This is a genomic window from Bacillus cereus group sp. BfR-BA-01383, assembly GCF_022663495.1.
Lineage (GTDB): Bacteria > Bacillota > Bacilli > Bacillales > Bacillaceae_G > Bacillus_A > Bacillus_A cereus_AU.
In genome coordinates this window covers 1-115,343 of record NZ_JAKUFP010000006.1, presented here as the reverse complement: position 1 = coordinate 115,343, position 115,343 = coordinate 1, and the positions used below count along the sequence as shown (strand labels likewise).

Sequence of the window (115,343 nt, the reverse complement as noted above, 5' to 3'; positions counted from 1 at the left end):
AAGTGATATTTTCAATAGTTGATTTTGATTTTTCATTATTATTGGTTCCATTTGTATTTGATTTTAATTCAAATTGAAGGTCATATGTACTTCCAGTTACTTCTTTGGCTATTTGCGAAATTAAATCTTTATAAGACTGTTCAACCCACTTTTGTTGGAATTCGTTTTCAAAATAAATGATCAATGAATCTTCATTTATTCTGGCTGTCGTTTCTTTGACCCATGTTTCAAATGAAGGTCTTGAAATGATTACTTGGATTTTATCTTTTATTTTATTCCAAATTGTTTTTGATTCCTCTTGTCCGGAAGTGAGTTGGTTATTTTGCATGTGATGAATCTGTGCTATAGAAGTAGCATTTGATTCTATTTCGAACCAAATTTGATATTCTTCATTTGTAATTTTCTGTACGGTACTTGAAATTAAACTCTTATACTCCCCTTCAAGCAAATCACGATGAAACACATCTTCACAAAAGATTATTAATTTATTATCTTCAATAATAGCATTTGTATTTCTAATCCATGTCATAAATGTTTTCTCTGCTACTTTTGGCCTTAATACTTTCTTTACTTCATCCCAGCTATTAAGCCTTTCTTTTTGAACATCTTTCAACTTAGATGGTTCGCCATTACATAGATCAAACTGAATTTCAAACGTCGTATTATACATTTCTCTTAATGTATTAAATACTAATTCTTTGTAATGAGATTCTAACCAGTCACGCGCAAATTCATTCGGACAATAAATTGTTAATATATCCTCCTCTAAATAAACAGTAGTATTAGTAAACCAAGTTTCATATGATGGTTTTGAAATTTGTGGTCGAATTTTTTCCTTTACTTCAGTCCAATTCATTTTCATAATAACTCCCCTCTTTTTACAGTTCTCTTTCATATAGCTTAATAATATTACGCCTTTCCAATAAATAAAGTCAATCCGTATCGTTAATAAAATGAAAGCCGCCCTATTATATACAGGGCGGCTTCTTTATACAACTACATTTCCTTCTCAAATAATCTCCCTTGTTTGAAATAAGTCCGGAGTGTGGATCGATTAGCCAAAAATACACCACCCAAAATGAAACAAGCACCTATTCCCATTGTAGGGTTTAAAGGTTCTCTTAATATGATATATCCTACAATAATAGCAATTAGTGGTGATACATATAGCCACGTTGCTGGGAATACAGGATTCGTTTTCGATAAGAGCCAGTAATATAATCCGTGCCCACCAATTGATCCGATAAAGATGAGATATAAAATAGGCCACTGTACACTCCATGAAGCGAATAAAGTTACATTCGGTTGTTCTACTATGATGGATACAATTAGTAATAAAACTCCTCCGTAAAACATTTGAATACCATTAATGAGAAATGGTGATACATTTTGTAAATCCGAAAGTATTTCTTTTGATCGAATAGAGCCTATTCCGTAAAATAACTCTCCTATAATTAAAACAAAACAAGCGATACTCCATATGAGACTTACTTCTTGGTGCATTCCAGGTAAAGAAACAAAAACAACACCTATTAGTGCAATAATTAAAGCGAAAAGTTGCTCTTTTTGTAATTTTGTCTTATTCCTCTTTGCCTGTAATAACAAAATCATCATCGGTCCTGTAGCAGATAGAACAGCAGCTAACCCTGAAGAAATATATTGTTCCGCCCAGTACAGTGATGCGAATGTCATGAACGTTAAACAAAAACCAGCATACATAATGCGTTTTGAAAATACATGTGGCATAATCTCTTTTCTTTTTAACTTAAATATAATCATCAGAATTACTCCTGCTAAAAAGAAACGAATTCCTGCTGAAAATAATGGAGGCGCTCCTGCTTCAATTCCGATTTTTATCGTTAAAAATGTTGTTCCAAAAATAATACATACTAAAATATAATTGAAAATGACCATCTTTCTTCCTCCTTTTTACTCTTAACATGAGTATAGAAGGTATGGTGTATAACAGTGTATCTATGTATATAACAGTTACCTAAAATCGTAGTTGATTCTATATATATTTTTCGCTTTAATTAAATAAAAACGAAAAAGGTGAAACCATGAAGATTGTCCTTCGTAAAGAATCCAACATCCCGTATTACAAGCAAATATATATGCAAATCGTTGAAAGAGTACAAAGTGGCATACTTTCGCATGGTGACTCACTTCCATCTTTACGCTCTATGGCCGAAGATTTACAGATTAGCCTATTAACTGTTCGTAAGGCGTATAAGCAGCTAGAAAAGAAAGAATATATACGCATTGAACAAGGTAAAGGTGCCTATATACATAAACATGTAAAGAAAGATTTCAAACCAATTCCGTATAAATGGCAACAAACGAAAACGATTAATGTTATGCGATCTCAATATGCAATGAATCAGCACCGGAAATATTACGATTTTTCACAAGCGATTTTATATCCTCGTTTATTGCCAAATCCATTCTTGGCAGACGAAATGCATAAAATACTTAATAAAGACCAGATGATTCTAGCAACTTATGGGCCAGTTCAAGGCGATTATGAACTGCGAGTTGAAATAGTAAATTACTTAAATGAACACCAGAAATTAGTGACAGACCCATCTCAATTATTAATTACAAGCGGAGCACAACAAGGAATTGATTTAATTGCTCAAACATTATTAAAACCTGGTGATATTGTATTAGTGGAAAGTCCCTGTTACAGTGCTGCGCTTGATATTTTCATCAATAAAGGTGCTCAAATTATACCTGTTTCTCTTGATAATCATGGAGTTCGCTCCGACTTAATCGATGATATTTGTCAAAGTAAAAATCCCGTTTTATTGTATACGAATCCAACTTTTCAGAACCCAACAGGTACTGTAATGAGTAAAGAACGGAGAATGGAACTTATAGAACTAGCAGCGCTATATGAGTTTTTTATAATTGAAGATGATTCTTTCGGAGAAATATATTTTGAGGGTGCGACTGTTCCCCCTCCTATCAAAAATTTTGATACAAACGGCCACGTAATATATATAAAAGGATTTAGTAAAACGTTAGCACCAGGACTGCGTATCGCATCGCTTATTGCCGATGGCCCTATTTTCGAATGGTTATATGCTGTAAAAGGTTCAATGGATATCGGTAGTCCTTTATTAACACAAAAAGCACTTCTACCGTTTTTACGTGCAGAACGTATGAAAAATCATTTAGAAAAATTACGTACGGCTTTACAAATTAGACGTGATATAACTACTGATGTTTTATCACCACTTAAAGAAATACGCTTTGAAATACCAAATGGTGGCTTTAATTTATGGATTACTCTTCCTGATTCGATAGATCCCTTTAACTTATTACAAAAAGCAAATGAAGTAGAGGTGTCTTTTTTACCAGGAACAGCTTGTCTATTACATAACGATATAAATAATAACCAATTCAGGATTAGCTATTCTATGTTAAATGAAAAAGATATGTTGATTGGTTTAGAGAAATTACATGATACAATAAGAAACTATAAACTTTAATAACATATGCACAATCCTTGTAAGCTAACAAGTAAATACCCCAAAATATTTTTGTTTTGGGGTATAATGAAATTTTGAAGTATCCTAAATCATTTTTATTCAAATCAATTTACAATTATTTTTTTATTCCACTTTCATTACAATCTTACCTCTAACATGTTTACCTTCACTCAAGATATGAGCTTCTCTAACGCCTTCTTCATTAAACGGCACAACCTTACTTATAATTGGTTTTATTTTTCCTTGTACAATTATATCTGATAGTGCTTCTAATTGCTTTCCGTTTGGTTTTAGCCATAAAAAGCCTGATTTTATCCCTTTTACTTTTTGAATTGGTTCATAGACAATCGAAACTAAAACACCACCAGATTTTATAATTTGAAAACTTTTTTCTTGTACTTCCCCACCTATTGTATCTAATACAATATCAAAATCTGATAGTAATTCTTCAAATTTATCTTTTTTATAATCAATAACGAGATCTGCCCCTAAAGAATTTAAAAACTCTTCATTCTTACTACTCGCAGTTGTCGCAACAAAAGCTCCAAATGATTTTGCGATTTGGATTGCTAAACTTCCAACTCCACCAGCCCCAGCATGAATGAGCACTCGGTCATGTTCTTTTATTTTTGCGTAATCTACAAGGCTTTGCCACGCTGTAAGTCCTGCAAGAGGAATCGAAGCTGCCTCTTCGAAACTTAGGTTAGTAGGCATATAGGATACTAAATCTGATTTTACTGTAATGAATTCAGCATAAGAGCCCTTCCCTATATTTTCAGGTTTCGTAAACACTTTATCTCCTATTTTGAAACAATCTACATCTACCCCAACCTCTTCAATAACGCCAGCTACATCTAATCCTAAAATGATTGGAAATGAAAAGTGCAGTTGTTCTTGTAAGTCTCCTTTTCTTATTTTCCAATCAACAGGATTAACAGATGTTGCGAAAATACGTATTAATACCTCGTTATTCTTAACAACCGGTTTTAAAACTTGTCTTTCTTTTAATTCTTCAACACTACCATATTGATCTATAACAATCGCTTTCATTTCCTCTCCTCCTTGCTGTTTATTTTAATAACATACAAATATTTCTCAAATTTTTTTGCCTTGAATTATCATAAACTTATTTTTGGGGGTAATTATGCAAGAAACTAAGCAAATCTTACACACACCTTAGAGTTATTCAAAATTGTATTTTTAATTAAATTCAAAAGAAACGGAGAGAATTCTATGACTGAAAAGATATTTAAAATAAACGGGATTGATATATGTACAGAAAGCTTTGGTAATCCTAATAATCCTGCTATTTTATTAATTATGGGAGCTACTTGTTCCATGGTTTACTGGGATGAAGAGTTTTGTGAACAGTTGGCTAACACAGAGAAATTTGTTATTCGCTTTGATAACCGTGATGTAGGACGCTCTGTTACATACGAACCTGGAGCTTCAAATTATACAGTAACAGACATGGCTGAAGATGCAATTGGGGTACTAGATGCGTATCATATTGATAAGGCTCACCTATTTGGTATGTCATTAGGTGGTATGATTGCTCAAATTGCTGCTGTAAAACATCCTGAAAGAATTTTGACACTAACTTTATTAGCGACTAGTGTTATAGGATCTGATAACAACACTCGCGATTTACCTCCAATGGATGAAAGAATTTTAACGCATCACGCAAATGGCGCGCATTTAGATTGGACAAATAAAAATGCTGTCACAGAGTATTTAGTTTCAGGATCTCGTCTATTATGTGGATCAAAACGAACATTTGATGAAAACAGGGTCTATAAACAAGTAAAACAAGAAATAGAACGAGCTAACAATCTATTAAGTATGTTTAATCACGCTTTACTTCAAGGTGATGATGCTTATGAAGGTGTACTTCATTCGATAAAAACTCCTACGTTAGTAATTCATGGAACAGACGATACAGCACTCCCATTTGAACATGGTCTTGCACTGATTGATGAAATTCCAGATTCAGAATTATTAACTCTTGAGGGAGCAGGACATGAAAATCATCCTGATGACTGGGAAGACATAATTCAAGCAGTTACAGAACATACATCCAAAATGTAAATGAAATCAATAAATAGAAGGGGCACAATATAATTTGTGCCCCTTCTATTTATTGAAATGGCTTCACACAAACAAAAGCCCATCACTGTATCCGTATGTATAGTGATGGGTGTTACCTATATTTTTCTATGTCTAAAAAAACGGACAATCTAATTGATCGACAGATTCCCATGATCTTTTTTTTACGCTCTCGGTGGGTTTATTTGCTTCTAGTGGTACGTTTTTAAAAGGATTTACTTCGATCTTTAATAAGGACGATGGCTCCACATATAATGAGAAAACATGGCTACTGGGTAAAGCTTTTGACACATCAATATCTCCTACTTGTTTAAATAGTTGCTGTGCAGCAAAGAAAAAGAAATTAGTTGGGTTTGATTGTTTATTAAGCCATGCAAGCATTTCAGGTGATACTGATTTATGAATATTGATTTTTACTCGATCACCACGTTTATATCGCCTAGATCGCATACTTCCACCAACTAACTTATCGTTAAGTTTGTAAATCCTAACTCTTTTTGTTTATGCTCTCTATACTTTGGTGAACAAGTGTAGACTAATAATCCTTTTGCATTTGTAAATAATGGATTATCTACAAAGATTACATTTTTCAGGCGTCCTTTTTGTTTTAAAATCATTTTTAAACTGTTTTTAATAATTATTGCGCCCCCGCCATAAATAAATACGTATGGATCGTCTTTCATGTCGTCGATTTTATTTATAATATCTGTTGCAACACGTGCGGCTAAACCTAATAATGCTGGTTGCGATTCCTCAACTAATAATGCATTCCTTGGATGCTTTTCACTTAAATAAATTTGGTTAAATTCTGTAATACTATCAATTGTCTTTGTAGGATATTTCCGATTCCATCTCGTAATAATTTGTAGTAACGTTTCTTTTACACCGTACGATAATCCTTTACTTAACTGCGGACGGAAATTTACCCCTAATGAAACAACCTCTTCTGTCGTCCCCGCGCCAATATCAAAAGACAATAGAGTTTTATCTACAAAATCGATTTCTGAAACTTGATTTTGTTCACATTCTATTTTATGTTTTACAACATTTCCTTCTTCATCATATACAATACCCCACGTCCCAGAAGCGCCCTCAGGCAGGCATTTACAATACTCGATAGAAACATTAATCGTAACATCGTGTCCGTTCGGATAATGGAAAACAACCTTATGATTTCCCATATAACGTTTCGCATTTTCCGCAGCAATTTCTTGTGTAATAAGTTGCATAGGAAGAGCGACCGATAAATCGTATCGAATATTAATATGGCTAGAAGTTGGACTTTGACGCATAGCACTTATCGCTAATCCTGAAAGTATTGTAATAACCATTAACTCATCCGTCGACTTATTCGATTTCTTCTCCACCTCAGTACCTTTTAATTGATCCTGAATTACTTTTTCTCCAACGATGTATCGTACATTATTTAACATTAGTGATGGAGAACTAATGGTCACATCAATGTGATTTTCTAATTCCGATAATGAAACATCAGCCTCATCTAACAATCCTGTAGGTTCTCCTATATATAAAGAATAAATACTTGGAATAAAAATAGGGTCTTGCCCTTTTACCATTAACTTCAAACCGTTATTCCCTGCATCTGCACCAGCTTTTAAAAGAATAGACATAACTACCCCCTAAATTAATCTGACCTCCCTTCCAAATATATGCGAGCCCATTCTTTTACATTCAAATGTAATGTAACTTTTTATTCATCATAAAAACAAAATATTATATACCTACATTTCGAATGTAAAAAGTATTTGACATAATATTTTTCCAATTTTATACTACAATTGTGGAGGTGCAATCATATAATGAATACTAAAAAAACTATTTTTATAATCATTGTTTTAGCGTTACTTGCAATACTTATACATGGCACATATAAATACATTACTGAAGGTTCGATTTTGGGTGGGACGATCTTCGCTGCCTCTTTAATACTTAGCAATTTAATTAATCATATTACATGGGGAGATCCAAACGGCGTATCGAAAGAAAGTCAAGATGAGATGGGACAACAAATTACATATAAGAGCTTTAAAATTTCCTATTTTGTGCTTGTAGTTGTAATGTTTCTTATATTACTCTTCTCAGAAGGATTTTCTATGGGCGCTAATTTAGATGGGGTAAAAAACCTTCCTCTTTTTATCGCACTTTGTTCTTCATTCTTTATTTTTCCTATCGTTGAACTCATTGTTGCCAAACAATATAAATAAAAAGATGAGGTTTTCTATATACAGAAAACCTCATCTTTTTATATTTACAAACCTTCTGCTATCACTTTTACCTTATTCACAGTCCGCCAATTCCTTACTGTAGCTGGTGTATGTAACTTCTGAAACTGGTTCATTAATTTAGAATTCCGAATGCTATTTTTGAAAAACAAATACACAACATTCTCATCTATATAACAATCTTCAGTCTCATTTTTTAGCATAAGCAGCTGATTCTTTTCTTTTTCAGAGAGTACATTTGCTAAAAAGGCAACATGTATACTTTCTCCTTCTAACAATGAATTGGCATCATAAGGGCATTTTTTTATAATATTTATAAATTCCTCATTTGTTCTTAACATGACTGGAACATCAAAATCAAATACGTTTTTAATTTCAGATTGTATGCTTCCCTTTATAAAGCTTATATCTTCCTCTGATTCGAACACGATATTGCCGCTTTGAATATATGTTTTCACTTGTGTTAATCCTATTGATTCAAACATTTGTTTCAATTCAACCATTTTGATTATTTTATGTCCACCAACATTGATTCCCCTTAGTAACGCAATATAAATTGTCATATAATTACTCCTCACATATTCATTGACCTTTCAACTATATTTGTTGACACCTTTATCTTTCTGGATGTTTGCTTTCGTTTTTACTAACATATCATATAATAAAAAAAACTTACTACATGAAAATTCAAGAGTAAGTTTTCAATCTCATTATTTCATTATAGGTAAATGCATTATTATTTGTTGACCAATTGGTCCCATCCTTCTAAACCCTCTATCTTGGAAGCCAACTTTTTCATATAATTTTTGTGCGGGAATATTCTTTTCATTTACAGCAAGTACAACTTCATTTTTTATTGGAAAATAACGTTTTACAAACTCTTGTAATAATGCTAGTGACTTTTCAGCATATCCTTTTCTTTGTTTATTGTAATTTATAGAAAATGATGTTAAAAGTAAAGCGTCTTCATTTTCTGTGAACTCCTGTACTCTATCACCTGTTTGTAATGCGAAAAGACCAACAGGTACACCGTTATAATCTAAAATAACGATTACATTTTTTGTACGATCACTTTTTACTTTTTCCAGTAATTCGCCTGGATCTGATGTGAATTGAACTTGTTCACTTGGTAAAGTAAATGATTGTATAATTTCTTTATACGTCTCCTTATACGGAACTAATTGAATTTCCCCAGTATGTATGTTCATGATCAACTCTCCCATTTTTCAACTAATTAACTTAAACCTTGCTGTACTTTAGAATACACTTTCCCATCTAAAAATATAATTTCAGCAAATGAATTTGGGTCGGTTCCCTTCCAAGCAAAAATTTGTTTAATTTGTGTAGAATGTTCTACCCCTTCTTCTATAAGTAAATTCCCTTCAAAACCGATTAAATCTTTCACTTCAGCATAAGTCATTCCTTCATCTATTTTCGAGAAATGATTTATATTGATAGATTCTTTCTTCTGACTTTCCATCACAGTAGAAGACATCGCTGTTTGTTTTTTCACTTCTTTCTTCTGTTCACACGCTGTCATACTGAAACTTAGGCATAAACTACATACTATAAATGCGCTTTTTTTCATCATAACAGTTGTCCCTCCCAACATAATTAAACCATATATTCCCTTAAAAATAAACTGAATATTTAATGTTATATTAAAAAAGCCCCGTACAATTTAGTACGAGGCTCATTTTACTTATTCAAATGATTATTAGATTGGTCATCCTGTTCTTTTCTTAGTTCTTGTTCTTCATCTTTTGGTAATTGCTTGTCATTATCTTTAATTGGATTCGTTTCTCGATTTTCAATCATATCATTTGGAACTTGCGGCATTACTCGGCCAACAATTGCTGCTAATTCTTCTAGTATACCTTCTCCCGTGTTACCTTTTTTGATTTGTTTTCCAATTTGCTTAAGACGTTCGTACGTATCAATATCTGCTACAACTACTGCGTTTGCACCATCAGGATCATTTTTTAAACTTTCTGCAACAGAGTATTTAATTGATTCTACACGAGTTCTATCTAGTTTTGCTTTTACATCAATACCGACAACAGCATATTTCCCAACTACTACTGCTGTTGCATCATTTACTCCGGGTACACTTGCAGCTAAAGATGCTAAATGATCCGCTGCTTTTTCATTTGGCTTATTTGATTTGTTCGTATAATTAACATTTTTTGTTGAAACATTTTTTTGTTCTGGCTTTTCGTTTGGATTGTCTTTTTTGCCAATGCTACATCCAGTTATAATGAAGCAAAGCATCAACATATATATAATGATTTTCATTATTTTCACCACTTTACTATTAAAGTTTAATCATAAATTTTTTCAACGGATTGCATTTTCTTCACTTTTTCCTCTGCTCCATTGTTTGCGTTAATAAAAATTTGGTACGTATCTTTCCCTAAAGTACCAACAAATTCATAGCAAAGTACTTCATTATGCAAGTCATTTACTACTATAGCTTTTCGCTCCTCCATTACTTTTACATCAGGGTTTATTTTCTTTCTCGCATCCGAAACAGATAGCTTTGCACTAGGGATTGTACGTTTTTGATGTGATGCTAAATATTCTTTCGCGGAAAAACCAACGATTGATCCATCATCTAAAGCAATTTTCATTTGGATTGCTTCTGGGTAAATACGTACACCATTCTCATTTACTACATACGTAAATACACCGATATTGTCGTACTGAGAACTATCATAAAGCTCCATATTGTTAAACTTATTATCCTTTAAAAAAGTCAGTCCTTTACTTCCTGCATCATTTAAACTAATTTTCTGCTCTTTAATTTCTCGATTATTCATCACCCAAATTGGATATCCACCTTTTCCTGTAATATCCATATAATACTCATTATTCGTTGCTGGGTCTTTAATTTTCACACTGTAGAAAGACTCTTTTGCACCTTTTCCACTTTTCTCAACATCTACTTTTTCATTTCCTTTTAAATTCAAAAACGATTTTGCAATTTTCGCTGCTTCATCTTCAGAAATTGCTTTTCCTTCTGCTTCAAATCCACCTTTTTTATTTTTTTGCGCACTTGTAAAGGTCGGTCCAAAATTTGTAGATGAATAGGATGTTACATTCTTTTCAACTGTTTTTAATCCGTCAATAATTGTGTTATCTGCTGGATCGCGATTTGAAGCAAGGGCCAGTTCTACATCCATCCATCGTAAATTATTTTTCAAAACAAGATGCTGTACTTTTCTTAGCTCATCTTGAATATCACCTGCGTTCGAATATAAAGTTTGTAAAGTTTTATACTCTTGATCATTTAACGGTTCTTTTTCTAAATCACGAATGGCTGCACGGTAACTAAAATCACCGATATTCGCTAAAAATTCTTCTGTTTTATTAAACGGCATTAATGTTAATGGTAGTTGACCTACATCAGAACGAGCTTCAGATGTTAAACGCCACACATCCGCTAATGCTGGTGATAAAGATGCACGCGAATTCATTGCAAGCGTTGTCCCAATTTTATCGTGTAACAAATCAACCTCGTATGCTAAATCATGAAATGCACGTTGATAACTGTTTTCCGCTCGAATTAAAACCGCATTTTTCTCTTGATGCTCTTTATAGCCCCAATATCCTGTTCCAACTACACCGACTGTTAATAATACAATGATAATACCTCGTAACATGTTTCCACCTCCGCTCTATTTACAGAAAATATGTTTACCAATCTTTTTAATTTGGGGTCGACTCCAAATCCATTTACTTGTTGCCGTATCTGGGTTGAAATAATATAAAGCATTACCTGTTGGATCCCATCCATTAATCGCATCGAGTACAGCTTTTTTCGCTGTTTCATTTGGTGTTAAATATATTTGTCCATCCGCTACCGCTGTAAAAGCTCTTGGCTCAAAGATTACACCTGATACAGTATTGGGGAATGATGCACTTGTAACACGATTTAATATAACCGCTGCTACTGCAACTTGTCCTAGATACGGTTCACCACGCGATTCTCCATATACTGCGTTTGCCATAAGCTGTATGTCATTTTGAGAATAACCGTTTGGAACATTTATCCCTTTACTTTGTGGCGGTTTATTTTCTTGTGCAGTACCACCGCTACTCCCTTTATTTGTTGTAGTACCTTTATTAGCAGTCGACTTATCATACTTCGTTGCCTTAACAAGCTTCTGCTTCGTTGTAGCACCTGCTAAACCATCTACAGGTAGTCCAAATTTCTCCTGAAAATTCCGAAGTGCCCAGTATGTACCCCATCCGAAAACACCATCTACTTTTCCCGTATAAAATCCGTTATATTTCAAACGAGATTGTAGTTCAATGACATCTTCACCAGATGCCCCTCTTTGAATGACTTGATTCGAAAAGGCTTCTACATTTTTTAATTGTATACTACTGACCATCAAAGATAGTCCTATGAATACAAGCAAAATTGCTATTTTAAAAACTGCTTTTTGACGCATAGATTTCCCTCCTTAATTGCAGAAATTATTTCTTGGTTATGTTTTGTAAAAGCCTCGCTTTTATGTAAAGAAGACAAAAAAATCCAAGCTTATATCGTTGAACGAATATGTAAACAATATACAAAAAGAATAAAAGGAGTTTATTATGAAGCAATTCTTAAAGCGTATCGCACTCGTCATTTTTTTATTAATAACATGTTCAAATATATATACGGAGTCATCAATTGTTCATGCACAGCCGCCTTATGCGAAATGGGGGAAACTCGCTGTAGAAAAGACGAAAGAACAATACCCAAAAGCGGAGATTGTTGATTATCTTCATATAGGTAGAAAGCCAAAAACAGTTCAAGTAACAGTTGAAAAGTTTAAATTGTGGCTACGTGAAAATGGAAAAGAATATGGTGTTTTTGTTGATGTAGAATTTGATACGAAGACGGAGAAATTTATAAAGATGTCGTTTCAGAAGACCAATCGGTAGAATAAAACTTAAAACAATGTGGGCTTCCATACCAGATGATTATGAACCTACACCAATCGGATTTTCGCAAGTTAAATTAAAGAAACCTCTGTCTTTACTTACAGACAGAGGTTTCTTTATATACACATTCAAGACATGCTAGTATTTCATTTTCTTGTATGCTAGCAATTTCACTAAAAGTTTTTCCCTTTTTTAACAAAATCCGAACAATCTCCTAGCTAGCAAAGTATACTTCTCTAGAATAATTTATTGTACCTTTTCTGAAAATGAATTTCATATAGTATTCTGTAGAAAACTTGTGTAAATACGGATAAATTTCTGTTTAAATTTTATACTTTACGTTTTTGTATCTTTGAAAGAAAGATTGATCATTTTAGTCTTCGATTTTCAGGAAATTCTCATGGTTATATTGTATAAAATTACTTATTCTCTTAATAGTAAGACGAGCTATTTCATTAAATTTGATGTGCAAAGGATTAATTGATTCAGAGAGTTCCCTAGTACTGTCAAGATCCTCACGTGTAACAGCAAATTTCTCTAAAGTATTGGGACAATTATATTTTTTAAGAACTAATTCAGTTTCTTCTAGGAGCAGATACATGGGCTCTTCTTTAAAATACCGTAATCCAGTTTTGATTGCTGACCAAATTTTAGGTTGGGCCATAAAATAGGTACTCCACCAATAGAACTCACACTTCGATTCAATTGCATGATCATAATATACATGAAATACAAACAACGCTTTCTGTCCAGCGGTTAGTTCTTTATAAAAAAGTTCTTTTGAAATGGAACTATTTTCTGGTTGTTTAGCCATTCTTTTTTTATACTCCAGAATCAACGGTTTAAAACAAGCATTAAGCAAGGCTTCATCAGCTAAGATTTCGAACTCCTGTCTTTTCATCTGTACTATCATTCAATCACTCCCTATTGATTATATTCCGTTCTATATTTTTTATTTTAAACGACCTGTTTCCTAGAATTTTTACCAGTCCACAAATAGCCCCAATAACAACAGCTATTCCTATACTATATAAAAACACTCTATCATACCCACCTATTCGCGGATCTAAAAACGGATATGGGTACCAATTCACGAATGGACCGCGTACTAAGCTATAGACTACATATAAAAGCGGGAAAATGAGGCAACTCGCAGCCTGTTTCCATGTAATGGTCTTCGTAGGTGGATTTATAACCCAATCTAATATCATTGCAATTGGCATGATGTAGTGCAGCACTGTGTTTACCCAAGGAATCGGTGTTTGAAGTGATTCCTCTAAACCCCTTAACAACAAAAAATAAATAAGACCTGTCGTTAGTATGTATACTGTAGCTGCACCGCGAAGAACTCCAAACTGCTCTGATCGACCAAATGTAGCTGTTCCAATGCTGCTTAAAAGTAGGATGAATGCAACTAAGATGTTACTTTCGATAGTGAAGAAACTAAAAAAATTAGTTGGATTAAACGGTTTTACTTGTGCCCTCGTAACAAATTGAGTAATCAGTGCACTAAACGCTAAAAGGCTTAAACAAAGTCTAAATGCCGCTATCATTTTAGCACTGTTCATAACATATTTCCCTCCTCCCCTTATATATAATGGGAATTTTGTTGCACATGCTCAATAAATAATTTTAATGGAACGAGCCCACGTTTTGGCATATGACTGCTCATTACAGCGACAAGTTCTAACTGCGGAATGATAACAATGTATTGTCCTCCATATCCCATAGCAAAATACATACAATACGGTATGTGAAATCTTTCGTTATTTAATATCCACCAGTGAAATCCATATGCCCCAACGTGCTCATACGTTTTAAATAGAGCTTTACTCGATTCTTTTACCCATTTCGATGATACTATTTCATTCCCCTGCCAATTTCCATTCTGTAAACATAATATGCCTAACTTTAATAAATCTTTAGATTTCATTTTCATACCGAATCCGCCGACATATATACCTTGTGGGTCTTGTTGCCATTCATATTCGCTAATAGCTAATGACTCAAATAAATATCTTTTCGCAAATTGCTTCGTAGACATTCCAGTAGCTTGTTGAATGATGTAACTAAGTAAGTGAGAAGAACCTGAATTATAATTCATTCTCGTACCTATTTCTTCAATAAGCGGCTTTTCTAAAATGTACCTTACCCAGTTATCTGATTCAACAAAATCATTAGGGAATACTACTCCATTTCCGAACTCTTTCCAATCCTCACCCGTAGTCATCGTTAATAAGTGATAAAGCGTCAAATCACTCTTTTCCTCCGGTACATTTTCAATCCACTCTGTAATCGATGTATGTACACTATTTATATATCCTTTATCAATTGATATACCAATTAATATAGATACAATACTTTTTGTAATCGAATTTATTTTATATAAGTTACTTTCACATTCTAACGTTTTATAATACTCAGTAGTTAACTCACCTTTTTGATAAACAAGAAATGTATTCACTTTTTTCTTTTCGAATTTATTTTCTAGTTGTTTGAAATCCAAAAACTTTACCTCCAATTAAATAGTTATTTGATTTATTATATCTTTTTCATTCACTGAGTACATAATTGTGCTCGAATAAAAAAATAAACCTGTCAGCCAAACTGACAGGTTTATTTCTATAATTTCGTACGAACATTCCAAAGCTCTGGGAAGAACTGTTGATCAAGTACTCGTTTTAAATATGATACACCAGAAGAGCCACCTGTTCCTATTTTATGTCCGATAATTCGTTCTACCGTTTTCATATGACGGAAACGCCATTGTTGTAGCCAGTCTTCAATATCGATTAATTTTTCAGCAAGCTGATATAAATCCCAATATTTCTTCACGTCCGCATACACTTCTATCCAAGCTGCTTCTACCGTTGCATCTTCTTCGTAAGGCTGAGTAATATCACGGTTTAACACATCTTTATGAATTGGGAATCCTTCTTTTACAAGTGCTTGAATTGCCACATCATACAAACTTGGTGCATGTAGCGCTTTATGAAGACGAGCGTGTAATTCTGGATCCTTTTCATAAATTTTTAATGCATGTGGCGTTTTATAGCCAAGTGCATACTCAATCATACGATATTGATACGATTGAAAACCTGAAGCTTGACCGAGTGAATCACGAAACTCAATATACTCTGATGGTGTTAACGTCGCAAGAATATCCCAAGATTGAATAATTTGAGACTGAATTTTTGATACACGTGCTAACATTTTAAAAGCTGGTTGTAATTTATCTTGCTTAATTGATTCAATTGCCGCATTCAGTTCATGTAAAATTAGTTTCATCCAAAGCTCGCTTGCTTGGTGAATAACGATAAATAACATTTCATCATGGTGGTCTGATAATCTCTTTTGAGAAGATAGTAAGCTATCTAATTGTAAATACTCCCCATATGTCATGTTTTCCTTAAAGTCCGTATGAATTCCTTTTTCCATTATTACCTTTTCATTTTCTTTCATATTAGCCAAACGCCCCTTTTTTTATGTTTCTACTTATATTGGTCTAATCACTGCTCGAACTGGACTACCATCTGCATCTGTTAATGCAAGTGGTAATGCTATTAGTTCATAATCACCGTCTGCTACATGATCTAGTACGACATTTTCTAAAATGTGAATTCCGTGTTTAAATAATTGATGGTGTGCTGCTAATTCTTTATCATCTAATGGATCAACTGATGGTACGTCCACCCCGATTAAACGAATACCCTTATCTGAAAGAAACGGTGCAATATCAGCGCGTAAATACGGAATTACATCTGGGAATTCATTTGCTTTACCATGTGAAGATGTGCGTAACAACAATCGTTCTACACCTTCTAAATTAAAGTTTTCTAATTCTTTTTTTCCGATGCTCTCAAGATTAGAAACGTCAATGATCCGCGCTGGCCCGACATAAACTTGAACATCTAAATCTATTACTTTCTTACCCTCATTATCAAAGTGAAAAGGTGCATCAATATGAGTACCTGTATGAATACTCATCGTTAACTTTCCGACATTTACTGAGCCACTCTCTTCTTTGGACCATGAAACTTCATACGAGAATGGTGTATCACCTGGCCAAGTGGCAATATCATTATTTAGCGGTTGCGAAATATCAATCCACTGTGATGGTTTCATGCTTACGCCACAACCTCTCGCTTATTTTCAAACTGCTTATATTCTTCATCTTTCATAATTCCCTTTAAAATTTGTACAGAATTCCACACTTCTTCGTATGTGTTATATAAAGCGATTGGAGCAAGTCTTACTCCATTTGGTGCCCTGAAATCAGGGATAACTCCATTCGCTTTTAACGCTTTACATATGCGAGCTGCTTCCGCATGTTCTAAATAAATATGCCCGCCTCGTTTTTCATCCTCTAACGGATTTCCAATTGTAAATCCGAAATCTTTTAATTCATGATCAATTAAATCTAGCATGTATCTCGTAATATGAAGTGATTTTTTACGTAACTTCTCGATACCAGCATCTTTAAAAATTTCAAGAGAACCGATTAATGGCGCAGTACTTAATACGTGAGGTGTACCAATTTGATATGCACCTGCATGATCAGCAGCAGTTAATATATGCTCCATATCAAATTGCTTATCTTTTCTAGAACTAAACCAACCAGACAATCCTGGGAGTCTATTAAAGTGTTTTTTATTTACATATAATCCCGCAACACCACCAGGGCCAGCATTTAAATATTTATAATTACACCATACAGCGAAATCAACATCCCACTCATTAAAATGGTGCGGAAGAGAACCAATTGAATGACATAAATCAAAGCCAATATGAATACCGCGTTTATGTGCTTCTTCTGTTAAACGTTTCATATCAAGAATTTGTCCACTTCTATATAAAACAGAAGGTAATAAAATTAAAGCGATATCATCTGTCATTGCCTGAATAATATCATCTTCAGAAAGTGTTCTACCATCTCGGCTTTTCACTCGTACTAAATGCTCATCTGGATCTAAGCCTTTTAAACGAATTTGGCTCTGAAGTGCATATATATCTGACGGGAATGTTAACTCATCCGCAAGAATTTTTGTACGTATACCTTTCGGCTCATAAAAAGTTGCAATAACTTGGTGTATATTTGCAGTTGTAGAACCGGTTACAATTGTTTCTTCTGGTAAAGCCCCAATAAGAGGTGCTGTTAATTCACCTAATTTCTCTGAAAGGAAAAACCACGGATGCTCTCCTTCTGTCCAGCCATCAATACCAAACTCTTTCCATGAATCTAGCAACGTAAGCAACGATTTCTCTGCTCTTTTCGAAAGCAACCCTAATGAGTTTCCATCTAAATATATTGTTCCTTCTTTTTTATAAAATTCAGTTTGAAAATCTTTCAGTTCATCATGTTTATCACATTCAAGCGCATACTCATAAGTTGGTTGAAATGGTTCTTTATACATGGTGTCACCTTCTTTTAATTTTCTTTTTATTCTAACTAATTGAAATATATCATCTTAGTTGATATAACGTCAATGATATTATGTCAGTTGACTTTATATACGAACTTCTTTTACAATACAGTTATATTTTCAGACATTTCAGTATAAAGAGGTGATTCTTTGGAAAATTCTACTCTTTCAACAAGAAAACACCGCTCCTTAGAAACAAAAAAGAAGCTATTACACTCCGGTTACACTATTTTTATTAAAAATGGATTTCAGAAAACGACAATCACGCAAATTATTAAACATGCAGAAACTGGGTATGGAACGGCATATGTATACTTTAAAAACAAAGATGCTCTCCTTATCGTTTTAATGGAAGATGTTATGAATCGCTTTTATGATATTGCCGAGCGTTCTTTTTTCCCTAAAACAAAGTTAGAAGCATGTGATATGATTCAAAGTCAAGTGAGGGCATTTCTACAATTAGCTGAAGAAGAACGGGCTATTTTGCAAGTTGTCGAAGAAGCAATAGGAGTATCAGGAGAGATACATCAAAAATGGAATGAGATTCGTGAACGCTTTATAAAAAGTATTACGCAGGATATTACTCACTCTCAAGAAAGTGGATTAGCGCAGCCTGAATTAAATAAAGAGATTGTAGCACGTGGTTGGTTCGCGATGAATGAAACGTTTCTTTGGACAATTGTGCAAAATAATAAGGAAATAGAACTAGAAGAAATAGTGTATACACTAACGGAAATGTATACGACAGGATTATATAAATAGCACACTCATTTACATAAGTGTGCTATTGTATCGTCTATAAAAATATTTTATCTGGGTATGGTAATGCTAAAGGCGGCTTTTCAGATAAAGGGAAATATTTTAGTTTTAAAGATTCACCATCTATCGATTTTAACTCGCCACCGATAACTTCACACTCAAATACTACAACAATATATTCTACTTGATCTCCATTCGAATATGTATGGCGGAACTCTTTTCCTCCAAATGCTCCTTTTTCTTTTTTTATTAGTACTTTTAATCCTGTTTCTTCCCAAACTTCTCTAACTATTGCTTCTTCTGGAGTCTCTCCAAGTTCAATTGCTCCAGCTGGTAAACTCCAATATTCTCCTCCAGGATATTGAAATAAAATATCCCCTTGCTCATTTTTTATAATAGCAGCTACACTCGGCATGAAAATAAGTTCATGTCCTAATTTCTCACGGATTTTTGCATAGTATAACGACATTTGCATAGCATCCATCCTCCCATTATGATTCGAATTTTCGGTTATATTGACGGTGTTCCAACTTCTATTAAGGGAAATGTTTTAAAACTGTATTTCGAAGATAAGAAAAGAGAACATTTCCTTATCCCTTCTCAACTTAATTATTGGATAACAGAAAAATTTTGTATTGATAAGGAAATATACCAAACAGCTCCAGAAATTTTCAATCAGACAACTTCAAAAAAAAACCGTTACTCAATATTTTACAGTAACGGTTTTTTTAAAATATTTTATGAGTGATATAATGATGCAAAATAGTGATGTAAGTAAAAACAAAAGTCCCATATTCTTATTTTCTTTTTCATTCTTCTTAACGCTTTGTATCCCCATACCAGCAAGCATAAACCCTAAAAGTACTTGTAAAATAAGCATGCTTTGCTTCGAATCATCATTCCAACTATAAATAGAATAGCCCATTACAATAATTGCGAGTATATATGTGGTAATTCTAATCATAAGCCCCCCTTTTTTATTCTATTGTTTTAACCTACTCACAATTCCAACAATAAACTTATACTCATCTCTACTTTTCCTTACTTTCTTAAAACCCTCTTTCGTATCAAAAATAAAGCACGTTTTTCGAAACCAAACTCGTACATATAAAGACTCAAAATAAATAGGTTTTATAATTCCTTTTTCCTCAAATTCAGTCCCATCTTTATTTTCCGTTTCCGTTCGAACGAACCACCGATTTCCAATACCAATTTCAATATACTTCACTTTCAACTCTCCTTCAGGAAATCTTTTTTCTAATTATTCTATTATTTCCCTGGCAACCGCACATTCCGACAGAACTTGAGCACAAAAAGAAAAAGTAGATTACAAAAATCTACTTTTATAGCTTAAATTTTTGCATTCGCTTATAAAGTTCAACTAATCGGGCTTTTATGGGCAGTTGATCTCCCAGCTAATTCCTTCGCATTCGCCGCATTTTAAGGTGGGAATCTTACTGCCCGTTAATGCGGGATAAAATGTACTACTGGGTACAATTTTCTGTTTGTAACTTGAGTTATTTCTCATTTCCCATCATCGCTTGTAATATTTGTTTTCCGCTTATTTCCCGTCCTTGCGACAAAATGTAAATACGTTCTAATACATTTAATAATTCTCGAATATTTCCTGGCCATTTATACGGTGCGAATTCGTTACAAATACTCTTTGGAAATTACACATTCCATTTCTTTTGCTCACAAAAATGTTGTATGAAATACGGAATACCTTCTATTCTTTCTGATAATGCCGAAACATATAGTAGATAAACATGTAAACGATAAAACGGTATAAAAGCGTTTACAATTATAACTAGAAAGACGACACAAATATGTTAATAATTTGAATATCTTAATAAAACTCTTTACTCTTTTTTAGTAGAACTATATTTTGTATAATGGCTCCAAAGAGAATACATAACCAAAACCACTTTTGTGGATTGTCATTTATAAAGAAAACTATCACTGCTATTGCAAATAAAATAGTGGATGCTAAACTAATATATAATTTCGTTCTGATCTCCATCGAGCTTCACTCCCTATCATTTTACAGTACATAATAACTCTTCATTTTTCATCTCCACTATGTACTCTCGTAAAACATATTCTTTCCCACCATATTTTTCATACCAATCATGTATTCTTCTAACATGCATCTCGTCACTTCTAATTTTCAATTCAATTTCTTCATACTCTTCATAACTATCATATTCCCATATAGCAAATACTTCAGACGTACCATTATTATTATCTTTCATCCAACGTCCTATTAACCGAGAACCATATTTTAATTGATTAGGTAAATTCGTATTATTGAAATGATCATTAAATATTTCTATAAATTCATTTTTTACTACATAGTACTTCCTTCTGTAAAACATTCCACTTCACCTCTTTTATGAAATGTATTAGTAAACCTTCCCATTACTACCGTATTATAATACTTACCATCCAACAGTCTTTTATCATTTTTTAGAACACCTTCTACTTCAAAACCTAATTTTTTATACAGATTAATAGCTTTCTCATTTGTCTCTAACACTTGTAGTGATATCTTTTTCACTTTATTTTTGTCAGCCTAATTAATAGATTGTTGTAATAAGTTCTTACCCATTCCGTATCCCCAAAACTCTCTTAATATACAAACACCAAACTCGACTTTATGAGATAATCTCTTCAAATTAGACCCTTCGCATCTTGAAAATCCAACGATTCGATTCTGTACTTCTATAACTAAAAAGAGATTCTTCATTTCTTCACTATCTGTTTTTATTATTTCCTGAAATCCCTTCGTATCAATAAATCCTTCCCCAGCTTCCCTATCCATATTTTCAGTTTCTCCATCAATCTGTATTCGTATTTTCGACAACTGATTTGCATCTGTCTCAGCCGCTGAACGAATGGTATAAATTAATCCATTTATATGAAACTCTTGCTCTTTTATAATCATTGTAAACTCCTTTCAAATTGAGTAGACTCCGCTATTATTACTTTCTTACCCTGTTTCTCAAACTCTTGAATTAATTCCTTGTTTGCCTCTTCATCCGTTATAATAAGATTAATTTCATTTAATGACTCCCCTTTTATAAAGCAGTCCACACCAAATTTGTTATGAGGAGCTAAGCAAATATTTCTACGTGCAATTTCACTTACTTTTTTGCTGAAATAGGCAACTTCCGGTGTTGTAGTACTTATACCTTTCAATGAAATACCACCACCTGTAGAAAAATAAAGATCAATAGAAAAACTACTAATTACTTCCGAGGCAAGTGTATCCGTAATATTCCCTGAAGATTTTACCTTGCCACCTATTAAATACGTATCAATGTTCTTACATTCCCGTAACTTACTAGCTATTTCTATAGAATTAGTGATAACTGTAAATGATATTTCCGGTAAATATTTTAACATTGCATAATGAATAGAAGTCCCGCCAATAAAAATTGAATCACCTTCTTGTATATAAGATGCAGCAATTTTGGCGATTGCGTCCTCATATACTGAACTATGACTATAACGTTTAGCTGGTTCCACAGCTAAGTTTCTCACTCGCGCAAGTTCAATGGCACCACCATGCGTTCTTTTTAATAACCGGTCTTTCTCCATTATTGACAGGTCTCTTCTTATAGAATCAATAGACATATCGAATCTTTCCGCAAGGTCCTTTGCGATTACTCTTCCTTCTATTTTAAGTAATTCCAAAATTTTCTCTCTACGTTCTTCAGTGAACATATTATCACCACCGTTATTGAAAATTCAGAAACTTAATTTCTAGTTCAATTATATGCACGTTTTTTCCGTTTTACAATGTATACCATCAGATAAAATTCTTTTTATGCACGGTTCACAAATTGTTATTTTATGGAAAAGTAGTATAATTTAAATAACCATCATATTTAAAAATTCAACAGCTATACTATTCATAAAAAGGGGTGCGATTAAAAAATGGTTTTCCGTGCAAATGTTAATGTTCCCTTAATATTTCTTATATTTTTAGTCACTTTCATAATGAGCTCTATACCACTTTTCTCTTTATTTATGTATGAAACATTATCTATTGTAATCATTTTTCCAGTCATCTTTCTTACTACAGCAGGTTTTATATTATGGTACGCAAATTCTATTACATATATTTTCTATGAAGATTACTTATTAATTAAAGGCGGAAAATTCAAAAGTAAAATCTCATATGAAGACATAACAGAGGTTTCTTCAACAGAAGAACCATTCACGGGTTACCGAATTACATCATCTGAAAAGGGTATTGAATTATTTTACAAATCTGCTATCGGTGGAAGTATAAAGGTTTTACCAATGAACAAAATAGAGTTCATTACGGAGTTAAGAAATCGATGTCCTAATGTACAAATTCCTAAATTCGATTAAAGTATAGTTTAAAAAGGCTACAACTCGTCTTCACATGAGTTGTAGCCTTTTATTTATAATCAAACCCGTTTTTTCACCATATTAATTTTCTATATATATAACGAATTCCAAAGTTACTACATCAATGTATACAATATCGTTATTTCGTCTCAATTAATACATCTTTTGCATAAATCGTAACCTCAACAAATGGACAATCAAATAAGACGCCAAGTTCAAAGCCGTCTTCAGTAAGGGCCATTTCATGATAAAGCCACCAAGCACCTTCAAAATTTTCTGGCATAGAACATTTCGTCACTCCTGTAAAAGTTACTTGAAGTTTTTCGAAATCACTAAAAGTACCACTACAATCTAAAGTTATAGATAAAATATCTTCTGACTTTCTCTCTACAGTTAAAATTTCACTATCATGTAGTGGTGCTTCATGTAATTGAACAACATTTGGCGAAAGTTTTTTCTTAATGGAATTAAAATATTCTAAGTATGATTGATCTAATTGCGCCATTCTTTTCTCATAATCTGCTGTCCACTCTAACAAAAGTTCCTTTAATCCATTAGGGGGGTATTCTGAATCAATAGTGTTGTTATGAAAGTATGGATGTAGTATTTCAGGAAGATAATTTAATAAATCTTCTTTCCTTTCTTCTACTTCATCTTTCAAATTTTGTATATGATCGGGATCTATTTCTTTCTATTCTTCTATTGATTCTATGAAATGTACAAATCCTGAAATTTGCATTTCTTTATACCAATCTCTTGTAAAATATTTCAATGACACCTCTCCTAATACATTCTATCATCCAAGAAAAGCAATGTATTCGCTTATTATATCATTCCAATAACCATTTTTTCTAAAGAAAAAATGTAAAACTGTAAATATTCTGCCTATTATTTCTAAAACTTCAGAATATTTACAAAACTATAGAATTGGAATACATTTTAACTTGTACAAGATTCATCTGTACAAAAATCTAAACAAAAAGGGATGGTTATATGTTGAAGAAATTAGTAGCAGGGACATTGGTAGCGGGTTTTGCATTAACAGGAGGATTAGGAGTCGTAAGTGCTGCAGAAAAGGAGAATACAATTAAATCATTTGATTATTTAAAAGTGGATGAAAAGAATGTTAGTACATTTGCAAAATTAAGTGATCAAGCAAAAAAAGACATCCAAATTACAATGGTTTTACCTAAGCAAAATGAAAATGGAGATTGGTTAGCTTATGGTTTTACTAGCAGAGAAACAATGGAGGCTTTTATTGAAAAGGATAAAAAAATACTTAAAAATCAAATTAACCCTTTAGGTAGTGGTGCTGGTAGTACTGATTTTTATGAACATCAAAATAAAGGCGGACAATATATTTACTGGAGCAGCGGGTTTAAAAACTTACCATCTAGCTGGAACGACAGAATTTCCTCTGTAAGTACAGCATCACCTTCTGCAAGTTATTCAACGACGCTTTGGGAACATACTTCAACACAAGGATATGGAAAGGGTGTCTTCTTTAGACATTCTGAATGGTATGGTAAAACTGCTAATTTAGCTGCGGATTGGAATGATATAACTTCAGCAATTGAAATCAAGTAGTGACAGGGCATTTCAATTGAACTAATGAAGATGTCTCAAAACCACTATTCTCCCTTAGATTTAAAGAGAGAATAGTAGTTTTTCTAAAGTTCTTTTGCTAATATTGCTTTAGCCGCTAGAAAGACCAGTCATTTTAAGACTGGTCTTTTCACATTCAAGTATGCCCAGCATGTCCTACTTCCTAAAGTAATGCTTCATGAATTGCTTCAGATAATGTAATAATCTCTCATTATATCAGCAGTTACTTCTGTATGAATCATTACCGTTCCTTGTCCAATTAGTTCTGTTGCGCGAGGACCGATAATAGATATTCCTACAATTTCTTGATATTTAGGCTCCACAATGACTTTTACTTTCCCTGCTTGTTCTCCTAAAATAAGGGCTTTCCCATTCGCTGTAAACGGGCATTCTCCAATGAGAATATCTCATATTGTTCCCTTAATAAGAGAATCATTTCTTTATTCATTATCAAAACTCTTCTGTAATTTCCGAATGTAAATAATTTGTCCAATATGATATGCATTATGGGTTGTTACATTAGCTAGCACTTCCCACCACTTTGCAGAAACAGGAAATCCCACTACATCACTTTCAATCTTTTCTTCATTTATGAGATTTTGCCATTGTAACAGTTTCTCTAATAACTTTTCTCTTAACTCTTCAAATGTTTGATTATTTGATAACATAAAACTTTTGTTATTATCTCCAATAGCGGGCACAGCATTAACATTTGATTCTTTGTACCTTTTTTGCCACGTCGAGTTCCAATACAGTAAATGTTGTACAATTTCAGCTATACAATTACTCTCTTCATTAGGTTTCCAGAAAGCTTCTCTCTCAGATAAATCCTTAACTGCATCTGAAAATGGAATATACCAACTCGGATCATTCGCATTTGCTAATAACTGATCTGCTAATACATCTTTCGCATGGACCATTTTTCTTCCTCCATTTCATCAACTTTTATATTATACTCTCTACTCTATATACGGTGATGCGTTACAATTCCCTTCTTTCAAAACCATTCCATACATATGTAAATTAAGAATCAATAAGCACTTTAATAATAAATAAGTTCCTGAAATATGGAAATGAAACGAATATATATAAACAATATATAAGATTAATAGATTTTCTCTTTACAACTCGTTATGATAAAAGAAAAAGAAAGCGAGCGACAAATGAATAAAAAAATCGCGGTTATTACAGGGGCATCAAGTGGATTCGGACTATTAACTACATTTGAACTTGCGAAAAAAGACTATATAGTCATTGCTACAATGCGAAACCTTGAAAAACAAGCAAACTTACTATCTCAAGCTACTAAACTCAATTTACAACAAAATATAAAAGTTCAACAATTAGATGTCACAGATCAAAGCTCTATACATAACTTTCAATTATTTTTAAAGGAAATAAATAGAGTAGACCTTCTCATTAATAATGCAGGATATGCAACTGGAGGCTTTGTAGAAGAAATCCCAGTAGAAGAATACCGTAAGCAATTTGAAACGAATCTTTTTGGAGCTATATCAATCACTCAGCTCGTTTTACCTTATATGCGTAAGCAAAAAAGCGGGAAAATCATTAATATAAGCAGCATTAGCGGTCAAGTCGGATTCCCTGGTTTATCCCCTTATGTATCTTCAAAATATGCATTAGAAGGCTGGAGTGAATCGCTTCGCTTAGAAGTAAAACCTTTTGGAGTAGATGTTGCTTTAATCGAACCAGGTTCTTATAACACGAACATTTGGGAAGTTGGTAAACAACTAGCTGAAAACCAATCTGATACGACCTCTCCTTATAAGGAATATATGGATAAAATACAGAAACATATTAATAGTGGCAGCGATACATTTGGTAATCCGATAGATGTTGCCAATAAAATCGTTGAAATTGCAGAATCTAAGCGTACTAATCTACGATATCCAATTGGAAAAGGTGTAAAGTTTATGATTTTTGCGAAGAAGATTCTTCCGTGGAGATTGTGGGAATTTCTTGTTTTGAGGAGTTTTAAGAAAATGTAACTAATTTTATTAGGAAATTATGTACCGGGGGTGCTAATCAAATGCTAGGTTTACCATATGGTAAAGTGTTTTTAGTTCCATGGACCGAAGAATGGGAAAGTGAGTTTATAAAAGAGAAACAATTAATCGAGGAACATATTGGCGAATGTATTTTAGCAATACACCATATTGGCAGTACCTCCATCCCATATTTAAGTGCAAAACCTATTATTGATATAGCTATAGAATTAAAAGATTTCAAAAATGGTCTAAATTGTATTCCAAGATTAGAACAATTACATTATACATATAGAAAAGATGTATTGCCCGAAAGGTATTATTTCAATAAAGGTGAACCAAGAACTCATCAAATTCATATGTATGAACAAGGGAATAAATATTTAATGGAACAATTAAAATTCAGAGATTACTTAATAGATAATAAAACTTCTCGTATACAGTATGAACAGTTAAAGATCCAACTTTCACAAGCTAATCCTAATGATAAACATAAGTACGCAGAGGATAAAACAAATTTCGTTAAATGCATATTAAATAAAGTTAAGGAGTAATAACATAGTAATTTTTCACACGAAAAGTAACCATTTATCACCTAGCAGATAAATGGTTACTTTTTATTTTATTGGCTAGCGCACTTTTTCCAGCCACAGCCATCAATGCCTATTATTATAAGTGATTGCTCTTTATATTTTTCATGAATCCGTTTTAAAATCACATCTAAATCCAACCTAATTCATCCCCTTATATCCCTTTCATTCCATTAATAATGTTTTATGTAGCAGGTGGAACGAAGTAAAATAGCATCGAAGTCATAAAAACAAATGTAAATACTCCAATTAGTGAAAATATATAATCTTTCGATTCTCTGTCATACTTCCATTCCATCCATGCTCTTAAGATCAACGTACCCCCTAAATAAGTGAAAATGACATAAGCAATATTAACACTTTCGAATTTAAAGATAAAAATAAAGCTAGTTATTAAATAAATAAAAAGTAGTCCTATTTCCAATTTTTTATGTAAACTATTTACATGTTTTTTATATCCCCAAAAACCTATCTTTGGCATATTCAATTTTTTTCTTAAAAACTTATCAAAAAAATAGACAGCTATACAAAAAACAATACTTATAATCCAAAAAGTAGAAGTTCCCATTAACATTCCTCCTATTACCCCATTGAATTATCTAAAATAAAGTGGACTATATTACGGTTATTCTCTTCTAAATAACTTAAGATTCCTTCAGGGTATGTTGGCTTTGCCTTTAATTCCTCTATACTTTTCCAGATTAAAATAATATCCTCATGCTCTTTGTGCCTTATTTCATTTGTAACTACTTCTCGAACAGTTCCCCAATGTATTAATGTACAGTGATGTCCCTTTTCTCCGTTCCATTCAAAAATATTCTCATTTACAACTGCTAATTCTTGAACAAAAACTTTTAAATTATATTCTTCCCATAGTTCTCGTGCTATTGCTTCTTTTGCCGTTTCACCAAATTCGATGGAGCCACCTGGAAAACGGTAAAATGATTCATTCTCATCACATTGTACTAGTATTTTTGTGTGTTCTTCGTTTACAATCATTACTTCTGCCCGTAAACGCGGTATAATCATTTTCTCCTCCTTTACCTTTTCTCCGGCTGATCACTCGGATACGTAGCATTCCCTTTGTTTTCAACATCCCAACTAATAATTGTCGCACTATCTCGCCCTAACTGATGATGAACATGTTCTAAAACATTGTGAATATTTTCTTTAAGCGTGTTATTATTTCTATTCATATCACTATACAGATTTACATGAGTTTCATATCGTCGTTCTCCGCATTCTAATACCCCATCTGTCACCATTACAATTCGATTGTTACCAGTACGTAATTCACGAATCCCTGATGAATAGCACGGAATAGGTAAATCAAATGTATTAACATTACCAATCCATTCGTAAAAATGACGTTGATTTAATGTATATTGTCCTAATTTATGTAATTCTTCATGAAATACATACACTAGACAATCGCCAATAGATAGCCACCATATAAAATTATCTTTTCTTACACAGATTAAACAAGCTGTCTCACCTTTAATTTTTTCACATTCTTCTTTAAATGACTGTGATTGAAAAATTGTAAGTATATGATTTTCAACAGATCGAAATACTGTTTCAATTGATTCTTTCATAATCACTTTTATATTTTCATATTCTTTTTCGATTGTATGTACTACTAATTCAACACTTTCTGCGCTATTGTGTCCGTCTAATATAACAGCGAATTCCCAGTCACCATTTGACCAAACTAACGCACCATCTTCATTCTTTTTTGCTCCGGCACTTATATTACCACCGTATTTACCGAGCACGATATCACCATAATGTTTAACTGAGATTTCTCCTAAACACATTTCTGTATTTCCAACCCATGAATATTGTGTATTATTTGTTGTATGCATACTCATTTACCATATACTTTCGTATTCTTTCGCATAGTTTTTTAATTTCATTTGAATTTCCATATGGTGCCCCAGTCCAATTTGCTACCTCAGTCGGTGACCAAAACTCTTTTGGTGTATTCGGATAACGCGGTATAATGTGCATATGCATATGTGGTACACCATTTCCTGAAACAAAAGTGTAAATATGTTCTGCACCTTCGCTTTCTTTTAGCGCTTTACTTACTCTGCTTGTTATGAGTCCGAATGCTTTTGCCTCATCTTCAGTTAATTCAGCTAGACCAGGTACATGTCTTTTTATATCAATCATTACGTAACCAAGATATGTTTCTTCCTTTTCCCAATGGACATGTCCAACGTATATGAGATCGTCTTCATAAATAGCACCACCTGGAACTGGAATATTTCCTTTGTGTTTTTCGCAAATGAAACAGTTTTTATCTGCTGGATTATTAATTGACATATCCATCACCATCCTTTCCATTTATAATATCATAAAAAAAGGAAAAACAGGTTTTATATTCCGAAAATTCACTCTCTTTAGTTAGCAATTTCCTCATTAAAATCATATACGATCCAATCAAATTTCATATTTCAAATTTACAATTGATTATTTCTTCAACACAATAATCCCTATACAAATTCCAATGACAATTCCGATTACTAAATTATCAGTAAATAAACTAGGTACTACACCGATTACAATACCTATAGCGATACCAATTGTCATTGCGTCATTTCTTTTTGTATTATTAGCCAAAATTGCATCTCCTCTCATAATTTCTCCTCATATAATATCCATTTACATGAACGTTACTATCTCCTAATATATTTGCTTTCCTGCTTAAAAATTTCCAAAATATGTACTTTATTACTTTTCCATTCCCCCTACATAATCCTCTTCATTTGAAAGGATTTTTAAGTCACCATTACATATACATAGGCATTTACTATAAGAAAGAACAGTAATTCATTGAAGGAGGAACGATTCAAATGCATCCTCATTGGAATCCAAATCTAAATCAACAATATGTTTACTCGCCCCACGCCGCAAGGAATACACTGCATTATGATTCTCAGTATATGATGAAGCGCATTGCAAGCCTTGAAAGCCAATTAGCGAAATTAATCTCATTAATCGAAGAGAATAATCATTTAATAAAATCAATGGAACAACAGCAAAATCAAGTTTGTGTACCAGCTGGCGGTTCTGTTATTGTTCGTATGTAATTTTTTCGAACAAAAAAACACACTTTGTATAATAAAGTGTGTTTTCTTTTTATCTTCTTTTTTGATGAAATCCTTGTGTAATGCGGTCTAATATAATCGCAATCACGACGATGGCTAGTCCCGCTTCAAATCCCATTCCGATATTTACTTGTGTAACAGAACGGTACACATCGACTCCAAGTCCTGGTGCTCCTACAAGTGATGCTGTTACGACCATTGATAATGAAAGCATAATACTTTGATTTATACCTGCCATAATTGTTCCGGTTGCGAGCGGTAATTGCACTTTAAATAGTTTTTGCGATGCGGTTGAACCAAATGCATTCGCTGCTTCAATTAAATCCTCTGGAACTTGTCTAATTCCTAGGTCAGTAAAACGAATTGTCGGCGGCATTGCAAAAATAACTGAAGCAATAATACCAGGAACAACACCGACACCAAAAAACGTAATGGCTGGTATTAAATAAACAAAAGCCGGCATTGTTTGCATAAAATCTAATGTCGGTTTTAAAAATTTTGAGAAACGTTCATTTTGAGATGCTAATATCCCAATTGGAATTCCGACAATAATGGAAATAATAACGGAAGTAAGTACGAGTGCTAATGTTTGCATCGTTTGTGCCCAGTAGTTAATATTTAAAATAAATAATAATCCGATGAGCGTAAAAATGACTAAAGATAATTTCCTCGTTGTGTACCAAATGAGGAAACACAAGATAATAATCATCAATATGGCTGGTATTATTGTTAAAAAATTAGTGAGTAAATCAACGAATCCACCGATAATATAAGAGAATCCTCGGAACAAGCCTTCAAAGTTCTCATATAAACTCGCAACAAATGAATCAACCCATTCGCCTAATGGAATACGCGGAATCTTATTCATCGTCCTTCACCTCTTCCTCAATGTTTCCTGCAAGAGCTTGAATGACACTTTCACGTTTAATAATTCCTCTTAACCTTTTCTTCTCATCAATTACGGGTAACGGATATTTCATTTCCGCCATTTTTGCATACGTTTCCTCAAGTAAAGTATCTAAATAAACATGCGGAATATCGTTAAGTAATAAATCAGCAATTGGCCACTGTTTTTGTACTGCTTTACTCGCATCATCTGCGGTTAATATACCTAAGAACTCATACTTTTTATTTACAACATATACTGTAGAAACACCAGCGTTCCTCATAATTTGAAGTGCTACACGCGGCCCACGGTCAATTAATAAAGTCTCCGGTCGTTTTAATATAGATTCCGCGGTAATTACTTTTCCTAAATTAACGTCCGCAACGAACTTCTCTACAAACTCATTAGCAGGGCTCATCATAATTTCTTCCGGCGTTCCAATTTGAACGATTTCGCCATCCTTCATTAATGCAATACGATCCCCAATTCGCAGCGCTTCATCTAAATCGTGTGTAATAAATATAATTGTTTTTTCCATTTTATCTTGTAACTCTAACAATTCATCTTGCATTTCTTTTCGAATTAGTGGATCTAATGCACTAAATGACTCGTCCATTAGTAATACATCTGGATTATTCGTTAGGGCCCTTGCGATTCCAACACGCTGCTGCATACCGCCACTAAGCTGACTTGGGTAATTATCTTTATGATGATCTAGTCCTACTAACTGTAGCGATTCTAACGCCTTATTTTCTCGTTCCTCTACTGGAACTCCTTGAATTTCTAACCCGTAGGCAACGTTTTGTATCACTGTACGGTGCGGAAATAAAGCGAACTTTTGAAACACCATGCTCATCTTCGTTCTTCTCACTCTTCGTAATTCTTCTTTCCCCATCGTTGCGATGTCTTCACCATCTATGTATATATGACCTGCGGTTGGTTTAATTAATTGGTTTAGCATACGAACTAACGTAGATTTCCCGCTACCTGACAACCCCATAATAACGAAAATTTCTCCAGAGTACACTTCAAACGTCGCCTTTTTCACACCAACGTTCATTCCTGTCTCTTTCAAAATTTCTGATTTGCTTTTTCCTTCTTTTAATAAGGTAAGCGCTCTTTGCGGGTGTTTCCCAAATACTTTTGTTACATTTTCAACACGCACCTTTGTATTATCCATGTCACTACTCCTTTTCTACCCATCTATTCACATAGTGTTGCGATTTTACAAAGAAATATTACATAAAAATAACATTCATAAGCTTTCTTTAAAATTCTCGTTTCCGTTCATAATAAGAATGCTTACTTATACATTTATTTAAAAAGGCAAAAGTTTTTTGGGAGGTTTTCAATGAGAAAGAAAATATGGCTTATATGCCTTGCATTATTTATTACCATGATTTTCACTTCATGTAATGCAACAAATGCAAATTCGAAAGGGAAAATTAAACTTGGTGTAACAAGTTGGAAAGAAAATATTGCAACTGCAAACATGTGGAAGGTTTTATTAGAACAAAAAGGCTATAAAGTTGAACTCATGTATTTAGAAAAAGCTGCGATTTGGACTGGTGTTGCTCGTGGTGATGTTGATGCTAATTTAGAAGTATGGCTACCAGTTACGGATAAACCGCTAAATGATCGTTATAAAGATGATATTGTCTTAAAATCAAAATGGTATGAAGGTACTGGACTAGGTTTAGTCGTTCCTTCCTATATGAAAAACATTAACAGTATTGAAGATTTAAACGCTCATAAAGATGAGCTAGATAATAAAATCGTTGGGATTGAACCTGGTAGTAGCCTTATGAATTTAACGGATAAAGCAATGAAGGCATATGATATAAAATTAAAACTTGTCCAATCTTCAGAAGCTGCGATGATGAGTGAACTAAAGAAGGCATATACGAAAAAGAAACCAATCGCAGTTACGCTTTGGAATCCGCATTGGGGCTTTTCAGAATTTGACTTAAAATATTTAAAAGACCCTAAGAAAGTATATGGTGAAAAAGACGACATTTATTACTCTGTTCGTAAAGGTTTCGAAAAAGATCATCCCGATATTGTAAAATACTTTGATAAATGGAAAATGAACGATGAGCAGCTTGGTACGTTAATGGTCATGTTAAATAAAACGAAAGATCCGGAAGAAGCTGCACGAAAATGGATTGAAAAGAATCAAACGTTAGTTGATGAATGGGTAAAAGACTAATAAAACAGGCTAGAGAATTAGCATATCCTCTAGCCTGTTTTATCTTATTTTTTCGTAACAACATCATCTACAATCCCATATTCCTTCGCTTCTTCTGCAGTCATAAAATAATCTCTTTCTGTATCATGTGCTACTCTTTCAACCGGCTGGCCTGTTTTTTCTGCAATCATTTGATTAATATCATGCTTCAACTTTAATATTCTTTTTGCTGTTATTTCGATTTCAGTTGCCTGCCCTTGCGCACCACCAAGCGGTTGATGAATCATAATTTCACTGTTAGGCAGCGCAAACCGTTTTCCTTTTGCACCTGATAATAATAGCAATGCACCAAATGACGCCGCAAATCCCATACAAAGTGTTTGCACATCCGGTTTAATTAGATTCATCGTATCTAATATCGCAAAACCTGCTGTCGTTGAACCGCCAGGACTATTAATATACAGGAATATGTCTTTCTCCGCGTCTTCTGCTTCTAAAAATAATAATTGAGCCACTACACTACTCGCTACTTGATCGTTAATTTCTGAACCGATCATTATAATGCGGTCTTTTAATAACCTTGAATATATATCATAGGAACGTTCTCCTAATTTCGTTTGTTCTACGACGTATGGAATTGTATTCATTTTTAATCCCTCCAATAATTGTTATGCCGCGCAAAGCATACAACTGTAGGAAGAAGGCTTTTTCGCACCAAATAGTAAGACTGGCTGCTTAGATGGTAACTTAGTAAAATCTATTGTTGGAAGAAGCTTTGTTAACAATTCCGGCCTTTCTTCACGAATAGATGTTACTACAATTTCAATATCATCTGTGTATTCGACTATCTCAATTCCTTCTTCACTTACAGTTTTCAATCTATTTCTACTCCTAAATAAAGAAGCTTTCACTGCTCCTTCTGATACAGAACATACTTTAGCAATATCAGCGATACTATATTGAAAAACATCCTTTAATAATAAAATTGCGGATTGTTGTACATTTAATGAAGATAATACTTTCCCTACCATTTCATGCAAATCTGCAATTTTTTGGTGTGGTTCTTCAAAAGTAATTTGTTCCTTTATTTTTTCATGAACTGATTTCGACTTCATCTGGTCTAACCAACGATTTCTGGCTATTTTATATAGAAGCGTCATACAAATATCTTTATTATCGTATTTTTGAAGAACTTTACAAACTGTTTCTTGGGCGAGATCTTCACCGTCCCATTTGTTTTTCGTTAAAAACATACAGTATCTTTTTAACTCTGCATGATTTTCAATTAAAAAATTTATATTTGAATGATTCATATCGATATGATTATTTAAAACCTGAGTTATTTTTGTGCACAAAATAACCACTCCTTTTCAGCGCTTACTTAATAAACGATTGATTAAACGAAAAAGTTACGGGGCTTATAAAAAAATAATGTTTATGTTCGATAATTCGCGGTCATAAATATGTTATGTACAATTTTACGTGAGGAGGAACAAATTTGCCAAAATTAACAATTGAAGGTGCTGGAACTTTTGATGTGACAGAAGGAACAAAGTTAGTATTAGCTATTGAAGATAACGGTGTACATATTCTCCATCGTTGCGGCGGAAAAGCACGTTGCACAACTTGTAGAGTAGAAATTATAGCGGGTGATTTCTTGGAAGCGAGCGCAAATGAAAAAAATGCGATTACGGAAAAAGGAATTGAAGATCATTTACGCTTATCGTGTCAAATGCGCGTACATAAAGATATAGTCGTTCGTCCGGTACTTACCGTTGAAAATTCAGGTCTTGATGCTGGACCACGTCCGGCGGAGTAAAGTGATGAATTTAAAACAGCTCGCTGGCGAATACGCCGCTGACTTTGTGCAAGACAATATGAAAATTGGACTTGGCACAGGCTCTACCGTATACTGGATGATACAAAGGTTAGGAAAACTTGTACAAGAAGGTTTATCCATTCAAGCTGTACCTACATCAAAAGAAACCGAAGTATTAGCACAGCAACTAAACATCCCGCTAATTTCCTTAAATGACATACAAACTCTGGACCTTACAATCGATGGAGCTGATGAAATTGATTCGAATTTACAGTTAATAAAAGGCGGCGGTGGTGCATTACTTCGCGAAAAAATCGTTGCCTCCTCCTCTAAAGAACTAATAATTATAGCTGATGAATCGAAAATCGTTACACATTTAGGTGCATTTCCGCTACCTGTTGAAATCACACCTTTTTCATGGAAACAAACTGAAAATAAAATTCAATCTTTAGGGTGTCAAACAACATTACGTTTAAAAAATAATGAAACCTTTATAACCGATAACAATAACATCATTATTGATTGTGTATTCCCTAATCATATATCTAATCCTGCCAATTTACACGATCAATTAAAAATGATTACTGGTGTAGTTGAAACAGGATTGTTTATAGATATGACGAGTAAAGCGATTATTGGAACAGAAAACGGCATAAAAGAGTTAAAAGGCTGACTAATAAAAGTCAGCCTTTTTCTACTATTACGTTACAATATGATATACTATGAAAACACATTCATATCGCACTAGAAAGGACTGAACATTTTGCAATCCAAACTCATAACAGAACTTACAGATTTAGAAACTGCCTTTCATATTCGAAAAGAAGTATTTGTAAAAGAACAAGGTGTTCCTCTTACAGATGAATTCGATATATTCGATGAAATCGGCGAGGAATGTAAACATATTTTAGTTTATTATAATGAGATTCCTGTAGGTACAGGCCGTATACGATTTGTTGAAGGCACTGGAAAATTAGAGCGAATTTGTATTTTAAAAGACTACCGTAAATATGGACTAGGTAAAGTAATTATTCAAGCATTAGAAGAGATTGCCCGAAACAAAGATGCAACAAAAGTGAAATTACATGGTCAAACACAAGCGGAAGGATTTTATGGGAAATTAGGCTATCAAACTTCTTCTGATATGTTTATGGAAGATGGTATTCCTCATATTCTTATGACAAAAGTATTGACGTAATAAAAAGGGTATTATATGCATCTACATTATGGATTCATATAATACCCTTTCTGTACCCTATTCGTCTCTTTCATAAAACCTATCATATTCTTCACTGTAATGGATTATTAATTTCCCTTTTAAACCTGCATTGATTTGAAAATTATTGTCTTTCGAATTGCTGTTTGATAACTTTTTGATAATACTCATGATTACTTAATAACTCATCATGAGTTCCAAAACCTGTAATTCTACCATCCTCTAATACAATAATTTGATCAGCATCTACTATAGTAGACAATCTATGTGCTATTACAAAAGTTGTTTGTTTATGAATTAATGTATTTATAGCCTTTTGTACTTGTTTTTCTGAATCAGAATCTAGATTTGCTGTAGCCTCATCTAATAACAGGAAATCAGCATCACGCATTAAAGCTCTAGCTATTGCAATACGTTGTTTTTGTCCACCCGAAAGTTGATTACCTCTTTCTCCTACCGCCGTATTATAACCATCCGATAAACCAGCAATAAATTCATGTGCATTTGCAAATGCTGCGATCTCTATCAATTTATCATCTGTAACCTTATCATTTTTTCCATATAAAATGTTATTTCTAATTGTACCTGAAAAAATTGGAGTATCTTGCGAAACATAACTAAATTTCTGTCTCCATTCTTCTACATCTATATTTTTATAGGATACATCATCTAATAAAATATCTCCATTAGTTGGATCATAAAACCTTTCTATTAACGAAAATATCGTACTTTTTCCAGAACCACTTGGTCCAACTAGTGCTGTTAAAGATCCTTTCTTAATTTTAAAAGAAATGTCTTCAATAACATTTTCTTTTTCATCATAACCAAAAGAAACATCTTTAAACTCTAATTGTGCTGGAGATCCAATACATGCTTTAGTAACAACTTGAACTTCCTCTTCTTCTTCTAAAATGTCAAATAATCTTTTCATAGATCCTTTTGCCTCTTGAAAACTCGTTAAGAAATGATTCATTTGTATAAAGGGAGACATAATTTGAAACAAATACAATAAAAACGCTACTAACTCACCAGAACTAATAAGACCTTGATCTACTCTCCAGGCACCAAAACCTATTACACCAATTAAAACTATAGTAGTAAATGTCCCTAAAACTGGAGTTAATATAGAATTAAGTTTAGCCCTCTTTATTCCATTCTTATAAAGAAATTCAAAATGTTTTTTTCCATTTTCCGTTTCTTTCAATTCAGTATTATAAGATTTCACAAGCTTTATTTCAGAAAGGGTCTGTGATAAATAAGCCGTCAACTGAGACATTTTATTTTGTTCTTGAAAAGAAAGGTCATATACCTTCTCTCCCAAAGGAATTACAATAAAAAGGGTTATCGGTACTACTAAAATCAAAACCAATGTCATTGGAACATCTAACGTAAATAAAATAATTAAAGAAAGTATTAACGTTATACAACTCGTGATTAAATCAACAATTTCAGATGAAATAATATTCACTATTGCAGTAGTATCACTAGTTATTCTACTTACCATCTCACCAGATTTATTATCATTGTAATATTTTACAGGTAATTTTAAAAACTTCTCCCAAAGTTTTTCACGCAAGTTTTTCACTATTTCCTCCCCTACTTTAGATAGTAGATAAAGAGAAAATGCTGAAAAAATTATTTCTAAAATTAACAAAATAGAAATTTGACTTATTAAACCAAAAGATATACCATTTGAAAGTTCATCCATTATATCCTTTATTAATAAAGGTATGATCAATGAAATTACACTTGAAACAATAGATAATATTAATCCTGAGATAAAATGAATTTTAGAAGGATTAGTTATCTTCCACATTTTCTTTATTGAAAAATTATTTTCCTCTTCCATATTCTTATTACTCCTTTACATCGCTTAATTTAAATAGTATTTCAATATGATAATACAATTTTATGACCACAAAATACCATTTTATCATTATAAAGCGAAATACGGAATGATTACAGGAATTCAACTTTTCGTCTTACTATTAAGAATTTTTGTTTTATATTCAAAAAAGTGGTGATTTAAATGGCTAACACCACCCATCCATTAACTTAAATGAGTGTAATTCTCCACTTTATATAACACGAAACTGTTAATATATTTATAAAAAAATGCCTATACCATGTAGTATAGACACTTGTTTTTATATAAAATTAAGCTTTGAATTAAATATCATATTTACTTTTAAACTTTAAAATCTCATCAACAGCTTGCTTATAACCACCTGATTTTCGGAAAGACTCCTTCATATTTAAAGCAGCTTCTGTAAATGAAGGAGTCTTTAATACTAGCTCTACACTTTCACGTAGTTGCTCCTCGGTTAATTCTTTCATATGTAATTTAACTCCTGCTCCAAGATCTGCTACTTGCTTTGCAATTACTGGCTGATCTGCACTTTGCGGAATTACAACTAGTGGAACCCCGTTATATAATCCTTCATGCGTACTATTCATCCCACCATGTGTAATAAATAATTTCGTATATGTTAGAAGTTCAGTTTGTGGTACATAATTTTTCACAATGAAGTTTTTCGGAATATCACCTAAATTACTTATTTTCGTTTTATTGCCAACGGACATAACTATTGTATGCCCACTATTTTCAAACGTCTTAATACAAAGTTTATAAAAATCAAGCGCTTCATTAAAAACAGTACCTAGAGAAATATAAATCAGGCTTTTTTCTTCAATTGAAGTAAAATCAAAGTCTTCATTTTTTACTTGTGCAGAAATAGATGGGCCTACAAATTTATATGTTTCATCAAACGTATCACCAAAAGGTTGGAACTCCTTAATTGTATACACAATAGTGAGTGGTGCTGGATTACAAAAAACTTCATATGGTGATTTTATTTCAACACCATATTTCTCTGCAATTCCTTTTGTTAAGTTTTGAAAATCATTATGTATTCTATCCTGAATTTCCAGCGGGATATTTTTAGAAAGATGGTCTAACATTTGTTTAAATGATTTTTCACCCTGTGCAAAAGATGTGCATGAATTAATTGCTGGAAGTTTAAGAATTTGAGCAATTAGATGGCCCGATCCAAACATAGAATCATGAATCATATAATCAAAATGTTCCCCTTCAATTTGTTCCAGAACGCTTGGTATTACAATATCCGCTGTATGTAGAAGGCCATTAATTCTTTCTTGTAAATAATTTCGGCCACCGGAAAGAAACGCTTTTAAAAATTTTTGATCATCAATCGTTTGTACAGTAGCACCTGTCTTCTCAATACGCTCCCTGAAAGCTTCTATTGAAAAATAAACGACCTCTTCACCACGGGAAATCAGTTCCTCTACAACTTGTAATGTTGGATTTATATGTCCTTCTGATCCAGCGTTAATGAATAAAACACGTGCCATTAAAAACACTCCTTAAATTTAAAAATTTCTATGTTATAAAGAGTATGGATACTTTCCATACTCTTTACGTTGTTATATGTATCATTTTCCTGCTAAATTGACCTAGCAAGTCTAAAACCGAGATCATCTATATGAAATGTAGGATGGCTACGACGGCGACAAGTAGCTCCGCAACCTCTAGCAGCTTCAGCCCAACTGCCTCCACGAAAAATCCGGTACGATCCATACACTTTTTCATCATACAAATCATAGCACCATTCCCAAACGTTCCCTAACATATCATAAAGTCCCCATGCATTCGGTTCTTTTTTACCGATCTCATGAATCTGTCCTTCTGAATTTTCATTATACCATGCTATTTTCTGAAGTTCCCCATACGTATATCCCGTTGTCCCTGCTTTACATGCATATTGCCACTCAGCTTCAGAAGGTAATCGGTAGCCTTTGGACTCTACATTACAACTAACCTTTTGGTCGTCATCACTAATGGAATAATACTCTGTTAATCCCGCTTTTTTAGAAAGTAAATTACAAAAGGCAACTGCATCATTCCATGAAATATTTACAACTGGTTTATGATTATCTTTATTATTATTTGCTGTACTATTCGTAATAGCATAATATGTTTCCATCGTTACAACATACTTTGCAAGAAGAAATGGTTTAATTTGAACTTGCCATTCTTTTTTTATTCGATCATCTCTTAATACTACCTCTCCTGCTGGAATATTAATCATTAATGAATCGATCATTTGAATTAAATCGTTAGCCATTTTCTATTCCTCCAAACATTCATTTTACATAGATTAATAAGGATGTACTCATAACAATATGCAATTTGTAGAAAATATTAAATTTATCATAATAAAAAACGATTAGTTTTATTAAACTAATCGGTAATATCCACAAAGGTTTGTTACGTCACAATCTATTATTGTATGTGATTTAAAAACTTCCGAACCTCATTTGGAGATTTTAAAACAATTACCTTTTTCTCTTCCGACAATTTCTCCAATCCTTTTAAAATTGTAGGTCGTTTTGCATTAGGATATTCCCATATCCATTTGAAAAATTGCAAATCAAACCTTTCTTCACATCCCGCGCCCATATCTGGTCTTGTTTTATTTCGATACTGGATCATCCTTTTAAAAGCGCGATAAATACAAATTGTTCTATGAATATCAAGGAAGATAATTGTGTCCGCTGCATTCAGTCTTATATCCATCGTCCTGCCGTAATTCCCATCAATAATCCACTTCTCATCTTTAATTAAGTTTTTTTGAACTGTTATTTGTTCTTCTCTCGGAACACCTTCCCAATTCGGTTTCCAAAATAGTGCATCAAGATGATGCACCTTAATATTTAGTTTATTTCCTAACTGCTTTGCCAATGTAGATTTTCCTGAACCACCAGAACCAATTAATATGATTTTTTTCATAAAGGGCTCCTTTTTAAAATCAATTATTTCTTCCGTAACATACACTCACAAAACATTCCCACTCCAACACCAATTGTATAAGCCACTAAATCACTCCACAAAAACCCGTAACCTAATACGAGTCCACCTAAAGTCGTTGCACGAATGCTATCTATCCATTCCGCATGGTACAACTGGCTAATTTCAATCCCGTAGCAAAATATTAAACTAATAATAGCTAATTTCTTCGTTTCTATTTTAGGAAACAAAAATCCAAATCCAGTAAAAATCATTAATGCCCATAAAGCATCACCTAAATAATCATTTAACAAATCAGGTAACGCAAAAGCAAACTTTCTTGAACTAAGACCTAAAATAATAACAACGACAGTAAACACTGCATATAGTGATCTATTTCGATTCGTATTCATTTCAAAATCTCCTAATATATAATGTAAAACTATAAATAGCTAGTAAAATATAATCATTTTACTAGCTATTTATGTCCGACTTCACTTTGTATTTAATCCAATAACTCTTGCTGCTTTTTCCTTGAAAATGATTGTAGTACTAATTCATACGACCAATCAATCATTTTATTAATTTGCTCTTGTTCTACATCCTTATGTATATACACGGTATTCCAATGTTTTTTATTCATATGATACCCCGGAATAATTGTTTCTGGATAATCTTCTCTTATTCTTAATGCGAGTTCTGGATCACATTTTAATGTAATCGCAGCTTTTTCACCTTCTTCATGATTCAATATCGCAAATATTTTATTATTGAGCCTCATACAAGTGGCACTCCAGCCATCTGGAGAATCTTCTGTCGCTTTTCTTTTTGATAAACAATACTCTCTCGTTGCATTCATTCTTACTGGCACCTCTTATTCTTTCACAATTTGATTACGATGCATCACAATTTGCTTCGTCGCTTTAAACTGCTGTTCACCATAAAACTTTATGAGTTTTTCTCCGCAAAATAGACTAACAATATCAATATGAGATACCTCTCGAAGTAACATTGTAAGCATATTCTCTCCAATGCCTTTATTTCTTACACTTTCATGTACGACAACATCTTCTATGTATGCTCTAAAAATACCATCAGAAACAACTCTAGCAAATCCAATTAATTCATTTTCTTCCCATACTCCAATTGCTATACTATTCTTTAACATCTTTTCAATATCGACTTCTTCTCTTTCTGGCCACCAACCGACAGAATCATAAAGCTGCTTAATTTTCCCTGCACAAATCGGTTGTTCATGTTGAAACTTATATGTGTACATTTTTCTTCTCCTATTAATTAGTATACATAATATTATTATAATCTCTTTTCTAAGAAGTGTTGACTATGCCCCTTCGGATGATCTTCAACAACACCATATTCTCGGTAGCCATGCTTTTTATAAAACTCTGGTGCTTGGAAACTAAATGAATCTAATAATATTAATCTACATCCTTTTTCCTTCGCAATTTCTTCGATTTTATGTAGCAATTGACTGCCGTATCCGTCATGACGAACTGATTCATCAACCCATAAAAAATCGATATGTAGATGATAAAAATACATTGTACCTGTTACACCACTAAAGATTTCCCCTTCTTCATCCTTCACTACAAAACTTACTTGTTCCATCGGCTGTTTTACTTCATCTGTTAAGATAGACATGTTATATTGGATTACTTTATTTTTTATGTATTCTCCTTCGTTGCGAGTACCACCCTCTATATGTTTCATATATATCGTCCTTTCCTCTTAGTAAGCTACATTTAATTTTTCTTTCTTTTCTTTAAAATACTAATAAATACAAATCCACCATATGTAATAAAGCATGAGAAACCAATTATCCCTGGTACAGAGACATAGCCTATTCTTACATAACTTATAACTGCAAAACTAGCAATTAATAATAAAATAGATGGCCAAAATATAAGAGCTGTTTGTCTTCGTCTCTGTTTCGATGTACTTTCTCTCTCTTCAGAAACACGAGTGCCAAAAAGCAATACAATACAAATAAGAATCGCGGCAAAGTAAATTGTATCTAATGATAAAGTACGATCATATAGTGCGATTCCAGCTTCCAAAGCAATAATTATTAAAATTAAAATGATGATTGTTGAAGTTTTTAAGTTTCTTTTCAATCGTTCACCCCTAACATGCTTTCACTATATTCTTTGTATATGTATTTCAAAGCTGTTGTAATAGTTTCATCAACATCTTTATTTTCAAGTCGATTAGGTAAATCTTCCCCCCCAATAACATAAAGGAACGGGAATTCATGAAACATTCCCATTATACCAATATTTATTGTAGCTGTGAGCAATCCACCTGTCATATGAGCTAAATGATATGAAGGTATTCCTTCATATTCGCCTTGCTGTCTTACCATTCCGTTAATAATTGGCTCCCATACTACTGGTTCTGATTTGTAACCTTGAAATATATGTACTAAAAGTGAAAGAACTTGATTTAACTCTCCTACATTTTGCTCATCTCTAGGATTTTCCTGTATATGAATCTTCGAAAAGTATGTTGAAATATATTCTCTGACAGTATCCCATCCTCCGCAATACATAACAATTGACTTAGCAATATAACTGTCGTGACAAGCTATCATCACTTCAACCGCTTTATTAAGTGTTAATGTATTTCTTCCCTGTAAATGAGGATATAACTGCTCACTATCCTCATTTGGATTAAACTTAATGTGATGAAGTGTATCATTCCAACTAATTTGTTTGTCCTTTACCATTTTTGCTACTACAAATCCAATTGCTACTTTTGCTGCTGATGCTAACGGAACATATAGCTCATTGTTATGGGAAGCAACTATATTTCCATTCTTTGTTGAATAAACGAGTATTCCGACTTGGCCAGTTTGTATTTCTTTTATTTTTCGTATGACAATTTCCATATTCATTCCTCTTTCTATATCATTTTATCACCCTCTGAAAATTCGATATAGAATGTAAAAACCCTTTATTTGTTAAATGATATTCTTGAACACAAAAAGAAAAAGATAGTATGAAAGTTCTTCACACTATCTTTTTAAAAAATTATTTCGCATAACTGATATATCTATTTCTCATTAGGATTTTCAGGTCCATTAAGCTCCAATTGATAAAAGGCTAAGTCTAGCCATTTATTAAACTTATAACCTGCCTTTTTAATTGTGCCTGCATAAACAAATCCATAGTTTTCATGCAAGGCAATACTTTTCTCATTTTCTGCATCAATCCCAGCAATTAAAGTCATATATTCTCTTTCCTGTGCAATTGTTATTAGTTCTTTCACTAAAGAAGTCCCAATCCCATTTTTTCTATATTCTTTATCAACATACACAGAATGCTCAATTGAATATTTATAAGCAGGCCAAGCTCTAAATGGACCGAATGTCGCAAATCCTACTACTTTATTATCTAGTTCGTATACGAAAATTGGATAACCGTCAGCCTTTTTTTGTTCATACCAATCTATTCTATTTTCAAGGGTTACAGGTTTATATGCATACACAGCTGTTGAGTAAAGTATCGCATCATTATAAATATCTAAAATATATGCTAAATCTCTTTTAGTTGCTTCCCTTATCATTGTTTTCTTCCTTTCATTATGCTTATCTTCTAAATGATTTTATTTTACCGAATTTTCCGATTTATTTCCACGTACGAATTCTAGCTTTTCGGAAACCATCAAATATATTTATCGCAGCAGACAACGTGTAAAAGAAAATTCCACCGCCGATTAACCACGTTTTAAATTCCTCTGGGGAAATAGTAAACACATTTGCCACATACGTAATAAACCCTTCGTTAAATAAATGCGGATTTACTACAATTACAATGAATACTATTGTTCCAGCTACCTGAAGAATAGCATTCCCAATTGCCACTCTTTGCGTCCATTGTCCTTGCACTAACTTATAAAGAGATATACCGATTTCGAAAACGATCATTATTACAACGATCGGCCAGTACTGAAGTAAAACATCTTGATTAAAAGTTGGTGCGACAAACTTCAGTCCATTTGCCGTATCATTATATACGCCTACAAGATGATTCGCATAAAAGTAAAGTGTAGCCCATATTGCCGTCCACATTAAACCTCCAAAAACTTCAAACTTTGAGATCGCCTTTTTCTTCGGGATATACGAAATATTTTTTAAATCATCTGGCGTCCATTTTTTAAAATTTTTTGTTAATGGGTGTGGATCCTTTTCTTTATCAGTTCTTTCTATAACAGCAAATACAAGTGTCAACCAGAAAAATACATGGATGCCTACTTCGACAATTTCCCCAATGCCTTTACCTATCAATTTTAAAATAACATTTAATACCGCTTGATCACCATTATAGCCTATAAAATTTTCTGCAACCATTGAAATAAGTGCAATAACAGCTGCAATTGGTATAATCATTTTTAATAACGTCGTATATACATCAAAATAACGTGGTCCAATTAAATGCATCGGTTTATCCAAATAGCCATTAGCTAATGAAACTGGACTTCCCAATTTTTCGAGTACGCCCTTCACATCATCCTCATTATAATCGTCTGGTAACATATCCTCTATCGTTGACCGTAGTTCAAGTGTAATATCTTCACGATTTTTTTCGGGTAATCTCTTCGCAACTTCATGGACGTAAATATCAATTAAACTCATTTTCGTCCTCCTCCTTTAATAGATTATAAAGTTCTTTCGAATCCTTTATCCATTCCTTTTTCAACTGCAAGAATATCTCTAATCCATATTCACTTAAAACATAATATTTACGAGGTCTACTCTCTGTTTTATCCCAACTACTCGTCACTAGCTCTTGTTTTTCTAAACGGCGAAGTAGTGGATATAAAGTACTTTGATCAATTATAATCCCCGATTGCTCCAATAATTGGACCAGTGAATATCCATACTGCGGTGTTCTTAATTGGCTTAAAACCGCTAATGTTAATGTCCCTCTTCTTAGCTCAGTAATTAACGAATTTAATAAAGCATCCATTTATTCACCTCATTTCCATTACTATATGTCATACAGTATATGTTTTATACTATGTATCGTACAGTATTAGTGTGACAAAAACAATGATTATTTACCAAAAAAATACATAATTAAAAGCACAAACTATATGATTTGTGCTTTTCTAGCTAACTTAAATACCTATAACATTCTTAACTTTGTACCTTTGGTAATATATATTCTCCTTTTTCTTTAGGAAATGGGACAACCTCTACAATCGCCTCAACATTGATTACTCCATATACATGCGGGTATTCTTGACCGTTTGAAGCAAGTTCATATTTTATTTCTGCTTTTACAAGAGATGGATCTATTGTAAGTAATAAAACCTCTTCTTCATGATTAAAATGTTTTTGAACAACTTTTAAAGTTTGGTCTAATAATGAACAATGAATAAATCCCTCTTCATTAAGTGATGCCTCATTAATTTCTCCAGTTGTTTTTGCGACTTCCCAATTTCTTTTGGTTATTACTTTTGTAATCATACTCATTCTCTCCCCTATCTTTATATAGAAAAACAAGAGGATTTTCTTTTCATTACTAGAAAGTCCTCTTGAATTTTTTATTTATTTTAATCCCTTAATTAAAGGTGATGCTTCCCCGCCATGGAAAATCCATAAATCATGAAGAGATCTCGTACATCCAACATATAATAACTTTGCATCATGTTTTGTATTTTTGTAATGTTCATCATCAACATCAATTAGAAGTACAGCATCAAATTCTAGCCCTTTTGCTAAGTAGACAGGCACTACCGAAATACCACCCTCGTATTTACTTTGATCTGCTTCAATGACGTTAACAGTCAATCCTGCATTTGTTAATTTTTCATACATTTGTCGACACTCTTCATCCGTTCTTCCAATTACTGCAATTGTTTTCACATCTTCATTTTGCAAATGCTGTAATGTCTTCAAAATTTCAGTAAATTGATCCTCTGCATGAATTACCTTTACTTCTTCACCACTACGGAAAACAGGTGTAGCAAGTCCTACTGGTATTTCCGCATTCTTTATTATTTCATTCGCAAATTCAATAATTTCTTTTGTCGAACGATAACTTCTCGTCAGTTCATAATAACCTGTTTCTTGGAAGACTTCCTTAAAAGCGTTCCAATCTTCAATTCCTTGATAATCATAAATCGCTTGCGATAAATCACCTAATATAGTGAAAGAATTACCTAGTGTAATTTCTTTTAGTACATAAACTTGGAATGGTGAGAAGTCTTGCGCTTCATCAATAACGACGTGATGAAACTTCTGTCCGATTTCAATACCTGTTATGCGATGATGTATATAAATTAAAGCAGGCAAATCTTCTACATACACTTCTTTTTTACGACAATTCTTTTCTGTTTCTTGCACTAATTCTTCAGGTAATACGTCGAGTATTTCTTTACTTTTCAACATTGAACTGTATAGTGAAAGCGGGCTCATCTTTGGCCAAAAATTCATATATGTGTTCAATCTCTTTGTCGCTTCTTTTTTTAGTAACTTTTTCTCGTTTGTTTCTCCAAACTTTTTAAGTTCAATTTCAATCCAGCGCTTCATACGGCCGACTAAACGTTCTCTTCTTTTCTTTAATGGATAATGTTTATATTCAACTTGCATCCATTTTTTAACGTCTTCCACTGGAATAACTGCTTTATCCCATGCCTCAAAATCTTTCGTCGGTACTAATTCTTTTTCAAATTGAACCATTCTCTCTTCAATGAATGACTTAAATTCAAGCGTGCCTTTAAACTTACCTAGCATAACCTTTTTTTCATCACGATTAATTGAAAAGGCTTCTTTCAATTTTTCTTCTGTCTGCTTTAGTTTCACCGAACCCTCTAACGTACGTAACGCCCAATCTGGAAACGTCGTTTGACTAATGTTTCCTACCCCCAATTCAGGAAGTACGCTCGAAATATAGTCTAAAAACAAACTGTTTGGAGCGAATACGATCATTCTCTCCGCTTCTAGTTGTTCACGGTATTCATAAATTAAAAAAGCAAGGCGATGTAAAGCGATCGTTGTTTTTCCGCTCCCTGCAACCCCTTGAATTAATAATGGTAAGTTTCTTTCCGCACGAATAATATCATTTTGCTCTGATTGTATAGTCGAAACGATATCTTTTAATTTATTATCTTTATTCTCACCTAATCGATATAGAAGAAAATCATCAGCATGCGATACATCTTCATTCCCTTTCACATATGTATCAACAACACGTTCAAGCTCTCTTTTTCGAATGGAAATATTTCTTTTTAAATAAACATCGCCTTCTACTAATCCGTCTGGTGAATGATAAAACGCTAATTCTTCTCCACCGGTAAATGAATAAAACATACTTGCAACAGGTGCTCGCCAATCAATAACCATCGGTTTCATCGTATCTTTATCTGAAACACCTACTTTACCGATGTAAATCGGCATAACATCTTCTTTGCCATCCTCCTGGAAGTCTAATCTTCCAAAGTACGGCTCTTGCACACCGATACGTAAGTTTTGTCTATTAGACTCCCTCATACTTTCAAGAATTTGCTCTTTAAAATCTTCTCCATAATAAACCGGGATTTTTTCAAGCTGCTCTAATTGCTCATCCATCGTACATAAAATATCTTTCATTATCTGTAATTCTTCTTCAAATATGTTACTCATTTGATGATTCCCTCCTGTCCGTTCCAATTTTTTCAGTCGAGATATAATTCTATAAAAAACACAATCATAAAGTCAATAGTTTAAGTGAGAATTTTCCAAAATAAAGAAAAGGTAGGGATAAGCCCATACCCATCAGCTAAGATTTTGAAGTATCCTCAAAGCAAATTTTTTCTCTATATTTATTTATGAGAATCACATTCATTTTTTTTGGGGGACCAATCAATTTTTCACTTACATGCAGGAATTACATACTTACCGAATAAGTCTAAAGATGAAAGCACTTTATGATGTTCTAGTCCACCAAAATTCATTACTGCCATCAAATTCGTAACACCTATTTCTCTGTAGGACTGAATTTGTTTAATAATTTCATCAGGACTTCCTATTACTGGGTTAAATTTACATTTGAAGTCTTCATATGAAATATTCGTCCCACGCGGAGTATTCATAAATAGTTGATAAGGACCTTTTGCATTGGATTCAGCCTCTGCATATGTTTCACCAACATGGACATGAAATGCAACAGGGATTTCCAGCTCCTCTGGATTACCGTGTCCTGACTTTACATACGTATTCTTGTAAGTATCAATCAGCTTTGCTAATTCATCTCGTGATTTACTAAACCCAAGCCCCATGAAATTGTTTCCCACACTAGCAACATGACTAACACCTGTTTCACTAGAGGTTGCAATCCAATGAGGCGGAAAAGGAGTTTGTATGGGCTGAACATTAAGTTTAAGGTCTTTGTATTGATAAAAGTTCCCTTGATGAGAAAAAATCTTGCCTGACCATGCCTTACGTAGCACTTCTAGAGACTCGTTAAAACGTTCAGTTTTGTCCTCCAATGAAATATTATAGCCATCAAATTCCTTCTGTGCATATCCACTGCCTAGCCCTAAATCTAATCTTCCGTTTGATAAAAGATCAACCATCGCATAATCTTCAGCAACTCGTATAGGGTTGTGTAATGGAAGTACTGAAACACCCACGCCGAGGCGAATTCTATTCGTTCTTTGAGATACCGCAGCGAGCAAAACTGCTGGAGAAGGATTAATACCAAAATCTGAGAAATGATGTTCTGCAAACCATACCCCATCAAAATTCACTTCTTCAGCCCGAACGGCTTGCTCTAATACCTCATTATAGAATTGTCTAGGTGTTCGAGATAATTGATCGGGGTAATTATCAAATATAGTTAATGTACTGAATTTCATTTACTATCGCTCCTGATACTTTATTTTCATTTCTATATTTCATAAACCTTTTACATAAAAACTAAATGGTATTATTAATATTCTAGTTATCCGAATCATTCCACTTACGACTTATTTCTAGGCCATAATCCATATCGTAAACTTCTTTTATAGCTTTAACTTTTTCAAGACTTTCATCGCTAAACACAGGTTTGTTTTCAAAAGAATGTAGAACGATCCTTTCAAGAAGAACGCCAAGTGAAATATCATGATATTCTGCCATTGCTTTCAAAACTTTTACCATTCTTTTTTCCATCCTAATTCCAGTTTGCACACGTTCAACTTTAATTTTTGTATTCTTTTCATTTATTTGTTCATTATTTTGTTTCATAATTTCACATCCTTATCGTAAAAAACGCTATTTTGTTACCTAGATAACAATGTATCATTATAACACTGATGTATGTTTTGTCAATTGTGTCATTATATTATTGATTAAACATAATAGATTCTCTCCCTATTATTATTATCAAGATAATGTAAATTTGTATCCATATAGCAAAAAAACGCTATTCTTTTTATAGGAATATAAAAATGAGAAATTCAACTGAAAACACAATAAAAAGCAGTTAATGAATGATTCCATTATCTGCTTTCCAATTTTTATCGCTAGCTGCTTTAATTATACTTTTGATACATGAGCCAATCCCCAGAATCAATAATTTTCTTTAACATCTCTTTATCCCGGGCAATATACACATACGCGTGTATTTCTCTATCAGCAACATACACTGTTTGCGTGATTCTATCATATAAATCCGTTTCTGTATTGCCTGTGTATTCTTCAAGTTCATCTAACTTTTGCAAAACATCATCATTTACTTCGTAAACTTCCCCATATACCTTTTCCTCGTTTGAGCAAATCATTGCAGGATATCCTTCATTTGTATCGAAAAGCTTACCGTACACCCAAGCCTCTTCTGCGATACAGGTTGCACCTTGCATATAATGAGCATTCGTTTGCCCTTTTCTTAACGTGCCATAAACGAAAACATGATGCATATATCCAAATCCCCTTTATATGTATTTACTTTCTTATTTGTAAATATGCACGAATCATAAAGTAACTCACTTCATTTGGAAGTTGTTCTTTAATAGATTTCAAACCACCTTCTGCATTTTGTACAGCAGTTTCAATAAGAGATTCATACTCTGCTGGAACAAAGCTTTGCCAATTCACTTCCATACCATCTTCAAAAGAGCGAATTAAATGGTTTTCAATCGTTTGTCTTGATAGACCTCTATCTTTCGCAATTTCACTTAAATCAATGCCCTGTTTATACATTTCATACGTTTCTAAATGAGAATTTGCTGAAGCTTTTCCAGACTTTTTACGCTCTGTAACAACTTCTGTCTTAATCGTTTCAGCATAATCTGGATTTTCTTCAATAAAGTGCTGAACTGCTTGTAAGAAGTGAGAACCGTACTTCACAAGTTTATGTTCCCCAATTCCTTTTACAGTAAGAAGCTCGGAATCATTTCGTGGCATTTTTGCACACATATCTTTTAATGTTTGGTCAGAGAAAATAACGAACGGAGGAACACCTTCTCCTTGTGCAATTTCTTTACGCACATCACGAAGCACTTCAAATAAAGGATGATCTTGAACAATTTGTCTCGTTTCTACTCGTTCTTTTCGTAAAACGTTCTCTTTCCCAAGTAATATTTCTTTCCCTTTTTCTGTTACTTTTAATGTCGGATAAGTTCCGTGCTCAACTGCAATTAACTCTTCTGAAATTAAAAACTCAATAAACTCACTGACTTCTTTTACACTACGGTTTGATAAAAGACCATACGTTGGCAAAGTATGAAAATTAAATTCAATGACTTTCTTATTTTTCGACCCAGTTAATACTTGTGCAATCATTTGCTTTCCGAATCGTTGGTTCGTTCTAATCATACAAGATAGTACCATTTGTGACTCTCTCGTCACATCTATACTTTCACGGTCATCTGTACAATTACCGCAGCGCCCACAATCTTCCTTCGGCTCTTCTCCAAAGTATTGCAAAATAAATGATTGTAAACATTGTTCTGTATGACAGTAATCGGTCATATTTTGCAATTTTTCTAGTTCATTTGAAAAACGCGATTCTCCTGTTGATTGATCAATTAAAAAGCGCTGTACTTGCACATCTTGAGAAGAATATAACAATATACATGTACTATCTAATCCGTCACGACCAGCACGTCCTGCTTCTTGATAGTAACTTTCCATATTTTTGGGCAACTGATAATGAATAACGTAACGAATATTCGATTTATCAATACCCATTCCGAATGCAGATGTCGCTATCATGACACTCACTTCATCTCGTAAAAAGAGTTCTTGTTGCTCATTTCGATCATGATCACTCATACCAGCGTGATATTTCGATACCGAAACTCCTGCTCTTCTTAAATCTTCATATAATTGATCGACTACTTTTCTTGTAGCCGCATAAATAATCCCAGATTCCTTTTGATTTTGGCGAATATAATCTGCTAAATATGCATTTCGATCTTGTCCTTTAATTACTGAAAACGATAAGTTCTCACGCTCAAACGTTGTCATAATTGTATTTTCTTGATTAATTTCAAGCGTATTGCAAATATCATCCCGCACTTGTGGTGTTGCTGTTGCTGTTAATGCTAAAACAAGTGGTTTTTCTGGAAGATAATCTAATATGCGATGTATATGTAAATAACTTGGACGGAAATCATGACCCCACTGCGAAATACAGTGCGCCTCATCAATCGCAATCATTGGGATTTTCATATCGATAAGTTGATCAACAAATTCCATAGAATCAAGGCGCTCAGGCGCCACATAAAGCAACTTGTAATGTCCTTGTTTCGCCAATTGGATTCGTTGATTCGCTTCTGTAATAGAAATAGAACTATTAATATATGTAGCGGAAATACCATTTTGTATTAATGTATCTACTTGATCTTTCATAAGTGATATCAAAGGCGATATTACTAACGTCGTTCCTTCAAATACTAATGCGGGAATTTGATAACAAATTGACTTACCACCGCCCGTAGGCATAATACAAACGGTATCTTTCCCGTCTAAAACATTTTTAATAGTTTCATCTTGTCCTCTTCGGAATGACGAATAACCGAAATAAGACGCTAAAAGTTCTTGTGCTTTTGTAAACAAAAAAGATTCACCTGCTTTTCTTTATCTTTCATCTATTTATATTATATATCATAAAAGTGATGAATGTGGAGAACATGAATTATTCAAAACGTTCTAAGGAGAGATTTTATATAGCCTTATCAAATATATAAATGATGTACATATAATTTGAGGAGGTTATGGAAATGAAAAATCATTCTAGCAAAATTAAAACTAAAAGTGAACAACTTGAATTTCCAAATAATGACGCATGGAAATATGAATCTTATTACAAATATCAGCCATTATTTTCTTACAAAACGCTATTTAATTTCCTGTTTCGCCTTTTTAAACGATAATATTATCACTTAAAATATGACTATCACAAAACTTTCTCAATATTATCCTCTATATGTCCTACAACCTAACTCAGCAAGTATAATTATTTTAGAGCCTCTTTTCAGCCAAAGCAAATAATTAGAATCGAAAAAAGTATCATACAAATTTGTTATATTCACGAAAGCAATTCATATTTCTCAATACACAAATCGAATTTTACTTGTTACTATAAAAGTACTCCAGATGAGTTTTTGCTCATCAACATTATCTAGTGAAAGGGGGCTGCCGCGGGAAGCAGCTCCCTTTCACTTTATTAAAGTGTTAAATCATCCATTTGGACAGATTTACCAGCTTTATTCAAAATAATTTTATGGTAATATTACGTAGTCGAGTCCGACATCTCGGCAATACCCTTTTGAGGCTCTGCAACTTCCCTTGCAGAGCCTCTTTTACTTTGCATTCAATTTATTTATATATACCACAACACCATTCATTAAATTTCTCCATATCAATTTCCTAAAAATAATCTAGGACACGTAACTAAAAATAAATCTTTATCATACTTTGAGTTATACATGTTCAAAGGAGTGTTACTATTTATGTATTCTTATTGGCAATCGTATTACTCCCCCTATCATAACCCTTATGTAAACTTTGATATATCCGCACGTAATTATCGAATTAGTAAAAACGAAAACTTTTTAAAAGGTTATATGCGTTCTTTATGGGAACAACACGTCGCTTGGACGAGATTAGCTATTATAAGCATCGTCTTTAATTTACCAGATGTTAACGTTACAGTTGGACGGCTTCTACAAAACGCAACACATATGGGACTATCACTTGAACCATTCTATGGTGAGAATGCAGTGAAAAAATATAGTGCCTTAATTAAAGACCACTTAGTCATCGCAGCTGATCTTGTTAAAGCCGCAAAAGCTGGTGATCAAAATGCAGCTGCCGCTATAGAGAAAAAATGGTACGCTAATGGTGATGAAATTGTTGAGTTTCTTAACAGCATCAACCCATATATAGAAAAAGAAGAATTTAGAAAAATGTTTTATGAGCATTTAGCACTAACGAAAGCAGAGGCACTTGCCTTTCTAAATAAAGATTTTGATGCAAGTGTAAAACTGTACGATAAAATTGAAAAAGAAGCATTAGAAATGGCCGACATGATAACAGACGCAATCGTAAAACAATTCCCACAAGTATTTCAATAAAAATAAGCCGATTTGAAAAAACAAATCGGCTTATAAAACTTTCTAGCAATGATATTTCACCTCTCCTCTTTACATTTAGTTTATATCGATATATTTTATTAATATCCGTTTTTTATAGGAGGAAATAGTTTGATTAACGCCATTGGTCTCGTATTTATCCTCACAAATAAACACGAGAAAAAGAAGAAAGTTTATCTGAATGAAAAATTTGCATTAATAGACATTATTGATTCTAAGGAAGTATTTGATGATGAAGGCAATCCATTAGTAGAACTAACATGTAAATACAGTATATATTTAGATGAAAAATACTATTGTAAATCTCTCGATGATTATACTGGACAAGTATTCCCCTTCTTAAGCGCAAAAATAGGGAAAGGTCTTCTTAGGAACTTAAATTATTACTTTTCCTACGTTGATGCCTATGATAAAAAACCACCTGTTAAAGAAATAAGACCGCTTATGAAACAAGTAACTAACAGGTAATGGAAACTAAAAAAAGAAAGCATCTACTTCAGATGCTTTCTTTTTTTAATCAATAGCTCGTTAACTTTCCCCCTCTTCTAAATATATGTACCCAAGCATACTTTAAATTAAAAACATTGGAGGATTAGACTGAATGAAATACTCAGAAACAATTGTAAGTAAACGGATCCGAAGACTTAAAATATCTGGTATGTTTTTCATGGTAGTTTTAATCGCATGGCTTGGATACACAAAATTCCTTTATGAAAATGGATTTCTTCAAGAAAAGAAAAATTCAGTTGAAGTAATGAATACTAGCATTACAGGAGAAATTGAACAGAACTTTCATGTAAACTTACAAGGTTACCGTAAAACGAGCCTTGATACCGTTATAGATGCGAGTAAAACCGATCCAAGTGAACTATCATTAATCGAGCTTATTAATACAGCTTGTTCGCGAGATTGCATTGGTGAACCATTAACATATGTGAAATCAAACAATGGTTATATCTTTTATCAAGCATCAAACGGAACTTATGTATCTATAAAAATTAAAAAGAAAGATACATGGGAAATTGAAACAAAATCAATTCAAGATGGAATATAAATTAGTAATAAAAAAGAGTACTTTGAAGTACTCTTTTTTATTAGATTTTATACATATAGAAGGATAAATTTCGAAGGAAATTCTATTATATTTTCTGTGTGGAACATGCTCTATAGATGCAAACTCTAATCACTACACTTCCTTATACCACCATTTTTTACGTTCAAGATAATCTTTCATTGCATTAAGTTGCGTGTCTGAAGTTGGATCAGAAATGAAATATGTTAATCCATCCGATTGTAAAATGAACTTAGCTGTCATTTTTAAAGACGTTAACGCTCCCATAACATCAGGAGTTTCATAAGGTGAAAAAGCGCCAGATTGGATGATATTTTGTTTATTTACTTGTACTTGCACTGGTTGTTGTACTGTTCCAGTAAACCACGATAAAGGTTTATTTTCTATGAGTGAATTGAGATTACATTTACCGATGCCAGGAACATTCCCTGTATCCGTGTACTGCCAAATATCACACGGATATGCCGGCTTATTGCCTCCATATCGCGGAATCCATACAAAGTCACATTTCACATTTGCCATGCCGAAAGGCTCATACATATGATGACCAACATATAAACCGATTTTCTTAGCACCCAACCGGCGTAATTCGTCGATAAAAGCTTGCGTACCTGTTCGCATATCATCCATTGTTTTAACTTCAACATCTGCAGCCCAAACTGTAGCATTCTTATCTCCACGGTTCCAAAAATCACGAGCTTCTACTTTTGCATCTTCTACTGAAACGAAGCGACAGAATGCATAGTTACCAAATGGAATATTTCTCGCTTTCATCGCTTGTACATAATTTTTATATAGAGGGTCTACATAATTTGAACCATCTTGCACACGTGCAATTACGAAATCTAATTGTGGTGCTGCTACATCCCAGTTAATATCGCCATTCCATTTCGAAATATCTACAATGTAACCCATTATTCAAAATCTCCCTTTTTTTATTATCATATTCATAGCTTGTCTTTTTGCTCTTACCGTTTAAAATTTTGCCTACATTCTTTTAATGGCTGTAGAAATCGGATTACAATATTTCCTACATTTTCTAGGGTTGAAAACAATTCAATTCCCACGAAGAAGAGGAAATGGAAGAATCCACTTATCCTGTTTATTCATTTTCCGCAGAATTGTTGGATAACTTACGCGATTTTGAAGACGAAGAATAAAATAAAAAAGAAGAACGCCTTGCAGTGAGGATAAACGTTCTTCTTTTTATTAGTCAATGTAATTATCCATCAAATATCATCACGCTTGGGGCATAGTTCAATTAAAACAACGCTCGATATTATACTCTCACGTGTTACCGAGTATGGATAAGTCAATATCTGACGAACTTGAAAAGATTATTAAAATGTGACCAATCAAAAAGAGTAAACCAAAACTATAATTCCTTTCCTTCCTGCACTGCCCTCTTCAAACTCTGCAACATATACCCAATCCCTTTACATCCTTCTAACGGATATGTAATGATTTCTTCTGGATATAACTTCGTCACTACTTTTTTATGCTTTTTTCCTGCAAGTAAAACGATTTCACCAAACTGAAGTAAATCTTTTTCAACCATCTGTTTTTGTAATTGTTCAATACTAATAATCTCATTACTTTTAGAATCAAATGCAAGATCATAGTTTTCTTGTACAATATCATTTGGTCTTAAAAACCCATGCTTCGCTGATAAGATAACCCAGTTCTCAAAAAACTCAGTCGCGTACGCCTGACATGCTTTTCCGAACGGGCTAATATATACGTCTTTTGCCTCTACCTTTCCATAATATGGGTATTTATCCCATATTTTCTTTTTTCCACATGGAATTATGCATAGCCTTTTCATCGTTATTTCGTACCTCGTTTCTATCTTACTTATGAAATATTAATTTTTCAGTACATTTTTTTTGCAAAATACTATATAATAATCTCGAAAGATTAAATTACATTATATCCCATATTCAGTTTGATTTCTTTTAGAACTGTCGATTAAACATATATTGTATTACATAAACACACCGTACTAAAGTCACTTGCATACAACATGCATATACCTCATCCTTTAATGAATTTGTTAAGATTTCGTAAAATCAAGCACACTTAATCTTCTAATTCCTATCCGATAGTATAATATATAAATGTAACGTTAATAGGAGGTGAATAAATATGAAAAATATACTCCCAGCATTATTAGCTTATATTATTGTTTGTATCATCGCAATTATCATTCCAGCATCTGACGGCTATAATTCTGTGGGATGGAAGTTATTTATTGGGCAAGCGTACGCAATACCTATTTTCATTATTGTTGCTATTGTTTCATTTTATATAAACAAGAAGCGGTCTTATGAATAAACGGTTAGGAGGATAGCGATCGCTATCCTTTTTTATTCCCTTTCATTAAGTAAATCTGTAGTTCTATAAAAAAAGACAAGTAGCCAATCTGACTACTTGTCCTTTCTGTTTATCCGTATTCAATAATATTAAGCTTGGAATGCTTCTGTTAGTACTGGTACGATTTGTTTTTTACGAGATACAACACCTTTTAATGTAGCTGTGTTGTTTTCAAGAGATACATTGTAAGCTTTCTCAACAACGTTTGCTGCTTTACCGATCGCAAGACCTACAGAATCGTTAGTTAAGATATCAGTTACAACGAATAAGAATAGGTCTAAACCTTTTTCTTCTACTACTGCAGAGATAACTTTTTCAAGTTCCGCTTGGTGTACAAGAACGTCGTTTGTATCAACAGCGTTTACTTGTGCGATTTCAACTTTCGCGTTACCCATTTGGAATTCTTTAGCGTCAAGAGAGATTAATTGCTCCATTGTTTTTCCGCTTAAGTCAGCACCAGCTTTTAGCATTTCTAAGCCGTAGCTATCTGCATCTACACCAGCGATTTCAGCTAATTCACGAGCTGCTGCTACGTCTTGCTCTGTGCAAGTTGGAGATTTGAATAGTAAAGAATCTGAAATGATTGCAGATAACATTAAACCTGCAACTTCTTTACGAATTGTAACGCCATTTTCTTTGTACATTTTGTTTAAGATTGTAGCTGTACAACCAACTGGCTCACAACGGTAGTATATAGGATCGCTTGTTTCAAAGTTAGCAATACGGTGATGGTCAATAACTTCTAACACACGAACAGATTCGATATCGTTAGCACTTTGTTGACGCTCGTTATGATCAACTAAAATAACGTTGTCCACTTCGCTTGCAACTGTCTCAACAAAACGCGGTCCTTCTACTTTAAAATAATCTAACGCAAATTGAGTTTCACCGCTGATTTCGCCTAATCGTACAGGCTCAGCATTCATTCCTAATTCTTTTTTCAATTCTGCATAAGCAATTGCAGAACAAATTGCATCTGTATCTGGGTTTTTATGCCCGAAAACTAGTACTTTTTCCATGTTTTCCACCTCTTCATGAAAAGGATATCTTAAAGAAGCAAATATGACAATATTTTAGACACATTTTTTTATAAATAATTGCAGTTTCTTCTATATTTTTCATCGTTTTCACAAATAAAGACCTTCTAAAATAATTTAGAAGGTCAAAGATTGTCTTTTCGTTAAAATAAAGATGGAACTTACACTACGTTGTTAAATGCGAAATTGGCAAAGGCAGTCTAATTATCGAATAGCCCTCTTCCTCTCAAATTTGCGGAAACAGGCCCCTTTCCTATTTCACGTGCCCATATAGATAACTGGCCGATATGGTGGATTTCGTGGACAATGACATGACGTATTATCTCTCCGTGTGTACATTCAATGACTCGGCGCCTAATTGGTGCGTCTCTAGAGCTAATCGGTTCTTCAGTGAAATCAGTTTCTGAAAGTTTCCGAGAATCCATTTCATTTGTCCAAGATGTCACAAATGGCTTCACTTTCTCGTGGTATTGAGCTGAAAGATTTTTCACTTTTTGTAAGCTGGCATACTCTTCAAACAATGGCTCATCGGGCACTGGTTCACCGCGCAAACCTAAGATCCACATATATTCCACATCTACAATATGAAATAAGGTATGTAGGATACTGCCGAACCCACCGACTCGTTTCTTTAATAGTTCTTCATCCGGCATGTCTTCGCACAATGTAAACCAATCATCACGAACTTGCCAGTTATATTGAAACAGTTTCAACATCACAGCAACCTCCATCTTTTAGATTAACATTTAATATTCACCAAAAGACTTCAAAACCCCTATTTAAATAATAACTCTAAAAAACCTGTTAAAACCTTCTACAAATTGGCCCTTTAATTGAACATTCCAGATGAAGTTATGGGATCAAAAGAACAACCCTATTATATAGGGTTTTATCAAACTTTGTTTTAAATTATCTCCCTTTTCCAATAAAAAACTAAATCATTTTATAATAAATTACCGTTGCATCTAACTCACCATTCGGGGAAATCGCATACCCTGGTATTTTACCGGATTCTTGATAGTCTAATGACTTATACAATCTATTGGAAGGATCTCCTTCTCTAGTATCTAATACTAAAAGAGTCCTGCTTTCTTGCTTTGCCCGTTCCTCTGCTTTTTGCATAAGTGAACGTCCAATGCCATTACGTCTAAATTTCGGATGAGTCATTAACTTACAAATTTCGGCTCTATGGATCCCATTATGCTTTGTAACAAGATGTAATTGAACACTTCCCGCCACTTCATTGTTTATTTTAGCAACATACAATATCACTTCTGGTGCTAATACAGTTCGCCAATAATTTGTTGCTTCTTTTTGTTCAAGTGGAGGTAAAAAACCAATTGACGCCCCATCATCTACTACAGTTTTCAAAAGTTTAGAAAGCTCTTCAATATCATTTTCTAGTTGCTTAATTTCTTCAATTACTAAATTTCGCATTACTTTTCCTCCTTTTGTTTCATTGTAACAACTTTTAAAGAAGGAATAATTAAATTCTAAGATGAAATTATTTAAGATATGATTTTTTAGAGAAAGGATAACTATATGAAGTATATATTAGATAGGACATACGCGAGAGAATTACTCCAGTGGGCATATGAACAAAACCCAGGTCCATGGTTCGAACATTCAAGTAATGTTGCCCTTGCAACTGAAAAGATAGTTGTAGAACTTATTAATAATGGGTACGACCTAGATACTGACATAGCATACAATGCTGCCCTCCTGCATGATATAGGAAGATATAAAGGTTTTACTAAATCTGTTATTCATTCCTATGATGGTTATATGTATATGAATGATTTAGGGTATACAGGAAATGCGATTATTTGTGTGACACATTCATTTCCTTGCAAAAATGAGCATTTAGATATCGCAGCGGAGTGGAGCCTTGTTCCCGATTATATGGAAAGCCGGTTAATTGAAATATTGAATGAAAATAGTGACTACGACTTATACAATAAGGTCATTACCCTTTGTGACGCACTTGCTGACGCGGAAGGCTTTACTACTCTTGAAAAAAGATTGATTTCAGTTGGTTTACGTCATGGCACAACATCTCATACCTCTTTACATTGGAAGGGATTCTATACAATTAAGAAAGAATTAGAATCTTTAATCGGTAAGAGCATTTACACACTTCTCCCTGATGTAGAGAAATCGATTTATAACAATATAGAATATTAAAATAAACACAACTTAAAACTCTTTCAAAGTGGAGGGACTACTTATTAGTAAAATGGGATTTGACTTGATAAATCATAAAAATAACTCTGATTTTGGGTATGAAGATATAGTGAATTTATCTAGGAGATGTAAATTTTCTAACTGTTCGCATACAAATGAACCACAATGTGCGGTTAAAAAAGCTATCTCTGATGGAGTTCTTTCTGAAAAAGTATTTAATCATTATTATAGAGATTTAAACGAGGCACAATATGTTTCTAAGCAAAGAAATAAAACAAAAGCTATCGACTATATGAAACAATTGAAACTCTTCCATAAAAATTAGGATAAACTAGAAAGCCGTCCTTAAAATAATATTTTAAGGACGGCTTTTTGTTTAATACTAAACAAATTCTGTATAAAACCTAAATAAAAGAGTGAATTTTCAGTTTTTTTATTATAGAAATTTACATGTTTAAAATTTAACGCTATCATCTACCGGCACTTTTTCTTTAGAACTTTTCTTTTCAACCTCTTTACTCCGCTCTTCCCAAAACGCTAAACCTTCAATCCCCACATTTTTAGGATCAAATACTGGATCTTTCCCTGCTTTTTTCTGCGCTTCATAATCTTTTAACACTTTTAATGCGGTTTTACTTAATAACAGGATCGCAATAAGGTTTAACCATGCCATACTACCGATTCCTAAATCTCCAAGATTCCATAAAAGTGAAGCTGATTCTACACTACCGATATAAACCATAATTAAAAATCCAATTTTTAAAACTGGTTTTAACCAGCCATATTTTAATTCCCGATCTAAATAAGTGAGTGTCGTTTCTGCAATATAGTAGTAAGCGAGCAAAGTTGTAAATGCGAAGAAGAAGATTGCGATTGAAATAAATATTGGACCAAATCCTTCCATAACAGTTTCAACTGCTTGTTGTGTATAGAGTGGTCCGGCTTCCACATTTCCTATATTTTGTACAATAGCACTTTTCCCTTCTGGTATTACATTATACATACCTGTTATTAATATCATAAGAGCAGTCGCTGTACATACGACAATTGTATCAATATACACGGAAAACGCTTGAACTAACCCTTGTTTTGCAGGATGCGATACTTCAGCAGCTGCAGAGCTATATGTCGCTTCTCCAACACCTGCAACGTTTGAAAATACTGCACGTTTTACTCCCCATGCGATAGCTGCACCAACGATTCCTCCAAACATTTCATTTACACCAAATGCACTTGAGAAAATTAAAGCAAACATACTTGGAATTTCTGTTATATTCGCAATTAAAATGATACATGTAACAATTACATATCCAATTGCCATAAAAGGTACTAACATTTGAGACACACCAGCAATTCTTTTTACGCCCCCAAATATAATTGCCGCTAGTAGCACAACTAATAGTATTCCAGTTATATATTTGCTAATGCCATTAGAGTTTTCAAATCCAACTGCGATACTACTAGATTGAATACCTGGTAATAAAACGCCATATGAAAGTGTTACAACTACCGCAACAATGACCGCAAACCATTTCATTTTTAAACCTTTCTCAATGAAATATGGTGTACCGCCGCGGTATTCATTTCCTACTTTACTTTTATATACTTGAGATAATGTTGATTCAACGAATGCACTAGCTGCTCCTAAAAGGGCCATTACCCACATCCAAAATACAGCTCCAGGCCCGCCAAAAGCGATAGCTGTCGCTACCCCTGCGATATTACCTATTCCAACCCTACCTGATAAGGCCAAACAAAATGCTTGAAAGGATGATATTCCCGTCTCTGAGCTCTTCCCTTCAAATAATAGTTTAATCATCTCTTTAAAATAACGAATTTGTAAAAAGCGAGTGGCAATTGTGAAATATACTCCTGCCCCTAATGCAAAAACAACTAATCCAATACTCCATACTTGACCCACTAACCATTCTACTAATTTCTCCATCCAAATCCCCCTTATAATTCTTTTAAAAAAGCATTTTTATATATAAGAAAACGGACAACTATTATCGTACCTTCCAGTTGTCCGCATCCCTTACTATATTTCATCATTCTTTTATCCCGCTATTTGTGGGCAGTATGACGGAATATCGCCTGCCCGTATAAATGCCCGATTGATTCAACTACTATTCAGCGGAGATTAATAGACTCCCCACTGATTAGAGTTTCACTTAATATTGACCCAGACACTCTTCACTTCTGTATAATTATCAAGCGCATATGAACCTAACTCACGCCCAATACCAGATTGCTTATAACCACCAAATGGTGCTGCTGCATTTTCTAAGTTATAATCATTAATCCAAACTGTTCCTGCCTTTAATTTATTGGCAACTTGATGTCCAGTTTTAATATTTTGTGTCCATACCCCAGCAGCAAGCCCATATGAAGAGTTATTCGCTCTTTCAATTACCTCTTCGGTTGAATCAAATGGAAGTACAACGACAACTGGTCCAAAAATTTCTTCCTTAACAATTGTCATATCGTCAGTAACATTTGTGAATACTGTTGGCTGTACAAAATAACCTTTTTCAAATGCACGTTTACCGCCAGCTGCAACAGTTGCACCTTCAGCTTTTCCTTGTTCAATGTAATTCAGCACTCGCTCTTGTTGTTTTTTAGATACGAGTGGACCCATTTCAGTTTCCTTCTCCATACCTGCTCCAAGCTTCACTTCATTTGCCATTTTTACAAGTTCATTTACGACTGTTTCATAATGCTTTCGATGAACGAAGACTCGAGATCCTGCACTACAATTTTGTCCGTGATTATACATAATACCTTGGAACGCACCGTTAATTGCTTCTTCTAAGTCAGCGTCTTCTAAAATGATATTTGGCGACTTACCACCAAGTTCTAATGTGACATGTTTAATTGTTTCTGCAGATTGGCGCATAATATATTTTCCCGTAACTGTTGAACCAGTGAAAGCTACTTTATCAATATCATGATGGTTTACAATTGCTGCTCCTGCTTCTTGGCCGAAACCTGGTACAAAGTTTACAACACCGTTTGGAAAACCAGCTTCTTTAAATAGCTTCGCTGTATATAATAAAGATAAAGGCGTTTGCTCTGCCGGTTTTAATACAATGGTACACCCTGTCGCAAGTGCAGCTCCCATTTTCCAAGAAGACATAACGAGCGGGAAATTCCACGGAATAATTTGACCTACAACGCCAACAGGTTCATGGCGTGTGTAATTTAAGTAATCTTTTGAAATCGGAATGGTTTGCCCGATAATTTTTGTAGCCCATCCCGCGTAATAACGATAATTTTCTACTGTCGCTGAAATATCATCATCCAGTGCTACTTGATATGGTTTTCCGTTATCTAAAGCTTCAAGCTGTGCTAATTCTTCTCTATGCTCTTCAATTAAGTCTGCTAATTTATAAATCAGATGCGCTCTTTCAGCAGTAGTCATTTCTGCCCACGGACCCGATTCAAATGCAGATCTTGCTGCTTTTACTGCGACATCAATATCTTCTTCTTGCGCTTCACATACGACTGCTAGAACATCTTCTGTTGCTGGATTGTAAGTTTCAAACGTCTTACCGCTCATAGAAGAAACAAATTCACCATTAATAAACATTTTAACTTCTTCATTTAAAAACGCTTTCACTTTTGGTTTCAGTTCAATGTTTGTCGTTAACATACATGCTCTCCTCCTTATTTAAACAGCTGCATGAGCTGCAATTTCTGCTAAAATCGTTTGAAGCTTTTGATCTTCTTCTTCAGTTAATCCTAATCGCGGATAACGAGAAGGTCCGCCAGCTTGGCCGTGTAATTCCATTGAACGTTTAACGATTTGTACATATTTCCCTGATCCTTCAAGAAACTCGCAAAGAGGTAAAATAGCATCGTTTATTTCCCAAGCTTTTTCTAGTTCACCATTTTGAAAATGCTCATACATTTTCGTAACGAGACCTGGAACAATATTTCCTGCTACTGAAACCCATCCTGTTGCACCAACTAAATAAGATTCCATAACTAAATCTTCAGATCCGCAGAAGACTTGAAAAGCACCTTCACCTTGTCTTACTAAATCTCTCGCTTTTCGAATATCTCCGCTAGATTCTTTAATATGTGTAACATTTTCACACTCTTTACCAATGCGAAGCATAAGCTCTGTACTCATATCAACACCAGAAGTAAATGGGTTATTGTATAGCATAATTGGTATATTTACAGCGTTTGAGATTTCTTTAAAATGAAAATAGATTTCCTCTTCCTTCGGTTTACAATAGTAAGAGTTAATAATTAATGCACAATCCGCTCCATGCGCTTCTGCATGTTTCGTATATTCAATCGTTTCTTTCGTCGTTTCCGCTGCAGTTCCAACAATGACTGGAATACGGCCATCAACTTCTTTCAAAACAGTTTCTACCATGTTAAATCGTTCTTCTTTTGATAAACTAACAAATTCTCCCGTACTTCCATTAATAATAATTCCAGCTACTTTTTGCTCAATAAAGTAGTTTACGTTTTGTTTTACACCATTCCAATTAATCTCTTGAAATTCATCCATCGGTGTTATTAATACTGGAAATGCCCCTTTAATTGTTTGCATATTTATCTCTCCCTTTAACATTTTATTTTAATAAAAAACCTGCCGGAAACGGATCCGTAGGGTCTAATAGAAATGTCTGCATTCCTGTAATAAACCCTCTACTTTCAAAACGGAAAATGTATCCTAATTCTTCTTTCTTCACTTGTTCCACTGTTATAAAGCTATTAAAAATACTTTCATTTTTAAAAGGTTTATCCGCTATATAATCATTTTTAAATAAAGCATGAACATAAGACACAATTGTAGAAACAAAACCTGGTGAACGTACGATAAAGTTATCTTCATGAAATGTGATCGACTTTATATGATTCTTTTCTTTTTGCGAAGAATCTACTAAAATAAGTCTTTTTATAAGTGACTGTTTTTGTATAGCTTCAAGTGTAGCTTCTCCCCATTTTTTTAATTCAGATATATTTTCAACACAAATTTCAGGCAAATACGTATCCTTTTCTACAACTGCATAAACTTTATCTGCTTGTATGAGAGAGTAATTTATATTACCAATCTTCAAATCTTTCTCAACCATATAACAAAGTTTGCTTTCAAACGAAACAGATATAACTTCATCATTCTCCACATACGCATGAACTGAAAATATTCCAGATAGCGTTTCGATTTTGTATTGATTAGACTCTCTCTTTTTTAAATAACCACTTTCTAATAACATTGTTATTACCGCTACTATACCGCCGTAATGAAGAGGAATAGATCCTTCATGATCAAAAAACAATACCGCTGCATCCACTTCCTTATGAATAGAAGGAACGACAATACATCCATTTAAACCGATAAAACCACGTGGTTCATTTAATAAAAGCTGCATTTCTTCTGCTAATTCCCCGGAAAACTGTTCATTTAAATGTTCTAAACTGTAGTAGTATTTGCATGGTACATCTTTTATTACACGAAATGCTTCGCCAGCTACGTGCACATCTACTGCTGTATACATTTTTTGAATGTTCATTTTACATCCTCCGTTTCATGTTCCATCGGCGGAATTAGCAAAAACCCTTCTTTAAGTGGATCCTTTTCATTGTAAAAAAATCTATGCATACCCATAAGCCAAGCTGATCCCGTAATTTTCGTTACTACAGCTTCAATATTTTCCACATATGTTGTATTCATAACACACCCTTTAAATAAAGAACCTACAATACTCTCATGAACAAATTCTTCATCGATGTCGATTTTTTTATGAGCGTATAATACAGCTAACTTCGCTGATGTTCCTGTACCGCATGGAGATCGATCAATCCCACCTGGTGGTACAACAACTGTATTTTTCACATGTGCACTTTCATGAGTAGGATCTGTATAAAATTCAACATGTGTTAATCCACTTATAAACGAATACTCTGGATGAATGATTTCAAATTTCTCATTAATCGTATTTCTAATATGAATGGCCTTATCGATGATTGTAGAAGCATTTTCTGGTACTAACTCTAAACCTACTGATTTCGCATCAATAATGGCATAAAAATTCCCTCCATACGCAATATCAGCCTCTACGGTTCCAATTCCTTCAACGTCTACAGTAATGTTTTTCAGTAAAAAAGCTGGTATGTTACAAAAGGAGACTTCTTTCGCTTTCCCATCTTGAACAGAAATATCTACTTCAACTAAGCCAGCTGGTGTATCTAGCTTTACAGAAGTAACCGGTTCAACTACTGGAATTAAACCTGATTCGACTAAAGCTGTACATACACCAATTGTATCGTGGCCACACATCGGTAAATATCCACCTGTCTCTATGTATATAACACCTATATCAGCTTCAGGGTGACACGGATCTGTTAACAATGCTCCTGACATTACATCATGACCACGCGGCTCATTCATCAACAATTTGCGAATCCAGTCATACTCCCTTTTCATATGTAACATCTTCTCTGCCATCGTCTCTCCAATTAACTTAGGAAGTCCGCTAATTAATGTCCTCGTTGGATTCCCGCCAGTATGTGTATCAATCGTCGTAAAGACTCTTTGTGACCTCATCCGTTTAACACCCTTTCTGTAAAACGACTCAAACGAAGTGGTTCAATAGGAATGATTGTTTCTTTTTCATTTAATAACTCTTCAATCACTTTCCCAGTAACTGCCGCAAGACTAATGCCATCACCTTCATGTCCTGCTGCAATAAAGTAGTTTGGGATATGTTCCACTCGTGAAATAATTGGCAAATGGTCTTCTGTCCACGGGCGTAATCCAGCATATGAACGAATCACCATCATATCTGCCATTTTCGGATAAAAACGAATTGCTCTGTTCGCAATACATTTAATAACCTCGTTATTTATCTTCGTATGAAAGCCTACAAATTCTCTACTACTACCAATTAAAAAATTTTGGCTTTCTGTCGGTTCAAATACAAGTGCCACCCCATACTTTTCAGTTAAAGCATCCACTTTTCGTTTTCCGCCAAATTTAGAAATCAAATAACCAAATTCCATTACTTTACGGCAGCCAACGTGTTGTTGCCTTGAAGCTACAATAATATGTCCCTTTCTCGGTTCGATTGGGATATTCACATCTAACATCTGTCCAATTTTAGGAGCCCACACACCGGCCGCGTTTACCACTTGCTTCGCAGTAAACGTCCCATTTGTTGTTTCTACAATAAAGGAACCGTCTATATCTCTTTTCATTTCTTTTACTTCTGTATGATTAAAAGCTTTCGTACCAAATTTTTTTGACTCTGCGAGAAGTGAAAAAGCAAGAAGGTACGGATTTACAGTCGAATCCGTTGCACATTCTAAACCACCTAATAAATCATCTGCAAAAAATGGTGATTCCTCTCTTATATCTTGTCTATCTAGCATACGAAACGGTAAACCAGCTTCTTTTTGCCGATTGACCCATTGCTGCGCCGCTTCCATCTCTTCGTCTGATTCACAAACGAGAATGCTTCCTGGTGCCCTATATTCAAATGAGTGCTCTAACTCTTCACTTAAATCCGTTACTAATTTTTGACTTACTAACGACATTTGACTATCAAACCCTGGGTCTTTATCAATAGCCAAAATATTCCCATCACACCGTGAAGACGTCCCACTGACAAATTCCCCTTTTTCAATGATTGTTACGTCTCTTCCATATTTTGAAGTGTAATAAGCGATCGAACATCCAATAATACCACCGCCTATTATTAAAACGTCACAGTGTCTCACATAGCACTCCTCCTTTCTCCTAAATCTCTCACTTTCTTTTTATGCAATTGGTGTGCCAACTCTACATACAGAACTATTTATATAAAATAAATTTATTTGTAAAAATATTTTAAATTTATCGTAAATAGGTGTATTATTTCTTTATCACTGTCTAAACTTTTATACATAACAGGAGGGCAATATGACATTTTCATTTCCAACAATAAAAGAGTTTATAAAAATTTTGTCAATCGATCTTAAAAATTTCGGTCCACACATCAAGCAAGTAGACGAAAAATTTTATTACATCCATTCACCTACTGCAGAATGGAATTGTGCGGTTGTATATGAAGATGATTCTTTCACTACTTTAATCGACGCATTTTCTCATGAACTAGCCGTTGTCATCATTAACGAAAACCAAGAACCTATATGCTGTATTACTACTAAGCAAATGATTCCTTTTCTTTATAAGTATTACAATGAACTACAAGCGTTTTATAACACTGTTATTGAAACGTCTGATTCTTCTGTTACAGTCATCGATGAGAAAGAATGCGTTCGGACATGGACAGATGGCGCCGAAAAGATTTTTTCAGTCCACCATAATGAAATTATCGGGCAACCGATTACTCGTTTTTTTGATTATAAAGATTTGGAAATTTTGCAATCACTACATAGCGGAAAAAGCATAATCGCGCAGTTCCATCAGCCTCGCCCTGATTTGTTCGTATTAATTAATTCAAACCCAGTTTATTGTAACGATGAAATTATCGGAGCAGTCGTCTCTGAAACTGATGTTACAAATCAAGTCGCTTTGAATGAAAAACTATTTACTATGTCACATGAAATGCACCGATTAGAACAAGAAGTAGCAAAATATAAAGATACATCCGATCCTTTTCTTGCAATGAACGGAAAAAGCCCCGTCATACAAAGAACGATACAATTAGCTAGAAAGGTTTGTTCAGTAAAATCGACTGTTTTAATTCTCGGTGAAAGTGGTGTTGGAAAAGAAGTATTTGCGAAAGCAATTCATGAAGCAAGCGAGACAGCAAAGTCACCTTTCATTTCGATCAACTGTGGTGCAATCCCTGAAGCATTATTTGAAAGTGAATTATTCGGTTACGAGCGCGGGGCGTTTTCTGGAGCAAATAGTAAAGGAAAGAAAGGTAAAATTGAGCTCGCACAAGGAGGTACTTTATTCCTTGATGAAATTGGAGAAATGCCACTTGATATGCAAGTGAAACTTTTGCGTGTACTACAAGAACGAAAGTATTACCGAGTTGGTGGAGAAAAAGAAATAAATATTGATTTCCGCATTATTGCTGCTACAAATCGTGATTTACAAGAAGAAATGAGAAAAGGAACTTTCCGAGAAGATTTATATTATCGCTTAAATGTAGTTAGTTTGCATATTCCACCACTACGAGAAAGGCGAGAAGATATTATTGAATTAACATACTCATTCTTAAACGATTTTTCAATTAACTATAACCGACCAATTCGTGACTTACCTTCAAGCATTATGCATGAACTACTTCATTACAATTGGCCTGGTAATATTCGCGAACTTCGTAACGTAGTTGAACGACTCGTCGTATTCGCGACAGACGGTATTATTAAACAAGAATATTTACCATTTCACACAAATGATACTTTAGAAAACGAAACGTCTCATTCCCTTTTACTAAGCAACAATAACGCGATTCTTTCTTTACAAGAAGAGATGGATGAACATGAGAAAAAAGTCATTGAAAGAGCTTTACTAATTTTAAATGGGAATAAATTAGAATGTGCGAAACAACTTGGCGTAACGAGGGCCACTTTATATAACCGTTTAAAAAGACTTGGATTACACTAATCCCTTTCTCCCTCTATATTGGCATAGTTTTTGCATTATAATTTGTGCAAACCGAACTAGAGGAGGAATACATATGACGAATAAAGAGAACGTAATTGTTTGTCGTTGTGAAGAAGTTACATACGGACAACTTCAATCGACAATTGCTGAATATAACTGCTCGGCAAGAGAATTAAAACTAAGAACACGTGCTGGCATGGGATTTTGCGGTGGCCGCACGTGTAGAATGATGATAGATCGGATGATTGAAAATGCAAACCCTGATATAAATCCTAATGAAATCCCATTAAAATATCAGCCACCCGTGCGGGCAGTTACTTTCGGAGCGGTAGGTGAAAGTAAATGAGCAGAATTACACATCACCCTATTTTAGGTAGTTTAAATAGTAGTCAGCGCATCAAGTTTCAATTTAACGGTCAACAATATGAAGCATATGAACATGAAACGATTGCGGCCGCTTTACTTGCAAACGGAATTCGAACGTTAAGAGTCCATGAAGATAGCGGGAGTCCGCGAGGCATTTATTGTAATATCGGGCATTGTTCTGAATGCCGCGTAACTGTAAACAATCAAACGAACGTACGAGCTTGCTTAACTGTAGTTGAAAACAATATGGTTGTGGAAAGCGGCAAACAGCACCCGAATATCGTGAGAGAGATGGTGAAAAAGCGATGATTGATGTAATTATTATTGGCGCAGGACCAGCAGGATTATCAGCTTCCATCTCTTGTGCACGCTTTGGACTTAACGTACTTGTTATAGATGAATTTATGAAGCCAGGCGGGAGATTGTTAGGACAGTTACATCAAGAGCCTACTGGAGAATGGTGGAACGGAATAGAAGAGTCAAAACGCCTTCACGAAGAAGCAAAATCCCTTTCCGTTGATATTCAGTGCGGTGTTTCCGTCTTTAATTTAGATAAAGATGAAAGTAATTGGTTCGTACATACAAATATCGGTACGTTAGAAGCACCGTTTGTACTAATTGCTACTGGTGCCGCTGAGTATTCTATTCCCCTTCCTGGCTGGACACTTCCAGGAGTTATGTCAATTGGAGCGGCTCAAGTTATGACAAATGTTCACCGAGTCCAAGTTGGGAAAAAAGGAATCATTATCGGTGCTAACATTTTGTCATTTGCGATTTTAAATGAACTGCAATTAGCTGGAATTAAAGTGGACCATATTGTACTTCCTGAAAAAAGTGAGTTAAGCCAAAAAGCTGGTGAACCAGAAGAAGTTTTAAACTCTCTTTTAAATGCAGCTCATCTTGCTCCTTCTGCTTTTCTACGCATAGGTAGCCGCTTTATGAAATATGATTGGATTCGAAAAGCTGGATTAACCTTCTACCCAAATAACGGGATGAAAATAAATGGGACACCACTTCATCTCCGTAAAGCGGCACTTGAAATTATTGGAACAGATCAAGTTGAAGGTGTTCGTGTTGCTAACATTGATTCTATAGGGAATATTATTAATGGATCAGAAAAAATATTGGAGGCAGACTTCGTTTGTATTGCTGGTGGTTTATACCCGCTTGCCGAGCTTGCTGCTATAGCTGGTTGTCCTTTCCGTTACATCCCGGAATTAGGCGGACACGTCCCTCTTCATTCCGAAACAATGGAAACCCCTCTTTCGGGCTTATTTGTGGCTGGAAATATTACAGGAATTGAAAGCGGAAAAATCGCAATGGCGCAAGGAACAGTTGCTGGCTACTCAATTGTAAAACACGCTAATATAAAATCTAATTCGATTGAACAACACTTGCAACAAGCCATTCAAAATGTTCACTCCGTTCGTCAGAAAGCAGCGCTTCAATTTAATCCAATGATTGATGCTGGCAGACGAAAAATGAATGAAATTTGGCGTGATTATTCTTCTACATATGCACATACTAAAAAGAGCTGTTGAGATTACTCTCAACAGCTCTTTTCGCTACTCATCTGAGTTATTAAATTTCGCTAATGCGTAAATGCCTTCTTCATCGTCTAATTCAAGTTGTAATCTTGCCGCAAATGAATTGACGTTGTATTCTCGATCAAGTAATAAGCGCAATGCTTCAATTAAGTTTGCTTGAATTAATATTTGCTTGCGACCATTTACCTCTACTTCAGCAGAGAAACCGTAGTCATCATCATACATCAGTTCAACTAAAACCGCTTCTGGACCAACTTGTCTTTTTTCAGCGATATATATACAAAGCGCATTTATTAATTCTTGTTCAGAAATTTTTATTGTTTCCATGCAACTTCATCTGCCTTTTTCTTACGTTGATTTTTGAAGTATTTAAATGCACGAACTGCTAACATTACGATACCAGCCATGACTAACATATTTACCATAAACGCTAATACAGAACCAAGAGCTCCCATATTTGCAAATAAGCTACCCATTAGTAAACCACCAAGACCACCTAGTAATAAACCTTTCATAAAGCTTCCTTTATTACTTTTTGGCGCTGTGTTTGTTGCTTTTGTTTTTGAACCTGTTGTCGTTTTTTGTGAATTTACGTTAGAATCTTTTTTGTTTAAATCCACCTTAGACTTTTGACCAGAACTTGGTGTATATGATTTTTTACCAGATTTGTAACTTTTCGCTTCCGCGTGATTTACGAACATAAAGCTACTAGCCCCAAAGATAACCATGAATGCTGTCATTACTGCTACAAGTTTTTTCAACATATTATATCCATTCTCCTTTTATATAGATATATGTGAAATCTACCTTTCTAGTAAATTCAGAATGATAGATTTGTTTTAAAATCATTTTAAAGGTTCTTATGAACTTATTATATGAACTTTTGTCGAAATATGCAAGTATTATTTACTTAAGACAATAATTCCATAACAAAGGAAAAATTAAGAAAAACGGAATTGACTTTAAATGAAACAAAACATATTATAAGTTCATAAGAACTTTTTATAATTTTGGAGGTGAAAAGATGGAAACATTTCATCTCACACGAAACGAAATGGCAACGCTCCTTCTATCACTTAGAGGATGGAATCCGAAAAAGCCTCTTAGCATTTTACAAGAAGCTTGGGCAAAGTCACATAAAAAAGATATTGAAAGCGGACAAAGCGTTACAGCTTTTATTACAACCGCACTTTCACCTATTTTTGAAAAATTAATTAAAATCGATGATACGGATGTCGGTTTTTCTTTAAATGAAATAGTTGCGCTTGGTAATCAGATTGAAAACACGAGTTTCTCTGTAACCGCTATGCAAAACTGGGTGAAACGAGATATAAAAGAAATGATTGGCTCCCCTCAAAAAGGGAAGAAATACTCAATCGAACAAGCAGCCTTACTATTCATTGTCGAAGATTTAAAAACAGCACTGGATTTTGAATCCATTCGTAAGCTATTGCGCCTTATCGTAAATGACCCAGCCGATCGAAGTGATGATTTAATCAATCCTGTTCATTTATATGTAGCATACTCTTCTCTATTTGAAGAACTAAATCAAGGGAATTGCTTACAACTAAATGCAACAGATACTATTCATACAATCGAAAACATTGTAAAAGAAAAGGCTGATAAAATCGCAAGTAAGTTCGATCAAGTGAATAACGAACAACGCGAAGCAATTCGTAACGCTATTATTATCGCCACGCTTTCTGTACATACCGCATATGTACAAATGCTAGCGAAACGTTACGTAACAGCAACGTTATTTTTACAAAATTTAGATGTGAAACCGTAAAAAACAGGAGCAGAAGTGCTCCTGTTTTTTAATTTCTATACTATTTTGCACTCCTTAACTCTTTGCATCTCATACATTTCTAATAAACGTTCATTCCAATTCATATTTTCACCTCATCCACTTTTCGAATTACTCGGCTAATCAAATTGAATACGCATATGCTTTTTTCGGCAAATTCACTATGTCTTGAATGTAAGATGATCGTTCTATAATATCTTCTAACTGACCATTCCTATAAACATAAATACCACCTTCATATGAACTGTAAGCCTTTTTCTCAGTTATTATCGCTAATTTATTATTTCCCTCGTTAAAATCACCTTCAAGCCCTTTTTCAAATGATAAGCTTTTGGATGTTGAAAAATAGAGCTGAATTAATGATGCTATTTCTACGTGGTTTGATTTTGCAAAGCACTTTATTTCATTAGAAATCATTTCATCCTGCAATGGAAAAAAATCCTTCACTTCTAATTTCTCTCCTTTACGAAAGAAATTTTGCAGCTCCGGAGTATGGAACAAAATATGTTTCTCTTCTATCTTTTTGAAAATGAATTGCAATAATAAGTCTTTACCTACTACAAACGGATGACCAAATCCATGATTATAAAGATCTTTTTTCATTTGAATCAACTGTTCAATATAAGGAATCCCATTCTCTTCAATAACAAGCTTTCCATCTATAAAACGCATAGTCGAGATTAGTGCTTTAATCTCAATACCTTCTAACTCAAGCGATGAATAATATAGATCTCTATTCCAAAAATCTAATTGATCCATTCCTAATGAATTAAATAATAACTCATCTATAATCTGAAATGCGCCATCTTCTGTTAAACCTTTCGTTACATCTTCTAATAATCCAGAAGTGTGATTTAAAATCGTACGTATTTCATCATCCTCTTTTATAATTCGAACGGTCCAATCCCCATGATCCTCACCTGAGATTTTCTGAAAGCAATGCGAATATGGACCATGTCCAATATCGTGTAGAAGTGCTACAGTAGAGACTAATTTCCGTTCATATTTTGATAAATGAATATCACCAATCTCTATAAGATGTTCTATTACTTTATTTACTAGTACATATACACCTATCGAATGTTCTTTCCTTGTATGTATTGCGTTCTTATGTAAAAAATATGTATGCCCTTGCTGTTTTATAAAGGCCAATCTTCGAAATGCTTTAGTATCAATCAATTGTATGATATCTCTATCTTGAATAGTAATTGACCCGTAAATAGGATCTGTAAAATGCATAACTTCTCCCCCTTTGTAAATTCAACACTTACATCATTATACAAAATTTTCAGTCTACCGATCCCTTTCCTTCTCTTTTAAAATGAGAAATTTTTAATACTCCTTTCATTATCTCTTCATGACAACTCAATTTATATCGTTTACTATAAATACTAGAAAAACTAATACAAGACATAAAAAGTATTAAAATAGAAATCCGCTCATTAAATAAGGTATAATTTGCATATAGTGAACTTTTTATGTTATTAAATAAAAGAGCTATTACTTGAAAAAATTTATGAACTAGAAGGTGCAACAATGTTAAGTAGTTTTATTCATTCAGTATTAACTTTTTTTGAAGGATTAGGTTATTGGGGCATTATGCTTGGACTAATGATTGAGATTATTCCAAGTGAAGTTGTCCTTGCTTATGCAGGATACTTAGTGTCAAATGGAAGTATCTCATTTGTAGGAGCAGTTATATTCGGTACAATTGGTGGAATCATTGCCCAAGTCTTTATTTATTGGATCGGACGATACGGTGGGCGTCCTGTATTAGAACGTTACGGAAAATATATTTTCATTCATAAAAAACAAATTGATGCTGCTGAAGATTGGTTTAATCGCTATGGAACAGGTGTAATTTTCACAGCGCGCTTCATTCCAGTAGTGCGTCATGCGATTTCAATTCCTGCTGGGATTACAAAAATGCCAATTTCACGTTTCATTACATTAACAGGACTTGCGATTATTCCTTGGTCAATCATTTTCATTTATTTAGGTGAAAAACTAGGCGAAAACTGGGAGAATATTAATGATATTGCTGGACCGTATGTGAAATCATTCGCAATCGGCGGCGTCATACTTATACTTTTATACTTCGTCATTAAAAAATGGACAAAAAAACGTAAAAATCTTGCTTAAGATAATAATAAAAACCGCTAAAATTCATTACGAATTTTAGCGGTTTTTATTATAGACTTGATTATGTATTAAAAATTGTATTATTTCTTCTTTATGCTTTAAGTCATGCTGAATGAGTGATGAAAAATAATTATTTAGCCTCACTTTTTTTGTACCAAATTGAAATTCATTATTGAAATTATGAGCAGGAATTCGTTCAATTTGACATACTAATTTTTCACGAGTAAAACTAAATTGATCTAATAGTCCTTCTTTTGAAATACCTGATCTTGCATATATAATTGCACTCTTATTCATTTCCTCTACATCTGTTGGAACATGAGGTACTGATTGTGCACTAAGAAAATAAGGAATTCGATACTTCATTACAAACTCGTCCCAAACGATAAAATGTGAAATTACATCCGCACTTGCCCACGAACCATTTTTAAATGATTGAAACCATATATCATCAGGTACTCCCTTCAACGTTTGGCACCATTCTATTAAATTTAACTTTTCTTCCAAAATATTTTCTTTCTTCATTTTTCATTCCTTTCTCGCACTTATAATTCATTCATATTAATACCTTCTAGAAATTGTATAAAAAGCCTCCATATTTACATGGATAAGCAACAATCCAGTCATTCATTTCGTATATTATTTCAAAAAGGAGTGATTTTCCTATGCATTGGCAACAAAAAATACCATACTTAATCGGACGCCCTATTGGCATTTCCTTCATGAATGGGCAAGGAACTTCTGGTGTATTATGTTCAGCACATGATGGCCAATTATATGTATATGAATACCTGTACCAATCTCAATTCGCAATGAAACATTATGATTTTAGACAAATTCAAGATATACATGCATTTCCGAATTGCCCAAATCAAAATCCTTTGTATTAAAAAAACAGGAACGGTTTTATCGCCATTCCTGTTTCCATTGTTTATATATTATTTTTCAGAATAAAACTTCTGCACCGCTTCATCAAAATAAATCCAACCTTTCCAACCTAAATGAATTGTATCTTTTAAGAAATACTTATCATATTCATGGTTAGAAAAATCGACTACTGGGTATCCCGCTTTCTCGACTTGCTCGCGAACCTTATTATAATACACATCACGGCGTTCTTTCGGGAAACCAGCATAATCATACCAAGGTCCATTTACAGGAACAGAAATAAAGAGTGGTTCGACATTTTTTTCTTTGAAAAGATCTAAAACAATTTGTAAGTCATCATATTCTGGTGATTCATCATACGATTCATTTGCTCTAAAGTTTTTTAGACCTTTTAATTTTTTCTTGAAATTATGTTTATAGTAATACGGATTTTCAATTCCGAATGTATTTGTTGTAGATTCCGCTTTACCTTCTTGTTCCGCTTGTTTACGTGCATCTTCCCAAGAAAGTGAACGTAGTCCCATATTTGTTTTCTCTTTCATCGGTTCAATCTTAAATAGAGAATTAAATAAATCTCTATGATCTAAAATATTCCGGTACATATATGCTAGCGGTTTAGCTAGTCCAGCTTTTATATTATGTTTCGTATCGTTATATACAATACTTTCTAGAGAACTACTTAATATCGCATCTTTACGAACAACTTTGTAATCTAGTAAACGTTTCGCAATTTTTTTCTTCATTTCAGGATTTATTTCGTCATTAAAAATAAAATGATAGGCTTGTTGTTTGGAGAAATTATTTGTAAAATCCCCTTGTGATACACCGGTTTTTGTAAACCATTGTGGTGAAAGAACAAAGACTACCTTTTTTCCTTCTAATTCATCCATCGTAGACGTCATATTTAAAATATGAGCTAAACTTTGCGTACCGCCAGTTCCTATTAAAAATGGAGTAAAACCTGCTGGATTTACTTTAAAATAATTAGACGGATGATATGCATCCATTCGTAAAAATTCTGATGAACCATACATCGGTAAATACTGCGAATTCTCTAACATTTTTTGTTGCAAGAAAACACTTTGTAATTTCTCTTTTTGCAAGGAAGTTGCTGCATCTTCTACCTTTTTATCGCTTATTAGTGATACTAAACTCTTAGAGGGAATAAGCAGTACAATGAAAAAAAGTGCGCAGGCTAAAATAATTGGTCCGAAGGCATGCTTCATCTTCATCTGCTATTCCTCTTTCTAGTACTATTAAATTGTAACCCTTGTTTTTGACACGTCATTTTTTTCTCCTTTTTTCTATACATGTTCCATTCTATTTATCTATTATATACATGTATGTATTTCTTTCCTTGTTCTATTAAATCCTATACAAATAGCGCAAGAAAATGTTTCCATGGAAACACGTTAATTATACAAGATTCTACATAAATTTCACACTGGAATTTTAGTAATAATTTTGTTTATCAAGGATGAAAAAACATAATAAATGTCTATAATTCATTTGAATATAAAAGAAAAAAACAGACTATCACATTTGTGAAGTCTGTTTCTCCATTTCTTTATTTTTGTACATCTGCCCATTTCAAACTTGTTGCTGGACCGAATTGATGTACATATAAATCTTTCACATAAGGTTTTTGCAAGTAAGATAGACCACGCTGGAATACCGGTGCAATTACTGCATCATCAAGAAGTATTTTTTCAGCATCTTGCAGTGCTTTCCAACGTGCTTTTTCATCATTACCTAATTCTGTTTTAATCTTTTTAATTAACGCATCATATTCTGGATTTGCATATCCTGTATTGTTGACAGTACTTCCAGAAAGGAAGACTTCTAAGTAAGTCATTGGATCTGGATAATCAGGTAACCAGCGTGATAATGACATTTCATATTCTTTCTTCTTCTCAAGTGCTAGTTTTTGAGTATGTGGCTGCAATTTCACATTTACTTTTAAGCCTGGTAAATTTTTCTCAAGCTGCTCTTTAATGTACTCTCCTACTTTTTTAAAGTTTTCTAAGTCATAGTTTAATAGTTCTAACGTCACTTCATTTATGCCTGTCTCTTGTTTTGCTTTTTCCCAATATTCCTTCGCCTGTTTTACGTCCGTCTTATTAAACTCACCTGCTGTATCTCTAAAATCTTTTTTGTCCGGTCCTTTTAAAAAACCTTTCGGCACGTAATAGTTCGCTGCTACCGAACCATCATTTAAAAATGAAGTTGCAAGCCCCTTCTTATCAAACACTGTACTTAGCGCAAGACGTGCATTTTTATTTTTAAGAATCGGTACATTTTCATTGAAACGGAAGAAATACATAACCGGATCTGTATATTGCTTCAGCTCTTTATTATTTTTATATTTATCCACAAATTCTGTTGAAATGACTGCTCTATCAACCTTATCTGTTTCATATAAATTTACCGCAGTTGAAATTTCTTTAACAATTTGATAGTTGACTTCATCTAACTTCACTTCTTTTTTATCCCAATACTTATCATTTTTCTTCATTGTAAAACTAGCTTCATGCTTCCATTCTGATAATGTAAATGGCCCATTATATACTGCTTTATTTGCCTCTAAACCGTATTTATCACCTTGCTCTTTCGCATACTTTTCATTAATTGGATAGAACGATGGTAAAATGAGTAGTTTCGTAAAATACGGTACAGGATGTTCTAGCTCTACAACGAACGTTTTATCATCCTTTGCTTTTACTCCTAATTCATCTAGTCCTAGCTGTTTCTTATTTATCTTCTCTGCATTTTTCACATCGTACGCAATATATGCATATTGAGAAGCTGTATCTGGGTTAATCAGTTGCTTCCAAGCATATACGTAATCATGAGCGGTTACTGGATCTCCGTTAGACCATTTTGCATCACGTAAGTGGAACGTATACGTCTTTCCGTCTTTACTCACTTCATATTTTTGCGCTCCTGCCTGGATCACTTCATCATTTTTCGATAAACGGCATAGCCCTTCCATTACGTTATTTAAAACGTTAAACGATACCGCATCTGTTACTTTTCCTGAATTTAATGATGGGATTTCACCCGTTTCTAGTAGCTGTAATACTTTCTTCTCATCTTTCGGCGTTGTAGTTGTTTTTTCTTTTGCACAGCCAACTAAAAATGAAGAAACTAATAGAGTACTAACTAATGAGTAGCGAACTATTTTTTTCATTTCAAAACCCCCTTTATTTTTTAAGGTAAGTAACGACGAGCACCAGCGTATTCTTCTATATATCCTGGTGTATTTAGCGGTATAATTTCTACCGATCTTTCAGCTTTTGGAGAGTGAATCATATTTCCGTCACCAATATACATCCCAACGTGATGAACACTACCTTTTCCTTGATTATGTGCAAAGAATATTAAGTCGCCCTTTTGAAGATTTTCTTTATCAACCGCAATTCCTGCTTTAGATTGCGGTCCAGAATCTCGCGGAATAGTTATTCCATGCGATTTATAAATCGTATGTGTAAATCCAGAACAATCAAATCCAAAACCACTTGTACCAGCCCATATATATGGTAATCCTAAAAACATTTTTCCTGTGTTGATTAAATCATCGGCTGTCGGAGCCGGGATATCATTTTGAGAACGATAAACAGTTCCATCATTTTTTCGTAACCACGCCTTCTGGCCATTTGGCAACAACACACGGTATGAAATTGTATCTTCACTTACTAGCGGTAAACGTGTATTATAGCTAACTTCAAGCGATTTATGTTTTTCAGAAGGGTTAATATATAAAATTGCTGTCGGTTTCGTTACTAATACAAAAGGTTCGTTTGTTTTATCTGCAAATTCTTGATTATACGTTAATTGTTTTTCAGGCATCCATCCTGGGTACCCTTCTTCATTCCTCGGTGTCGGCTGTCCGTGGACCAATACTTTTACCCAGTCGCCTTTCTTATCAATAACCGTTACCTCTTGACCGAGTAGCGCTTGCGTTTCTAATTTATTTGCACTCGTTAACCATAGTTTTTCATCAAGTGTCATTGATTTCGTCCACTTCCATAAATCAACTGGATTTGTTGCACTCGGTGCATCGATTGGTCGTAATGAATCAGGCGTGGTCCAAAGCGTTGCAGCAGATACATCTATAAATGCTTTACTATCCTTCTTTTCTTCAGCATTTGCCGATGAAAACGATGAAAAAATAAATAAAGTTGTTAAAAATGCAGTTCCTACTTTTTTCATATATATCCCCCTTAAAAGATAGTTTACTAGTCACTTCTTCTAAGATTAAATATTCACTGTAGAATGAAGGTTTACCTTTGATCCAGAATAAGTCATTCTTTCCGGTTCTTCCATTAACCATAGCGGTGCATCAAGATCGAAATAATGAATATTAGGATGTGCCGCTGCTAAATGGGCAACAGCGCTAACGGAAAGTGAAGATTCCATCATGCTACCAACCATACATTTTATCCCAGCTGCTTCTGCGATATCTGCAATACGCCATGCCTCACGAATGCCACCACATTTCATTAATTTAATATTGATTAAGTCTGCATATCTTCCTTGAACGAGTTTTAAGGCGTCACTTGCTGAAAATATACTTTCATCAGCCATAATTGGCGTTTGTACATTTTCTTTCACGTACTTTAATCCATCCCAGTCCTTCGCGTGCACCGGTTGTTCAATAAATTCTATCTTTAAATTACGCTTTTCCATCTCTTTAATAATAGAAACTGCCTCTTTTGGACTCCATCCTTGATTTGCATCTAATCGTAACGTCGTACTTTTTGGTACGCTATTTCGAATCGCCTCAATTCGTTCTAAGTCTAAATGAGCAGATTTACCAACTTTAATTTTTAAAGTTTGAAATCCCTTTTCTACATGTTGCTTTGCCTCTTTCGCCATAATGAAAGGTTCATCTACACTCACTGTAATATCTGTATAAATTTCTTTCTTCCCGCCTAATAATGCGTAAAGTGGAACGTTTTGATATTGACAATATACATCGTATAAAGCGATATCTATCGCTGCTTTCGCACTTGTATTTCCAATACAACTCATTTGAATATACTGTATCAATTGTTGAAATTGAATCATATCTTGACCAATTAAACATGAACGAATCAGCCCTAATATCGCTTCCTCAATCCCACTTGCGAAATCACCTGTAATAACTGGTGTTGCAGCCGCAGCACCCTTTCCAACAATGCCTTCGTCCGTATGGATATATACATCTATACTTTCAATTTCTGTTACAGTGCGAAGTGCTGTTTTAAAAGGAGTATGTAGCTTTACATGTCGGCGCTTCACTTTTATATCCGTAATTTTCATGTCGTTCATCCTTTCGTTGTCCAATAAAAAATCCAGCCGCAAGAACATGCTTACGGCTGGATTTTGTCTATGATTGAGTAGACAAAGCAGCAATCTGATTATATTTTTTCTGTGCATCTTTTAGCGCTACAAGTAGCGCCTTTTGAGATGAACCGAAATAACGATTTTTAATTTCCATGAATAGCTCTGGGTCGTTAATATTTTTATGTAAGAATAAATATTTAACGAACTGCGATGTTAATGCAATTGTTGCGGAACAATCTGTATCAACAATTTTCCCTGTATCCTTTTCGATTACAAATGCTACAAAATAACTTTTAAACTTCTCTGTAATTGGATTATTTTGAGGAGATTTCGCATCCCCTACAATATAAATTGTATTTGAAGCGTACACAACTATCTTCCTTTCCTATACGAGGATAACGGTTTTCTTAATAGACGTATGAGTGGTAAACTCAGCATTGATCAAGAAATGTATCCGCTTGCACATATTATATAAAATTATCAGAATTTTAACAATATTTATTTTTACATATTATTCCATAACTAAGGGTATCCATACATTTAACTGGAAAAATCTCTAACTCTTCATCTAAAAATATGTCACTACCCCTTGTAACATGCTATTGAACGCCTTCTTTTCCGCACTTTCTTCACAAACAAAAAACAGTTAGCTATCGCTAACTGTTTCATTACTTTGGTAATACGAAAATTGTTTCGTTTGATTTAGAAAATTGATATTCTTTTCTAGCAAATTTCAAAATTTCCTCTTCATTATCAGTTAAATTCTCGATATTAGTCTTTAAAGACGATTGATCCTTCTTTAATGAAACTAATTGTTTCTTTTGATTTGTAATCGTATCTTTTTTATTTATTATTATCTCCTGCTGTTTCGTTAAAATATATTGAACGTACAAAGTAGTCGCAGCAACAAAAAGAACCATTAAAATAAGTCGCCTTAACTTCTTTTTGTTTATACTACGATTGTGACTAGGCTGTGATTGTTGCTCTGGTATATTAGGAACATTTATTCTTTTGAGTTTCCTCATTTCAAATCCCCCTAATCCATATTTTTCACTACCATCGGCACGTTTTCTTATTAAACTAAATTCTATTCTTAGAAAATAAGTTCCTTCACAAAAATATCTCATAAATTAACCAATTAAAGATAGCATTCGACGACATTTCCATATTTACATTGAAATTTTTTATGTATGCTGCAATAAAATAGTAGTTTATGTTATTCTTTTTCTACTATTGTAGAAGAGTTTTCCCACACACAAAAATAAAAAAGATAGATAAATTAAAGGAGATTTTCAGGGTAGATATCCATATGGACATATTTTAAAGAATCCAGTTGCAACAATATATTGTGTCTTCTAATTTGAATACCCCCTTTTTTTACTTTAGTAATGAAAATAAGCCGATATTATGCAACTCTGTATAAAAAGCTGCATAACATTAGCTCTAAAAATTTTATACTTTATAGAAGATTAACTTTTCATTACATTTACAAAGCCTTTCTAATTAAAAATGATAGGAAAAGTAAATGTAACGAAAGCTGCCCAAAGTCCGTAGACCGGTAAATACTTAGTAACGGCATCTTGGATTGCCCAAGGTCCAGATTTGTTTTGTAGAAAACGCATATAGGAGAACATAATCCAAATTAGATTTGCCCAAATAAGTATGTTTACTCCTAAAACGGCAAGTCTATTAGGCGTAATCCCATAAGAAGAAAGTCTGAACACGATAGCTGACAAAGCTACACTGTCAATGATAAGCGCAAGAACAATTAAGGAAAAATTTATATAATCTGAAATATTCTTTTGCTCGTCTGAGTCGCTCTCGGTAATGGAAAATATGGTAACGGCTAATACACCAATGAGTATTCCATTGAAGGCTATCAGGAAATTGCGGTCCAAGAATGGATTTTTTCCGACCCATATAACCGTTATAAGATAAATCAACAATGTGATCAGGACCAGAGGACTAAAAATTTCAGCTATATATGGTGTAATATTCTTAGCAAGTTTAAGATTCATTGATACTAGATATGTAGCCACAATAGCTAGAGCGGCAGCACCAAATAAAACGACATTACTAAAATAGAAGTCTCCTATATCCAAGTCAACAAAGCTAAATAATCGCATGGTTAATGCTGCTAGTATCATCCCGCTAACTGCCATGCTGGCGTAGAGAATACAATATTCTAAATTGAATTTAATATAGGCTAATCTTTTACTTCCTTTTGAATATTCATTTCCTGTAAATGCAAGCCCTACCAATACCCATAAAAATATGGGAAAGTGTAAATAGGCAAGGATAATACTGTCTTTATAATTTAATGGCAGCATATTAAGATAAAACCCGGAAATTAGGAACAACGCAGCAATGGAATAAATAACACTTTTTTTCGGAGTATTATTGTAAACAAAATAGGCAGCAATAAAGGGAATTATGCCAAAAGCTAGGTTTATTGGAGCAATTACTTCCTGTTCGACAAAATGGAAGATGATTCTAGTGCTTATCCCAGCCAGAATAGCTAAAATGCCCATGAATAAGAAACCTTTTTGAATCAAGGACGTTTTCCCTGTATTTTTCGTCTCCTTGAAATGCAATCTTTCATACCAAATACCAAGAACTTGAGAATCAGGATTTTGTTCCCATGCGTGTGAGAATGATTTTTTAAAAGCTTTCGGGTCTTTTCTATACATTTTCTCCAACTCATGAGGGTTATCAATATTTTCAACAATCAAATTGTTAATGCCCATAGTTATACCTCCTCTAATAATTGTAATATTAAGTTTCCTCCACGACGTTTAACTGTCTTCATCACTTTTGTATTCTAAAATATCTCCAGGCTGACATTCTAAAACCTTACAAATTCCCTCTAAAGTGGATAATCGAATCACTGTTTCCTTTCCATTTTTCAATATAGAAAGGTTCGTCATTGTTATTCCAACCTTCTACGAGTTGTTACTTTTTCAATAAAAGAACCTCACTTGCTCATTCTGATTTTAATACAAATTTTATCGTTTTACAATAAATTTTTATTAATTAAAACAATATTTTTATTGCTATTTTTGTTTCAGATAAAAATAAAGAGCATTCCTCATTCAAAGAAATGCTCTATAACTTTTTATAAACATCGGCGTAAGCTACATCCAGTTGTTCTCTTAATTGCTTGTTTTCATTTTAAAATCAATAGTTTACATAATAATATTATTTAATTGGTTTTAATTAAAATTTATTGTTCATTTTAAATATTTAAATTTTTTGTTAAAATAACCGTATTATGCTTATTTTAGGGGGAGAGATTATGTTACAAGTAATGCCTTTAAACACTGAAGACTATGATTTAATTAAAGCTGCTGAAAAAGTAATCGAAAAAAACTATAGGTATGGTCGCCATCATATCGGTTCAGCTGTACGCACTAAAACGGGAAATGTTTATGCAGCAGTACATGTTGAAGCGAATGTCGGAAGAATAACGGTATGCGGTGAAGCTATGGCAATCGGAAAATCTATTTCAGAAGGTGATCATGAATTTGATACCATTGTAGCAGTTGCCCATCCACATCCTCATGAAGATATAGAAAAATGTTGGGTTGTTGCTCCATGTGGCATGTGTCGAGAATTAATAAGTGATTATGGAAAAAACACGAACGTTATCCTTTCTTATAATGGTGAACTTGTAAAATGTAACGTAATGGAATTATTACCTGAAAAGTATACAAGTGAAGTAGAATAATCATTCATCCTTACAATTTATAAAATAATAGTATTCCAATAAAAAACAATCCGTTTCAAAAATCGGATTGTTTTTTCATTTCCTTTTTATACAGTTTATTTTATTTTTAATTCTGAATAGAAATACATTAATAAAAATGAAATTTAAATATATTCGTGTATCTCGCAATATATTTTATCAATTGAAAACAAAAATGTATTTTACCCTTACATTTGAAAACGACACGTATAAACTCTCTAAAATTAGCAGCCTTATCATACTAATCTATAACAATTCTGCCTTCTACCCTTACCTGTTTCCTTTAACACATACGACTTCAAAACAAGCGCCGTTAATGAATCTGTTAATGTTTTATATGATAAATTTGAAAGCGCCAATAGATCGTTTGTATATAACATTCTATGCTTCTCTAGTAATAATAGTACTAATCGTTCAGACGGTTTTAATCTCTCATCACTTTCTAATATAAAGTCTATATTTTTCATTTCTCTAATTCTTACTCCTTATATAAAAAAATACGTTAAATGATTATTTAATATAAAAATAATACATAACAAAATTTGAAGTATATTAAAATAACATCACCTTGAAACGCTATTATACTATAACATATAAAAGGCATTTCCCCAAATTGGAAATGCCTTTTATATGTATCTCTCTTATTTATATAATTGGTATGATTGTTCTAGCCTTACCTATATTATATTTCCTATTATTATCTGTCCATTCTCCCCCTAAATTCCCTGGCCATCCTGATGTATTAGTAACATATTTAAATGCTGGAAATTGCTATTAATTCACTGTAACATATGTTTTAAGTCCCTAGTACTTTTTTACCAAGAGGTTTCGTGCTATTCGAATCTGGTTCAATTGTAATACCAACGTTATCAAAGGACTGTTTTTGTGAGATTTCATATGTCAGAAGTCCAGAACCAGTTTCATCAGGTTTAAATATTCCAGCGTTTTTTCTTTCTCCATCTTTTAATAACCAAACTTGATACACTTCTGAATTTTTTACTTGTGGCAAATGATCAGCTTGTACAACTAATTTTTTCTTATCTCCTTGTTGCATAACAAATATATAGCCCTTTGTATTTTCATGGTTTTGATCGCTTGATACTAATGGCCGAGTAGAAATTACTTTAATCGGATCACTGCTTAATTCATGCTTAGCTAAAGATTGTATTTTTAATTGCGAATTTTCGATTGTTAATGCTACAGTAATCACTAACATTATTCCTAGTAATACCATTGCCAACGGTGTGAATTGTTTTCTTAGTAAAACCGTCCATTCTTTCAATTTCGCTGTTACTATGTTATCTCTACTCGTTTGTTCGTGAACAAATATAAAATCAAACACTTCCGCTTTTAATGTTGCTGGTACTTCGTTCTCTTCAAAATCGAAATGTAACGCTTCCCAAGCTGCTTGCATTGATGAATACTCAGCTTGACATTTCGGGCATGTCTTTAAATGTTCTTGAAACTTTCTTTGTTCTCTATCATCAAATGTATTCGTAACGTAAGATAATAAATGGTCACATTCTCTCTTCATACTATCCCCTCTATTCTAGATATCTTTTTAATCGCTTTAAAGATTGATGAAGACGACTTTTCGTGGTTCCTAATGGTTCACCTTCCATTTTAGCAATTTCACTAAGGGAATAACCTTTCCAATATAGCAAGTCGATTAATCTTTTTTGAGATATAGACAAGTTCTGCTTTGCCTTTTGAATTTCAACACTGTGCATCCTTTTCTCGATTTGATTTTCTGAATCTGCTATATGCATATGTTTTTCAGAATCATAAATATTATGAAAGTTTCTATACATAAGTTCTTTATTTTCTTTTCGGACATAATCAATACATATATTCCTCGTAATAGTAAGTATCCAATTTACGAAATCACCTTTTGAAGGATTATACATACTTTTAGTTGTCCAAAGTTTCAAGAAAATTAATTGAACAACTTCTTTTGTTTTGTCTTCATTTCCTTGGAAAAATTTAAAAGTGAAGCTATATATCAACTTAATATATCGTTCATATATTTCTTCTAATGCAGGACGATAGTTTTCTTTTACTAATTGCATTAACTCATAATCATTTTTTTCTTTCATTCTCACCTGCACTCCCTATTGTTTTTCTTTAATTTCTAATAATTCTAAATTAATTTAATTATATAATCCGAATAGAGAAAAAGGAACCACCAACAACGTTGGTCGCTCCTTTTAGCAGAATATTCATCCAGCTATTCGCGGGCAGTAAGACCCCCAGCTCAAGATTCAGAGAAAAGCGAAGAAGATTGAAGTGGATAACTGCTGGCATGCGCCCCATTCAACATGCTTCCCATCACTGTTTAAATGTAGTTTCACTATTCAGTACAAACCATATATCTTTAACCCCTTGTCCATTTATATCCCCTTTTGATTTATCATTAGCAAAATAGTAAAGGGGATAGCCTTTATACGTTACTTGTTTTTCTTTCGTATCTTCTCTTGTTATCGTAGCAAAGTCTTTTTTATCAAATCCTTTTGGAACTTCAAAATCTTTCGCAACAAATGGCGGCCAAAGCTTTACACAGTCACCACTACAATTACTTACCTTAGATGTGTCCTTTGCAAAATAATAGAGTGTCTTTCCGTTTGAATCTGTTAAGTATTTTCCAACCTTATCGTTCTCTAATACTTGTAAACTAGGAGATTCGTTTTTATCACTACTAACTTCACTCACCTTTTCTCCACTCGTTTTCTTACTTTGAGAATCTTCTTTCTTATCGCTATTACACGCTGTTAATAAAAAAAGGCTTGCTAATATGGACACAATACATTGCCACGCTTTCATACTGACTCCTCCTTCAATTTTTTATTTATATTTAAGGTAACGATAGAAAGGTTTAATTGGTTTGATAAAAAATAAAAAAAGATGCAAGTTGGTCATTTCTCTCTGCTTACATCTTTTTTAACTCTATCAATTTATGCATTATTCTTATACACAAAAGCGATATTCCCCTCGGAGTATTTTGTAGCTTTAAAATAAAGTTTGATCAAAAATACCTCACAACTCCAAGTTTTACGATAAATAAAAAGAATCCATTTTGAAAGGATTGATCAAAATGGATTCTTCTTCAGTAGATTTAAGTTTGATTTTTATAAACAAGTGACTTTATTTAAAAGCGACACACTCTTCATGTATTATGATTTGTTGTGAGATTCTACATTTATAACGACATTTCCCTTTTGTATCCTTTCTCAACATAGCACCTGCCAATGACTGCATTTACCTTCCCTTTTATCTTGTTTCCGTTACAAAATGAAACACATATATACGGATTAAAAATTATAGGACTGCCAACGTCTTTTTGATTAACATTTTTACCTTATATAATATCTTTTGCAATATGCGGTTTACTATAATGACTCGTTCCACCACCGCCTACTATTACTTTTCCACCTTTATCAAAGATTAATAATTTTCTTGAACCATCAGCAAGTAAAACTACTACTTCTGCATTGTCATTCGTAGCCGTATATATTACATATCCACTTTTCGAAATACAAGTTGTCCAATTCTCATCAAATTCTGATCTTAATACTCGATTAGAATACACTTGATTTTCAATTCTTCCAGGTTGTTCGTTTTCCAATTTCTTCTTACCTTCCTTCTGAAGTTGTCATTTTTATATAAATGACGGTTCTCAATAAATTAGTGACCGTCTTTAATATAAATAGTATATGTGTTTATTAAGAAAATGCTTGGACAATGAAAACTAGACCGCGTTTCTGAATAATTATAAATTTAAAATAGGAACGGGTATAGATTAATATAGTATAAAAAGGCTAAAGGTATCCCCTTTAGCCTTTTGTTTAATCAGTACTTCTCAGTTTTAATTTTATATTCATTCGGAAACTATTTGAGTTAATTTACGAATAAATTCCACTGCACTGTTTTTATTACCTGATAATTCAAATTTAGTAAGTATAGATACAGAGGTGAACGATGCATTATATAACTTTTTCATCATATACCTCCCAAGGTATTTTTAGCAATGTAATTTATTTTCCATTGTGATATTCTTCTAAAGTGATACCTTTCTCATATATTTCTTTTGCAATGTCACCTACGTATCGAATATGCCATGGTTCATATGAATAACCTGTAATGTGCTCTTTTCCTTTTAAATAACGTATAATAAAGCCAGCACGATGAGCATTGTTTTTAAGCCATTTCCCTTCAATAGTATTCGCGAATTGCGTTTCTAGTGTATTATTGACACTATTCGCAGAAACGTCCATCGTTAATCCTGTTTGATGTTCGCTATGACCTGGCTTTGCAGAAACTTTATCTGCTTGGACCTGACCTTGTGTTTCTACATTTCGTCTATAAACAATTTGTTGATATTCTTCAGAACGAAATCCGGATATAGCATGTAATACTATTCCCTCTTGTTTCGCTAAGGCAAATAACTTTTCCAAAGCGATAGCAGCTTCTTTTCGCAAATGACTTTTCTCTTGAATCCCATCAAATGCAAACTTAACATTAGGCACAACTAAATCGTCAGGTCTATAATTACTTGGAAGCTTCCTATTTTTATTAACTATTACATCCACAGTATCTGGGGATTCAATAGTTATAGATCCATCATTATTTTGTATATCGCCTTTACCTTTAGCAATGTCAGTGATGCTAGGTGAAAAAATATATATGCATAGAAAGAGAAAAACAGCTCCTCCTACTAAGCTACCTATTAATTTTCTAATCATTTTATCTACTCCTTATAGTGATCCAGTTTATAATTTGCATCGTATTGTGATGAAACTAACTAATAACTTGTTTTTACATCTCTATATAAGTCATTTTAGTTATTTATTATAATTTAAAGATTAATGCTACCAATTCAAAAAAGTTGAGCCAATTTTATTAAATCCATATGAAAATAATTTTTTTGTTTCTATAAATCTCTTAGTATCTTCACTAGTTCCCATGACAACAGCAATCATTCTTTTTTCACCTTGTTTTGCTGTTCCTGTAAAACAGTATCCTGCTTCATCTGTAAATCCAGTTTTCAAACCATCAATTCCTTGAAAATACAATTCATCATTGTTACTATCAAAGTGTATATTTCAGGTTCTGTTGCAAAGTTTCCGAAGACATAAAGAGATGAGGAAATATTGCAACAGAACCTGATTTCTTATATTTTTATTATTACATTGCAATAGTAAATAAACTATCTACTAACCTTACGTAAAGATGACAATTTTGTAAGATTTCATAAGTGATGAATGAAAGTAAACTAATATTCAAAAGTTTACTTTCGAGAGAAGTAAAAAAACATATAACTATTTATTAAGTAACAAAACAACTAAATATAAAAAAGCTTACCTTAGTAAGCTCCTCTAACTCATTTCTCTTATAAACCTTACTTCACAATCGGCAAAGTCACTTCACTCAATTTCACCGTAAGCTTCGTGCCGGCTTTCGGTCTAATTGTATAGTCGTAGTCACTTGCGATTAAAACGACTCCAATTTGATGCCCTGCTTTAAATACATAATCATCTGGCTGCATGTCCCATGTAAATGTATAATCTTTTCCAGGTTGAAGTGCTGTTGAGTCTTTTATACTATTCAGGTTTTGCGGATCCATCCAACCTCTCGTTACGATTTCAGGCTTTGCTCCGCCGTAATCTACAAGTAATGCTGTTAAATTCGATACAGAACGGTCAATATTTCCTGTAAATGAAATCTTCGGTGTACCGCTTATACGCATATCTTTTTGCAGTACAGGCATTGTATACACTAATCGATTTGCTACTTCTAATTCTGGGTTTGCTACTAATTGATTTGATTTAAGTTTTGCATCATCTACGAATGAGAAAACCTTATTAACAGATCCCATACTTAATGGTAAATTAACTGCTTTATTACTTAAATACATACGGATTTTTGATGGCACAGCTGCTGGATCTGGCCAATTTTTTAACTTTTCCCATGTTTTATTTTCTCGTTGTACATCAACCATTGGTTCATCCATAATTCCATTTTCAATTCCGTACAACCAATAATCTAACCATTTATTTTGTGTTTGCTGCCAGTTATTACTTGATGTTCCGCCGTGTCCACCTTGATGTAACCACATTTTACGAGGTACACCATTTTCTCCAAGCGCATCCCACCATTGTGAAAATTGCTTCGTTTTAACGTTCCAATCGTTTAAACCATGAACGACAAATACGCTTACTTTTATATTTTTAGCATCTTTTACATAATTTCGTTTATCCCAAAAATCATTATAATTACCAGTTTTCCGGTCCTGTCCAGCAGTTAGCTCTTTAATAACTTGTCCACAAACTTCAGGATTGTCCCTTGTAAGCACTGCTTCCGCCATATTATCTGTATCTTCCCCTTGATATCCACCTGGAGCAATGACTGCACCATTTGCACGATAATAATCATACCAACTACTAATTGCTGCGATTGGAATAATTGTTTTTAAACCTTCTACTCCAGTCGTTGCAACAGCATTTGGTAACGTACCATTGTAAGAAACCCCTGTCATACCTACATTTCCTGTAGACCAATCAGCCTTAACTTCCTCACCATTTTCTGTATATGCTTTCGCACGACCATTTACCCAGTCAATGACAGACTTCGTCCCAAGTATTTCTTGTTCATCTCCAGTTGTAGGGCATCCATCTGATTTTCCAGTACCGATACTTTCTCCTAAAATCACTGCATAACCTCTTGGCACGTAATAGTTTCCGTATGAGCCAAGATTAACCGCTCCATACGGCTTTCCTTCATACGCATACAATTCTTCATCTACATTATAAACTGGAACATCTTTTAACCCTGCTCGATATGGGCTCATTTCATAAATAACAGGAACCTTCACATTTGAATCTGTCTTTGGACGCATTACCTTTATCGATACGCGGTCTTTTTTACCATCGCGATCACTATCGACTTCTGTCTCTACAAATAAATTTTCAATAATTGCTTCATCAAGAGAATAAATTGGTTTTGTCATCCCATTTTCTAATTCGAATTTCGTATTATTTGTCTCTTCCTTCTTCTCTGCATGCACGTCCATTGTAAAGCTAGGTATACATGTTGCAGATAACATTGCCGAAAGTGTAATTGCTATTTTCTTTTTACTCAAAATGTCCCCTCCCCTAAATTGTTCTCTTTTACTATATAACAAAATAACTGAAAATTCAGTTTTAATCTTATATAAAAGTTGAGAAACTTAGAGATTTCTTATTATGTAAAGTTCACTGCAAATGTAAAAGTGTTTTTTCATTCACTCTTTGCTTGTACAATCGAAAAAAGACAATCAATATTTCTATCGATTGCCTTGAATTTCATATATTATTTTTCTATCTCTTTAAATGTATCTTTCAAATCTTCATCAGATACCTTAATGTCAGCATTTTCAAGTAGGTCTCTAGTAACTTGTTGATGGAATTTAGGGTCTTGTAAACGTTGCTGTTCTAATTCTTTACGGATATTCTCTTTTTCTTCTTCATACGGTTTAAGCTCTTTTTTACCTGTTAGCTTAATAATATGATATCCAAAAGAAGATTTAACAGGTTCACTCACTTGACCAACTTCTAACTTATATGCAGCATCCTCAAATTCTTTTACCATCATACCTGGTCCAAACTCAGATAAATCTCCACCTTTTTCTTTAGAGCCAGGATCCTCTGAATATTGTTTAGCTAATGCTGCAAAGTCTTCTCCATTGTTCAATTTTTCTTTTACTTCTTTCGCGGTCTTTTCATCTTTCACTAAGATATGACTTGCTTGAAGTTTTGGCTTATAGTGATCTTTAATATCTTTTTCAGTCACAGTTGCTTTAATAGCTTTTTCAAACGCCATTGTAAGCTTTAATTTCTCTTTCAACTGCTCTTCACTTTTCACACCATTTGATTCCATATAAGTGTTAAAATTATCGCCCATCTTGTCTTTTAATTCTGTTAGTTGTTTCGTTACCTCTTCGTCAGTAACTTTATATTTATCACTTAATACTTGCTCTACTACCATTTCAGATAAATTCTGTTTACCGTAATTCTCTTTTAATTTTTTGTTAAAATCACTTTCTGAAATACTCCCAGAGTTTGTAGTTACAATATTCTCCGATGAACCACATGCAGATAAAGATAACGTCATGCCCATTAAAATACTACCAATTACTAATTTCTTTCTCTTCAAAACTAAATACCTCACTTTTTAAATTCCTATATAACTATACAAATATAACGTTTTTTTGTGAACTTCATGTGAAATTAACTAAAGTAGAACATTTGCTAATTCTCCATTTACTCCCTCAAGTTTAAAAATTATGGTAATTTATCTATTGTCAGTCACTCTTAAAACTACACAAAGGACTAATATTTCTATTAGCCCTTTTTTATATAAATATAAAATTGTATTTCCTCATCTATAGTAGAAACTCCATATTCAAAACCATGTCTTTCTATAATACTTTTTACTATTGCGAGTCCTAATCCTGTACCTGATTTTTCTTTACTACGAGAAGATTCTAATACGTAAAAAGGCTCCCAAATTTTATCGATATTTTTAATTCTTTCAGCATCAATGCCGTTTTGAATTTTAAAGTATACACCATCAATTCTCTCTTCTAAATTAATTTTTATATTTTGATTCGTTGTATATTTAATCGCATTAGAAATAAAATTTTGAAATACCATTCCCATTTTATTCAAATCTGCATAAATGACCTGATTTTTAATATTACTATTCACCTGCAAGTTAATTTCTTTCGACTCCAGTTCGATCTTATGCTTATCTATAATACTTTGGACAAGTGGTTCAATAGGGAATTCTTCTTTTTGTAAAATATCTCTTTCTAGTTTAGAAAATCGCAATAACTCTTCAATTAAGTTGGATATTTGATCTGTTTGTTTAATGATTGTATCCACGAATGTCCCATCATCTAAACCATCTTTTATTCCCATAGAATATGCTTTTACTAATGCGATTGGTGTTTTTAATTCATGAGTTACATCACCCATAAATCGTTTTAAATGTTCATTCCGATCTGTTAAATCTTGATGTGCCTCATTTAACTTATCACTCATAATATTGATACTATTGGCTAAGTCGCCTATTTCATCATTCGTTTTCACTTTCGTTCGTTTAAACTTCAAACGTGAAATATCTTGAGCTACATCACTTAGCTCTTTCAGTGGAGTCGTTATTATTTTTGAAAGTACCCAAACAAGTAAAATAATAAGTAGGAGTGAGAAACATAAAATGTATAAATAAAATGTATTTAACGTTTTTATAATTTCATTTGAATGTGCAATAGAAGAACCTATTAAAATTAATATATCATCTTTCGCAATATATTTAGTAAAAAAACTTGCTTTTAACTTCCCTTGATCATACAGTTTATTCGATTGCCCTTCCGTACTCACTTTCATGACTTCATCTTTCGTAATCCACAGTTTATTTAACGTTACTTTCTTTTTCACTAGTTGCATACGTAACGCTTCGTTCATATCATCTTCTGACTGATTGATTGGCGTATACGCAATTGTAACGTTAGTGTCACTTTCGATTGTATGAATAACATCTTCTAAATCTTTAACCGGTGTTTTTTTTATTTGCGTTGTTAATTCATTTAAATTCTCACGTGTTTTATAAATGTTATATTTCGGTAGTAGATAGTTAATTAATAATAATGAAATCGTAAAGATGAGAACAACAGTTAAAGAAATGCTGAGAAATAGCTTTTTTCCAAGTTTATTCACTTCGTTCCTCCAAACTATATCCTAGCCCCCGGTGCGTCTTTATAATATTCTCTCCAATTTTTTGACGCAGTCTTCTTACATGTGTATCAACAGTTCTCTCTTCTCCAAAATAGTCAAATCCCCATACGATATCTAACAATTTTTTACGAGTTAAAATCATTCCTTTATGTTGTAAAAAGCACTTTATTAACTCTAGCTCTGTTTTTGTAATATCTAACTCTATATCATTTTTATATACTTTATTCTCCGCGAAATTTATCTTTACATCTTGTACTTGAATTACATCATCATGCTGTACTAGTTTTTTTGCACGTGTAAGTAATACCCCTGGATGAAACGGCTTTTTCACATATTCATCAGCTCCGCTTTGAAGAGCAGCTAATTCATCTTCACTCTCACTTTTCGCCGTAAGCATTAACACTTTTACACTTGAACTCTTTTTTATTTCCTGACAAACAGTAATACCGTTACATACTGGCATCATCCAATCTAAAATAGCTAAATCTATTTTCTCATCATAAAAAATTTGAAGTGCTTCCTCTCCGTCTCTTGCTAATAAAACTTCGAAGCCTTCTTTTTCAAAATAAGCTTTTAAAATCTTTAACATATCTTGTTCATCATCTGCGATTAATACTTTCATGCTTATTCCTCCATTACTTTTAAACAAAAAACCAATTGTATCATACGACTTCTTTGTTACATGGATGTGACAGAAAAATATTTATAACATTTGAGGGTATAGTAATGGTGAGGTGTTTTATTATGATAAAAAAAATCGGGGTCATTACTCTTCTTTTCTTCTTATTATCAACAAATGCGTTCGCAAATACAAATAAACAAATTGAAGTATTTGATTGTCAAAAAGAAATGGTCGTTCAAAAACAATCTTTAGATCTAGCGATTGAAAAAGAAGCTGTCCAATACGCTAAAGCAATCACTGGCCCATTTAAAAACTTAAACGTCGTTCCCAAAGATGGCCATATGATAAAAATCCCTTTATCTAAACCAATTTCTATTACAAATCGATGGTTACATTCAACAATTGATGAAGTACTTATCCTACTTCCTCTTAATGAAAAACCTTATATTATGCTTTACGATGATGAAAATAATCCGCATTTTTTTTATGTAAAAGGTGATCCAAAGGTTTTATTGAAACAGATGAATGTTAGAATGTAATTGACTGCAGAGAAGTTACCTCACAAACTGAACTTTAGTTGCTGAGGTTCTTTTTTTGTACTATTAATTCGGTAAATGAAATTATATGAACGTTGATTTCGATATTCAAATCTCAAAAGTAAAAGCTACTTTTATTCGCAATTAAGCCGTTATCTTTAGTTTTTAAACTCATCTAAAATCCTCACTTTTTTAAGTTTCAAATACTTATATAATGATTTAATTGCCCACACTGATTTGTTGGACAAGCATAAAATAAATTAAATCTACTATAAAGGAGAAACAAATATGAAACACCATCGTATACTTACATGCAAACTCACTTCATTTGATGGGACAACACTGACTGGTGTCATTAAAAATGGTATTACGCTGACTGCAACTGTAATATCTAAAACAATTTATCATGTGACGAACCTCAATCAATATATCCCTACTGATCCAGTCCTTCCGCTAATCGCGTCCTATAATAAAGCCGTTAGATCAGGTAAAAACACTATTATTTTAAATACCGTAACGCAGCTAGCAAACGCTGGAGCAAATGTACAAGTTCGGTTGGAACCTTATAGCACTATCATAACTTCCTTTCGCCTACATCCTCAATAATATAGATTAGATGACTTCACTACTGAACATAGAAGTCGCTTCGACGGAAACTATTCTAATTCCCCTCAAAAATCATCAATACCTTAATTGGTCCCTAACCTTATTTTCACAATATACTTGACCTTACAGATTTTTAAAGTTCTCAAACTTCAGCTTAAATTTCCCCCATCCATTATCGTTACTATTCAAAAAGAAAAACATGATTGTGTATTTTGAAATTGCAAAGAAATTCACATTTATCAGCAATCATCAAAATATAGCGATTTACCAACAAAAATCAACAACTAAAGTAGCTGTCCAAAACTTTTCTTTGGACAGCTACTTCTATAACACTTTATAGTGACTAGATCCTTTACATATTTCCCCTTTCACAAATCCATTTGCAGTATAGAACATATCACCTTGCTTTGTATCTGTATGTAAAACAACAATTTGAAAATACTTTTCCGCATGACTTAATAGTCGGTTTAATAGTAATTTCCCTAAACCTATACGCCGATAATCCTTTGAAATATAAAATCTCCTTAACCGGCCAATCTTATTGTCTTCTGTGTACGGATCTTTATTTAAGCCTCCAATTCCAATTAACATTTCCTCTTGAAAAATACCGTATAAACATTCACCAGTTTTATTAAATGTATTTATTCCGGTTTCATATTCATTTACTAATTTTGCCAGGAAGTTGAAGTCTTCTTCTTTACTTTCTTGGACAAGGTGATTAATCTCATATTTTAATACATCTTCAAATTTCTTCATTTGTATTTCTTTCAGCTTTGCCACCTACTCCTTCTTTTAAAATTTATTTGGACGTTTCCTTATTCATTATTTAACCAATTCAACAGAAGGATATCTTCAACCTTTAACGAATACAGGATTATAAATAAGCTTATCAAAAGTGGTGAGATAAATAGGAAAACAATTTAATATCTTTTTAGACGATAAAACGGAAAAATGTATAATTAACAAGCTTTGGAGCGCGGGTTGTGTTTTCGCAGCAGAAGAGACTCGCTTACTTATCTCAGAGGCACGAACTCCAGAGGAACTTAAAAAAATGGTGGAAATGCGAGTCGATGGTTTACCTTTGGAATATGTTGTTGGATACGCTGAGTTCTGTGGTTTGAGGATAGAAGTGGACCGAGGTGTTTTCGTGCCTCGCCAACGTACCGAGTTTCTTGTTCACCAGGCAAAAGCCCTGTCATGTTCTAATGATATCATCGTTGACCTATGTTGCGGGTCGGGTGCTGTGGGTGTAGCACTGGCGGCAGCTTTAGGACGAGTTGAATTGTATTCTGTTGACATTGATCCTATCGCAGTACAATGCGCTAGCCGCAACGTAACAGATTTCGATGGCCATGTTTTTAAAGGTGATTTGTATAAATCTCTCCCCCTCTCACTTAAAGGTCATGTGAACACCTTAGTTGCGAATGTACCTTACGTTCCAACCGAAGCAATTAAGCTACTCCCACAGGAGGCTCGCCTACATGAATCAAAGGTGGCGCTTGATGGAGGAATGGATGGACTTGACATTCAGCGAAGAGTAGCAGAAGAAGCATTTCTCTGGCTAGCACCGGGAGGACACCTTTTGATAGAGACAAGTGAAATGCAAGCACCTCAGACCTTTGAAATTTTTGCTCGTGCTGGCCTCACTACAAAAGTGGCTAGAGATGAGGAACTGGACGCTACTGTCGTTATCGGATTGAATTCTCGTTTTCAGAGCTAATAATTAGAATAATTAATCAATATTATCATTCCATTTGGTACAGTTAAAACTTCGATGATATAATCTTCACGAATACCGTATCGATCGATTATCACAGACTAAAAACAAAAGGATTGATCAAAAGATCAATCCTTTACTCTACTTCATTTAAGAAAAATAACGTTATAACGCCAGGTCCTGTATGTGCACCAATTGCTGCTCCAATTGTATTTACAATGAATACTTCACAGCCAAATCTTTCAGTAATTAATACTTTTAATGCCTCGGCTGTTTCTAAATCATCACCATGAGTCATACCGATTGTTTGACCTTTAAGACCTTTCCCGCGCTCTTCCATAATATCAACAATTCGGCTTAATACTTTCTTTTTCCCTCTTACCTTTTCAAGTGGTACAAGTTTTCCTTCTTCCACATTTAAGATTGGCTTAATGTTTAATAAACCACCAATGAATCCCGCTACTTTACTTAAACGTCCACCTCTTACTAGGTACTGTAAGTCAGCTACAGTGAAGATGTGTTCCATATGCTTCATTAGAAAAGCGACACGGCTTAAGATATCTTCTTTTGTTGCGCCTTCTTTTGCCATTTTAGCAGCTTCTAATACGACAAGCCCTTGACCTAGCGAAGCGCATTTCGTATCGATAATTTCTAAATCTAAGTCAGCATATGTTTCTTTCACTTCTTCTTTAATAACAACTGACGATTGATATGTACCTGATAGTTCAGATGAGAAAGCTAAATATATACATGGATTACCATCTTTTGCATAAGAAACAAATTTTTCTTGGAATGTTTCAAGTGAAGGCAATGACGTTCGATAAGCAGCGCCTTCTCTCATGTTTTGCAATAATGTAACTGAATTTAATGTAACTCCATCTAAATACTCTGTTTCTGCTTCATCATATACACGGAGTGGAATTAAATCAATATCATATGCCTGCAGCAATTCTACCGGTAAATCCGCCGCACTATCCGTTATGATTTTAACACTCATTTTTAAACCTCTATTCTGTTATAAATATAAAAAAAATAAAATAAAAATAGTACTTTTAAATTATATACGTAAAACTTAAATGAAGAAAGGAAAAGACTTTATATTGTATGCACTATTCTTCAAAATTTGAACTATAAAGTAAAATGATTTCAATTTATCCTCTTTTCACCAGTTATTGAACTATATATAATTAGAATATTAATACTCTTCCAAAGGAGGTTACTCATGAGTATACAACTAGCTACCTCTAAAGATTTAGAATGGATTAATAAACAATACGAATCAATAGGATTTGTACCAAGTGATTTAAAGCGGGATAAAGTTGCAATCATTACATATAACGATGAGTATGCAGGTGTTGGACGATTAGTCCAATTAGATGAAGATACTATAGAAATGGGGGGGATTTTTATTCTCCCTAAATTTAGAGGTCTACAGTTAGCTGGAGAACTCGTTTCATTTTTAGCAGAAACCGCCAAAGGATTACAAGTACAAAATGTGTATTGTCTTCCTTTTGAGGAACTAGAAAGTTTTTATAAAAAATATGGTTTTAATGACATTGATATGCCAAAAGAGGAAATCCATCCAATTATTCTAAAAAAATATAGTTGGTGTTTAGAAAATTACGACAAACATGTTTTAATATTTAAGTTGTGAAATTTCTTTACTTGTAGAGGATACACCTCTAATACACATCATATTTTAACGAAAATTTATCCGTTTCATCTATCAAATAATTTTTCCAATTAATCCATCAGTTGTATTTCGCATCTTTTCCCATCCCTTATTTGCTAGCTCGTTTAAAAACTTGCTAGCATTATTTTTAAGTTTCACTATTACATACTTCTGAAGATATTATTAGCTAATCTATGAAGATATGATCATTTATATAATCCGCACCCAAGCTTCTTGTTCTTGTAATAATTGCACTGTTAATTCCAATACAATATTTTGTATTAGCTGATACGCGTTATCATGAGATATACTGCGCTCTGATATAAATTCTATACATTGAAAAATATAACCTTCTACAAGTAAACTCCCTTTTTCAATTTTAGATGGATTATTTCCTTCCTTTATCATTTTGGGCAATAAGAATTCTTTTTTTGTTAAAATAATTTCCTGTGACACCTCTTTTATCCCTAAAACTTTTTCTTTAAATTCCACTTTTTCTTGTAAACTAATTTCACCTTTATATCTCCCTATTTCTATTGGTAGTTTCGCAGTTATATAATTATTTACGTCTGCTCCATCTTCCTTCTCTAATATTATACCGTGGATAGGAATCCACGAAGATGCATCTACCCAATTCTCTTCCATATTCCCTTTTACTTTTTTATTAGGAAGTTCTAAAAGCACTCTCTTTTCATAAAGATTTGAAGAAATTAAATTACAATTAACTTCTCCATGATAATGTTGCACTGTAGTTAATAACTTAGCATCCAGCTCACGCCCGCCTACATCTTGTTCATTACGAAATACAAACGCTTCTTGAGTTTTCACATTAATATTAGGGAATTTTATAAAACTAGTCACATCTGAAATAATAGAAAATGGGGTTTTTACTACTATTGAACGGACTGAAGTCTCTATTTTTGATCCTGAATCTAGACGTTTTTTCTTTGACTCTGTTTCTTTCCTTTCCTTCTCTAATCCAATTGCTATACCTTCTTTCTCTGATTTAATTGCTTCTTTTTCTGATTCTGTTTCTTCGCTTTCTTTCTCTAATTCAATTGCTTCTTCTTCTTTTTTTGACTCTGTTTCTTTCCTTTCTTTCTCTGATTTTATTGCTGTATCTTCTTTTTTTGATTCTTTTTCTTCATTTTCCTTCTCTAATCCAATTGCTATACCTTCTTTCTCTGATTCTGTTCCTTCATGGTTCTTCTTTTCTCTTATTTCGCGTAAATCATCTTGACCATTTAGCATTTTCCCTTTATAAACTTTGTTCCATATTCCCTTACCAATCCATGGATTTTTCATCACCATCCCCCCATCTGATGAAATTCAAAAATATGTTTTTTATACGTGACCATTTCATCATTATATATGTTTTATAATAATAAAAAAGACATTGTCTTTTTATCAAAGATAATGCTTTTTTAGTTTTATCCTTGTACTCGTACTTGTTGTACTTGTAAAACTTTTAAAGTAAGATCTAGTACAATTTTTTCACGAAGAGTATCAAATGGCTCGTTTAATTCTGTTGGACAAGGGGAAAAGTCTAACTCAAAAAATTGAGCACTGACTAATTCGCAATACGGTTGTTCATTATAAAAAACTGTATTTCCGAAGAAACTTTCAAAATATCCATGCACCAGCAAATTAATATTGAAAGCACCTTACCTTATTGTAAAAAAATAAAAACCGACTTTTTTAAGTCGGTTTTTATACCAATTTGTAATTTTAAAAAGGGACTAATTAATATTAATTTAATAAGATTTACTAGTTTTTTTACGTTGTACAATTCGTACCAATCCCCATTCATTCACCTATTATCCACAAAACAAGTATCATACGCCTTATCAAAAACATATCCTAGCTTTTCTGCTAGTTTGGCAGATGTAGTATTCGCTGCATCCCAGTTTGGATATTTACCCTTTTCTAAACAATCCAATATTAACGCTGCACTTACTACAGTCGCCAAATCTTTTCTTCTATGATTTTGATCAGTCGCAACTTCAATTTCAATTCCATCATCATAAATGCTATAAGATGACGCACCACATACAACTTCTCCTTTATACAAAATACCATAACCTATACCTCGTTTTATATAATCTTCTATTGATTGAAATTGACTTGTGAAATCTTCAGAAAGCTTGTGTAGTGTAGGATTATTTGCGATATGCTGATCTATTCTTCTTAGCTCATATCCTTTTGGAAGTGCTGATATAAAAGATTGTAATTTTGAACGATCAAAAACTTCCGAATTACGTTTGAATTTATAGCGTAAAAACTTATCTATTTTTCTTTCATAAAATGTTTCTAAACGCTTTTTCCATTCTTCACTATTTACGATTACTAACATTCTTTCGGGAATATTACGTAATAACTCTTCTGTTTCTTTCACATTTGGATTTCCAGCGTAAAATGTGAAAATCCCTACCGTAATTTGTGCTACTGTCGGGCTTTCAAGATCGTTCACCCAAGCTTCTCCCATATGTCCTTGTAAATAAGAAAGTAAAACAACATTATTGAAATCCCCGAACATAGAAACTAATTTTTTTCTTGTATGTATATTCGCTTCATATATCATTTACATTCCCGCTTTCTATAAAATCAACTAGCCTTTACAGTTACATAAATTAATCAATCAACATTCATATTCTTATGTACATTCAATTATTTCTCATAAAAGCATACATCTATTAAACTAAAACTTTGAATTATCATAAAATTTATGTAAATATAAAATGATTATAACATCTATTTCCTATGAAATGATTGACCTATAAAAATAGGTTAACAGCTTATTTATTTCTTACTAATTAACAAGCAAACTAAACGGTACATATAATCTATAATTGGTTTACTTATTCTATTATGTAACAACCCTCAACAATAATTTGAGGGTTCATTGAAATACATATATTATAATTCATTTTTAAAAGTATATGACTCTGTGTCACCATTTTTATATATTTTAGTCAACTTAATTATTGACTTGTACATTGTATTATCATCGATTATTATTTTTTTCATCTCTTCTATTTCGGCATTACCAGTCCCGCTCTCTATTTTTAAACAGTTCGAAATGTTGAGGTATCCACTTGATGCGAAAAGAATAATAAACGTTATATCAGGGAAATTAATGAACAGTACTCCAAACTTCAAAGGATTCGCAGCCGTATCTGATAAAACTAATCGGAAATTTAATAGTTCAGGCACTTGAACAAAGTCTTTAGAAACAATCGCTTCACCTACAATAGTAATTTGCTTTACTACATTCCCAAGTTCATCTGTAAATTCAATACATCTAGGTGCATCAATTGTTTTTGCTTGTAAAGATAAATTTAATTCTGGATTATGAAAGTCAAAAAAGAGTGTACTTCCCTCTGTTAAACATTGCGGACAAATATTTCCAAGTAGACTAAAATCCTCTTCAATAAATTTAACTTTCGTTTTACAACTACACACTTTCCCTATTCGGATTGCATCAATCCTTAAACAATCTACAAATATAACTTCATTGTCCTCTTGTAAAAATGATACGATACCTTTCATCTTGTTAAATGAAAGGAAATAGGTTACAACAATTTCCTTTCCAGCTATAACGATACCCTCAACTTTAGTAAAAGGTTCTAGACTTTGTAAAAATTCACATATACTATTTTGGCAACACCCACAATTGCGTTTCGGCTCACAGTCCACTTACATTTAATCCCTTCCCTATATATGTTTTATCTACTACATATAATATGAGTGGAATATAAGAAAAGCTTGGACAATATAACTTTAACGTAGGGATATAGTTATCTACTCATAACATTAGTAAGGAAATTAAAACAATATTGAGCAATAACACGTAAATTTTACTATAAATACATATAACAATTTCATCTTTCATGAAAAAAACGTTATAATGAAGTGTAGCCTCTACGATTACGTTATAAAGGAGATTAAAACAATGGCTAAAATTAAAGTGTACCAAGCAAAAGAAGAAAATATGGAAGCAGTAAAAAATATTATTGATGTTGAAGAACAAAATCCAACTGCTGAAAACTTACAAAATCTATACACATGTGTATTAGATACTGAAGATATGGCATTGCCTGAATCATACATTGAAGAAGATATCTTAATTGATTCTATGGAAGTTATGGTTAACGCTTCTCAAAACAAAGTAAGAGACTTAGGTGCTTACGATGTAATCGAAGTTCAAAACAAAGGTAAGAAAACACAAATTTTATTATTAGCAGACGAAGAATACGAAATTATCGAAGGCTAATCTAACACCGTACATACGAAAAAAGCTCCTTTCAAAATTGAAAGGAGCTTTTTTTACGCTTTTGATGTTTCACTCTTTTTATTCGTTTGTTCTTTCTTAATTACCATGCGCTCATTTCCCATAAAGAAAATGAATACGAACGCTAAAATTGCTGGGACTAATGCCCACATAAATGTTTGAACAATTGAACTAGAAAGAGCTTCAATAATTTTATCTAATATTTGCGGCGGAATTTGAGATCTAGCCGATTCTGATAAAATAGCTCTTGAATCTCCTAATGCGTTAGTATTCATTCCCCCGCTCATACCTTTAAACGCTTCTTCTAATTGATCTTGGAATCCTGTTCTTTGGATCATTCCGAAGATTGTAATACCAAGTGTCATTCCTAATGAACGAATGAAGTTACTTGTTGAAGTCGCAGACCCGCGTTGCTCCATACCGAAGTTGTGAATAGCTGCCATACTTAGTACAGAGAATGAGAAACCGACTCCAAATCCGATAATAATCATATAAACCGTTAATAATATACGACTAGTTTCTGGCGTTAACGTGCTTAATAAGAATAATCCGATGAGCATAATTACAGCAGAAATAAACATAATGTTTCGGTAGCTAAGCTTTGTCGTTAAAAATCCGCCTAACTGCGCTGTAACTACTGATCCTAACATCATCGGTAAAAGTAATAATCCTGAGTTCGTTGCGGTACCACCGTATACACCTTGAATAAATAACGGAATGTACACAGTTGCTGACATAAATGCAGCCCCGTAACATAATGCAATAATTGTACTCATTCCGAACAAGCGCTGTTTAAACATCTCAAATGAAATAATTGGTTCTTCTACTTTTCGCTCAATAACAATAAAAGCGATAATTAAAATAGCAAATCCAGCAAATAAACTTAAAATAAAGTTAGAATCCCAATCATATTTTTGGCCACCTAGCTCTAAGGCGAACATTAAACAAACTACTGCACCAACTAAAGTAATTGCGCCAAACCAATCAATTTTTTGTTTTCTATGAACTCGTGACTCTTTATAAAAGAATGTAATAAAAATAAGTGCTAAAATGCCAAGTGGTAAGTTAATATAAAATACCCAGTGCCAACTAATATAATCCGTAATATATGCACCTAGTAATGGCCCAAAAATACTTGATAAACCAAATACTGCTCCGAATAAACCTCCCATTTTCCCGCGCTTTTCAGGAGGGAAAATATCAAAAACGATCGTAAACGCGATTGGCACTAATGCCCCGCCCCCAATACCTTGAATGGCACGATAAATACCTAATTGCGTAATATTTTCAGCAGTACCACAAAGTGCCGAACCAATCATAAAGACGATTAAACCGAAAATAAAGAATCTCTTTCTACCATACATATCTGATAGTTTACCGAAAATCGGCATACCTGCCATTTCTGCGACCATATAAGCAGAAACAACCCATACAAAGTTTTCAAGGCCTCCTAAGTCACCAACGATCGTTCCCATCGCTGTTACGACAATGGTATTATCCATTGATGCCATTAAAATACCTAGCAATAAACCGGCAACAACGAAGCCAAGTTTATTATTCTTCTCAACCATATCTCTTGCTCTCCCTCAAACTACTTATATTTGTTTATGTTCTTTGACGACTGCATTGCCTTTCTGATTAAAACTAGTATGATATTCTACAACACTAATTTCACAGCCAGGGCCAATTATAACATGATTTCCTCTTACTACGTCTGCTATTGTATGTTCTAAATAAATATCATCCCCTTCAATGATAGTTGTTTGAAGGTTTCCTGCATGACTTATAAAAGGTATAAATCTCGCTTTTTTACGAACGGTAATCTTTTTACCACCAATTTCTCTTACTTTACTTCCTTCATAACGAAGTGAAATTTCAATATTTTCCGCATTAAGTAAGCCATCACTTTCAAGACCACCAGTTATTGATAATTCTTCTACTTCAATATCTCCCTTCACATTTAATGCACCCTTCACATCTACAAAATTACCCGAAAACTTTCCTTTCACTTCAATCATACCTCTAACTTTTATTTTTTCAATATGAGCATCACTATGCATTTGTGTATTACCGTATACCTTGACATATTCCGCATCTACATTTCCTTGTACCTCACTATCTCCATACACGACATAGTTTTTAACTTTCATATTACCGCGTACATCACTCGTGCCGTACGTTTTAAATTCATTACAACTCATATCATTAGAAATTGTTCCTTCACCGCGAATCTTCACTTTGTTATAATCTCCACCCGCTGAACTACCAGAACCATTCACTGTAAGACTATGTTGATGTTCCATTCTAATTCCCTCCTTCCTTACACCTGCTTAATTTCTTTTACATTTGCACTTTTATCAACAGTAAGAACACCAGTATACTCAATGAGTTCAATCTCACAGTTCGGTCCTACTGTAACATTGTTTCCTCTGACCGTTTTTATGTGAGCATAATCAATATCGATATTGTCACCTTCTAACAGATCAGCTTCTAATTGCAAGCCAAACACTGATTTAAATAGTCTACTAAAAGTACTCAACCTATGTCTTACTTTAATCGTTTGACCGCCAATTTCTTTCGCTCTACATGTACCGTGAATATTTATATTAATTTCATCTGCGCTTAATAATCCACCAACTGTAAATTGTCCTTCTGAAGAAAACATATCAACTTCACAATTACCATCAATCGTCGCTTGACCGTTGATTTTAAGTTCTTCACCAGTTATATTTCCACCTATCGTTCCTTTTCCTGCAATCTTTAAACTATTCGCCTTTACATCTTCTGTAATTGTCGCTTTCCCATCAATTCGCATCATTTCTGCATGAACCGTACCATCGATTTTACCTGACCCGCTAATTCTTGCATTATTACTTTTCAAATCACCAGTAACTGCACCGTAACCATTACATTGAAATTCATCGCATTCAACATTTCCATTTACAGTCCCTTTTCCATTTAGTTGTACCTTGTGAAACTCGCCACCATTCGATGTACCATAACCGTTTATAATTAAATTTTCTGTACGCATTACTTCTCCTCCACTACAACAGTTTAGTTTTTACTGCTTCGGTATACTTCATAATTGCTTCACGTAAAACAATCTTCGTTCCTTTTTCAAAAATTAAATCCTCAACGTTTGATAGTAAGAAGCATGTAGAAATTCCTATTTTTCGAATAATAACTAATTCACAATTTTTATGCTTAATTGCTTCATAATTTTCTCGTAAAACTTGCAGAACCATTTTTCCTTCTTCTAAACTAACATCTCCCGATTGCAGTAGTTCTTCTAACATATACACATAAAGAATATCTACAAATCGAAAGTCTGCCGTTTTGTTCGTTTGCTCTATGAAAAATTGTAAAACAGGTTCTGATGTAATCCCTTTATGAATGAGATCTTCTTTCGTTAAAAGAATCTCTGTTACACTTGGCGAAAACATATTTGCTAATTCATCTAGTGATAAATCCTCTTTCATCGTTTGGATTTTATCAATACGCTCTAATATCTTTTCTTTCGGAAAAAATGTTTCCTGACCTGTGAACGTTGACTTCCGTACAAACCAATCTTCCGGTATTAAATTTTTTCTCTTCCACCTATATAACTGTCCGTATGAAATACCAGTAAGCTCTAATAAATCTTTTTTTGAAATTAAATCTGTACTCAACTGTATAACACTCCTTCCTGATAACAATGTAACATAACACTGTTACGCTGTAAATGTACTTTTATAACAAATAGCGTAACAATGTGTAAAACAAACCTGTTTTACACAAAAAAAAGCTCTTACACATCTCATGAAAATGCATAAGAACCTTTATTCATCAAGGCTTAAACCATATTTCATAAAAATCGATCCATCCTTGTGAATTAATCATTATATTTTGTACTTTTTTATGTGTACTTATCTCTTGTTTGTTACGATATAACGGTATAATATGAATTCCACGTAACAATGCGTCCTCAATATCGCGCAACAATGTGACCCGTTTCTTTAATTGATTTTCGGTAAAATACGGCTGTACTACTTCATTAAAATTTATATTACTATGCTGATGAACGAAACTGTTTTTTGTAAGAAACATGTACAACAGACTATCTTCTAACCGTTCACTAATCGTTGCACTATCGTGCATAATATCGGCTTTTTGTATCATATTTATTTGCAATAACTCTTCTATTCCAAGAAAATTGACTTCAATATTCACGCCATATTTTGCACACTCTTTTTGTATCCAATGTGCATCTTCAACATGGTCCCGTCCTTTAAATGTATAAAGTTGTAGTACTTCATTACGATAAGTACTTTGCTTAATTAACTCCTTTATACCTTCTTCACTCTCTATTACGCTGCCATTTGTTAATATTAGTTCCTTTGCTATTTCTCCACGTTCTCCGCCGAGTTGTTGAACGATTGTATCGCCATGAATAATTTTATATAGCGCCTTCCGGAATAACTCATTTTGCATTGGTCCCTCTTTTACAAGATTACATGTTATATATGTCACATTCGACTCAAGTCGAGTCAATTCTTTATTATGTTTCTCTCTATCTTTATACTGCGCTTTTACTAAAACATCATATGTATTTACACTTTGTTCTACATTCCATAATTCAACGCGATCTAGAAAAGGTCTTTCTCGAAAATATAAATGATGAGCTTCTAGTATAAATACATTTTCACTCCTTTTATATAACCTAAAAGACCCTGTCCCAATTAAGTTTCCTGCTTCATCTTCATTTACGATAGAACACTGTTCTGAACTAAGCATATGTAAAAACATTCGGTTTTCCGTATGTAATTGAATTTCAACAATATAATCATCTACTGAACGGACACTTGCAACATGTTGTAACATCCATGCGTGTGGGTTGTTATCAGCTTTCTTAAATCGATTCAGTGAATATACAACTTCATGTGCAGTAAGTTGTTTTCCGTTATGAAAGTAGACTCCTTTTCGTAAATAAAACGTCCATATCTTTTCAGCCTCATTATATTCCCAGTGAAATGCAAGCCTTGGTTCTATAATGTTTGTATTACCGTCTACATATACTAGTGTGTCGAATATATGTTTTACCATATGACATTCCGAGCGCATTGTAGCATATACAGGATCTAATGCGATATCTAAATTCATTTGTACTTGCAAACGGAGTACATCTCTTCTCCCTTGAGATGTACGTTCAACTTGATAACCAAATATCGAATCGACCCAAGTTTTAAATTGCGTTTGAAGCGATGGAAAATACGAGCTATACCTTTCAATAAAGACATTTCCGCTTTTTACATCCCCTTGTCTCGTTATTTCTTTTCCTCTTTCTAAAATTAAAAATACTGGTTGTTTTTCAAAGGACAACTTTGAACGATTTCCTCTTCCTCTACCAGGAAACCACATAATCCAATGTAGTTCTTCCAATTTTTTTATGATTAGTTTGCTATTTCTCTCTGTACAAAATAATGTTTCAGATATATTTTGTATTGTTATTTCTATTTTTTCCCCCTCTGATCTTCCTTTTCCGTACTGAAGCCATAGGTGCATATATTGCTCCAAAATCGTCATAAAACGCCCCCTAAAAGATGAAAAATCTCCCACTTTCATTCTACCCTTTTTCATTTCTTGCTTCCATCTTATCATTTCAATATAGAAAGGAGGACATAGAAATGAATCAACTGATGACACGTTATAAAAAGCCCATTCTCATTCGATTTTTTGGTGAATTATTAGTCCGAACGACAGAAGCGATGTTAGCCATCATTTTTATTGTTCACGTTAATAAAGCGTTAAATGGTAATATCATCGTAACGATGCTTCTTTTCGGATTACAGCCGCTATCTGATATTGTGTTTACATTAATTGCTGGTGGTGTAACAGATAAATACGGCCGAAAGAAAATCATGTTAATCGGGTTACTTTTACAGGCTTTCGCCGTAAGTGGATTCGTTTTTGCTGAATCAGTCATATTTTTCGCCTTACTGTATATCGTAAATGGTATTGGACGCTCCTTATATATTCCGGCACAGCGCGCTCAAATTGCTGACTTAACAAAGAAAGAACAACAGGCCGAAATATTTGCGGTTCTGCAAACGATGGGAGCGATTGGCTCTGTCATCGGCCCATTAATTGGCGCCTTTTTCTATAATAGCCACCCTGAATATTTATTTATACTGCAAGGTGTAGCCCTTACGCTATATGCCGTACTCGTTTGGACGCAGCTTCCTGAAACGGCTCCACTTATGAAAAACGCCGAAACAACGAAAGAAGTATATTCACCAAAACAATTTATTTCAAAACATTATGCAGTATTTGGCCTTATGGTTTCTACACTGCCTATTAGTTTTTTCTACGCTCAAACAGAATCGAATTATCGAATATATGCCGAAAGTGTATTTCCAAATTTTTTATTCGTACTCGTATTTATCTCGACTTGTAAAGCTGTTATGGAAGTCATTCTCCAAATATTTCTTGTAAAATGGTCTGAACGATTTTCTATGCCTAAAATCATTGCGATTTCCTATACTTGCTATACGTTAGCTGCGATTGGATACGGTTATTCTACAACAATGTGGTCATTATTCTTTACATTACTCTTTTTTGTAATTGGGGAAAGTATTGCTTTAAATCATTTACTGCGATTCGTTTCACAAATTGCTCCAAGTCATAGACGTGGATTGTACTTTTCGATTTACGGTATACACTGGGATATTTCAAGAACTTGCGGGCCGTTTGTAGGAGCATTATTAGTAAGCACATTTAGCGGTAGTACTCTATTTTATATTTGTGCCTTCTTCTTAACAATTGGCGGGATCATTCAAGCAATTTTCGTTCAATCATTAGAGCGCACAAAAACAAAAGAGCTGTCCCTATAGGAACAGCCCTTTCTTTTAACCTGCCATTTTATTAATACTATCCTCCGGTGAGAAAACCGACATATGATGTACTTTACCAGTTGAATTTGGAATAACGAACTTTAATTCAAATTGGTCATTTACTTTATAAACGTATATTTTATCATTACCATTTACTTTAACCGATGCCGGTTTTCCTAAAGCTTTTTCGATTTCTTGTAACGTAATTGATTTAAGCTCAGCATGGTACGAACGAACATCAAACACTTGTGATCCTTTATTAAATCCGAATGCAACATTTTTATTTGTAAAAGTTGCATACATCCCATTTCCTGCTTGCTCAGTCTTATCTGCTTTTCCCCACGCTTTTTCGATTTCCTCGATGTCACCTGTATGTGCTGCGTATGGTACGTTAGGTACTTTCCCTTCTTTTGCTTGCTCAAATAACTCTTTAACATGGTTAATTGATTTTTGATTAAGTGTTGTATTTTTCGAATTAGACTCCGTTGAAGGTTTTACCGAATTTTGACCTTGTGGTTTCTCCACAGACTCTTTCTCTTTTTTCGAAGCGGTGTCCTCATTCTTTTTTTCCGTACTATTTTCTGATGTTGGATTTGTTTGTTTCTTTTCCTCAGCACTAGTACAAGCAGTCAAAGCCATTACACATATTAAAGTTAAGAAAAGTATAAGTGTTTTCATTTGTACTTTCATACTTTTCAGCCTCCCACTTTATCCTATTCACTTTTGTAACCATTCCATAACACTACTTTTCAAATTATTTTTGCTCCAAAAAGTCAGTGCTTCATATACACCTTCTCTCCATACTTGTTATATCCTTTTTTATAACTTAAAATAAACTGCTACAAAAACCCCTTTAAATACAAAAAAACAACAGGAAGTGAATATTCATTCCCTTCTAGTTTAATATTTTTTGCTTTCTCATTCTTATTCAAACTGTTTGTCGCCATCAGCAATCTATTAAGATTGCCTATTTGTATAATTAAAAAAGCTGTCCTATTTAAGGACAGCTTCAAATATGTATTTTTACACTTCGATTGATTTACCATCTTCAACAATATGATAAAGTAAATGTGCTAAATGATGAATCGGACCATATTCTTCCTCTTCCTCATCAGTTTCTCCGTGGAATTCAAGGTCGTTTAAGTATAGTGCTAAAAATTGATAGTATAGTTTTAAATCAAATCCGTAGCAAGCACTTGGCTCTTCATGATCTCCTTCATATTGTAACATTAAGTATTGATCATTTCCTTCTGCATCTTCTGCATCAAAGAATACGAAGAAGCCAACGTTTGTATCTAAATCAAATAAATGACGAGTACCTTTTTCTGTTGCTTTATTGAAGTCCTCTTCACTTAATTTATGTACTGTTGTCGCTTTTGCATTATCTTCTTGATGGAAATTTACTGTAAATGTTTTCAATGCTGACACCTCCTGATTGTATAACAGTAGCATAACAGATTAGACAATATAATTCAAAGGGACTGCTTACAAACATAAGCAGTCCCTTTTATTCATTTTCGCATTGCTCGGAATATAAAGCTTACGATGAAAATCAAAATAATCGCACCTATTAAAGCCGGAACAATCGCATATCCACCTATAACAGGTCCAAAATTACCAAATAGCGTCGTACCAAGCCAAGAACCGACAATACCAGCAATAATATTGCCAATTACACCGCCAGGTACATCCCTTCCAGTAATTAAGCTTGCAAACCACCCTAATATACCACCGACAATTAAAGACCAAATCATATGAAAGCCTCCTTTATATAGAAACAAAAAATTATAATTAGAAACAATTGCTTACCATTAGTTATGTTTCATTTCTCATAAGTTATTCGTCCTTTACAAATCAATCAGATTGTACTTACAAAATTTAAGGACAATCTGGCTTTAATATCGTCTTCATAAACTCTTCTTTAAAAGCTGGATAGTTAAAACTGAAGTGAACCCGAATAGTGGTACATGAAAAAAACACCTCCTGAATTCGCATACTAAGTATGCAAATTCAACGGAGGTGTTTTTCATTTGA

General features: G+C 33.5%; 131 protein-coding genes and 8 pseudogenes (1 of these 139 running past the window's edge). 35 read left to right on the top strand and 104 right to left on the bottom strand.

All coding sequences use genetic code 11. The annotated features are described in order from the left end of the window. Together MR065_RS08745 and MR065_RS08740 are read right to left on the bottom strand one after the other, a co-directional pair. Positions 1 to 862, bottom strand: the 5' portion of a protein-coding gene (locus tag MR065_RS08745; RefSeq protein ID WP_242213338.1) for a DnaA N-terminal domain-containing protein. It extends 176 nt beyond the left edge of the window; 862 of the gene's 1,038 nt are visible here — the first part of the coding sequence; it begins with the start codon at positions 860 to 862; its stop codon lies beyond the left edge, outside the window. A gap of 134 nt (positions 863 to 996) precedes the next feature. Continuing rightward, positions 997 to 1,914 carry a DMT family transporter gene (locus MR065_RS08740; protein WP_242213337.1) on the bottom strand — a complete coding sequence of 306 codons (918 nt, stop codon included), beginning with the start codon at positions 1,912 to 1,914 and terminating at the stop codon, positions 997 to 999. Positions 1,915 to 2,060: 146 nt separating this feature from the next. Between MR065_RS08740 and pdxR the strand changes: the two genes are divergently transcribed. Beyond that, positions 2,061 to 3,494 carry a MocR-like pyridoxine biosynthesis transcription factor PdxR gene (gene pdxR / locus MR065_RS08735; protein ID WP_242213336.1) on the top strand — a complete coding sequence of 478 codons (1,434 nt, stop codon included), beginning with the start codon at positions 2,061 to 2,063 and terminating at the stop codon, positions 3,492 to 3,494. A 123-nt stretch (positions 3,495 to 3,617) separates the two neighbouring features. Here the strand turns inward: pdxR and MR065_RS08730 are convergent, their stop codons facing one another. Further along, on the bottom strand, positions 3,618 to 4,544 hold the full coding sequence (locus tag MR065_RS08730; protein WP_242213335.1) for an NADP-dependent oxidoreductase: 927 nt from the start codon (positions 4,542 to 4,544) through the stop codon (positions 3,618 to 3,620). 183 nt (positions 4,545 to 4,727) lie between these two features. Between MR065_RS08730 and mle the strand changes: the two genes are divergently transcribed. Further along, positions 4,728 to 5,582, top strand: coding sequence for a BCA family alpha/beta fold macrolide esterase (gene mle, locus MR065_RS08725; RefSeq protein WP_242213334.1), 855 nt, complete (start codon positions 4,728 to 4,730; stop codon positions 5,580 to 5,582). A gap of 132 nt (positions 5,583 to 5,714) precedes the next feature. On the opposite strand, the gene MR065_RS08720 is transcribed toward mle, so the two are convergent. Both MR065_RS08720 and MR065_RS08715 read right to left on the bottom strand, forming a co-directional pair. Beyond that, a complete protein-coding gene (locus tag MR065_RS08720; RefSeq protein ID WP_098266539.1) occupies positions 5,715 to 6,050 on the bottom strand; it encodes a hypothetical protein in 336 nt (111 codons plus the stop codon). An 11-nt stretch (positions 6,051 to 6,061) separates the two neighbouring features. Then, positions 6,062 to 7,231 carry a ParM/StbA family protein gene (locus tag MR065_RS08715; protein WP_097903634.1) on the bottom strand — a complete coding sequence of 390 codons (1,170 nt, stop codon included), beginning with the start codon at positions 7,229 to 7,231 and terminating at the stop codon, positions 6,062 to 6,064. 189 nt (positions 7,232 to 7,420) lie between these two features. Here MR065_RS08715 and MR065_RS08710 point away from each other — a divergent pair, with 189 nt between their 5' ends. Continuing rightward, positions 7,421 to 7,825 (top strand): hypothetical protein, encoded by a 405-nt coding sequence (locus tag MR065_RS08710; protein WP_242213333.1) that lies wholly within the window; start codon positions 7,421 to 7,423, stop codon positions 7,823 to 7,825. A 44-nt stretch (positions 7,826 to 7,869) separates the two neighbouring features. Here the strand turns inward: MR065_RS08710 and MR065_RS08705 are convergent, their stop codons facing one another. The 6 genes from MR065_RS08705 to sleB form a co-directional block, all read right to left on the bottom strand. Continuing rightward, the gene (locus MR065_RS08705; RefSeq protein WP_242213332.1) at positions 7,870 to 8,406 is read right to left on the bottom strand and encodes a DUF1697 domain-containing protein; all 537 of its coding nucleotides are present in this window, start codon (positions 8,404 to 8,406) and stop codon (positions 7,870 to 7,872) included. Between the two features lie 147 nt (positions 8,407 to 8,553). Next, positions 8,554 to 9,051 carry a GNAT family N-acetyltransferase gene (locus MR065_RS08700; protein WP_242213331.1) on the bottom strand — a complete coding sequence of 166 codons (498 nt, stop codon included), beginning with the start codon at positions 9,049 to 9,051 and terminating at the stop codon, positions 8,554 to 8,556. Between the two features lie 26 nt (positions 9,052 to 9,077). Continuing rightward, a complete protein-coding gene (locus tag MR065_RS08695) occupies positions 9,078 to 9,455 on the bottom strand; it encodes a hypothetical protein (protein WP_242213330.1) in 378 nt (125 codons plus the stop codon). An 86-nt stretch (positions 9,456 to 9,541) separates the two neighbouring features. Beyond that, positions 9,542 to 10,138, bottom strand: a complete 597-nt coding sequence (locus tag MR065_RS08690) for a YhcN/YlaJ family sporulation lipoprotein (RefSeq protein WP_242213329.1) — start codon at positions 10,136 to 10,138, stop codon at positions 9,542 to 9,544. 26 nt (positions 10,139 to 10,164) lie between these two features. Further along, complete coding sequence (gene ypeB, locus MR065_RS08685) at positions 10,165 to 11,505, bottom strand: germination protein YpeB (RefSeq protein ID WP_242213328.1); 1,341 nt, start codon at positions 11,503 to 11,505, stop codon at positions 10,165 to 10,167. A 15-nt stretch (positions 11,506 to 11,520) separates the two neighbouring features. Next, positions 11,521 to 12,300: a spore cortex-lytic enzyme gene (gene sleB, locus MR065_RS08680; protein ID WP_242213327.1), complete on the bottom strand. Its 780-nt coding sequence runs from the start codon at positions 12,298 to 12,300 to the stop codon at positions 11,521 to 11,523. Positions 12,301 to 12,445: 145 nt separating this feature from the next. Here sleB and MR065_RS08675 point away from each other — a divergent pair, with 145 nt between their 5' ends. Continuing rightward, positions 12,446 to 12,778: a DUF3889 domain-containing protein gene (locus MR065_RS08675; RefSeq protein WP_242213326.1), complete on the top strand. Its 333-nt coding sequence runs from the start codon at positions 12,446 to 12,448 to the stop codon at positions 12,776 to 12,778. A 373-nt stretch (positions 12,779 to 13,151) separates the two neighbouring features. Here MR065_RS08675 and MR065_RS08670 read toward each other — a convergent pair whose 3' ends face one another. The 6 genes from MR065_RS08670 to kynU all read right to left on the bottom strand — a co-directional run bounded on the left by MR065_RS08670 (position 13,152) and on the right by kynU (position 18,192). Next, positions 13,152 to 13,691: a hypothetical protein gene (locus MR065_RS08670; protein ID WP_242213325.1), complete on the bottom strand. Its 540-nt coding sequence runs from the start codon at positions 13,689 to 13,691 to the stop codon at positions 13,152 to 13,154. 4 nt (positions 13,692 to 13,695) lie between these two features. After that, positions 13,696 to 14,346, bottom strand: coding sequence for a Pr6Pr family membrane protein (locus MR065_RS08665; protein ID WP_242213324.1), 651 nt, complete (start codon positions 14,344 to 14,346; stop codon positions 13,696 to 13,698). Between the two features lie 20 nt (positions 14,347 to 14,366). Further along, the gene (locus tag MR065_RS08660) at positions 14,367 to 15,284 is read right to left on the bottom strand and encodes a serine hydrolase domain-containing protein (RefSeq protein ID WP_242213323.1); all 918 of its coding nucleotides are present in this window, start codon (positions 15,282 to 15,284) and stop codon (positions 14,367 to 14,369) included. A gap of 116 nt (positions 15,285 to 15,400) precedes the next feature. Continuing rightward, entirely contained in the window at positions 15,401 to 16,240 is an 840-nt protein-coding gene (gene kynA / locus MR065_RS08655; protein WP_242213322.1) for a tryptophan 2,3-dioxygenase, read from the bottom strand. 33 nt (positions 16,241 to 16,273) lie between these two features. Further along, positions 16,274 to 16,903, bottom strand: coding sequence for an arylformamidase (kynB, locus tag MR065_RS08650; protein WP_242213321.1), 630 nt, complete (start codon positions 16,901 to 16,903; stop codon positions 16,274 to 16,276). 2 nt (positions 16,904 to 16,905) lie between these two features. Continuing rightward, positions 16,906 to 18,192 (bottom strand): kynureninase, encoded by a 1,287-nt coding sequence (gene kynU / locus MR065_RS08645; RefSeq protein WP_242213320.1) that lies wholly within the window; start codon positions 18,190 to 18,192, stop codon positions 16,906 to 16,908. A gap of 159 nt (positions 18,193 to 18,351) precedes the next feature. On the opposite strand from kynU, the gene MR065_RS08640 reads away from it, so the two are divergent. After that, positions 18,352 to 18,963 carry a TetR/AcrR family transcriptional regulator gene (locus tag MR065_RS08640; RefSeq protein ID WP_242213319.1) on the top strand — a complete coding sequence of 204 codons (612 nt, stop codon included), beginning with the start codon at positions 18,352 to 18,354 and terminating at the stop codon, positions 18,961 to 18,963. A 34-nt stretch (positions 18,964 to 18,997) separates the two neighbouring features. On the opposite strand, the gene MR065_RS08635 is transcribed toward MR065_RS08640, so the two are convergent. Then, positions 18,998 to 19,435, bottom strand: a complete 438-nt coding sequence (locus MR065_RS08635) for an NUDIX domain-containing protein (protein ID WP_242213318.1) — start codon at positions 19,433 to 19,435, stop codon at positions 18,998 to 19,000. Between the two features lie 21 nt (positions 19,436 to 19,456). Between MR065_RS08635 and MR065_RS27580 the strand changes: the two are divergent. Further along, positions 19,457 to 19,708: pseudogene (locus MR065_RS27580) on the top strand (hypothetical protein); the annotation flags it as partial. On the opposite strand, the gene MR065_RS08630 reads toward MR065_RS27580, so the two are convergent. From MR065_RS08630 to MR065_RS08610, 6 genes and pseudogenes are all read right to left on the bottom strand, one after another. After that, a complete protein-coding gene (locus MR065_RS08630; RefSeq protein WP_242213317.1) occupies positions 19,664 to 19,924 on the bottom strand; it encodes a DUF3953 domain-containing protein in 261 nt (86 codons plus the stop codon). The pseudogene MR065_RS27580 and the gene MR065_RS08630 sit on opposite strands and share 45 nt — an antisense overlap. A gap of 18 nt (positions 19,925 to 19,942) precedes the next feature. Continuing rightward, positions 19,943 to 20,188, bottom strand: a complete 246-nt coding sequence (locus tag MR065_RS08625) for a DUF3977 family protein (protein WP_242213316.1) — start codon at positions 20,186 to 20,188, stop codon at positions 19,943 to 19,945. Between the two features lie 292 nt (positions 20,189 to 20,480). Next, a pseudogene (locus MR065_RS27715) lies at positions 20,481 to 20,744 on the bottom strand (AAA-type ATPase lid domain-containing protein); the annotation flags it as partial. Between the two features lie 255 nt (positions 20,745 to 20,999). Then, positions 21,000 to 21,338 (bottom strand): NIPSNAP family protein, encoded by a 339-nt coding sequence (locus tag MR065_RS08620; protein WP_242213315.1) that lies wholly within the window; start codon positions 21,336 to 21,338, stop codon positions 21,000 to 21,002. Then, positions 21,311 to 21,907: pseudogene (locus MR065_RS08615) on the bottom strand (GNAT family N-acetyltransferase). The gene MR065_RS08620 and the pseudogene MR065_RS08615 overlap by 28 nt, the downstream one beginning before the upstream one ends. Beyond that, positions 21,904 to 22,689: a DeoR/GlpR family DNA-binding transcription regulator gene (locus MR065_RS08610; protein WP_242213314.1), complete on the bottom strand. Its 786-nt coding sequence runs from the start codon at positions 22,687 to 22,689 to the stop codon at positions 21,904 to 21,906. Before MR065_RS08610 ends, MR065_RS08615 begins: the two are co-directional and overlap by 4 nt. Before the next feature lie 276 nt (positions 22,690 to 22,965). Between MR065_RS08610 and MR065_RS08605 the strand changes: the two genes are divergently transcribed. Further along, on the top strand, positions 22,966 to 23,343 hold the full coding sequence (locus tag MR065_RS08605) for a PH domain-containing protein (protein ID WP_242213313.1): 378 nt from the start codon (positions 22,966 to 22,968) through the stop codon (positions 23,341 to 23,343). 139 nt (positions 23,344 to 23,482) lie between these two features. Here the strand turns inward: MR065_RS08605 and MR065_RS08600 are convergent. Next, a pseudogene (locus MR065_RS08600) lies at positions 23,483 to 24,115 on the bottom strand (DUF4085 family protein). 221 nt (positions 24,116 to 24,336) lie between these two features. Between MR065_RS08600 and MR065_RS08595 the strand changes: the two are divergent. Next, on the top strand, positions 24,337 to 24,930 hold the full coding sequence (locus MR065_RS08595; RefSeq protein WP_242213312.1) for a hypothetical protein: 594 nt from the start codon (positions 24,337 to 24,339) through the stop codon (positions 24,928 to 24,930). A gap of 181 nt (positions 24,931 to 25,111) precedes the next feature. Here MR065_RS08595 and acoL read toward each other — a convergent pair. Further along, a pseudogene (acoL, locus tag MR065_RS08590) lies at positions 25,112 to 25,355 on the bottom strand (dihydrolipoyl dehydrogenase); the annotation flags it as partial. Between the two features lie 33 nt (positions 25,356 to 25,388). Further along, positions 25,389 to 25,868, bottom strand: coding sequence for a DinB family protein (locus MR065_RS08585; RefSeq protein ID WP_097903659.1), 480 nt, complete (start codon positions 25,866 to 25,868; stop codon positions 25,389 to 25,391). 243 nt (positions 25,869 to 26,111) lie between these two features. Between MR065_RS08585 and MR065_RS08580 the strand changes: the two genes are divergently transcribed. Beyond that, positions 26,112 to 26,957 carry an oxidoreductase gene (locus tag MR065_RS08580; RefSeq protein WP_242213311.1) on the top strand — a complete coding sequence of 282 codons (846 nt, stop codon included), beginning with the start codon at positions 26,112 to 26,114 and terminating at the stop codon, positions 26,955 to 26,957. 41 nt (positions 26,958 to 26,998) lie between these two features. Beyond that, a complete protein-coding gene (locus MR065_RS08575) occupies positions 26,999 to 27,508 on the top strand; it encodes a GrpB family protein (protein WP_242213310.1) in 510 nt (169 codons plus the stop codon). A gap of 55 nt (positions 27,509 to 27,563) precedes the next feature. Here MR065_RS08575 and MR065_RS08570 read toward each other — a convergent pair. From MR065_RS08570 to MR065_RS08545, 6 genes and pseudogenes are all read right to left on the bottom strand, one after another. Further along, positions 27,564 to 27,684 (bottom strand): annotated as a pseudogene (locus MR065_RS08570) (uridine kinase); the annotation flags it as partial. A 44-nt stretch (positions 27,685 to 27,728) separates the two neighbouring features. Next, positions 27,729 to 28,112, bottom strand: a complete 384-nt coding sequence (locus MR065_RS08565) for a DUF4181 domain-containing protein (protein WP_242213309.1) — start codon at positions 28,110 to 28,112, stop codon at positions 27,729 to 27,731. A 14-nt stretch (positions 28,113 to 28,126) separates the two neighbouring features. Next, the gene (locus MR065_RS08560; protein ID WP_242213308.1) at positions 28,127 to 28,573 is read right to left on the bottom strand and encodes an NUDIX domain-containing protein; all 447 of its coding nucleotides are present in this window, start codon (positions 28,571 to 28,573) and stop codon (positions 28,127 to 28,129) included. Positions 28,574 to 28,584: 11 nt separating this feature from the next. Continuing rightward, positions 28,585 to 29,415, bottom strand: coding sequence for a PP2C family serine/threonine-protein phosphatase (locus tag MR065_RS08555; protein WP_242213307.1), 831 nt, complete (start codon positions 29,413 to 29,415; stop codon positions 28,585 to 28,587). Continuing rightward, entirely contained in the window at positions 29,393 to 29,884 is a 492-nt protein-coding gene (locus tag MR065_RS08550; protein WP_313895157.1) for an HIT family protein, read from the bottom strand. The genes MR065_RS08555 and MR065_RS08550 overlap by 23 nt, the downstream gene beginning before the upstream one ends. A 135-nt stretch (positions 29,885 to 30,019) precedes the next feature. Further along, the gene (locus MR065_RS08545; RefSeq protein ID WP_098266507.1) at positions 30,020 to 30,187 is read right to left on the bottom strand and encodes a glycine zipper domain-containing protein; all 168 of its coding nucleotides are present in this window, start codon (positions 30,185 to 30,187) and stop codon (positions 30,020 to 30,022) included. 215 nt (positions 30,188 to 30,402) lie between these two features. Here MR065_RS08545 and MR065_RS08540 point away from each other — a divergent pair, with 215 nt between their 5' ends. Further along, positions 30,403 to 30,639, top strand: coding sequence for a hypothetical protein (locus tag MR065_RS08540; RefSeq protein ID WP_242213305.1), 237 nt, complete (start codon positions 30,403 to 30,405; stop codon positions 30,637 to 30,639). A 49-nt stretch (positions 30,640 to 30,688) separates the two neighbouring features. Here the strand turns inward: MR065_RS08540 and MR065_RS08535 are convergent, their stop codons facing one another. Continuing rightward, complete coding sequence (locus MR065_RS08535; RefSeq protein WP_242213304.1) at positions 30,689 to 31,525, bottom strand: ABC transporter permease; 837 nt, start codon at positions 31,523 to 31,525, stop codon at positions 30,689 to 30,691. Continuing rightward, a complete protein-coding gene (locus MR065_RS08530; RefSeq protein WP_098380612.1) occupies positions 31,518 to 32,723 on the bottom strand; it encodes a quaternary amine ABC transporter ATP-binding protein in 1,206 nt (401 codons plus the stop codon). Before MR065_RS08530 ends, MR065_RS08535 begins: the two co-directional genes overlap by 8 nt. Before the next feature lie 171 nt (positions 32,724 to 32,894). Here MR065_RS08530 and MR065_RS08525 point away from each other — a divergent pair, with 171 nt between their 5' ends. Then, positions 32,895 to 33,752 (top strand): glycine betaine ABC transporter substrate-binding protein, encoded by an 858-nt coding sequence (locus MR065_RS08525; protein WP_242213303.1) that lies wholly within the window; start codon positions 32,895 to 32,897, stop codon positions 33,750 to 33,752. Between the two features lie 44 nt (positions 33,753 to 33,796). On the opposite strand, the gene clpP is transcribed toward MR065_RS08525, so the two are convergent. Both clpP and MR065_RS08515 read right to left on the bottom strand, forming a co-directional pair. After that, positions 33,797 to 34,378: an ATP-dependent Clp endopeptidase proteolytic subunit ClpP gene (clpP, locus tag MR065_RS08520; RefSeq protein ID WP_242213302.1), complete on the bottom strand. Its 582-nt coding sequence runs from the start codon at positions 34,376 to 34,378 to the stop codon at positions 33,797 to 33,799. Positions 34,379 to 34,399: 21 nt separating this feature from the next. Then, the gene (locus MR065_RS08515) at positions 34,400 to 35,086 is read right to left on the bottom strand and encodes an RNA polymerase subunit sigma-70 (RefSeq protein ID WP_242213301.1); all 687 of its coding nucleotides are present in this window, start codon (positions 35,084 to 35,086) and stop codon (positions 34,400 to 34,402) included. A 143-nt stretch (positions 35,087 to 35,229) separates the two neighbouring features. Here MR065_RS08515 and MR065_RS08510 point away from each other — a divergent pair, with 143 nt between their 5' ends. The 3 genes from MR065_RS08510 to MR065_RS08500 all read left to right on the top strand — a co-directional run bounded on the left by MR065_RS08510 (position 35,230) and on the right by MR065_RS08500 (position 36,748). Further along, complete coding sequence (locus MR065_RS08510; protein ID WP_098768542.1) at positions 35,230 to 35,550, top strand: 2Fe-2S iron-sulfur cluster-binding protein; 321 nt, start codon at positions 35,230 to 35,232, stop codon at positions 35,548 to 35,550. Positions 35,551 to 35,554: 4 nt separating this feature from the next. After that, the gene (gene rpiA, locus MR065_RS08505; RefSeq protein ID WP_242213300.1) at positions 35,555 to 36,223 is read left to right on the top strand and encodes a ribose 5-phosphate isomerase A; all 669 of its coding nucleotides are present in this window, start codon (positions 35,555 to 35,557) and stop codon (positions 36,221 to 36,223) included. Between the two features lie 90 nt (positions 36,224 to 36,313). After that, positions 36,314 to 36,748 carry a GNAT family N-acetyltransferase gene (locus tag MR065_RS08500; RefSeq protein ID WP_242213299.1) on the top strand — a complete coding sequence of 145 codons (435 nt, stop codon included), beginning with the start codon at positions 36,314 to 36,316 and terminating at the stop codon, positions 36,746 to 36,748. 142 nt (positions 36,749 to 36,890) lie between these two features. On the opposite strand, the gene MR065_RS08495 is transcribed toward MR065_RS08500, so the two are convergent. The 19 genes from MR065_RS08495 to recQ form a co-directional block, all read right to left on the bottom strand. Continuing rightward, positions 36,891 to 38,615 (bottom strand): ABC transporter ATP-binding protein, encoded by a 1,725-nt coding sequence (locus MR065_RS08495; protein WP_242213298.1) that lies wholly within the window; start codon positions 38,613 to 38,615, stop codon positions 36,891 to 36,893. A 320-nt stretch (positions 38,616 to 38,935) separates the two neighbouring features. Then, complete coding sequence (locus MR065_RS08490; RefSeq protein WP_242213297.1) at positions 38,936 to 40,138, bottom strand: macrolide family glycosyltransferase; 1,203 nt, start codon at positions 40,136 to 40,138, stop codon at positions 38,936 to 38,938. A 92-nt stretch (positions 40,139 to 40,230) separates the two neighbouring features. Further along, positions 40,231 to 40,911: a formylglycine-generating enzyme family protein gene (locus tag MR065_RS08485; protein ID WP_242213296.1), complete on the bottom strand. Its 681-nt coding sequence runs from the start codon at positions 40,909 to 40,911 to the stop codon at positions 40,231 to 40,233. 158 nt (positions 40,912 to 41,069) lie between these two features. Next, complete coding sequence (locus MR065_RS08480; RefSeq protein ID WP_242213295.1) at positions 41,070 to 41,576, bottom strand: DNA topology modulation protein; 507 nt, start codon at positions 41,574 to 41,576, stop codon at positions 41,070 to 41,072. A gap of 23 nt (positions 41,577 to 41,599) precedes the next feature. Beyond that, the gene (locus MR065_RS08475) at positions 41,600 to 41,986 is read right to left on the bottom strand and encodes a ribosomal maturation YjgA family protein (protein WP_242213294.1); all 387 of its coding nucleotides are present in this window, start codon (positions 41,984 to 41,986) and stop codon (positions 41,600 to 41,602) included. A 92-nt stretch (positions 41,987 to 42,078) separates the two neighbouring features. Beyond that, a complete protein-coding gene (locus MR065_RS08470) occupies positions 42,079 to 42,432 on the bottom strand; it encodes an MmcQ/YjbR family DNA-binding protein (protein WP_242213293.1) in 354 nt (117 codons plus the stop codon). 15 nt (positions 42,433 to 42,447) lie between these two features. After that, positions 42,448 to 42,852, bottom strand: coding sequence for a GNAT family N-acetyltransferase (locus MR065_RS08465; protein WP_242213292.1), 405 nt, complete (start codon positions 42,850 to 42,852; stop codon positions 42,448 to 42,450). A gap of 35 nt (positions 42,853 to 42,887) precedes the next feature. Then, on the bottom strand, positions 42,888 to 43,304 hold the full coding sequence (locus MR065_RS08460; RefSeq protein WP_242213291.1) for a GNAT family N-acetyltransferase: 417 nt from the start codon (positions 43,302 to 43,304) through the stop codon (positions 42,888 to 42,890). Between the two features lie 32 nt (positions 43,305 to 43,336). After that, the gene (locus MR065_RS08455; RefSeq protein ID WP_242213290.1) at positions 43,337 to 43,708 is read right to left on the bottom strand and encodes a hypothetical protein; all 372 of its coding nucleotides are present in this window, start codon (positions 43,706 to 43,708) and stop codon (positions 43,337 to 43,339) included. Next, positions 43,705 to 44,481, bottom strand: a complete 777-nt coding sequence (locus tag MR065_RS08450; protein ID WP_242213289.1) for a serine hydrolase — start codon at positions 44,479 to 44,481, stop codon at positions 43,705 to 43,707. The genes MR065_RS08455 and MR065_RS08450 overlap by 4 nt, the downstream gene beginning before the upstream one ends. Positions 44,482 to 44,645: 164 nt before the next feature. Further along, positions 44,646 to 45,158 (bottom strand): GNAT family N-acetyltransferase, encoded by a 513-nt coding sequence (locus MR065_RS08445; RefSeq protein ID WP_242213288.1) that lies wholly within the window; start codon positions 45,156 to 45,158, stop codon positions 44,646 to 44,648. A 61-nt stretch (positions 45,159 to 45,219) separates the two neighbouring features. Further along, a complete protein-coding gene (locus MR065_RS08440; protein WP_242213287.1) occupies positions 45,220 to 46,227 on the bottom strand; it encodes an HAAS signaling domain-containing protein in 1,008 nt (335 codons plus the stop codon). After that, positions 46,214 to 46,561 (bottom strand): PadR family transcriptional regulator, encoded by a 348-nt coding sequence (locus tag MR065_RS08435; RefSeq protein WP_097903687.1) that lies wholly within the window; start codon positions 46,559 to 46,561, stop codon positions 46,214 to 46,216. The genes MR065_RS08440 and MR065_RS08435 overlap by 14 nt, the downstream gene beginning before the upstream one ends. 170 nt (positions 46,562 to 46,731) lie before the next feature. Further along, a complete protein-coding gene (locus tag MR065_RS08430; protein ID WP_242213286.1) occupies positions 46,732 to 47,064 on the bottom strand; it encodes a DUF952 domain-containing protein in 333 nt (110 codons plus the stop codon). Between the two features lie 81 nt (positions 47,065 to 47,145). Continuing rightward, positions 47,146 to 49,221: a HelD family protein gene (locus MR065_RS08425; protein ID WP_242213285.1), complete on the bottom strand. Its 2,076-nt coding sequence runs from the start codon at positions 49,219 to 49,221 to the stop codon at positions 47,146 to 47,148. A 227-nt stretch (positions 49,222 to 49,448) separates the two neighbouring features. Beyond that, a complete protein-coding gene (locus MR065_RS08420; protein ID WP_242213284.1) occupies positions 49,449 to 50,435 on the bottom strand; it encodes an LLM class flavin-dependent oxidoreductase in 987 nt (328 codons plus the stop codon). Between the two features lie 82 nt (positions 50,436 to 50,517). After that, positions 50,518 to 50,805, bottom strand: a complete 288-nt coding sequence (locus MR065_RS08415; protein WP_097903691.1) for a hypothetical protein — start codon at positions 50,803 to 50,805, stop codon at positions 50,518 to 50,520. A 287-nt stretch (positions 50,806 to 51,092) separates the two neighbouring features. Then, the gene (locus tag MR065_RS08410) at positions 51,093 to 51,476 is read right to left on the bottom strand and encodes a gamma-glutamylcyclotransferase family protein (protein WP_242213283.1); all 384 of its coding nucleotides are present in this window, start codon (positions 51,474 to 51,476) and stop codon (positions 51,093 to 51,095) included. A gap of 25 nt (positions 51,477 to 51,501) precedes the next feature. Further along, entirely contained in the window at positions 51,502 to 53,619 is a 2,118-nt protein-coding gene (recQ, locus tag MR065_RS08405) for a DNA helicase RecQ (protein WP_242213282.1), read from the bottom strand. 896 nt (positions 53,620 to 54,515) lie between these two features. On the opposite strand from recQ, the gene MR065_RS08400 reads away from it, so the two are divergent. The 3 genes from MR065_RS08400 to MR065_RS08390 all read left to right on the top strand — a co-directional run bounded on the left by MR065_RS08400 (position 54,516) and on the right by MR065_RS08390 (position 56,211). Continuing rightward, positions 54,516 to 55,139 carry an acetylglutamate kinase gene (locus MR065_RS08400; protein ID WP_242213281.1) on the top strand — a complete coding sequence of 208 codons (624 nt, stop codon included), beginning with the start codon at positions 54,516 to 54,518 and terminating at the stop codon, positions 55,137 to 55,139. Between the two features lie 129 nt (positions 55,140 to 55,268). Further along, entirely contained in the window at positions 55,269 to 55,625 is a 357-nt protein-coding gene (locus MR065_RS08395) for a hypothetical protein (protein ID WP_000606231.1), read from the top strand. 133 nt (positions 55,626 to 55,758) lie between these two features. Beyond that, positions 55,759 to 56,211, top strand: a complete 453-nt coding sequence (locus tag MR065_RS08390; RefSeq protein ID WP_242213280.1) for a hypothetical protein — start codon at positions 55,759 to 55,761, stop codon at positions 56,209 to 56,211. A 132-nt stretch (positions 56,212 to 56,343) separates the two neighbouring features. Here the strand turns inward: MR065_RS08390 and MR065_RS08385 are convergent, their stop codons facing one another. Further along, complete coding sequence (locus MR065_RS08385) at positions 56,344 to 57,144, bottom strand: GH25 family lysozyme (protein ID WP_242213279.1); 801 nt, start codon at positions 57,142 to 57,144, stop codon at positions 56,344 to 56,346. A gap of 460 nt (positions 57,145 to 57,604) precedes the next feature. Continuing rightward, a complete protein-coding gene (locus tag MR065_RS08375; RefSeq protein WP_242213278.1) occupies positions 57,605 to 58,054 on the bottom strand; it encodes a DUF6884 domain-containing protein in 450 nt (149 codons plus the stop codon). Between the two features lie 320 nt (positions 58,055 to 58,374). On the opposite strand from MR065_RS08375, the gene MR065_RS08370 reads away from it, so the two are divergent. Continuing rightward, the gene (locus MR065_RS08370) at positions 58,375 to 58,563 is read left to right on the top strand and encodes a DUF4017 family protein (protein WP_242213277.1); all 189 of its coding nucleotides are present in this window, start codon (positions 58,375 to 58,377) and stop codon (positions 58,561 to 58,563) included. 128 nt (positions 58,564 to 58,691) lie between these two features. Here MR065_RS08370 and ppaC read toward each other — a convergent pair whose 3' ends face one another. The 3 genes from ppaC to MR065_RS08355 all read right to left on the bottom strand — a co-directional run bounded on the left by ppaC (position 58,692) and on the right by MR065_RS08355 (position 61,076). Then, positions 58,692 to 59,621, bottom strand: coding sequence for a manganese-dependent inorganic pyrophosphatase (ppaC, locus tag MR065_RS08365; protein ID WP_000416871.1), 930 nt, complete (start codon positions 59,619 to 59,621; stop codon positions 58,692 to 58,694). A gap of 218 nt (positions 59,622 to 59,839) precedes the next feature. Further along, entirely contained in the window at positions 59,840 to 60,355 is a 516-nt protein-coding gene (locus MR065_RS08360; RefSeq protein WP_242213276.1) for a DinB family protein, read from the bottom strand. 217 nt (positions 60,356 to 60,572) lie between these two features. Then, positions 60,573 to 61,076, bottom strand: a complete 504-nt coding sequence (locus MR065_RS08355; protein WP_242213275.1) for a GNAT family N-acetyltransferase — start codon at positions 61,074 to 61,076, stop codon at positions 60,573 to 60,575. Between the two features lie 105 nt (positions 61,077 to 61,181). Between MR065_RS08355 and MR065_RS08350 the strand changes: the two genes are divergently transcribed. Both MR065_RS08350 and MR065_RS08345 read left to right on the top strand, forming a co-directional pair. Then, the gene (locus tag MR065_RS08350) at positions 61,182 to 61,823 is read left to right on the top strand and encodes an HD domain-containing protein (protein WP_242213274.1); all 642 of its coding nucleotides are present in this window, start codon (positions 61,182 to 61,184) and stop codon (positions 61,821 to 61,823) included. A 52-nt stretch (positions 61,824 to 61,875) separates the two neighbouring features. Further along, on the top strand, positions 61,876 to 62,148 hold the full coding sequence (locus MR065_RS08345) for a ribosome small subunit-dependent GTPase A (protein ID WP_242213273.1): 273 nt from the start codon (positions 61,876 to 61,878) through the stop codon (positions 62,146 to 62,148). A gap of 129 nt (positions 62,149 to 62,277) precedes the next feature. Here the strand turns inward: MR065_RS08345 and MR065_RS08340 are convergent, their stop codons facing one another. The 6 genes from MR065_RS08340 to MR065_RS08315 all read right to left on the bottom strand — a co-directional run bounded on the left by MR065_RS08340 (position 62,278) and on the right by MR065_RS08315 (position 69,560). Further along, positions 62,278 to 63,768 (bottom strand): alanine/glycine:cation symporter family protein, encoded by a 1,491-nt coding sequence (locus MR065_RS08340; RefSeq protein ID WP_242213272.1) that lies wholly within the window; start codon positions 63,766 to 63,768, stop codon positions 62,278 to 62,280. Between the two features lie 222 nt (positions 63,769 to 63,990). Then, a complete protein-coding gene (locus MR065_RS08335) occupies positions 63,991 to 65,475 on the bottom strand; it encodes an aldehyde dehydrogenase family protein (RefSeq protein WP_242213271.1) in 1,485 nt (494 codons plus the stop codon). An 18-nt stretch (positions 65,476 to 65,493) separates the two neighbouring features. Further along, entirely contained in the window at positions 65,494 to 66,390 is an 897-nt protein-coding gene (gene dapA / locus MR065_RS08330; protein WP_097903706.1) for a 4-hydroxy-tetrahydrodipicolinate synthase, read from the bottom strand. Between the two features lie 22 nt (positions 66,391 to 66,412). Next, complete coding sequence (locus MR065_RS08325; RefSeq protein WP_242213270.1) at positions 66,413 to 67,354, bottom strand: proline racemase family protein; 942 nt, start codon at positions 67,352 to 67,354, stop codon at positions 66,413 to 66,415. Continuing rightward, positions 67,351 to 68,388, bottom strand: coding sequence for a proline racemase family protein (locus MR065_RS08320; protein ID WP_242213269.1), 1,038 nt, complete (start codon positions 68,386 to 68,388; stop codon positions 67,351 to 67,353). Before MR065_RS08320 ends, MR065_RS08325 begins: the two co-directional genes overlap by 4 nt. Next, positions 68,385 to 69,560 carry an NAD(P)/FAD-dependent oxidoreductase gene (locus tag MR065_RS08315; protein WP_098266468.1) on the bottom strand — a complete coding sequence of 392 codons (1,176 nt, stop codon included), beginning with the start codon at positions 69,558 to 69,560 and terminating at the stop codon, positions 68,385 to 68,387. Before MR065_RS08315 ends, MR065_RS08320 begins: the two co-directional genes overlap by 4 nt. A 181-nt stretch (positions 69,561 to 69,741) precedes the next feature. Between MR065_RS08315 and MR065_RS08310 the strand changes: the two genes are divergently transcribed. The 4 genes from MR065_RS08310 (at position 69,742) to MR065_RS08295 (ending at position 73,310) form a co-directional block, all read left to right on the top strand. Continuing rightward, positions 69,742 to 71,403 (top strand): sigma-54 interaction domain-containing protein, encoded by a 1,662-nt coding sequence (locus tag MR065_RS08310; protein WP_242213268.1) that lies wholly within the window; start codon positions 69,742 to 69,744, stop codon positions 71,401 to 71,403. A gap of 73 nt (positions 71,404 to 71,476) precedes the next feature. Continuing rightward, positions 71,477 to 71,749: a (2Fe-2S)-binding protein gene (locus MR065_RS08305; protein ID WP_242213267.1), complete on the top strand. Its 273-nt coding sequence runs from the start codon at positions 71,477 to 71,479 to the stop codon at positions 71,747 to 71,749. After that, a complete protein-coding gene (locus tag MR065_RS08300) occupies positions 71,746 to 72,078 on the top strand; it encodes a (2Fe-2S)-binding protein (protein ID WP_242213266.1) in 333 nt (110 codons plus the stop codon). The genes MR065_RS08305 and MR065_RS08300 overlap by 4 nt, the downstream gene beginning before the upstream one ends. Further along, positions 72,075 to 73,310, top strand: a complete 1,236-nt coding sequence (locus tag MR065_RS08295; RefSeq protein WP_242213265.1) for an NAD(P)/FAD-dependent oxidoreductase — start codon at positions 72,075 to 72,077, stop codon at positions 73,308 to 73,310. Before MR065_RS08300 ends, MR065_RS08295 begins: the two co-directional genes overlap by 4 nt. A gap of 24 nt (positions 73,311 to 73,334) precedes the next feature. On the opposite strand, the gene MR065_RS08290 is transcribed toward MR065_RS08295, so the two are convergent. Both MR065_RS08290 and MR065_RS08285 read right to left on the bottom strand, forming a co-directional pair. Further along, positions 73,335 to 73,643, bottom strand: a complete 309-nt coding sequence (locus MR065_RS08290; RefSeq protein ID WP_242213264.1) for a YxcD family protein — start codon at positions 73,641 to 73,643, stop codon at positions 73,335 to 73,337. Then, the gene (locus tag MR065_RS08285; protein ID WP_242213263.1) at positions 73,631 to 74,080 is read right to left on the bottom strand and encodes a hypothetical protein; all 450 of its coding nucleotides are present in this window, start codon (positions 74,078 to 74,080) and stop codon (positions 73,631 to 73,633) included. The genes MR065_RS08290 and MR065_RS08285 overlap by 13 nt, the downstream gene beginning before the upstream one ends. A 260-nt stretch (positions 74,081 to 74,340) precedes the next feature. Between MR065_RS08285 and MR065_RS08280 the strand changes: the two genes are divergently transcribed. Then, the gene (locus MR065_RS08280) at positions 74,341 to 75,105 is read left to right on the top strand and encodes a DUF1836 domain-containing protein (protein ID WP_097903716.1); all 765 of its coding nucleotides are present in this window, start codon (positions 74,341 to 74,343) and stop codon (positions 75,103 to 75,105) included. Positions 75,106 to 75,246: 141 nt separating this feature from the next. On the opposite strand, the gene MR065_RS08275 is transcribed toward MR065_RS08280, so the two are convergent. Then, positions 75,247 to 76,362, bottom strand: coding sequence for an HD domain-containing protein (locus MR065_RS08275; RefSeq protein WP_242213262.1), 1,116 nt, complete (start codon positions 76,360 to 76,362; stop codon positions 75,247 to 75,249). A gap of 297 nt (positions 76,363 to 76,659) precedes the next feature. Here MR065_RS08275 and uptA point away from each other — a divergent pair, with 297 nt between their 5' ends. Further along, a complete protein-coding gene (gene uptA, locus MR065_RS08270) occupies positions 76,660 to 77,265 on the top strand; it encodes an undecaprenyl phosphate transporter UptA (protein ID WP_242213261.1) in 606 nt (201 codons plus the stop codon). 36 nt (positions 77,266 to 77,301) lie between these two features. Here the strand turns inward: uptA and MR065_RS08265 are convergent, their stop codons facing one another. Continuing rightward, positions 77,302 to 77,790, bottom strand: coding sequence for a DinB family protein (locus MR065_RS08265; RefSeq protein ID WP_242213260.1), 489 nt, complete (start codon positions 77,788 to 77,790; stop codon positions 77,302 to 77,304). A 140-nt stretch (positions 77,791 to 77,930) separates the two neighbouring features. Here MR065_RS08265 and MR065_RS08260 point away from each other — a divergent pair, with 140 nt between their 5' ends. Next, positions 77,931 to 78,155, top strand: a complete 225-nt coding sequence (locus MR065_RS08260) for a hypothetical protein (RefSeq protein WP_242213259.1) — start codon at positions 77,931 to 77,933, stop codon at positions 78,153 to 78,155. A gap of 48 nt (positions 78,156 to 78,203) precedes the next feature. On the opposite strand, the gene dltD is transcribed toward MR065_RS08260, so the two are convergent. The 8 genes from dltD to MR065_RS08220 all read right to left on the bottom strand — a co-directional run bounded on the left by dltD (position 78,204) and on the right by MR065_RS08220 (position 86,408). Continuing rightward, positions 78,204 to 79,385 (bottom strand): D-alanyl-lipoteichoic acid biosynthesis protein DltD, encoded by a 1,182-nt coding sequence (dltD, locus tag MR065_RS08255; RefSeq protein WP_242213258.1) that lies wholly within the window; start codon positions 79,383 to 79,385, stop codon positions 78,204 to 78,206. Positions 79,386 to 79,720: 335 nt separating this feature from the next. Continuing rightward, on the bottom strand, positions 79,721 to 81,343 hold the full coding sequence (locus MR065_RS08250) for a peptide ABC transporter substrate-binding protein (protein WP_242213257.1): 1,623 nt from the start codon (positions 81,341 to 81,343) through the stop codon (positions 79,721 to 79,723). 20 nt (positions 81,344 to 81,363) lie between these two features. Continuing rightward, positions 81,364 to 82,365 (bottom strand): C40 family peptidase, encoded by a 1,002-nt coding sequence (locus tag MR065_RS08245; protein ID WP_242213256.1) that lies wholly within the window; start codon positions 82,363 to 82,365, stop codon positions 81,364 to 81,366. Positions 82,366 to 82,410: 45 nt separating this feature from the next. Next, positions 82,411 to 83,457 carry a dipeptide epimerase gene (locus MR065_RS08240; protein ID WP_242213255.1) on the bottom strand — a complete coding sequence of 349 codons (1,047 nt, stop codon included), beginning with the start codon at positions 83,455 to 83,457 and terminating at the stop codon, positions 82,411 to 82,413. Between the two features lie 67 nt (positions 83,458 to 83,524). Next, positions 83,525 to 83,851: a DUF3870 domain-containing protein gene (locus MR065_RS08235; RefSeq protein WP_242213254.1), complete on the bottom strand. Its 327-nt coding sequence runs from the start codon at positions 83,849 to 83,851 to the stop codon at positions 83,525 to 83,527. 298 nt (positions 83,852 to 84,149) lie between these two features. Continuing rightward, positions 84,150 to 84,506, bottom strand: coding sequence for an FtsB family cell division protein (locus MR065_RS08230; RefSeq protein ID WP_242213253.1), 357 nt, complete (start codon positions 84,504 to 84,506; stop codon positions 84,150 to 84,152). Between the two features lie 474 nt (positions 84,507 to 84,980). Beyond that, positions 84,981 to 86,228 carry a DUF4153 domain-containing protein gene (locus MR065_RS08225; RefSeq protein ID WP_242213252.1) on the bottom strand — a complete coding sequence of 416 codons (1,248 nt, stop codon included), beginning with the start codon at positions 86,226 to 86,228 and terminating at the stop codon, positions 84,981 to 84,983. Between the two features lie 48 nt (positions 86,229 to 86,276). Continuing rightward, positions 86,277 to 86,408, bottom strand: coding sequence for a helix-turn-helix domain-containing protein (locus tag MR065_RS08220; protein ID WP_242213251.1), 132 nt, complete (start codon positions 86,406 to 86,408; stop codon positions 86,277 to 86,279). A 368-nt stretch (positions 86,409 to 86,776) separates the two neighbouring features. Between MR065_RS08220 and MR065_RS08215 the strand changes: the two genes are divergently transcribed. Further along, complete coding sequence (locus tag MR065_RS08215) at positions 86,777 to 87,208, top strand: cytidine deaminase (RefSeq protein WP_242213250.1); 432 nt, start codon at positions 86,777 to 86,779, stop codon at positions 87,206 to 87,208. Positions 87,209 to 87,462: 254 nt separating this feature from the next. Here the strand turns inward: MR065_RS08215 and MR065_RS08210 are convergent, their stop codons facing one another. The 11 genes and pseudogenes from MR065_RS08210 to MR065_RS08160 all read right to left on the bottom strand — a co-directional run bounded on the left by MR065_RS08210 (position 87,463) and on the right by MR065_RS08160 (position 97,618). Continuing rightward, complete coding sequence (locus MR065_RS08210) at positions 87,463 to 87,693, bottom strand: hypothetical protein (protein WP_000789034.1); 231 nt, start codon at positions 87,691 to 87,693, stop codon at positions 87,463 to 87,465. A 329-nt stretch (positions 87,694 to 88,022) separates the two neighbouring features. Next, entirely contained in the window at positions 88,023 to 88,760 is a 738-nt protein-coding gene (locus tag MR065_RS08205; RefSeq protein WP_242213249.1) for an anti-sigma factor, read from the bottom strand. A 10-nt stretch (positions 88,761 to 88,770) separates the two neighbouring features. Continuing rightward, positions 88,771 to 89,322, bottom strand: a complete 552-nt coding sequence (locus MR065_RS08200) for an RNA polymerase sigma factor (RefSeq protein ID WP_098991160.1) — start codon at positions 89,320 to 89,322, stop codon at positions 88,771 to 88,773. Between the two features lie 232 nt (positions 89,323 to 89,554). Beyond that, complete coding sequence (locus tag MR065_RS08195; RefSeq protein ID WP_097903731.1) at positions 89,555 to 90,046, bottom strand: COG4315 family predicted lipoprotein; 492 nt, start codon at positions 90,044 to 90,046, stop codon at positions 89,555 to 89,557. Positions 90,047 to 90,581: 535 nt separating this feature from the next. Then, on the bottom strand, positions 90,582 to 90,848 hold the full coding sequence (locus tag MR065_RS08190; protein WP_242213248.1) for a hypothetical protein: 267 nt from the start codon (positions 90,846 to 90,848) through the stop codon (positions 90,582 to 90,584). Positions 90,849 to 91,257: 409 nt separating this feature from the next. Continuing rightward, on the bottom strand, positions 91,258 to 91,965 hold the full coding sequence (locus MR065_RS08185; protein ID WP_242213247.1) for a M15 family metallopeptidase: 708 nt from the start codon (positions 91,963 to 91,965) through the stop codon (positions 91,258 to 91,260). Between the two features lie 126 nt (positions 91,966 to 92,091). Beyond that, positions 92,092 to 92,325: pseudogene (locus tag MR065_RS08180) on the bottom strand (D-alanyl-D-alanine carboxypeptidase); the annotation flags it as partial. Positions 92,326 to 92,621: 296 nt separating this feature from the next. Beyond that, on the bottom strand, positions 92,622 to 94,361 hold the full coding sequence (locus tag MR065_RS08175) for a Xaa-Pro dipeptidyl-peptidase (RefSeq protein ID WP_242213246.1): 1,740 nt from the start codon (positions 94,359 to 94,361) through the stop codon (positions 92,622 to 92,624). A gap of 209 nt (positions 94,362 to 94,570) precedes the next feature. Continuing rightward, on the bottom strand, positions 94,571 to 95,413 hold the full coding sequence (locus MR065_RS08170) for a peptidylprolyl isomerase PrsA (RefSeq protein ID WP_242213245.1): 843 nt from the start codon (positions 95,411 to 95,413) through the stop codon (positions 94,571 to 94,573). 188 nt (positions 95,414 to 95,601) lie between these two features. Beyond that, positions 95,602 to 96,978, bottom strand: coding sequence for a HAMP domain-containing sensor histidine kinase (locus MR065_RS08165; protein WP_242213244.1), 1,377 nt, complete (start codon positions 96,976 to 96,978; stop codon positions 95,602 to 95,604). Further along, positions 96,971 to 97,618 (bottom strand): response regulator transcription factor, encoded by a 648-nt coding sequence (locus MR065_RS08160; protein WP_242213243.1) that lies wholly within the window; start codon positions 97,616 to 97,618, stop codon positions 96,971 to 96,973. Before MR065_RS08160 ends, MR065_RS08165 begins: the two co-directional genes overlap by 8 nt. 122 nt (positions 97,619 to 97,740) lie before the next feature. Between MR065_RS08160 and MR065_RS08155 the strand changes: the two genes are divergently transcribed. Further along, on the top strand, positions 97,741 to 98,157 hold the full coding sequence (locus tag MR065_RS08155) for a hypothetical protein (RefSeq protein ID WP_242213242.1): 417 nt from the start codon (positions 97,741 to 97,743) through the stop codon (positions 98,155 to 98,157). 285 nt (positions 98,158 to 98,442) lie between these two features. Further along, positions 98,443 to 98,760: a hypothetical protein gene (locus MR065_RS08150; RefSeq protein WP_242213241.1), complete on the top strand. Its 318-nt coding sequence runs from the start codon at positions 98,443 to 98,445 to the stop codon at positions 98,758 to 98,760. Between the two features lie 324 nt (positions 98,761 to 99,084). Here MR065_RS08150 and MR065_RS08145 read toward each other — a convergent pair whose 3' ends face one another. Further along, positions 99,085 to 99,516 carry a GNAT family N-acetyltransferase gene (locus tag MR065_RS08145; RefSeq protein ID WP_396022368.1) on the bottom strand — a complete coding sequence of 144 codons (432 nt, stop codon included), beginning with the start codon at positions 99,514 to 99,516 and terminating at the stop codon, positions 99,085 to 99,087. A 169-nt stretch (positions 99,517 to 99,685) separates the two neighbouring features. Here MR065_RS08145 and MR065_RS08140 point away from each other — a divergent pair, with 169 nt between their 5' ends. After that, a complete protein-coding gene (locus tag MR065_RS08140; protein WP_242213411.1) occupies positions 99,686 to 100,480 on the top strand; it encodes a putative protein N(5)-glutamine methyltransferase in 795 nt (264 codons plus the stop codon). Positions 100,481 to 100,613: 133 nt separating this feature from the next. On the opposite strand, the gene MR065_RS08135 is transcribed toward MR065_RS08140, so the two are convergent. Beyond that, positions 100,614 to 101,474 carry a DegV family protein gene (locus MR065_RS08135; protein ID WP_242213240.1) on the bottom strand — a complete coding sequence of 287 codons (861 nt, stop codon included), beginning with the start codon at positions 101,472 to 101,474 and terminating at the stop codon, positions 100,614 to 100,616. A gap of 225 nt (positions 101,475 to 101,699) precedes the next feature. On the opposite strand from MR065_RS08135, the gene MR065_RS08130 reads away from it, so the two are divergent. Next, positions 101,700 to 102,131 (top strand): GNAT family N-acetyltransferase, encoded by a 432-nt coding sequence (locus tag MR065_RS08130; protein WP_242213239.1) that lies wholly within the window; start codon positions 101,700 to 101,702, stop codon positions 102,129 to 102,131. Between the two features lie 228 nt (positions 102,132 to 102,359). On the opposite strand, the gene MR065_RS08125 is transcribed toward MR065_RS08130, so the two are convergent. The 4 genes and pseudogenes from MR065_RS08125 to MR065_RS08110 all read right to left on the bottom strand — a co-directional run bounded on the left by MR065_RS08125 (position 102,360) and on the right by MR065_RS08110 (position 105,845). Beyond that, a complete protein-coding gene (locus tag MR065_RS08125) occupies positions 102,360 to 103,454 on the bottom strand; it encodes a BC_2427 family protein (protein WP_242213238.1) in 1,095 nt (364 codons plus the stop codon). A 125-nt stretch (positions 103,455 to 103,579) separates the two neighbouring features. Next, positions 103,580 to 103,768 (bottom strand): annotated as a pseudogene (locus MR065_RS08120) (CsxC family protein); the annotation flags it as partial. Between the two features lie 191 nt (positions 103,769 to 103,959). Then, complete coding sequence (locus tag MR065_RS08115) at positions 103,960 to 104,730, bottom strand: GNAT family N-acetyltransferase (RefSeq protein WP_242213237.1); 771 nt, start codon at positions 104,728 to 104,730, stop codon at positions 103,960 to 103,962. 335 nt (positions 104,731 to 105,065) lie between these two features. Continuing rightward, a complete protein-coding gene (locus MR065_RS08110; protein WP_242213236.1) occupies positions 105,066 to 105,845 on the bottom strand; it encodes a BC_2878 family exosporium-associated protein in 780 nt (259 codons plus the stop codon). A 256-nt stretch (positions 105,846 to 106,101) separates the two neighbouring features. Between MR065_RS08110 and MR065_RS08105 the strand changes: the two genes are divergently transcribed. After that, on the top strand, positions 106,102 to 106,422 hold the full coding sequence (locus MR065_RS08105; protein ID WP_097903749.1) for a hypothetical protein: 321 nt from the start codon (positions 106,102 to 106,104) through the stop codon (positions 106,420 to 106,422). Between the two features lie 53 nt (positions 106,423 to 106,475). Here the strand turns inward: MR065_RS08105 and MR065_RS08100 are convergent, their stop codons facing one another. The 5 genes from MR065_RS08100 to MR065_RS08080 all read right to left on the bottom strand — a co-directional run bounded on the left by MR065_RS08100 (position 106,476) and on the right by MR065_RS08080 (position 112,002). Continuing rightward, on the bottom strand, positions 106,476 to 108,011 hold the full coding sequence (locus tag MR065_RS08100) for an MDR family MFS transporter (protein ID WP_098991200.1): 1,536 nt from the start codon (positions 108,009 to 108,011) through the stop codon (positions 106,476 to 106,478). Positions 108,012 to 108,035: 24 nt separating this feature from the next. Then, positions 108,036 to 108,743, bottom strand: coding sequence for a polymer-forming cytoskeletal protein (locus MR065_RS08095; protein ID WP_242213235.1), 708 nt, complete (start codon positions 108,741 to 108,743; stop codon positions 108,036 to 108,038). Positions 108,744 to 108,760: 17 nt separating this feature from the next. Further along, positions 108,761 to 109,471 (bottom strand): bactofilin family protein, encoded by a 711-nt coding sequence (locus MR065_RS08090; protein WP_242213234.1) that lies wholly within the window; start codon positions 109,469 to 109,471, stop codon positions 108,761 to 108,763. Between the two features lie 13 nt (positions 109,472 to 109,484). Then, positions 109,485 to 110,108: a YhbD family protein gene (locus MR065_RS08085; RefSeq protein WP_098266430.1), complete on the bottom strand. Its 624-nt coding sequence runs from the start codon at positions 110,106 to 110,108 to the stop codon at positions 109,485 to 109,487. Between the two features lie 157 nt (positions 110,109 to 110,265). Continuing rightward, entirely contained in the window at positions 110,266 to 112,002 is a 1,737-nt protein-coding gene (locus tag MR065_RS08080; RefSeq protein ID WP_242213233.1) for an ABC transporter substrate-binding protein, read from the bottom strand. 101 nt (positions 112,003 to 112,103) lie between these two features. Between MR065_RS08080 and MR065_RS08075 the strand changes: the two genes are divergently transcribed. Beyond that, on the top strand, positions 112,104 to 113,309 hold the full coding sequence (locus tag MR065_RS08075; protein ID WP_242213232.1) for an MDR family MFS transporter: 1,206 nt from the start codon (positions 112,104 to 112,106) through the stop codon (positions 113,307 to 113,309). 15 nt (positions 113,310 to 113,324) lie between these two features. Here MR065_RS08075 and MR065_RS08070 read toward each other — a convergent pair whose 3' ends face one another. The 3 genes from MR065_RS08070 to MR065_RS08060 all read right to left on the bottom strand — a co-directional run bounded on the left by MR065_RS08070 (position 113,325) and on the right by MR065_RS08060 (position 115,063). Further along, the gene (locus MR065_RS08070) at positions 113,325 to 113,999 is read right to left on the bottom strand and encodes a YjgB family protein (protein WP_242213231.1); all 675 of its coding nucleotides are present in this window, start codon (positions 113,997 to 113,999) and stop codon (positions 113,325 to 113,327) included. 333 nt (positions 114,000 to 114,332) lie between these two features. Further along, positions 114,333 to 114,728, bottom strand: coding sequence for a hypothetical protein (locus MR065_RS08065; protein WP_000847585.1), 396 nt, complete (start codon positions 114,726 to 114,728; stop codon positions 114,333 to 114,335). A 92-nt stretch (positions 114,729 to 114,820) separates the two neighbouring features. Then, positions 114,821 to 115,063, bottom strand: coding sequence for a GlsB/YeaQ/YmgE family stress response membrane protein (locus MR065_RS08060; protein ID WP_097903757.1), 243 nt, complete (start codon positions 115,061 to 115,063; stop codon positions 114,821 to 114,823). Positions 115,064 to 115,343 lie beyond the last annotated feature (280 nt).

Coding starts and splice junctions, on each gene's coding strand:
- MR065_RS08740 (WP_242213337.1), bottom strand. CDS start 1,914: ATGGTCATTTTCAATTATATTTTAGTATGTATTATTTTTGGAACAACA.
- pdxR (WP_242213336.1), top strand. CDS start 2,061: ATGAAGATTGTCCTTCGTAAAGAATCCAACATCCCGTATTACAAGCAA.
- MR065_RS08730 (WP_242213335.1), bottom strand. CDS start 4,544: ATGAAAGCGATTGTTATAGATCAATATGGTAGTGTTGAAGAATTAAAA.
- mle (WP_242213334.1), top strand. CDS start 4,728: ATGACTGAAAAGATATTTAAAATAAACGGGATTGATATATGTACAGAA.
- MR065_RS08720 (WP_098266539.1), bottom strand. CDS start 6,050: ATGCGATCTAGGCGATATAAACGTGGTGATCGAGTAAAAATCAATATT.
- MR065_RS08715 (WP_097903634.1), bottom strand. CDS start 7,231: ATGTCTATTCTTTTAAAAGCTGGTGCAGATGCAGGGAATAACGGTTTG.
- MR065_RS08710 (WP_242213333.1), top strand. CDS start 7,421: ATGAATACTAAAAAAACTATTTTTATAATCATTGTTTTAGCGTTACTT.
- MR065_RS08705 (WP_242213332.1), bottom strand. CDS start 8,406: ATGACAATTTATATTGCGTTACTAAGGGGAATCAATGTTGGTGGACAT.
- MR065_RS08700 (WP_242213331.1), bottom strand. CDS start 9,051: ATGAACATACATACTGGGGAAATTCAATTAGTTCCGTATAAGGAGACG.
- MR065_RS08695 (WP_242213330.1), bottom strand. CDS start 9,455: ATGTTGGGAGGGACAACTGTTATGATGAAAAAAAGCGCATTTATAGTA.
- MR065_RS08690 (WP_242213329.1), bottom strand. CDS start 10,138: ATGAAAATCATTATATATATGTTGATGCTTTGCTTCATTATAACTGGA.
- ypeB (WP_242213328.1), bottom strand. CDS start 11,505: ATGTTACGAGGTATTATCATTGTATTATTAACAGTCGGTGTAGTTGGA.
- sleB (WP_242213327.1), bottom strand. CDS start 12,300: ATGCGTCAAAAAGCAGTTTTTAAAATAGCAATTTTGCTTGTATTCATA.
- MR065_RS08675 (WP_242213326.1), top strand. CDS start 12,446: ATGAAGCAATTCTTAAAGCGTATCGCACTCGTCATTTTTTTATTAATA.
- MR065_RS08670 (WP_242213325.1), bottom strand. CDS start 13,691: ATGATAGTACAGATGAAAAGACAGGAGTTCGAAATCTTAGCTGATGAA.
- MR065_RS08665 (WP_242213324.1), bottom strand. CDS start 14,346: ATGAACAGTGCTAAAATGATAGCGGCATTTAGACTTTGTTTAAGCCTT.
- kynA (WP_242213322.1), bottom strand. CDS start 16,240: ATGAAAGAAAATGAAAAGGTAATAATGGAAAAAGGAATTCATACGGAC.
- kynB (WP_242213321.1), bottom strand. CDS start 16,903: ATGAAACCATCACAGTGGATTGATATTTCGCAACCGCTAAATAATGAT.
- kynU (WP_242213320.1), bottom strand. CDS start 18,192: ATGTATAAAGAACCATTTCAACCAACTTATGAGTATGCGCTTGAATGT.
- MR065_RS08635 (WP_242213318.1), bottom strand. CDS start 19,435: ATGCAAATGTCGTTATACTATGCAAAAATCCGTGAGAAATTAGGACAT.
- MR065_RS08630 (WP_242213317.1), bottom strand. CDS start 19,924: ATGATTAGAATTACCACATATATACTCGCAATTATTGTAATGGGCTAT.
- MR065_RS08620 (WP_242213315.1), bottom strand. CDS start 21,338: ATGTTTTACAGAAGGAAGTACTATGTAGTAAAAAATGAATTTATAGAA.
- MR065_RS08610 (WP_242213314.1), bottom strand. CDS start 22,689: ATGTTCACTGAAGAACGTAGAGAGAAAATTTTGGAATTACTTAAAATA.
- MR065_RS08605 (WP_242213313.1), top strand. CDS start 22,966: ATGAGCTCTATACCACTTTTCTCTTTATTTATGTATGAAACATTATCT.
- MR065_RS08595 (WP_242213312.1), top strand. CDS start 24,337: ATGTTGAAGAAATTAGTAGCAGGGACATTGGTAGCGGGTTTTGCATTA.
- MR065_RS08585 (WP_097903659.1), bottom strand. CDS start 25,868: ATGGTCCATGCGAAAGATGTATTAGCAGATCAGTTATTAGCAAATGCG.
- MR065_RS08580 (WP_242213311.1), top strand. CDS start 26,112: ATGAATAAAAAAATCGCGGTTATTACAGGGGCATCAAGTGGATTCGGA.
- MR065_RS08575 (WP_242213310.1), top strand. CDS start 26,999: ATGCTAGGTTTACCATATGGTAAAGTGTTTTTAGTTCCATGGACCGAA.
- MR065_RS08565 (WP_242213309.1), bottom strand. CDS start 28,112: ATGGGAACTTCTACTTTTTGGATTATAAGTATTGTTTTTTGTATAGCT.
- MR065_RS08560 (WP_242213308.1), bottom strand. CDS start 28,573: ATGATTATACCGCGTTTACGGGCAGAAGTAATGATTGTAAACGAAGAA.
- MR065_RS08555 (WP_242213307.1), bottom strand. CDS start 29,415: ATGAGTATGCATACAACAAATAATACACAATATTCATGGGTTGGAAAT.
- MR065_RS08550 (WP_313895157.1), bottom strand. CDS start 29,884: ATGGTGATGGATATGTCAATTAATAATCCAGCAGATAAAAACTGTTTC.
- MR065_RS08545 (WP_098266507.1), bottom strand. CDS start 30,187: ATGAGAGGAGATGCAATTTTGGCTAATAATACAAAAAGAAATGACGCA.
- MR065_RS08540 (WP_242213305.1), top strand. CDS start 30,403: ATGCATCCTCATTGGAATCCAAATCTAAATCAACAATATGTTTACTCG.
- MR065_RS08535 (WP_242213304.1), bottom strand. CDS start 31,525: ATGAATAAGATTCCGCGTATTCCATTAGGCGAATGGGTTGATTCATTT.
- MR065_RS08530 (WP_098380612.1), bottom strand. CDS start 32,723: ATGGATAATACAAAGGTGCGTGTTGAAAATGTAACAAAAGTATTTGGG.
- MR065_RS08525 (WP_242213303.1), top strand. CDS start 32,895: ATGAGAAAGAAAATATGGCTTATATGCCTTGCATTATTTATTACCATG.
- clpP (WP_242213302.1), bottom strand. CDS start 34,378: ATGAATACAATTCCATACGTCGTAGAACAAACGAAATTAGGAGAACGT.
- rpiA (WP_242213300.1), top strand. CDS start 35,555: ATGAATTTAAAACAGCTCGCTGGCGAATACGCCGCTGACTTTGTGCAA.
- MR065_RS08495 (WP_242213298.1), bottom strand. CDS start 38,615: ATGGAAGAGGAAAATAATTTTTCAATAAAGAAAATGTGGAAGATAACT.
- MR065_RS08490 (WP_242213297.1), bottom strand. CDS start 40,138: ATGGCACGTGTTTTATTCATTAACGCTGGATCAGAAGGACATATAAAT.
- MR065_RS08485 (WP_242213296.1), bottom strand. CDS start 40,911: ATGGCTAACGATTTAATTCAAATGATCGATTCATTAATGATTAATATT.
- MR065_RS08480 (WP_242213295.1), bottom strand. CDS start 41,576: ATGAAAAAAATCATATTAATTGGTTCTGGTGGTTCAGGAAAATCTACA.
- MR065_RS08475 (WP_242213294.1), bottom strand. CDS start 41,986: ATGAATACGAATCGAAATAGATCACTATATGCAGTGTTTACTGTCGTT.
- MR065_RS08470 (WP_242213293.1), bottom strand. CDS start 42,432: ATGAATGCAACGAGAGAGTATTGTTTATCAAAAAGAAAAGCGACAGAA.
- MR065_RS08465 (WP_242213292.1), bottom strand. CDS start 42,852: ATGTACACATATAAGTTTCAACATGAACAACCGATTTGTGCAGGGAAA.
- MR065_RS08460 (WP_242213291.1), bottom strand. CDS start 43,304: ATGAAACATATAGAGGGTGGTACTCGCAACGAAGGAGAATACATAAAA.
- MR065_RS08450 (WP_242213289.1), bottom strand. CDS start 44,481: ATGGAAATTGTCATACGAAAAATAAAAGAAATACAAACTGGCCAAGTC.
- MR065_RS08445 (WP_242213288.1), bottom strand. CDS start 45,158: ATGATAAGGGAAGCAACTAAAAGAGATTTAGCATATATTTTAGATATT.
- MR065_RS08440 (WP_242213287.1), bottom strand. CDS start 46,227: ATGAGTTTAATTGATATTTACGTCCATGAAGTTGCGAAGAGATTACCC.
- MR065_RS08435 (WP_097903687.1), bottom strand. CDS start 46,561: ATGGATGCTTTATTAAATTCGTTAATTACTGAGCTAAGAAGAGGGACA.
- MR065_RS08430 (WP_242213286.1), bottom strand. CDS start 47,064: ATGATTACAAAAGTAATAACCAAAAGAAATTGGGAAGTCGCAAAAACA.
- MR065_RS08425 (WP_242213285.1), bottom strand. CDS start 49,221: ATGAGTAACATATTTGAAGAAGAATTACAGATAATGAAAGATATTTTA.
- MR065_RS08420 (WP_242213284.1), bottom strand. CDS start 50,435: ATGAAATTCAGTACATTAACTATATTTGATAATTACCCCGATCAATTA.
- MR065_RS08415 (WP_097903691.1), bottom strand. CDS start 50,805: ATGAAACAAAATAATGAACAAATAAATGAAAAGAATACAAAAATTAAA.
- MR065_RS08410 (WP_242213283.1), bottom strand. CDS start 51,476: ATGCATCATGTTTTCGTTTATGGCACGTTAAGAAAAGGGCAAACGAAT.
- MR065_RS08400 (WP_242213281.1), top strand. CDS start 54,516: ATGTATTCTTATTGGCAATCGTATTACTCCCCCTATCATAACCCTTAT.
- MR065_RS08390 (WP_242213280.1), top strand. CDS start 55,759: ATGAAATACTCAGAAACAATTGTAAGTAAACGGATCCGAAGACTTAAA.
- MR065_RS08385 (WP_242213279.1), bottom strand. CDS start 57,144: ATGGGTTACATTGTAGATATTTCGAAATGGAATGGCGATATTAACTGG.
- MR065_RS08375 (WP_242213278.1), bottom strand. CDS start 58,054: ATGAAAAGGCTATGCATAATTCCATGTGGAAAAAAGAAAATATGGGAT.
- MR065_RS08370 (WP_242213277.1), top strand. CDS start 58,375: ATGAAAAATATACTCCCAGCATTATTAGCTTATATTATTGTTTGTATC.
- ppaC (WP_000416871.1), bottom strand. CDS start 59,621: ATGGAAAAAGTACTAGTTTTCGGGCATAAAAACCCAGATACAGATGCA.
- MR065_RS08360 (WP_242213276.1), bottom strand. CDS start 60,355: ATGTTGAAACTGTTTCAATATAACTGGCAAGTTCGTGATGATTGGTTT.
- MR065_RS08355 (WP_242213275.1), bottom strand. CDS start 61,076: ATGCGAAATTTAGTAATTGAAGAAATTAAGCAACTAGAAAATGATATT.
- MR065_RS08350 (WP_242213274.1), top strand. CDS start 61,182: ATGAAGTATATATTAGATAGGACATACGCGAGAGAATTACTCCAGTGG.
- MR065_RS08345 (WP_242213273.1), top strand. CDS start 61,876: ATGGGATTTGACTTGATAAATCATAAAAATAACTCTGATTTTGGGTAT.
- MR065_RS08340 (WP_242213272.1), bottom strand. CDS start 63,768: ATGGAGAAATTAGTAGAATGGTTAGTGGGTCAAGTATGGAGTATTGGA.
- MR065_RS08335 (WP_242213271.1), bottom strand. CDS start 65,475: ATGTTAACGACAAACATTGAACTGAAACCAAAAGTGAAAGCGTTTTTA.
- dapA (WP_097903706.1), bottom strand. CDS start 66,390: ATGCAAACAATTAAAGGGGCATTTCCAGTATTAATAACACCGATGGAT.
- MR065_RS08325 (WP_242213270.1), bottom strand. CDS start 67,354: ATGAACATTCAAAAAATGTATACAGCAGTAGATGTGCACGTAGCTGGC.
- MR065_RS08320 (WP_242213269.1), bottom strand. CDS start 68,388: ATGAGGTCACAAAGAGTCTTTACGACGATTGATACACATACTGGCGGG.
- MR065_RS08310 (WP_242213268.1), top strand. CDS start 69,742: ATGACATTTTCATTTCCAACAATAAAAGAGTTTATAAAAATTTTGTCA.
- MR065_RS08305 (WP_242213267.1), top strand. CDS start 71,477: ATGACGAATAAAGAGAACGTAATTGTTTGTCGTTGTGAAGAAGTTACA.
- MR065_RS08300 (WP_242213266.1), top strand. CDS start 71,746: ATGAGCAGAATTACACATCACCCTATTTTAGGTAGTTTAAATAGTAGT.
- MR065_RS08295 (WP_242213265.1), top strand. CDS start 72,075: ATGATTGATGTAATTATTATTGGCGCAGGACCAGCAGGATTATCAGCT.
- MR065_RS08290 (WP_242213264.1), bottom strand. CDS start 73,643: ATGGAAACAATAAAAATTTCTGAACAAGAATTAATAAATGCGCTTTGT.
- MR065_RS08285 (WP_242213263.1), bottom strand. CDS start 74,080: ATGTTGAAAAAACTTGTAGCAGTAATGACAGCATTCATGGTTATCTTT.
- MR065_RS08280 (WP_097903716.1), top strand. CDS start 74,341: ATGGAAACATTTCATCTCACACGAAACGAAATGGCAACGCTCCTTCTA.
- MR065_RS08275 (WP_242213262.1), bottom strand. CDS start 76,362: ATGCATTTTACAGATCCTATTTACGGGTCAATTACTATTCAAGATAGA.
- uptA (WP_242213261.1), top strand. CDS start 76,660: ATGTTAAGTAGTTTTATTCATTCAGTATTAACTTTTTTTGAAGGATTA.
- MR065_RS08265 (WP_242213260.1), bottom strand. CDS start 77,790: ATGAAGAAAGAAAATATTTTGGAAGAAAAGTTAAATTTAATAGAATGG.
- MR065_RS08260 (WP_242213259.1), top strand. CDS start 77,931: ATGCATTGGCAACAAAAAATACCATACTTAATCGGACGCCCTATTGGC.
- dltD (WP_242213258.1), bottom strand. CDS start 79,385: ATGAAGATGAAGCATGCCTTCGGACCAATTATTTTAGCCTGCGCACTT.
- MR065_RS08250 (WP_242213257.1), bottom strand. CDS start 81,343: ATGAAAAAAATAGTTCGCTACTCATTAGTTAGTACTCTATTAGTTTCT.
- MR065_RS08245 (WP_242213256.1), bottom strand. CDS start 82,365: ATGAAAAAAGTAGGAACTGCATTTTTAACAACTTTATTTATTTTTTCA.
- MR065_RS08240 (WP_242213255.1), bottom strand. CDS start 83,457: ATGAAAATTACGGATATAAAAGTGAAGCGCCGACATGTAAAGCTACAT.
- MR065_RS08230 (WP_242213253.1), bottom strand. CDS start 84,506: ATGAGGAAACTCAAAAGAATAAATGTTCCTAATATACCAGAGCAACAA.
- MR065_RS08225 (WP_242213252.1), bottom strand. CDS start 86,228: ATGGGCATTAACAATTTGATTGTTGAAAATATTGATAACCCTCATGAG.
- MR065_RS08220 (WP_242213251.1), bottom strand. CDS start 86,408: ATGACGAACCTTTCTATATTGAAAAATGGAAAGGAAACAGTGATTCGA.
- MR065_RS08215 (WP_242213250.1), top strand. CDS start 86,777: ATGTTACAAGTAATGCCTTTAAACACTGAAGACTATGATTTAATTAAA.
- MR065_RS08210 (WP_000789034.1), bottom strand. CDS start 87,693: ATGAAAAATATAGACTTTATATTAGAAAGTGATGAGAGATTAAAACCG.
- MR065_RS08205 (WP_242213249.1), bottom strand. CDS start 88,760: ATGAAGAGAGAATGTGACCATTTATTATCTTACGTTACGAATACATTT.
- MR065_RS08200 (WP_098991160.1), bottom strand. CDS start 89,322: ATGAAAGAAAAAAATGATTATGAGTTAATGCAATTAGTAAAAGAAAAC.
- MR065_RS08195 (WP_097903731.1), bottom strand. CDS start 90,046: ATGAAAGCGTGGCAATGTATTGTGTCCATATTAGCAAGCCTTTTTTTA.
- MR065_RS08185 (WP_242213247.1), bottom strand. CDS start 91,965: ATGATTAGAAAATTAATAGGTAGCTTAGTAGGAGGAGCTGTTTTTCTC.
- MR065_RS08160 (WP_242213243.1), bottom strand. CDS start 97,618: ATGAAAGTATTAATCGCAGATGATGAACAAGATATGTTAAAGATTTTA.
- MR065_RS08155 (WP_242213242.1), top strand. CDS start 97,741: ATGATAAAAAAAATCGGGGTCATTACTCTTCTTTTCTTCTTATTATCA.
- MR065_RS08150 (WP_242213241.1), top strand. CDS start 98,443: ATGAAACACCATCGTATACTTACATGCAAACTCACTTCATTTGATGGG.
- MR065_RS08145 (WP_396022368.1), bottom strand. CDS start 99,516: ATGAAGAAATTTGAAGATGTATTAAAATATGAGATTAATCACCTTGTC.
- MR065_RS08135 (WP_242213240.1), bottom strand. CDS start 101,474: ATGAGTGTTAAAATCATAACGGATAGTGCGGCGGATTTACCGGTAGAA.
- MR065_RS08130 (WP_242213239.1), top strand. CDS start 101,700: ATGAGTATACAACTAGCTACCTCTAAAGATTTAGAATGGATTAATAAA.
- MR065_RS08125 (WP_242213238.1), bottom strand. CDS start 103,454: ATGAAAAATCCATGGATTGGTAAGGGAATATGGAACAAAGTTTATAAA.
- MR065_RS08115 (WP_242213237.1), bottom strand. CDS start 104,730: ATGATATATGAAGCGAATATACATACAAGAAAAAAATTAGTTTCTATG.
- MR065_RS08105 (WP_097903749.1), top strand. CDS start 106,102: ATGGCTAAAATTAAAGTGTACCAAGCAAAAGAAGAAAATATGGAAGCA.
- MR065_RS08100 (WP_098991200.1), bottom strand. CDS start 108,011: ATGGTTGAGAAGAATAATAAACTTGGCTTCGTTGTTGCCGGTTTATTG.
- MR065_RS08095 (WP_242213235.1), bottom strand. CDS start 108,743: ATGGAACATCAACATAGTCTTACAGTGAATGGTTCTGGTAGTTCAGCG.
- MR065_RS08090 (WP_242213234.1), bottom strand. CDS start 109,471: ATGCGTACAGAAAATTTAATTATAAACGGTTATGGTACATCGAATGGT.
- MR065_RS08080 (WP_242213233.1), bottom strand. CDS start 112,002: ATGACGATTTTGGAGCAATATATGCACCTATGGCTTCAGTACGGAAAA.
- MR065_RS08075 (WP_242213232.1), top strand. CDS start 112,104: ATGAATCAACTGATGACACGTTATAAAAAGCCCATTCTCATTCGATTT.
- MR065_RS08070 (WP_242213231.1), bottom strand. CDS start 113,999: ATGAAAGTACAAATGAAAACACTTATACTTTTCTTAACTTTAATATGT.
- MR065_RS08060 (WP_097903757.1), bottom strand. CDS start 115,063: ATGATTTGGTCTTTAATTGTCGGTGGTATATTAGGGTGGTTTGCAAGC.